At 73.2% G+C, this 115,343-nt stretch carries 100 protein-coding genes (1 of these 100 cut by a window edge); 53 read left to right on the top strand and 47 right to left on the bottom strand.

Annotation, left to right across the window (positions count from 1 at the left end; translation table 11 throughout):
• Positions 1–495, bottom strand: the 5' portion of a protein-coding gene (locus QI554_RS08010) for a glutamate ABC transporter substrate-binding protein (protein WP_281467418.1). The gene continues 492 nt to the left of window position 1, outside the view; only the first 495 of its 987 coding nucleotides appear in the window; the start codon lies at positions 493–495; the stop codon falls past the left edge of the window.
• Positions 496–769: 274 nt separating this feature from the next.
• Between QI554_RS08010 and QI554_RS08005 the strand changes: the two genes are divergently transcribed.
• The 4 genes from QI554_RS08005 to QI554_RS07990 all read left to right on the top strand — a co-directional run bounded on the left by QI554_RS08005 (position 770) and on the right by QI554_RS07990 (position 3,906).
• Positions 770–1,591 (top strand): SAM-dependent methyltransferase, encoded by an 822-nt coding sequence (locus tag QI554_RS08005; RefSeq protein ID WP_281467416.1) that lies wholly within the window; start codon positions 770–772, stop codon positions 1,589–1,591.
• Positions 1,504–2,787 (top strand): CaiB/BaiF CoA transferase family protein, encoded by a 1,284-nt coding sequence (locus QI554_RS08000; RefSeq protein ID WP_281467414.1) that lies wholly within the window; start codon positions 1,504–1,506, stop codon positions 2,785–2,787. The genes QI554_RS08005 and QI554_RS08000 overlap by 88 nt, the downstream gene beginning before the upstream one ends.
• Positions 2,788–2,973: 186 nt before the next feature.
• Positions 2,974–3,225: a NifU family protein gene (locus QI554_RS07995; RefSeq protein WP_281467412.1), complete on the top strand. Its 252-nt coding sequence runs from the start codon at positions 2,974–2,976 to the stop codon at positions 3,223–3,225.
• A 117-nt stretch (positions 3,226–3,342) separates the two neighbouring features.
• Positions 3,343–3,906: a UGSC family (seleno)protein gene (locus tag QI554_RS07990; RefSeq protein WP_281467410.1), complete on the top strand. Its 564-nt coding sequence runs from the start codon at positions 3,343–3,345 to the stop codon at positions 3,904–3,906.
• A 975-nt stretch (positions 3,907–4,881) separates the two neighbouring features.
• Here QI554_RS07990 and QI554_RS07985 read toward each other — a convergent pair.
• Positions 4,882–7,287, bottom strand: coding sequence for a serine/threonine-protein kinase (locus tag QI554_RS07985; RefSeq protein ID WP_281467408.1), 2,406 nt, complete (start codon positions 7,285–7,287; stop codon positions 4,882–4,884).
• 293 nt (positions 7,288–7,580) lie between these two features.
• Complete coding sequence (locus tag QI554_RS07980; RefSeq protein ID WP_281467407.1) at positions 7,581–8,981, bottom strand: 8-oxoguanine deaminase; 1,401 nt, start codon at positions 8,979–8,981, stop codon at positions 7,581–7,583.
• 145 nt (positions 8,982–9,126) lie between these two features.
• Between QI554_RS07980 and pucL the strand changes: the two genes are divergently transcribed.
• Positions 9,127–10,011 (top strand): factor-independent urate hydroxylase, encoded by an 885-nt coding sequence (pucL, locus tag QI554_RS07975; protein ID WP_281467405.1) that lies wholly within the window; start codon positions 9,127–9,129, stop codon positions 10,009–10,011.
• 150 nt (positions 10,012–10,161) lie between these two features.
• Positions 10,162–11,193 carry an alpha/beta fold hydrolase gene (locus QI554_RS07970; RefSeq protein ID WP_281467403.1) on the top strand — a complete coding sequence of 344 codons (1,032 nt, stop codon included), beginning with the start codon at positions 10,162–10,164 and terminating at the stop codon, positions 11,191–11,193.
• Between the two features lie 70 nt (positions 11,194–11,263).
• On the opposite strand, the gene QI554_RS07965 is transcribed toward QI554_RS07970, so the two are convergent.
• Entirely contained in the window at positions 11,264–12,013 is a 750-nt protein-coding gene (locus tag QI554_RS07965) for a hypothetical protein (protein WP_281467401.1), read from the bottom strand.
• A 226-nt stretch (positions 12,014–12,239) separates the two neighbouring features.
• Here QI554_RS07965 and QI554_RS07960 point away from each other — a divergent pair, with 226 nt between their 5' ends.
• Together QI554_RS07960 and QI554_RS07955 are read left to right on the top strand one after the other, a co-directional pair.
• The gene (locus QI554_RS07960; RefSeq protein WP_281467399.1) at positions 12,240–14,363 is read left to right on the top strand and encodes an N-6 DNA methylase; all 2,124 of its coding nucleotides are present in this window, start codon (positions 12,240–12,242) and stop codon (positions 14,361–14,363) included.
• A gap of 451 nt (positions 14,364–14,814) precedes the next feature.
• A complete protein-coding gene (locus QI554_RS07955; protein ID WP_281467397.1) occupies positions 14,815–16,104 on the top strand; it encodes a citrate synthase in 1,290 nt (429 codons plus the stop codon).
• 125 nt (positions 16,105–16,229) lie between these two features.
• On the opposite strand, the gene QI554_RS07950 is transcribed toward QI554_RS07955, so the two are convergent.
• From QI554_RS07950 to QI554_RS07915, 8 genes are all read right to left on the bottom strand, one after another.
• On the bottom strand, positions 16,230–17,930 hold the full coding sequence (locus tag QI554_RS07950; protein ID WP_281467395.1) for an ABC transporter substrate-binding protein: 1,701 nt from the start codon (positions 17,928–17,930) through the stop codon (positions 16,230–16,232).
• 6 nt (positions 17,931–17,936) lie between these two features.
• Positions 17,937–19,109 carry an ABC transporter ATP-binding protein gene (locus QI554_RS07945; RefSeq protein ID WP_281467393.1) on the bottom strand — a complete coding sequence of 391 codons (1,173 nt, stop codon included), beginning with the start codon at positions 19,107–19,109 and terminating at the stop codon, positions 17,937–17,939.
• Complete coding sequence (locus tag QI554_RS07940) at positions 19,096–20,169, bottom strand: ABC transporter ATP-binding protein (RefSeq protein WP_281467391.1); 1,074 nt, start codon at positions 20,167–20,169, stop codon at positions 19,096–19,098. The genes QI554_RS07945 and QI554_RS07940 overlap by 14 nt, the downstream gene beginning before the upstream one ends.
• Complete coding sequence (locus QI554_RS07935) at positions 20,166–21,131, bottom strand: ABC transporter permease (protein ID WP_281467389.1); 966 nt, start codon at positions 21,129–21,131, stop codon at positions 20,166–20,168. The genes QI554_RS07940 and QI554_RS07935 overlap by 4 nt, the downstream gene beginning before the upstream one ends.
• Positions 21,132–21,134: 3 nt before the next feature.
• Positions 21,135–22,112, bottom strand: coding sequence for an ABC transporter permease (locus tag QI554_RS07930; RefSeq protein WP_281467453.1), 978 nt, complete (start codon positions 22,110–22,112; stop codon positions 21,135–21,137).
• A gap of 182 nt (positions 22,113–22,294) precedes the next feature.
• The gene (locus QI554_RS07925; RefSeq protein WP_281467387.1) at positions 22,295–24,760 is read right to left on the bottom strand and encodes an outer membrane protein assembly factor BamB family protein; all 2,466 of its coding nucleotides are present in this window, start codon (positions 24,758–24,760) and stop codon (positions 22,295–22,297) included.
• A 339-nt stretch (positions 24,761–25,099) separates the two neighbouring features.
• Positions 25,100–25,795, bottom strand: a complete 696-nt coding sequence (locus QI554_RS07920) for a hypothetical protein (protein ID WP_281467385.1) — start codon at positions 25,793–25,795, stop codon at positions 25,100–25,102.
• A 191-nt stretch (positions 25,796–25,986) separates the two neighbouring features.
• Positions 25,987–27,534 (bottom strand): MFS transporter, encoded by a 1,548-nt coding sequence (locus QI554_RS07915; RefSeq protein ID WP_281467383.1) that lies wholly within the window; start codon positions 27,532–27,534, stop codon positions 25,987–25,989.
• A 127-nt stretch (positions 27,535–27,661) separates the two neighbouring features.
• Between QI554_RS07915 and QI554_RS07910 the strand changes: the two genes are divergently transcribed.
• Positions 27,662–28,357, top strand: a complete 696-nt coding sequence (locus QI554_RS07910) for a TetR/AcrR family transcriptional regulator (RefSeq protein ID WP_281467381.1) — start codon at positions 27,662–27,664, stop codon at positions 28,355–28,357.
• Between the two features lie 97 nt (positions 28,358–28,454).
• Here the strand turns inward: QI554_RS07910 and QI554_RS07905 are convergent, their stop codons facing one another.
• The 4 genes from QI554_RS07905 to QI554_RS07890 form a co-directional block, all read right to left on the bottom strand.
• A complete protein-coding gene (locus tag QI554_RS07905) occupies positions 28,455–29,135 on the bottom strand; it encodes a DUF305 domain-containing protein (RefSeq protein WP_281467379.1) in 681 nt (226 codons plus the stop codon).
• A gap of 80 nt (positions 29,136–29,215) precedes the next feature.
• A complete protein-coding gene (locus tag QI554_RS07900; RefSeq protein ID WP_281467377.1) occupies positions 29,216–29,689 on the bottom strand; it encodes a hypothetical protein in 474 nt (157 codons plus the stop codon).
• 76 nt (positions 29,690–29,765) lie between these two features.
• Complete coding sequence (locus QI554_RS07895; protein ID WP_281467375.1) at positions 29,766–30,617, bottom strand: class II aldolase/adducin family protein; 852 nt, start codon at positions 30,615–30,617, stop codon at positions 29,766–29,768.
• Positions 30,614–31,795: an amidohydrolase family protein gene (locus QI554_RS07890; RefSeq protein WP_281467373.1), complete on the bottom strand. Its 1,182-nt coding sequence runs from the start codon at positions 31,793–31,795 to the stop codon at positions 30,614–30,616. Before QI554_RS07890 ends, QI554_RS07895 begins: the two co-directional genes overlap by 4 nt.
• Before the next feature lie 275 nt (positions 31,796–32,070).
• Between QI554_RS07890 and casG the strand changes: the two genes are divergently transcribed.
• Entirely contained in the window at positions 32,071–33,744 is a 1,674-nt protein-coding gene (gene casG / locus QI554_RS07885) for a steroid-24-oyl-CoA synthetase (protein ID WP_281467371.1), read from the top strand.
• A 114-nt stretch (positions 33,745–33,858) separates the two neighbouring features.
• Here the strand turns inward: casG and QI554_RS07880 are convergent, their stop codons facing one another.
• A complete protein-coding gene (locus tag QI554_RS07880; protein ID WP_281467370.1) occupies positions 33,859–34,476 on the bottom strand; it encodes a dihydrofolate reductase family protein in 618 nt (205 codons plus the stop codon).
• Positions 34,477–34,602: 126 nt separating this feature from the next.
• Here QI554_RS07880 and QI554_RS07875 point away from each other — a divergent pair, with 126 nt between their 5' ends.
• Entirely contained in the window at positions 34,603–35,364 is a 762-nt protein-coding gene (locus QI554_RS07875) for an HAD hydrolase-like protein (RefSeq protein ID WP_281467367.1), read from the top strand.
• A 10-nt stretch (positions 35,365–35,374) separates the two neighbouring features.
• On the opposite strand, the gene QI554_RS07870 is transcribed toward QI554_RS07875, so the two are convergent.
• Together QI554_RS07870 and dapD are read right to left on the bottom strand one after the other, a co-directional pair.
• Complete coding sequence (locus QI554_RS07870; RefSeq protein ID WP_281467365.1) at positions 35,375–35,710, bottom strand: helix-turn-helix domain-containing protein; 336 nt, start codon at positions 35,708–35,710, stop codon at positions 35,375–35,377.
• A gap of 415 nt (positions 35,711–36,125) precedes the next feature.
• The gene (gene dapD, locus QI554_RS07860) at positions 36,126–37,121 is read right to left on the bottom strand and encodes a 2,3,4,5-tetrahydropyridine-2,6-dicarboxylate N-succinyltransferase (protein WP_281467451.1); all 996 of its coding nucleotides are present in this window, start codon (positions 37,119–37,121) and stop codon (positions 36,126–36,128) included.
• Positions 37,122–37,804: 683 nt separating this feature from the next.
• Here dapD and QI554_RS07855 point away from each other — a divergent pair.
• Positions 37,805–38,257: a hypothetical protein gene (locus QI554_RS07855; protein WP_281467363.1), complete on the top strand. Its 453-nt coding sequence runs from the start codon at positions 37,805–37,807 to the stop codon at positions 38,255–38,257.
• Here the strand turns inward: QI554_RS07855 and QI554_RS07850 are convergent.
• Entirely contained in the window at positions 38,205–41,165 is a 2,961-nt protein-coding gene (locus tag QI554_RS07850) for an AAA family ATPase (RefSeq protein WP_281467361.1), read from the bottom strand. The two genes, QI554_RS07855 and QI554_RS07850, sit on opposite strands and share 53 nt — an antisense overlap.
• On the bottom strand, positions 41,162–44,308 hold the full coding sequence (locus tag QI554_RS07845) for an ATP-binding protein (protein WP_281467359.1): 3,147 nt from the start codon (positions 44,306–44,308) through the stop codon (positions 41,162–41,164). Before QI554_RS07845 ends, QI554_RS07850 begins: the two co-directional genes overlap by 4 nt.
• Before the next feature lie 388 nt (positions 44,309–44,696).
• On the opposite strand from QI554_RS07845, the gene QI554_RS07840 reads away from it, so the two are divergent.
• The 3 genes from QI554_RS07840 to QI554_RS07830 all read left to right on the top strand — a co-directional run bounded on the left by QI554_RS07840 (position 44,697) and on the right by QI554_RS07830 (position 48,820).
• Positions 44,697–45,872: a thiolase family protein gene (locus tag QI554_RS07840; protein WP_281467357.1), complete on the top strand. Its 1,176-nt coding sequence runs from the start codon at positions 44,697–44,699 to the stop codon at positions 45,870–45,872.
• Entirely contained in the window at positions 45,869–46,309 is a 441-nt protein-coding gene (locus tag QI554_RS07835) for a Zn-ribbon domain-containing OB-fold protein (protein WP_281467355.1), read from the top strand. Before QI554_RS07840 ends, QI554_RS07835 begins: the two co-directional genes overlap by 4 nt.
• A 120-nt stretch (positions 46,310–46,429) precedes the next feature.
• Entirely contained in the window at positions 46,430–48,820 is a 2,391-nt protein-coding gene (locus QI554_RS07830) for a CaiB/BaiF CoA-transferase family protein (protein ID WP_281467354.1), read from the top strand.
• Between the two features lie 22 nt (positions 48,821–48,842).
• Here the strand turns inward: QI554_RS07830 and QI554_RS07825 are convergent, their stop codons facing one another.
• Positions 48,843–50,189 (bottom strand): NAD(P)/FAD-dependent oxidoreductase, encoded by a 1,347-nt coding sequence (locus QI554_RS07825; protein WP_281467352.1) that lies wholly within the window; start codon positions 50,187–50,189, stop codon positions 48,843–48,845.
• A gap of 210 nt (positions 50,190–50,399) precedes the next feature.
• Here QI554_RS07825 and QI554_RS07820 point away from each other — a divergent pair, with 210 nt between their 5' ends.
• Both QI554_RS07820 and QI554_RS07815 read left to right on the top strand, forming a co-directional pair.
• On the top strand, positions 50,400–50,777 hold the full coding sequence (locus QI554_RS07820) for an SgcJ/EcaC family oxidoreductase (protein ID WP_281467350.1): 378 nt from the start codon (positions 50,400–50,402) through the stop codon (positions 50,775–50,777).
• 103 nt (positions 50,778–50,880) lie between these two features.
• Entirely contained in the window at positions 50,881–52,467 is a 1,587-nt protein-coding gene (locus QI554_RS07815; RefSeq protein ID WP_281467348.1) for a hypothetical protein, read from the top strand.
• Between the two features lie 163 nt (positions 52,468–52,630).
• Here the strand turns inward: QI554_RS07815 and QI554_RS07810 are convergent, their stop codons facing one another.
• Complete coding sequence (locus QI554_RS07810; protein ID WP_281467449.1) at positions 52,631–53,227, bottom strand: DUF4396 domain-containing protein; 597 nt, start codon at positions 53,225–53,227, stop codon at positions 52,631–52,633.
• 481 nt (positions 53,228–53,708) lie between these two features.
• Here QI554_RS07810 and QI554_RS07805 point away from each other — a divergent pair, with 481 nt between their 5' ends.
• Complete coding sequence (locus QI554_RS07805) at positions 53,709–54,650, top strand: IclR family transcriptional regulator (RefSeq protein WP_281467346.1); 942 nt, start codon at positions 53,709–53,711, stop codon at positions 54,648–54,650.
• A 123-nt stretch (positions 54,651–54,773) separates the two neighbouring features.
• Positions 54,774–55,052, top strand: a complete 279-nt coding sequence (locus QI554_RS07800; RefSeq protein ID WP_281467344.1) for a hypothetical protein — start codon at positions 54,774–54,776, stop codon at positions 55,050–55,052.
• Positions 55,053–55,078: 26 nt separating this feature from the next.
• Here QI554_RS07800 and QI554_RS07795 read toward each other — a convergent pair whose 3' ends face one another.
• Positions 55,079–55,573: a hypothetical protein gene (locus QI554_RS07795; RefSeq protein ID WP_281467342.1), complete on the bottom strand. Its 495-nt coding sequence runs from the start codon at positions 55,571–55,573 to the stop codon at positions 55,079–55,081.
• 191 nt (positions 55,574–55,764) lie between these two features.
• Between QI554_RS07795 and QI554_RS07790 the strand changes: the two genes are divergently transcribed.
• Together QI554_RS07790 and QI554_RS07785 are read left to right on the top strand one after the other, a co-directional pair.
• Entirely contained in the window at positions 55,765–56,064 is a 300-nt protein-coding gene (locus QI554_RS07790) for a chorismate mutase (protein WP_281467340.1), read from the top strand.
• Between the two features lie 173 nt (positions 56,065–56,237).
• A complete protein-coding gene (locus tag QI554_RS07785; RefSeq protein ID WP_281467338.1) occupies positions 56,238–56,825 on the top strand; it encodes a chaplin in 588 nt (195 codons plus the stop codon).
• 167 nt (positions 56,826–56,992) lie between these two features.
• On the opposite strand, the gene QI554_RS07780 is transcribed toward QI554_RS07785, so the two are convergent.
• Positions 56,993–58,714 carry an N-acyl-D-amino-acid deacylase family protein gene (locus QI554_RS07780; protein ID WP_281467336.1) on the bottom strand — a complete coding sequence of 574 codons (1,722 nt, stop codon included), beginning with the start codon at positions 58,712–58,714 and terminating at the stop codon, positions 56,993–56,995.
• A gap of 236 nt (positions 58,715–58,950) precedes the next feature.
• Between QI554_RS07780 and idi the strand changes: the two genes are divergently transcribed.
• The 12 genes from idi to QI554_RS07715 all read left to right on the top strand — a co-directional run bounded on the left by idi (position 58,951) and on the right by QI554_RS07715 (position 75,444).
• Positions 58,951–59,520 carry an isopentenyl-diphosphate Delta-isomerase gene (idi, locus tag QI554_RS07775; RefSeq protein ID WP_281467334.1) on the top strand — a complete coding sequence of 190 codons (570 nt, stop codon included), beginning with the start codon at positions 58,951–58,953 and terminating at the stop codon, positions 59,518–59,520.
• A 364-nt stretch (positions 59,521–59,884) separates the two neighbouring features.
• Positions 59,885–60,814 (top strand): M56 family metallopeptidase, encoded by a 930-nt coding sequence (locus QI554_RS07770; RefSeq protein ID WP_281467332.1) that lies wholly within the window; start codon positions 59,885–59,887, stop codon positions 60,812–60,814.
• Positions 60,815–61,989: 1,175 nt separating this feature from the next.
• Complete coding sequence (locus tag QI554_RS07760) at positions 61,990–62,961, top strand: hypothetical protein (RefSeq protein ID WP_281467330.1); 972 nt, start codon at positions 61,990–61,992, stop codon at positions 62,959–62,961.
• A 104-nt stretch (positions 62,962–63,065) separates the two neighbouring features.
• Positions 63,066–64,229, top strand: a complete 1,164-nt coding sequence (locus tag QI554_RS07755; RefSeq protein ID WP_281467328.1) for an acyl-CoA dehydrogenase family protein — start codon at positions 63,066–63,068, stop codon at positions 64,227–64,229.
• A 73-nt stretch (positions 64,230–64,302) separates the two neighbouring features.
• Positions 64,303–65,949 (top strand): AMP-binding protein, encoded by a 1,647-nt coding sequence (locus tag QI554_RS07750; protein WP_281467325.1) that lies wholly within the window; start codon positions 64,303–64,305, stop codon positions 65,947–65,949.
• A 177-nt stretch (positions 65,950–66,126) separates the two neighbouring features.
• A complete protein-coding gene (locus QI554_RS07745; protein ID WP_281467323.1) occupies positions 66,127–66,675 on the top strand; it encodes an anthrone oxygenase family protein in 549 nt (182 codons plus the stop codon).
• A gap of 175 nt (positions 66,676–66,850) precedes the next feature.
• The gene (locus QI554_RS07740; protein ID WP_281467321.1) at positions 66,851–68,428 is read left to right on the top strand and encodes an esterase/lipase family protein; all 1,578 of its coding nucleotides are present in this window, start codon (positions 66,851–66,853) and stop codon (positions 68,426–68,428) included.
• Between the two features lie 119 nt (positions 68,429–68,547).
• Positions 68,548–69,522, top strand: coding sequence for a D-alanyl-D-alanine carboxypeptidase family protein (locus tag QI554_RS07735; protein WP_281467320.1), 975 nt, complete (start codon positions 68,548–68,550; stop codon positions 69,520–69,522).
• 91 nt (positions 69,523–69,613) lie between these two features.
• Positions 69,614–69,943 carry an effector-associated constant component EACC1 gene (locus QI554_RS07730; protein ID WP_281467317.1) on the top strand — a complete coding sequence of 110 codons (330 nt, stop codon included), beginning with the start codon at positions 69,614–69,616 and terminating at the stop codon, positions 69,941–69,943.
• 3 nt (positions 69,944–69,946) lie between these two features.
• The gene (locus QI554_RS07725; protein WP_281467315.1) at positions 69,947–72,799 is read left to right on the top strand and encodes a caspase family protein; all 2,853 of its coding nucleotides are present in this window, start codon (positions 69,947–69,949) and stop codon (positions 72,797–72,799) included.
• Positions 72,800–72,851: 52 nt separating this feature from the next.
• On the top strand, positions 72,852–74,420 hold the full coding sequence (locus QI554_RS07720) for a hypothetical protein (RefSeq protein WP_281467312.1): 1,569 nt from the start codon (positions 72,852–72,854) through the stop codon (positions 74,418–74,420).
• A 157-nt stretch (positions 74,421–74,577) separates the two neighbouring features.
• Complete coding sequence (locus tag QI554_RS07715) at positions 74,578–75,444, top strand: alpha/beta hydrolase (protein ID WP_281467310.1); 867 nt, start codon at positions 74,578–74,580, stop codon at positions 75,442–75,444.
• Between the two features lie 11 nt (positions 75,445–75,455).
• On the opposite strand, the gene QI554_RS07710 is transcribed toward QI554_RS07715, so the two are convergent.
• Entirely contained in the window at positions 75,456–76,979 is a 1,524-nt protein-coding gene (locus QI554_RS07710) for an amino acid permease (RefSeq protein WP_425527928.1), read from the bottom strand.
• A gap of 80 nt (positions 76,980–77,059) precedes the next feature.
• The gene (locus QI554_RS07705; protein WP_281467308.1) at positions 77,060–77,866 is read right to left on the bottom strand and encodes an enoyl-CoA hydratase/isomerase family protein; all 807 of its coding nucleotides are present in this window, start codon (positions 77,864–77,866) and stop codon (positions 77,060–77,062) included.
• Between the two features lie 217 nt (positions 77,867–78,083).
• Here QI554_RS07705 and QI554_RS07700 point away from each other — a divergent pair, with 217 nt between their 5' ends.
• Positions 78,084–78,605: an inorganic diphosphatase gene (locus QI554_RS07700; protein WP_281467306.1), complete on the top strand. Its 522-nt coding sequence runs from the start codon at positions 78,084–78,086 to the stop codon at positions 78,603–78,605.
• Between the two features lie 78 nt (positions 78,606–78,683).
• Here the strand turns inward: QI554_RS07700 and QI554_RS07695 are convergent, their stop codons facing one another.
• Both QI554_RS07695 and QI554_RS07690 read right to left on the bottom strand, forming a co-directional pair.
• Positions 78,684–79,523, bottom strand: a complete 840-nt coding sequence (locus QI554_RS07695) for a hypothetical protein (protein WP_281467304.1) — start codon at positions 79,521–79,523, stop codon at positions 78,684–78,686.
• Positions 79,524–79,560: 37 nt separating this feature from the next.
• The gene (locus QI554_RS07690; protein ID WP_281467302.1) at positions 79,561–80,085 is read right to left on the bottom strand and encodes a SigE family RNA polymerase sigma factor; all 525 of its coding nucleotides are present in this window, start codon (positions 80,083–80,085) and stop codon (positions 79,561–79,563) included.
• 169 nt (positions 80,086–80,254) lie between these two features.
• Here QI554_RS07690 and QI554_RS07685 point away from each other — a divergent pair, with 169 nt between their 5' ends.
• Positions 80,255–80,779 carry a VOC family protein gene (locus tag QI554_RS07685; RefSeq protein ID WP_281467300.1) on the top strand — a complete coding sequence of 175 codons (525 nt, stop codon included), beginning with the start codon at positions 80,255–80,257 and terminating at the stop codon, positions 80,777–80,779.
• Positions 80,780–80,886: 107 nt separating this feature from the next.
• On the opposite strand, the gene QI554_RS07680 is transcribed toward QI554_RS07685, so the two are convergent.
• Positions 80,887–81,681, bottom strand: coding sequence for a VOC family protein (locus QI554_RS07680; RefSeq protein ID WP_281467298.1), 795 nt, complete (start codon positions 81,679–81,681; stop codon positions 80,887–80,889).
• 199 nt (positions 81,682–81,880) lie between these two features.
• A complete protein-coding gene (locus tag QI554_RS07675; protein WP_281467445.1) occupies positions 81,881–82,444 on the bottom strand; it encodes a hypothetical protein in 564 nt (187 codons plus the stop codon).
• 48 nt (positions 82,445–82,492) lie between these two features.
• Here QI554_RS07675 and QI554_RS07670 point away from each other — a divergent pair, with 48 nt between their 5' ends.
• From QI554_RS07670 to QI554_RS07660, 3 genes are all read left to right on the top strand, one after another.
• Positions 82,493–83,281: a class I SAM-dependent methyltransferase gene (locus tag QI554_RS07670; RefSeq protein ID WP_281467296.1), complete on the top strand. Its 789-nt coding sequence runs from the start codon at positions 82,493–82,495 to the stop codon at positions 83,279–83,281.
• Positions 83,282–83,358: 77 nt separating this feature from the next.
• Positions 83,359–84,228, top strand: a complete 870-nt coding sequence (locus QI554_RS07665; RefSeq protein WP_281467294.1) for a helix-turn-helix domain-containing protein — start codon at positions 83,359–83,361, stop codon at positions 84,226–84,228.
• Positions 84,225–84,455, top strand: coding sequence for a DUF397 domain-containing protein (locus QI554_RS07660; protein ID WP_281467292.1), 231 nt, complete (start codon positions 84,225–84,227; stop codon positions 84,453–84,455). Before QI554_RS07665 ends, QI554_RS07660 begins: the two co-directional genes overlap by 4 nt.
• On the opposite strand, the gene QI554_RS07655 is transcribed toward QI554_RS07660, so the two are convergent.
• Both QI554_RS07655 and QI554_RS07650 read right to left on the bottom strand, forming a co-directional pair.
• The gene (locus QI554_RS07655) at positions 84,437–86,080 is read right to left on the bottom strand and encodes an amidohydrolase (protein WP_281467290.1); all 1,644 of its coding nucleotides are present in this window, start codon (positions 86,078–86,080) and stop codon (positions 84,437–84,439) included. The two genes, QI554_RS07660 and QI554_RS07655, sit on opposite strands and share 19 nt — an antisense overlap.
• A gap of 10 nt (positions 86,081–86,090) precedes the next feature.
• Positions 86,091–87,662 carry an APC family permease gene (locus QI554_RS07650; RefSeq protein WP_281467288.1) on the bottom strand — a complete coding sequence of 524 codons (1,572 nt, stop codon included), beginning with the start codon at positions 87,660–87,662 and terminating at the stop codon, positions 86,091–86,093.
• Between the two features lie 194 nt (positions 87,663–87,856).
• On the opposite strand from QI554_RS07650, the gene QI554_RS07645 reads away from it, so the two are divergent.
• Complete coding sequence (locus QI554_RS07645; protein WP_281467286.1) at positions 87,857–88,501, top strand: TetR/AcrR family transcriptional regulator; 645 nt, start codon at positions 87,857–87,859, stop codon at positions 88,499–88,501.
• An 83-nt stretch (positions 88,502–88,584) separates the two neighbouring features.
• Positions 88,585–89,007 (top strand): hypothetical protein, encoded by a 423-nt coding sequence (locus QI554_RS07640; RefSeq protein WP_281467284.1) that lies wholly within the window; start codon positions 88,585–88,587, stop codon positions 89,005–89,007.
• Positions 89,008–89,160: 153 nt separating this feature from the next.
• Here QI554_RS07640 and QI554_RS07635 read toward each other — a convergent pair whose 3' ends face one another.
• Both QI554_RS07635 and QI554_RS07630 read right to left on the bottom strand, forming a co-directional pair.
• Positions 89,161–89,559: a peptidoglycan-binding domain-containing protein gene (locus QI554_RS07635; RefSeq protein WP_281467282.1), complete on the bottom strand. Its 399-nt coding sequence runs from the start codon at positions 89,557–89,559 to the stop codon at positions 89,161–89,163.
• A gap of 257 nt (positions 89,560–89,816) precedes the next feature.
• Positions 89,817–90,524 carry an IclR family transcriptional regulator gene (locus QI554_RS07630; RefSeq protein ID WP_281467280.1) on the bottom strand — a complete coding sequence of 236 codons (708 nt, stop codon included), beginning with the start codon at positions 90,522–90,524 and terminating at the stop codon, positions 89,817–89,819.
• Between the two features lie 67 nt (positions 90,525–90,591).
• On the opposite strand from QI554_RS07630, the gene QI554_RS07625 reads away from it, so the two are divergent.
• Entirely contained in the window at positions 90,592–91,836 is a 1,245-nt protein-coding gene (locus QI554_RS07625) for a phytanoyl-CoA dioxygenase family protein (RefSeq protein WP_281467277.1), read from the top strand.
• A gap of 164 nt (positions 91,837–92,000) precedes the next feature.
• Here QI554_RS07625 and QI554_RS07620 read toward each other — a convergent pair whose 3' ends face one another.
• Positions 92,001–92,786: an alpha/beta fold hydrolase gene (locus QI554_RS07620; RefSeq protein ID WP_281467275.1), complete on the bottom strand. Its 786-nt coding sequence runs from the start codon at positions 92,784–92,786 to the stop codon at positions 92,001–92,003.
• A 171-nt stretch (positions 92,787–92,957) separates the two neighbouring features.
• Complete coding sequence (locus tag QI554_RS07615) at positions 92,958–93,473, bottom strand: DinB family protein (RefSeq protein WP_281467273.1); 516 nt, start codon at positions 93,471–93,473, stop codon at positions 92,958–92,960.
• 99 nt (positions 93,474–93,572) lie between these two features.
• Here QI554_RS07615 and QI554_RS07610 point away from each other — a divergent pair, with 99 nt between their 5' ends.
• Entirely contained in the window at positions 93,573–93,968 is a 396-nt protein-coding gene (locus QI554_RS07610) for a hypothetical protein (RefSeq protein WP_281467270.1), read from the top strand.
• A 34-nt stretch (positions 93,969–94,002) separates the two neighbouring features.
• Here the strand turns inward: QI554_RS07610 and QI554_RS07605 are convergent, their stop codons facing one another.
• Complete coding sequence (locus QI554_RS07605; RefSeq protein WP_281467268.1) at positions 94,003–94,452, bottom strand: winged helix-turn-helix transcriptional regulator; 450 nt, start codon at positions 94,450–94,452, stop codon at positions 94,003–94,005.
• A 122-nt stretch (positions 94,453–94,574) separates the two neighbouring features.
• Here QI554_RS07605 and QI554_RS07600 point away from each other — a divergent pair, with 122 nt between their 5' ends.
• The 10 genes from QI554_RS07600 to mtnC all read left to right on the top strand — a co-directional run bounded on the left by QI554_RS07600 (position 94,575) and on the right by mtnC (position 103,733).
• Positions 94,575–95,492 carry an NADP-dependent oxidoreductase gene (locus QI554_RS07600; protein ID WP_281467266.1) on the top strand — a complete coding sequence of 306 codons (918 nt, stop codon included), beginning with the start codon at positions 94,575–94,577 and terminating at the stop codon, positions 95,490–95,492.
• A gap of 87 nt (positions 95,493–95,579) precedes the next feature.
• Positions 95,580–96,371, top strand: coding sequence for a class I SAM-dependent methyltransferase (locus tag QI554_RS07595; RefSeq protein WP_281467264.1), 792 nt, complete (start codon positions 95,580–95,582; stop codon positions 96,369–96,371).
• Positions 96,372–96,577: 206 nt separating this feature from the next.
• Positions 96,578–97,402: an urease subunit gamma gene (ureA, locus tag QI554_RS07590; protein WP_281467262.1), complete on the top strand. Its 825-nt coding sequence runs from the start codon at positions 96,578–96,580 to the stop codon at positions 97,400–97,402.
• Positions 97,403–97,433: 31 nt separating this feature from the next.
• Positions 97,434–98,486 (top strand): agmatine deiminase family protein, encoded by a 1,053-nt coding sequence (locus QI554_RS07585; protein WP_281467260.1) that lies wholly within the window; start codon positions 97,434–97,436, stop codon positions 98,484–98,486.
• A 216-nt stretch (positions 98,487–98,702) separates the two neighbouring features.
• Positions 98,703–99,314: a TetR/AcrR family transcriptional regulator gene (locus QI554_RS07580; RefSeq protein ID WP_281467258.1), complete on the top strand. Its 612-nt coding sequence runs from the start codon at positions 98,703–98,705 to the stop codon at positions 99,312–99,314.
• 237 nt (positions 99,315–99,551) lie between these two features.
• On the top strand, positions 99,552–100,256 hold the full coding sequence (locus tag QI554_RS07575) for a hypothetical protein (protein ID WP_281467256.1): 705 nt from the start codon (positions 99,552–99,554) through the stop codon (positions 100,254–100,256).
• 311 nt (positions 100,257–100,567) lie between these two features.
• Entirely contained in the window at positions 100,568–101,482 is a 915-nt protein-coding gene (locus QI554_RS07570; RefSeq protein ID WP_281467254.1) for a LysR family transcriptional regulator, read from the top strand.
• Between the two features lie 116 nt (positions 101,483–101,598).
• Complete coding sequence (locus tag QI554_RS07565) at positions 101,599–102,177, top strand: dihydrofolate reductase family protein (protein WP_281467252.1); 579 nt, start codon at positions 101,599–101,601, stop codon at positions 102,175–102,177.
• 165 nt (positions 102,178–102,342) lie between these two features.
• Positions 102,343–102,933, top strand: a complete 591-nt coding sequence (locus tag QI554_RS07560) for a 1,2-dihydroxy-3-keto-5-methylthiopentene dioxygenase (protein ID WP_281467250.1) — start codon at positions 102,343–102,345, stop codon at positions 102,931–102,933.
• Positions 102,930–103,733: an acireductone synthase gene (gene mtnC, locus QI554_RS07555; protein WP_281467248.1), complete on the top strand. Its 804-nt coding sequence runs from the start codon at positions 102,930–102,932 to the stop codon at positions 103,731–103,733. The genes QI554_RS07560 and mtnC overlap by 4 nt, the downstream gene beginning before the upstream one ends.
• A 28-nt stretch (positions 103,734–103,761) precedes the next feature.
• Here the strand turns inward: mtnC and QI554_RS07550 are convergent, their stop codons facing one another.
• Positions 103,762–104,190 (bottom strand): hypothetical protein, encoded by a 429-nt coding sequence (locus tag QI554_RS07550; protein WP_281467246.1) that lies wholly within the window; start codon positions 104,188–104,190, stop codon positions 103,762–103,764.
• Positions 104,191–104,443: 253 nt separating this feature from the next.
• On the opposite strand from QI554_RS07550, the gene QI554_RS07545 reads away from it, so the two are divergent.
• A complete protein-coding gene (locus QI554_RS07545) occupies positions 104,444–105,166 on the top strand; it encodes a hypothetical protein (protein ID WP_281467245.1) in 723 nt (240 codons plus the stop codon).
• Positions 105,167–105,239: 73 nt separating this feature from the next.
• On the opposite strand, the gene QI554_RS07540 is transcribed toward QI554_RS07545, so the two are convergent.
• From QI554_RS07540 to QI554_RS07505, 8 genes are all read right to left on the bottom strand, one after another.
• Positions 105,240–106,985 (bottom strand): serine/threonine-protein kinase, encoded by a 1,746-nt coding sequence (locus QI554_RS07540; RefSeq protein ID WP_281467243.1) that lies wholly within the window; start codon positions 106,983–106,985, stop codon positions 105,240–105,242.
• 489 nt (positions 106,986–107,474) lie between these two features.
• Positions 107,475–108,452 (bottom strand): FAD-binding oxidoreductase, encoded by a 978-nt coding sequence (locus QI554_RS07535; protein WP_281467242.1) that lies wholly within the window; start codon positions 108,450–108,452, stop codon positions 107,475–107,477.
• Entirely contained in the window at positions 108,439–109,053 is a 615-nt protein-coding gene (locus QI554_RS07530) for a sulfite oxidase-like oxidoreductase (RefSeq protein WP_281467443.1), read from the bottom strand. The genes QI554_RS07535 and QI554_RS07530 overlap by 14 nt, the downstream gene beginning before the upstream one ends.
• Positions 109,054–109,151: 98 nt before the next feature.
• Complete coding sequence (locus tag QI554_RS07525; protein WP_281467241.1) at positions 109,152–109,934, bottom strand: nucleoside phosphorylase; 783 nt, start codon at positions 109,932–109,934, stop codon at positions 109,152–109,154.
• Positions 109,931–110,911: an ABC transporter permease gene (locus QI554_RS07520; RefSeq protein WP_281467239.1), complete on the bottom strand. Its 981-nt coding sequence runs from the start codon at positions 110,909–110,911 to the stop codon at positions 109,931–109,933. The genes QI554_RS07525 and QI554_RS07520 overlap by 4 nt, the downstream gene beginning before the upstream one ends.
• 1 nt (position 110,912) lies before the next feature.
• Positions 110,913–112,112: an ABC transporter permease gene (locus tag QI554_RS07515; protein ID WP_281467237.1), complete on the bottom strand. Its 1,200-nt coding sequence runs from the start codon at positions 112,110–112,112 to the stop codon at positions 110,913–110,915.
• Positions 112,105–113,955, bottom strand: coding sequence for an ABC transporter ATP-binding protein (locus QI554_RS07510; protein ID WP_343230766.1), 1,851 nt, complete (start codon positions 113,953–113,955; stop codon positions 112,105–112,107). Before QI554_RS07510 ends, QI554_RS07515 begins: the two co-directional genes overlap by 8 nt.
• Positions 113,956–114,024: 69 nt before the next feature.
• Positions 114,025–115,095, bottom strand: a complete 1,071-nt coding sequence (locus QI554_RS07505) for a BMP family ABC transporter substrate-binding protein (protein ID WP_281467235.1) — start codon at positions 115,093–115,095, stop codon at positions 114,025–114,027.
• Positions 115,096–115,343 lie beyond the last annotated feature (248 nt).

Below are 115,343 nucleotides of genomic sequence, written 5' to 3'. Positions count from 1 at the left end.
GATGGTGAACGTGTCGATCACGAGGTCGACCTCGCCGCTCTGCAGCTTCGGGATGCGCTGCGCCTGGGTGATGAACTGGAAGCCGACGTGGCCGTCCTCGCCGAAGATCGCCCGGCCGACCGCCTTGGCCATCTCGATGTCGAAGCCGACGAGTTCGCGGCTGTGGTAGTCGATCGACGAGAAGAACTGGGTGTTCTGGTCGACGCCGACGATCAGCTTCTTGTTCGTGCGGTCGAGGATGCGCGCCATGGTGGAGCCCGGCGGCATGCTCCCGGGAGCGGGCATCGGGGACAGCGGTGTGAGGCTCTCCCTGGGGTCGCACGGCTGCGCGGCGACGACGGGCGGGTAGTCGGCGTCCACCGCGGGCACGGCGGCGGGCGGCCGCTTCGGAACGGGCGGCGCGGCTGCGGGGGGCGGCGAGGCGGTGCCGCACGCGCACGCCGCGAAGGCCAGCGCGAGCGCCGTCAACGTCGTGCGAAGTCCCCCTGAACCCATGCCTGCCATGGTCCGCCGGTGCCTCGCCGCGCGGCTACCGTGCACGCCGATTCGAGGGGTTTCCCGCACCGTGTCGGCAACCAATTACCGTACATAAGGCCGCAATCACGGGCCAATCCGCCAGGTTTCCTGTGTGTTTCCTGGGAGTTCGATCAGCTTTCCGAAACCGCAGCCGGTAGGCTCGCCCAGACGTACGGCTCGGTACGTCCGAGCGCGAGCGGGATTTGAGGTGGCCGTGACGCAACGGGGTTCCGAGCCGTGGCGTTTGCCGCGCGTGGACGAGGTCGAGACCTACGTCCCGCCCGGGATCGACACGTCCACGGCGCATCCGGCGCGCATGTACGACTACTTCCTCGGCGGCAAGAACAACTTCGCGGCCGACCGCGAGGCGGCCGAACGCATCCTCGCCGCCGCCCCCGAGGCGCACGCCGTGGTCCGCGCCAACCGCGACTTCCTGGGCCGCGCCGTGCGGTTCGCGGCGGCCGAGCGAGGCATCCGCCAGTTCCTCGACATCGGCACCGGCATCCCGACCGACGGCAACGTCCACGAGGTCGCGCAGTCTGTGCTCCCCGAGGCGCGCGTCGCGTACGTCGACAACGACCCCATCGTGCTCGCCCACGCCCGCGCGCTGATCGCGGGCGACCCGCGCGGCCGCACCACGTTCGTGCAGGCGGACGCCCGCGAGCCCGAGAAGATCCTGGCCTCGCCCGAGGTCCGCGACATCATCGACTTCGACCAGCCGGTCGCCGTCGTCCTCGCGATGGTCCTGCACTTCGTGCGCGACCGCGAGGACCCGGCCGGGATCGTCGCCCGGCTGCGCGCCGCGATGGCCCCCGGCAGCGTCCTGATCCTCAGTCACGTCACCTTCAAGACCGCCGCGTTGAAGCGCCTGGCCGAAGAGGTCTACGAGCGCGCCAGCGCCCCGGTGGTGCCCCGCACCCGCGAGGAGATCGCCGCCCTCGTGGACGGGTTCACGCCCGTGGAGCCGGGGCTGGTCAAGGTGACCCAGTGGCGGCCCGCGCCCGACGCCGAACCGCAGACCGCTCGGGAACTCGAGGACACGACGGTGTACGGCGTCGTCGCGATCAGGGACTGACCGTCGTCCCCGCCGACGCGCAGGCCGGCCCGCTCGCCGGGCTGCGCGTCCTCGACCTGTCTACGCTCCTCGCCGCCCCGCAGATCGCGGCGCTGCTCGGCGACTTCGGCGCCGCCGTCGTCAAGTGGGAGCCACCCGGCGGCGACCCGCTGCGCGCCATCGGCGCCCAGCGCGACGGCCACTCGCTGCTGTGGCCCTACATCAACCGCAACAAGCGGTCCCTCGTCCTCGATCTGGAAACCCCCGGCGGCATACGCGACTTGCGCCGGATCACCGAGCAGGTCGACGTCGTCGTGGAGAACCACCCGCAGACGGTGCTGCGCCGCTGGGGCGCGGACTGGCCGAGCATGCACGCCCGCAACCCCGGCCTCGTCATGGTCAGCGTCAGCTGCTACGGCGCCGACGGCCCGTACCGCGACCGGTTCGGCAACGGCTCGCTCGCCGAGGGCTTCGCCGGGCTCACCCACCTGACCGGAGAGGCGGACGGCCCGCCGACGCTGCCGTCCGTTCCGCTCGGCGACAGCCTGACCGCGCTGTCCGGCGTCATCGGCGTCCTGCTGGCCTGCCGCAACCGCGAAGTCCTCGGCGGGCAGGGCCAGCACGTCGACGTCAGCATGTACGAGCCGGTCCTCGCCCTGCTCGGCCCCACCGTCGCCGGCTGGGACCGTGACGGCGGCGCACCGCCCCCGGCCCGCACCGGGAGCCGCGTCCCCGGCGGCGTACCCCGCAACGTGTACCGCACCCGCGACGGCCACTGGATCGTCGTCTCCGGCACCACCGACCGCCAAGTCGCCCGCGTGCTTCAGGTCATCGGACAGGAAACCCCGGACAACCGTGCCCGGTACGGCACTTCGTCCGCCCGCCTCGCCGCCGCCGACGAACTCGACGCCATCGTCGCCGACTGGATCGCCGACCGGGACCGCGCCGACGCCGTCGCCGCGCTCGTCGACGCCCGCATCCCCGTCGCCCCCGTGAACGACCTCGCGGGCCTCGCCGCCGACCCGCACATCGCCGCCCGCGGCAACCTGCACACCGTCGACGCCGGCCCCGCGGGCCCCGTCCTCATGCCCGCCCCCGCGCCGCGGCTCGCCGCCACACCCGGCCGCATCCGCGCCCCCGGACCCGCCCTCGGCGTCCACGACGGGGAACTGCGCGCTGAGTTCGGCCTCACACCCGCGCGCCCGCAGGACGCCTGACGATCACGTCGCGCAGCCGCAAGATCACCCAAAGGCGATCAGCCGCCCCGATCTTCACCCCGATTTCGCGCGCATGTCCCAGACCGGTCGACGGAGCGTCAGTTTCCGTGCTACGCATGGCCCGGTAGCGCGAAACCGCGCCCGGACCCGATCCGGACACCAGCCCGGACAAGCGCCGGAGGACCGATGGACGAAAGCACCGTAGCCGCCGCCGTCGACGAACTCCGCCGACCCCTCCGCGCCGACGGCGCCGACCTCGTCCTCGTCCGCGCCGACCCCCGCACCGCACTCATCGAACTGCGCCTCGACCTCACCGCGGTCGGGTGCGCCGACTGCGTCCTGCCCCCCGACCGGCTCGCGCAGGTCGTCGAAGCCGTCCTGCGCCGCGACATCCCCGAAGAGTTCGAACTCGTCCTGCACGACCCGCGGCGGCCCTGAACCACAGGACCCGCCGCCGCGTCCGGCACCCGCCCCACATGCACGCACGCATCAGCCAGGCCTCAGCCACCGTCCCAGGCCTGTGCCAGGCAAAGCCCGCTCCCAGGGGGGAACCCAATGGGCACCACCACCAGCCTGCGGCCGCCGCTGCGCGTCCGCCTCCCGGTCGCCCGCCCGCCGGCCGACGTCGGCGCGCCCTCGTTCACCGTCGACGGCCCGCTCCGCGGCCGCACCGTCGGCCTGCGTCACGAAGGCTCGTGGCGTTCCTGGATGTTGATCGTCGACGAGTGGCAGCGCTACCTCCGCGACGACGGCGCCCGGCCGCACGTCCTGCGCGCCGAAGGCCGCGTCGGCGGCGAAGGCGAACGCACCCGCAAGAACGTCGCGGCGTGGGCCGAACGCGTCGACTGCGGCGTCAGCGGCCTCGGCACCTGCGGCTCCTGCACCTCCAACAGCGTCACCGATGCCGTCGCCCTCGAACGCCTGCGCCGGCCCGCCGTCGTCGCCGTCTGCCAGGAGTTCGAGACGCACGCCCGCACCATGGCGTCCTTCCTCGGCCACCCCAGCCTCAAGATCCTCGTCCTGCCCTACCCGCTCGAAGGCCGACCAGCGGACGACCTGCGCGACATCGCCGCCGAGTACTACCCGAAGTTCGTCGAGCTGCTGGGGGCGACACGGTGAACGGCAGGACCAAGACCGCGCGTTCCGAGCGTTCCGACGAGAAGCCCGGCAAGCCGGGCAAGGACAAGGCGTTCCGCGACGGCAACGACAAGGCAGACAAGGCCGACCGGCTCGGGAAGACCGGAAAGCCGGGCAAGGACGGCCGCGACGGCAAGCCCGGCAAGGGCGGCAAGGGCGTTAAGGGCGCCGCACACGCCGGACCCGGCTACCAGCTCACCGCCGAGACCCTCGACGTCGCCGACGACGGCGGGCTGGCACTGTACGAGGCGTCCCTGCACGGCGGCTGGGGCGACGGCGCGCCCGTGTTGGCCGCCACCGACGAACGCGTCCACGAACTCCTCGCCGCCACCCCGTACCCCGGCGACCACGTCATCGGCGCCCTGCCGCCCCGGCACGGGCTGGCCACCGTCGAACTCGTCGCCATCAACGCGGCGTTGGCGGGCGTCGAACCGGCCGGGTTCCCGTACGTCGTCGCGGCGCTCGAGGCACTGCTGGTGCCCGAATGGAACGCGCTCGCGCTGACGACGACCACCTCGAGCGTCACCCCGATGCTCATCGTCAACGGGCCGGGCCGCGACGAGCTCCGCATCGACTACCGCGCCGGCTGCCTCGGGGGCGCGGCGGGGCGCGGCTCCATGACGATCGGACGCGCCGTCGCCCTGTGCCTGCGCAACATCGGCGGCCAACGCGCCGGCGAGACCTCCCGCACCGTCTTCGGCCAGCCCGCCCGCTTCGGGCTGTGCTTCGGCGAATGGGAGGAACGCTCGCCGTGGCCGTCGCTGGCCGAACGCCGCGGGTTCCCGGCGGACGACGAGGTCGTGACCGTGCACGGAGGCAAGGGCGTGTTCCCGTTCGCCGACGTGAACAACGACCACCCGCGCGACCTCGCCCACGCCATCGCCAAGACCGTCGCGTTCCCGCTCAACAACTGGTACCTCGAACTGACCGGCGAAAGCGGCCAGATCGTCCTGCTGCTCAACCCGATGTGGGCCCGCCGGCTCGGCGAGGCCTTCCCCGAGGTCGAGGACTTCCAGACGTACGTGTGGCAGCACGCCTGGCAGCCCATCGACGTGTTCCGCCCCGGCAACGCGGAAGTCCTGCGACAGAAGGGCCGCGTCGACGACAAGGGCAGAGTGACCCTGGCCGCCCGGCCCGACCAGTTCGTGCCGGTGGTGTGCGGGGGACTGGGAGGACTCCACGGCGTCGCGCTGACGACATTCGTGCAGAGCGAGATGCAGAGCGTGGCGGTGGAGCGGTAGAGCGAGGCGGTTCGGTGTCCTTCTGCTTGCTGCGCGAGGACACGGCCAACGCCAGGACCACCAGGCCCGCCAGGCCGCACACGAAGGCGATGGCCGGGAGGACCCAGCCCATCACCGGGTTCTGCAGTTCGCGCCAGTCGCTGTCGACGACGCGGAACACGGCGAGGCCTGCCGAGGTCGCGCCGACGAGGGCGATCACGGCGTACCAGACGGCGTCGCTCGCCTCGCGCTTCGCGGGGCGCGGGGTCTCGACCGGGACCGCCGCGGGGAACGGCTGCGCGAGCAGCGTCGGGTCCGCGACGGGGGCGGTCACAGGGGCGGCCGCAGGGGCGGCCGGCTGGGCCACTGCGGCCGCCGTGGGGCGGGCCTTGATCAACTGAGGCTGGTCGAGCGGGCGTTCCGGGACGACGACGGTCTCGGCCGCCGCGCCGCGGTCCGGCGCGGCTTCGGGGCTGGTGGACGGCGACGGTATGGGCTTCTTCGTGACGACCGTGGGCGCCGCCGCTTCCGGTGCCGCCTCCGGGCCCGCACTCGGCGCCGACACCGGCTTCTTCGCGACCACCGTCGGAGCGGCCGGCTCCGCGGGCCTCTTGGCCGGCACGGTCGGCGCCGCGCCCGGGGCGGGTTCCGCCTTCTTGCCGTTGCCCGCGTTGCCGCGCCCCGGCCGGCCGACCACGACGGTCGGTGCGGCGGCCGCGGGTGTGGACGCCTTGCCGCCGCCCTTGGGGGCGGGCAGTGCGGGTGTCGCGACGGGGGTGGCGTCGTCCTCGTCCGGGTCCGCGTCGCCGGCCTTGTCCTTGTCGGCGTCCTTGCCCTCGGCGCTGCCGCCGGAGGGCTTGGGCGTGTTCTTGCGCTTGCCGTCCGCCTGCCGGGGGAGGGCCGGAGTGGCGACCGGTGTCGCGTCGTCGTCCGAGGACGCCTCGTCCGGCTCGGCCTTGCCGTCGGAACCCTGGACGGCGACCGAGACCTCGACCTCTACGGTCTCGGACTCGCCGTCCTTCCCCTGGCTCTCGCCGGCGTCCTTGTCCTTCTTCTTGTCCTCGCCCCCGGCCTTCGCGTCGTCGGGCGCGACGACGACAGCGGCTTCCGCGGTCTTGGCCTCGGAGTCCTTGGGGTTCTTGGGGCCCTTGTCGGCGTCGGCCGCGGGCTTGGTGCCCGCGGCGGCCTTGCCGGCCTTGGCGGGTCCGTCGGACTTGTCGGACTTGCCTGTCTTATCGGCCTTGCCGGTCTTGTCGGACGCACCGCCTGTTGACGGTGTTTTCACCGAGACCGCGTCGGACGCGGCCGCCGCCTTCACCGCGTCGGCGACCGCAGCGCGGAAGGGCTTCGGCAGCCAGCCCGTGTCGGTGGCGTCCTCGCCGTCGAACAGCTCGACGAGTTCGGCCGCGGTCGGCCGTGCGTCGGGGCGTCGGGCGAAGCAGCGGCCGACGACGTCCCGCAGGTCCTCGGGGAGTCCGTCGAGGTCCGGCGTCGAGCGCAGCACCTTCTGCGCGAGTTCGGTCTGGGTGCCGGGGCCGTACGGTTCGACGCCGCCCGCCGCGCACACCAGACCGGCGAGCGCGAACACGTCCGTCGGCGCGCCGACCGTGCCGCCGGTGGCCTGTTCCGGCGCCGGAAGGCCGGTCCGCGCGTCGGCGCCCAGCAGCGGCGGCACACCGAGGTCGGTGATCTGCGGCCCGTCGGCGGTCAGCACCACGACGGACGTCGCGAGCCCCTGGTGCGTGGTCTTGGCGGCGTGCACCGCGACCAGCGCGCGGGCCAGCGCCGAGCCGAGCGCGCGCAGCGACTCCTCCGGGAGCGGGCCGTGTTCGCGTACCGCGGCGTCCAGCGGGACCCCGGGCGCGTACTCGGTCACCAGCCACGGCGGGGTGCCGTCGGCGTCGGCGTCGAGGACGTGCGCCAGGTGCGGCCCGTCGACCTTCCGCACGGCGGCCATGTTCTTGCGGAACCGCTCGACGAACTTGGGGTCCGCCGCGAGGTCGGGCCGCACGAGCCGTACCGCGACGGGTCCGCCGTCGGCGGCCTTGCCGAGGAACACCGCGCCGAGGCGGCCCTGCGCCAGGCGCGCCGACAGGCGGTACCGGCCTACGACCCCTGGGTCGCCCGGCTTCAGCGCTTCCATCCGCCTGTCCTCCCGCACCCTCGCCGTCAGATCGCCAAGGCCCCGGCGGCCGCCGTGAACACAGGGCAAACGCGCAGGTGGGGTCCTTGATTGCTGGGCAGCCTACCGCCGTGCCGGGGTCGGAGGAGAGGGCTCGGGGCCCGGTTGGCAAGGCTGTTCCCGTGCTGTGACGAGGGACGGAGGTACGGACCCCCGGACCGGCGCCGCGCCGCGCCCGCACGAGGCCTTCGGCGAGTCGTTCGCCCGCCGCCGGCGACCCGACGGTTGCCGGGCGCCCGCGATGTGACGGACTGTCAGTCTGCGGCGTGCTGCCAGGCGCGGGAGATCCGGCGGTGGGCGGCCAGCATGTCGGGGAGGGCGGGCAGCGCGAGTTCGCCGCCGTCCACCAGGACCCGCCCGTTGACGACGGTGGTGTGCGCGCGGGCCGGGCCGCAGCGCAGCCACGCCTCGACGGGGTCGGTGTGGGCGCCGGCGAGCGCGACGTCGTCCATGTGCCACACCACCAGGTCGGCGGGCGATCCGACGCGGAGCGTGCCGAGTTCGGGGCGGCCGAGGCAGCGCGCCGAGCCGCGGGTGGCGACGTCGAGGACGTCGCGGGAGGTCAGCCCCGCGCCGGGCCCGTTCACGAACCGGCTCAGCGTGAGCGCGGCACGGGCCTCCAACCACAGCGACGCCGCGTCCGTCGACGCCGACCCGTCGCAGCCCAGCCCCACCGGCAGGCCGAGCTCCCGCATCCGTGTCACGCGCGCGGTGCCGTGCGCGATCAGCATGTTCGAGCTGGGGCAGTGCGCGACGCCGGTGCCCCACGCGGCGAGCCGGGCGAGTTCGTCGTCGTTCGGGTAGACGCAGTGCGCGACCCACGCCCGGTCGGATCCCCAACCGACGCGTTCGAAGTACTCGACGGGGCGGCAGCCGTACGTCTCCAGGCAGTACGCGTCCTCGTCGTGGTCCTCGGCGAGGTGCGTGTGAAGGCGGACGTCATGCGTTTCGGCGAGGGCGGCGGTGTCGCGCATGACCTCCTCGGTGACCGAGAACGGCGAGCAGGGCGCGAGCGCGATCCGCAGCATCGAGCCGGGCGACGGGTCGTGGTACGTGCGGATGAGCCGCTCGCTGTCCTCGAGCACCGCGTCGGGGGGCTGGACGACGCTGTCCGGCGGCAGCCCGCCGTCCCGCCGCCCCCGGGTCATCGAGCCGCGCGTGGGGTGGAACCGGAATCCGATCGCGCGGGCGGCGCGGATCTCGGCGTCGATCAGGTTCGGGCGCGGGTGGACGTACAGGTGGTCGGTCGAGCTCGTGCAGCCGCCGAGCAGGAGTTCGGCCAGCCCGACGTAGGCCGACACCTCGGCGGCCTCCTCGTCGAGCCGCGCCCAGACCGGGTACAGGCCGGTCAGCCAGGTGAACAGGGTCCCGTTCACGACGGGCGCGAACGACCGCGTCAGGTTCTGGTAGATGTGGTGGTGCGTGTTGACCAGTCCCGGAGTGACCAGCCGGCCGGCCGCGGAGACCACGCGGGCGGCGTCCGGCACCGGGTCCGCCGGGCCGCCGACCGCGCACACGGTTCCGTCCCGCACCGCGACCCAGCCGCCCGGGACCTCGATGCCGCCTTCCTCCCCGTCGTCCGACGCCGGGCCGGTCGCGACGACGAGGTGACCGGCGTCCTTGACGAGCAGGTCGGCGGGAGCGGGACGGTTCACGGCGGCCTCATTCCTCACGGGGACCTCAACGAGCCGGACCGCCTCCGGTGGCGCCCCGGTCGCCCGGCCGTGTCGCCGCCCGGGTCTTTGACCGGGCCCCGTGCGGCCGTTAGCTTCGCTGCCACACGAGGCAGGGAGTGCGCCGATGGGCATCGTCCTGGGACCGAACCGCTACGGCAAGGCCGAGGTCCGCCTCGTGCGGGTCGACCGCGCCGACGCCGTCCACCACGCGCTGACCGACCTGAACGTCTCGGTCAGCCTCTCCGGCGACCTCGCCGCGACCCACCTGCGCGGCGACAACACGAACGTCCTGCCCACCGACACCATGCGCGCCATCGTCTACTCCTTCGCCCGCGAGGAACCCGTTGCCGAGATCGAGGCGTTCGCGCTGCGCCTCGCACGGCACTTCACCAGCGCGTACGAGCCCGTCGACACCGCCCGCGTGCGCATCCACGCCTACCCGTGGGAGCGCATCGCCGGCGCCGAGGGCCCGCACCCGCACGCGTGGACCCGCGCCGCCGGCACCCGGTACGCGGGCGCGGTGTCCGGCCCCGACGGCGCCGTCCAGGTCGTGTCCGGCGTCGAGGACCTGACGGTGCTCAAGTCCACCGGCTCCGCGTTCCACGGATTCCTCACCGACCGCTACACAACCCTCCAACCGACCGACGACCGCATCCTGGCCACCGCGGTCACCGCCCGCTGGCGGCACACCGAGGCCGGCAGCGCCGACTGGACCGGCTCCTACACGCGCGCCCGCGACACCCTGCTGCGCGTCTTCGCCGAGACGCCCAGCCTCGCGCTCCAGCAGAGCCTGTACGCCATGGGAGAGGCCGTCCTCGCCGACCAGGAGGCCCTGGCCGAGGTCCGGCTCGCGCTGCCGAACAAGCACCACTTCGAGGTCGACCTCACCCCGTACGGGCAGGACAACCCCGGCGTCGTCTACTACGCCGCCGACCGGCCGTACGGCCTGATCGAGGGCACCGCGCTGCGCACCGGCACGCCACCGGCGCACGCCGACCTGCCCTGGTGACGGCCCCCGGCGTGGCCCGAACCATGCCGCACACCACCGGTGCTGACGGTCCGTCATAAGAGCCTTACACGGCGGTAGCGCGGGCGAAACCGGGCGGTCGGACGCTGAGAGCCGACGATCCGTCGGTCCATCCGCAGCCCGGGGGGAGCCATGGGGGGATCCATACCGCAACCGCCGCCGCCCGCACTGGTCGACGACGTGCCCGTGCGGTACCGAGACGTGCACGGCTACCGGCGGGCGTTCCGCATGCTCGGATCCGGCCCGCCGCTCCTGCTCATCCACGGCATCGGCGACAGCTCGGCGACCTGGCTCCCCGTCCTCGGCGAACTCGCCCGCCACTACACCGTCGTCGCCCCCGACCTCCTCGGCCACGGCGGCTCCGCCCACCCCCGCGCCGACTACGCGGTCGCCGCGTACGCGTGCGGCATGCGCGACCTCCTGGGCGTCCTCGACATCGACCGTGCCACCGTCGTCGGACACTCGCTCGGCGGCGGCGTCGCCATGCAGTTCGCCTACCAGTTCCCCGAACGCTGTGAACGCCTCGTCCTCGTCGGCACCGCCGGCGTCGGCCGTGACGTCCACCCCCTGCTGCGCCTCGCCGCCGGGCCCGGCGCCGAGTTCGCGCTCCCGCTGGCGACCGCCGCGCCGGTCCGCGCCGCCGTACGCGCCGTCGCCCCCGTCCTGCGCACACTCGGCCGGATCGGCGGCGGCCGCACCGGCTGGGGCCCGATGGGCTGGACCTCGCTCGGGCTCGGCGCCGACCTCGAGTACGTCCTCGCCCGTTACACCACCCTCGCCGACACCACCGCCCGCCAGGCCTTCCTGCGCACGCTGCGGGCCGGCGTCGACGCGCGCGGCCAGGTCATCACCATGCTCGACCGCAGCTACCTCGCCGCCGGACTGCCCACGCTGATCCTGTGGGGCGCCCGCGACCGCGTCATCCCCGTCGCCCACGCCCGCACCGCCAACGCCGCCATGCCCGGCAGCCGACTCCTGGTCTTCCCCGACTCCGGGCACTTCCCGCACCACGACGACCCCGCCGGATTCGTCAAGGCCGTCGAGGAGTTCGTGTCCGGCACCGAGGCGGCGCGGCACGACGCCGACCGCTGGCGGACGCTCCTGCGCGCCGGCCGCCCGCCCGCGTACGCGCCCGGCGAGCCGCCGCAGTCCAGCGGCGCCTGACACGACGGAGCGGCGGCGCGCGCGCCCCCCGCCGGGGGGGGGGGGGGGGCGCCGCTCCGTCGCGTGACGCCTACAGGTTCTCGATGCCCGCCATGCCCATCTCGGAGTCCAGCACCACCACGCTGGCGGCCTTCACCTGCGTGTGGTCCTGCGCCCACTGCTTGGCCTCGTTCGCCACCTGGGCGCCGGCGTCCATGGTCGCGATGTCGCCCTCGACGTCGCCGGTGCGGGTCGCGACGTGCGTGTACACGACGATCTTGTTCCCGCTGCCCGTGAGCCCCGCGTACACCTTCACGTCGGTGACCTTCGAACCGTTCGCCGACGCCTTGATCCCGGCGAGCAGCTCCTTGGCGTACGCGTCGTTGGCCGCCTTGTCCTTCGGCTTGTTGTCGAGGTTCTCGATGCCCTTCACACCCTTGTTCTTGTCGAGCACCTCGATCGACATGACCTTCAGGTCGGTGTGCTCCTGCACCCACTTCTCCGCCGCGTTGACGAGCTTCTCCGCGGACTCCTGGACCTTGAGGGTCTCCTCGGTCGCCGACGTGTCCGGCGCGCCGAGGTCCGTGTTCACGGTGACCGTGTAGTCGGCGCCGGCGGTCTTCTCGGCCCGGACCTGCTGGACGTGCGCGCCCTGCGAGGTGGTCTTCAGGTACGCCTGCAGGTCGCCCGCGTACTTGCCCTTGTCCCCGGACGCGGAGCCGCCGCCGTCCTTGGCGTCCTTCTTGTCGTCACCGTTGCAGGCGGTGGCCAGCGCGGCTATCGCGCCGACCGCGACCAGGGCGCCGATACGGGTGCGGAGCGCGTGCTGGGACGGGGACATCCGTGCCTCCTTCGTCCGGGCGTATCCCGGACTTTCAGTCGATTCGTCTGGCGACGGCTCAACCATGGCATTCGCCTGTGAACACTGTCAACAGGCGTTCAATCTGGTTGGTGTGGCTTCAGGGTAAGATCGCTTCCGACTCGTTCACGAGGTCCACGAGATGCACGAGATTCACGAGATTCACGAGATTCACGAGATTCACCAGCCCTCCGGAAGGGAGCCGACCATGGCCGGACCCCAGGTCACCGCCGCCGAGATCGCCCGCATCGCCGGCGTCGGGCGGGCCGCGGTCAGCAACTGGCGGCGCCGCTTCCCCGACTTCCCGCAGCGGGTCGGCGGCTCCGACAGCAGCCCCACGTTCGCCCTCGACGAGGTCGAGGCGTGGCTGCGGGCCCAGGGCAAGATCGCCCAGGCCCGCCCCGAGGACGCGTTGTGGCGCGACCTCGCCGCGGCGGCCGGCGACGGGGACCAGGCGGTGCTGCTCGCCGCGGTCGGCGAGTACCTCCTCGGACTGGGCGCGGGCCGCCCGGTCCCCTCCGCGTTCCCAGGATCCGCCGCCCCGGTGCTCGACGCGGCCCGCGCCCGCGCCGGACAGGTCGGCGCCGCACGGGCGTTCGACGAGCTGTACGCCCGCTACGCGGACTCCGGCCAGCGCTCGTCCGCGGTCACCCCGCCCCGCCTCGCCGCGCTGATGGTGGCCGTGGCGACCGCGGGCCGCCCCGCCGCGACGGTGCTGGATCCCGCCTGCGGCACGGGCGACCTGCTGCTCGCCGCGCTCGACGCGGGGGAGGGCCGTGCCCTCCTCGCCGGCCAGGACGCCGACCCGGGAGCCGCCCGTCTCGCCGCGGTCCGCCTCGCGTTCGCGGCCCTCGGACCCGCCGCGGGAACCCGCGGGAATTCACCCTCAGGGGACTTCAGCGTGTCGGGTGAAGCCCCGCGCGAACACAGCGGATCCGGCCTCCCGTTCGACCGCGCCGGCACCGGCACCGCGGCCGCCGCACCCCCCGAGGCCGCCGTCGAGACCGGCGACGCGCTGCGCCGCGACGCCTGGCCCGACCGCCTCTTCGACGCCGTCCTCGCCAACCCGCCCTTCAACGACCGCAACTGGGGCCACGACGGGCTCGCCTACGACCCCCGCTGGGCCTACGGCCTGCCGCCCAAGACCGAGGGCGAACTCGCGTGGATCCAGCACGCCTTGGCGCGCACCGCGCCCGGCGGCACCGTCGTCGTCCTCATGCCGCCCGCCGTCGCGTCCCGCGGATCAGGCCGCCGGATCCGGGCCGAACTCCTCCGCAGCGGCGCCCTGCGCGCCGTCGTCGGGCTCCCGGCCGGGGCCGCGCCGCCCGCCGGCGTCGCGCTGCAGCTGTGGGTGCTGACCCGTCCCGCGCCCGGCACCGCCGGCACGCACGTGCTGTTCGTCGACACCGCCGCGGCCGGCGCCGCCGAGCCCGCGCGACGCGAACCGGACTGGGACGCCGTCGGAGCGCTCGCCCTCGACGCGTGGACCGGGTTCGCCGCCGGCTCCGACCGCCCCGAAGTCCCGGGTGTGCGCCGGGCGGTCCCCGTCATCGACCTCTTGGACGACGCCGTCGACCTCACCCCCGCGCACAACCTCCCGACACCCGCCGGCGCCGAGACGCCCGACCTGGTCGCCGACGCCCGCGAGGACCTCGCCGACGCGCTCGCCCTCGTCGCGCGCCTCGCCCCCGGCAGCGCCGAAGCACCGCCCGGGACCGCCCCGTGGCGCACCGTCGCGATCGCCGACCTGACCCGCGGCGGCGGCGTCACCCTGCTGCGCGGACCCGTGCGCGCCGGCCGAGCCGACGCCGAACCGCCCGCGTCCACCGCCCCCGACGCCCTGCGCGTGCTCACCGCCGCCGACGTCACCGCCGGCACCGCCCCGAGCGGCCGCTGGTCGCCCGACACCGAAGGCCTCGGCCTGCTCCCGCGCATCCAGCGCGGCGACGTCATCGTCCCCGCCGTGCTCGGCGCGCAGGGCACCACCGTCCGCGTCGCCGCCGACCGCGACCACGGCGCGCTCCTCGGCCCCAATCTGCACCTGCTGCGCCCCGACCCGCAGGTGCTCAACCCGTGGTTCCTCGCGGGGTTCCTGTCCGCGCCCGACAACACCCGCCAGGCCACGTACGGGTCGAGCATCGTCCGCCTCGACGTGCGCCGCTTCGAGGTCCCGCTGCTGCCCCTCGACGTCCAGCGGCACTACGCCGCCGCGTTCCACGGCCTGTACGCGTTCAACGACGCGCTGCGCAGGGTCGAGACGCACGGAACACGCCTCGCGCAGGGCCTGCTGAGCGGACTCACCTCGGGCGTCCTGACACCCCCCGAGGACTGACCCGCGACCGCCCCGGCACGCACACAAACCCCGACGGAAACCACACGACCATCCGCAACGGATTCCTCAAAGGAATCGCACATGTACCGTGCGTGGCTTGTGAGATGGCCCGCTCGATCACCCTGCGTGTCCGGTCGTCGACAGCGCCGGCATCGAGTGGAAGCGGCCCGCCGAACGCCGTAGCGTGGGCGACGGCGGACCATGACCACCGGGTCCGTGCAGGTCGACCGGCCCCGCGGGGATAGCGCGATGCCTGGCAGGGCATCACCCGGGTGTGACCATAAGTCACGTGATGTGGCTCACGGTTTAGACCGCGAGGCGGGAGCCGGTTGCGGCGTGGCAACGCGCGCCTGCTATTCGTACTGGTGCACACATGTCACGAAAGCCGGGGCCGACCGGACACGATCCGGACGGGTGTCGGAGCCTGAGCCGAGAAGTAGGGGACCCAGCCATGAGCGAGGACTCGGTAGTACTGCGCTATCAGGAAAACGAGCACACTTACCCGGTGGTCCACGGGACCATCGGCGACAACGCCATCGACATCGGGAAGCTGCGCGCCGAGACCGGCCTGGTGACCTTCGACGGCGGCTTCGTCAACACCGCGTCGACCAAATCCGCGATCACCTTCATCGACGGCGAAGAAGGCATCCTGCGGTACCGCGGATACCCGATCGAGCAGTTGGCCGAGCAGGGCAGCTTCCTGGAGACCTCGTACCTGCTCATATACGGCGAGCTGCCCACCGCGTCGCAGCTCGACGAGTTCCGCGGCGAGATCACGAAGCACACGCTGCTGCACGAGGACGTCAAGCGCTTCTACGACGGATTCCCGCGCGACGCGCACCCGATGGCCATGCTGTCGTCGGTCGTCAGCGCGCTGTCCACCTTCTACCAGGACAGCCACGACCCGTTCGACGCCGAGCAGGTCCACATCTCGACGATACGGCTGCTCGCGAAGCTGCCGACGATCGCCGCCTACGCGTACAAGAAGTCCGTCGGGCAGGCGCTGCTGTACCCGGACAACTCGCTCGACTACGTCCAGAACTTCCTGCGCCTGGCGTTCGCGGTGCCGTCCGAGGAGTACAAGGCCGACCCGGTCGTCGTCTCCGCGCTCGACAAGCTGCTCATCCTGCACGCCGACCACGAGCAGAACTGCTCGACGTCGACGGTGCGCATGGTCGGCTCCAGCCACGCCAACCTGTTCGCGTCCGTGTCGGCCGGCATCAGCGCGCTGTGGGGCCCCCTGCACGGCGGCGCGAACCAGTCCGTGCTCGAGATGCTCGACGGCATCAAGGCCGACGGCGGCGACGTCGACGCGTTCGTCCGCAAGGTGAAGAACCGCGAGGACGGCGTGCGCCTGATGGGCTTCGGCCACCGGGTGTACAAGAGCTTCGACCCGCGCGCGCAGATCATCAAGAAGGCCGCGGACGACGTCCTCAGCCGCCTCGGCAAGCGCGACGACCTCCTCGACATCGCGCTGCGCCTCGAGGAAGTCGCGCTGTCCGACGACTACTTCATCTCCCGCAAGCTGTACCCGAACGTCGACTTCTACACCGGCCTCATCTACCGCGCGATGGGCTTCCCGACGTCGATGTTCACGGTGCTGTTCGCGCTCGGCCGGCTGCCCGGCTGGATCGCGCACTGGCGCGAGATGATCGCCGACCCGTCGTCGAAGATCGGCCGCCCGCGCCAGGTGTACACGGGCATCCCGATCCGCGACTACGTGCCGCTGGGCGCCCGCTGACGCATCCCGTCGCGCGCGCGAGCGCACGCCTGACGCACTGACGGCCGGTCCGGAACCCCTCGGGGTCCCGGACCGGCCGTCCGGCGTTCAGCGGGCCGCGGGCGGCACGGCCGCCGCGGTCGCCGTCACTTCGTCTTCGGCTCCAGGTTGACCACGACCTGGACGGAGCCGGGGCCGACGGGGCTGCCGACGGCGTACGGGTTGTCCTTGTCGGGCCAGCCGGTGATGTTCTTGGTGTTGTACTCGGACCAGGCCACGAAGTTGAACAGCGGGACGGCCGGGACCTGCTCGACCATGATGTCCTGCAGGCCGTCCAGCGCGGCCTGCTGCGCGGCCGGGTCCTGCGTCGACGCGTACTGCATGAGCAGCTGGTCGGTCTTGGGGTCCTTCCAACGGATCGAGTCGGCGAACGCCGGCTCGCCGATCGGCTTGGTCAGGTAGCCCGCCAGCAGGTTCTGGTAGACGTCGAACGGCGAGTACGCGCCCGTCAGCGGGCCGACGCCGGTGGCGTCGAAGTCGCCGGTGAAGATGTTGCCGATCAGTTCGGCGGTGGCCTTCGTCTCCACCTTCACCTCGATGCCGATCTGCTTCAGCTGGTCGGTCATCACCTGGTACATCGTGATGATGTCGGTGAACGCGGACGAGGTGAGCAGCGTCATCGTGAAGCGCTTGCCGTCGGGCCCGACCAGGATGCCGTCGCCGCCGGGCTTGTAACCGGCCTTCGCCATCAGGGCCTTGGCCTGCTCGACGTCCTGCTTGAGTTCGACGCCCTTGTACTTGGCCGAGATGAACTGCTCGTGCTGCGGGAGCAGTCCGGTGGGCGTGGTGGCCGCGGGCTGCTCGTTCTGCTCGGCGAGCTCGACGAGCTTCTTGCGGTCGAGCGCGAGGCTGATCGCCTTGCGGACGTCGGCGTTCTGGTACTGCGGCTTCGTCTGGTTGAGGCCGAGGAACGTGGGGCTGATCGGCGGGAACCAGTAGTGGTGGTTCGCCGGGTCCTTGGCGACGTACTCCTTGTCGATGTTGTTGACGAAGTTCGCCGCCCAGTCCAACTCGCCTTGCGCGAGCGCCAGGTTGGCGGAGACGTTGGAGTTGTACACGACGTAGCGCAGGCCGTCGATCTTCGGCTTGCCCGGCTGCCAGTAGTTCGGGTTCTTCTTGAGCAGGTAGCCCTGCGGCGACCACGTGTCCAGCATGAACGGCCCTGTGCCGACCGGGTTCTCGAACGTGTAGGTGGCCGGGTCCTGCACGCTCTGCCAGATGTGCTTGGGCACGATGTACGTGAGTCCGACGAACGCCAGCTGCGTGAAGGCCGGGACGGGGAAGCTGAGCACGACCTTGTCGGCGCCCTCGGCGTGCGCCTCGGTCACGGCGAGGCCGGTGGTGTTGATGGCCGGGTTCTTCGCGATCAGGTTGAACGTGAACGCGACGTCGTCGGCGGTGAACGCCTGCCCGTCGGTCCACTTCACGCCGCTCTGGAGGCCCAGCGTCAGCGTCTTGCCGTCGGCGGAGAAGTCCCACGACTTCGCCAGCCAGGGCGTGAACTGGCCGACCTTCAGCGGATTGCCGATGAACAAAGGCTCGTTGATGATCGACACGCCGCCGACCAGGTTCACCGACGCGGTGGTGACGAACGGGTTGAAGTTGCGGGTCATCGGGCCCGTGGGCGCGCCGGAGATCCTCAGGACCGTCGAACCGCTCGACGAGGAGCTCTTGTCACTGCACGCGGTGGTCGTCGCCGCCAGCGCGAGCGCCGTCGCGCCGATCAGCGTGCGGGCGAGCACTTTCCCTCCGAGGAACCGTCTGCCGAGCTTTCCGAGTCTGAGCACGTGCTCTCACCGCCGTCCGGTCGTCATCGGTTGCTGGTCGTCGTGCCGGTCTTGCCGGTCCGGGGCGTGCAGCCAGCACGCGGCCCAGTGGCCGTCCTCCGGCGGGCTGCCGGGGGCCGGGAAGTGCGGGGGAGCGGTCTCGCGGCACACCGGCATCGCCAGCGGGCAGCGCGGATGGAACCGGCAGCCGCTCGGCGGCGCGGCGAGGTCAGGGGCCTCACCGAGCCGTTCGGCGCGTTCGCCGGTCACGGCGGCCCGCCGGTCGGGGTCGGGCGCCGAGTCGATGAGCAACTGCGTGTACGGGTGCGCCGGGGTCTGCGTGACGGCCTCGGCGGGGCCGCCTTCGACGAGGCGCCCGGCGTACATCACCTGGACGCTGTCGGCGAAGTAGCGGGCCGAGGCGATGTCGTGGGTGATGTAGAGCAGCGCGAGCCCGTCCTCGTGGCCCAGCGCGCGCAGCAGGTTGAGCACGCCGAGCCGGATGGACACGTCGAGCATCGACACGGGCTCGTCGGCGAGCAGCACCTCGGGCCGCACCGCGAGCGCGCGGGCGATCGAGACACGCTGCCGCTGCCCGCCGGACAGCTCGTGCGGCCGCTTGCGCGCGAACTGCTCGGCCGGTGTCAAGCTGACTCGTTCCAGCAGGCGCAGCACCTCGGCGTGCACCTCCGCCTTGCCGCCGTACGACCCGTGCAGCCGCAGCGGCCGCGCCAGGTGGTGCTCGACGGTGTGGAACGGGTTCAGCGAGGCGAACGGGTCCTGGAAGATCATCTGCACCTGGCCCAGGTACCGCCGGAACGCCGAACCGCGGGCCCGGCCCACCGGCCGTCCGTCCAGCAGCAGTTCGCCCTTGGTCGGCGGTTCGAGCCGGGCCAGCACACGCGCGATCGTCGACTTGCCCGAACCGGATTCGCCGACCACGGCGGTGATCCGCCCCCGGTGCAGGGCGAGCGACACGTCGTCGACGGCGTGCACCACGGCACGGCGCCCGAGCCGCCCCGAGTGCCGCGCGGGGTAGTGGCGGGAGACACCGCGCGCCTCGAGCAGCGGCGCGGCCTCCTCCGCGGGAGCTTCCGCCGCGGACGCCTCCGCAGGCCCGCCCGGCGCCGGCACCGTCGCCGGGGGTGGCTCCTTCGCCGGCTCCGCGGCACGCACCGGGGCCGTGTCATCGTTCGTCATCGGCACTCCCGTTCGGGTCGTCGAGATGGCAGGCCACCAGCCGTTCCGGAGCCCCCGCGGGACGGCGCAGCAGCGGAAGGTCCCGCGTGCAGCGGTCGAACGCGTGCCGGCACCGCGGGCTGAACGCGCAGCCCGGCGGAAGCGCGCGCAGGTCCGGCGGCGAGCCGCCGATGCCGGCCAGCTCCCTGCGCGGGCCGCGGAGCGGCGGGAACGAGGCGACCAGCCCGCGCGTGTACGGGTGCACCGGATCCCGGTAGACCTCCTCGGCGGGCGCCGACTCGATCACACGCCCCGCGTACATGATCGCCACCCGGTCGGCGACCTCCAGCAGCAGCGACAGGTCGTGCGTGATGAACAGCACGGAGAACCCGAACTCCTCGCGGAGCCGCACGAGTTCCGCGAGCACCTCGCGCTGCACGACCACGTCCAGCGCGGTCGTCGGCTCGTCGAGCACCAGGATCTCGGGGTCGAGCGCGAGCGCCATGGCGATCATCACGCGCTGCCGCATGCCGCCGGACAGCTCGTGCGCGTAGGCGCTCATCCGCGCCGCCGGAACCCCCACGGTGGTGAGCAAGTGCGCCGCCCGCTCCCGGCATTCGGCCCGCGTGATGCCCGGGCGGTGCGCCTTGAGCGTGTCGGCGATCTGCGCGAGCACCGTGTGGACGGGGTTGAGGGCGTTCATCGCGCTCTGGAAGACGATCGCGATCTCTTCCCAGCGGAACGCCCGCAGCTCCGGCCTCGTCATGTCGAGGACGTTCACCGGGCCCGACCGCGCCGGGCCGTCCGACACGTGTCCCGCTGCGTCTTTCCCCTCGCGGCGGTGGTAGAGGACCTGGCCGCCGGTGATCGTCCCCGGCGGCCGCAGCAGCCGCGTGACGGCGTGCGCCAGCGTCGACTTGCCCGACCCGGACTCCCCTGCCAGGCCCAGCGTTTCGGAGCGGTGCAGCACGAGGTCGACGTTGTCGACGGCGTGCACCGCGCCGGGGCCCTCCCCGTAGTCGACGGTCAGCCCGCGGATCTCCAGGAGCGGGGCGCCCACCGCACTCGCGACCGGGCTCATCGGACACCGTCCTTTCCGGCCGCTGCGGCCGCGGCCGCGGCGCGGCGCTCCTTGCGCTTCGCGCGGCGTGCGGCGGGGGACAGCCTCGGGTTGAGCAGCTCGTCCGCGCCGAAGTTGATGAGGGACAGGCTCGCGCCGACCAGCGCGATGCACAGTCCGGGCGGGACGTACCACCACCACGAACCCGTGGTGAAGGCACTGGAGTTCTGCGCCCAGTACAGCGTCGTGCCCCAGCTCCACGTCGTCAGCGAGCCCAGGCCGAGGAACGACAGGCTGGCCTCGGTGAGGATCGCGAAGATGAACGTGAACAGGAATCCCGAGATGATGATCGCGCCCAGGTTCGGCACCAGCTCGACGGTGATGATCCGCCACGGGCGTTCACCGACCGCGCGGGCCGCCTTGATGTAGTCGCGGTTGCGGAGCGACAGCGTCTGGGCGCGCAGCAGCCGTGCGCCGAACGCCCAGCCGGTCACGCTGATGACCACCGCGATCGGGAACCAGCCGCCGTCCTTGAGGTAGCCGGTGAGCACGATGGTGAGCGGCAGCGCGGGGATGACCAGGAAGATGTTCGTCAGCATCGACAGGGCCTCGTCCGCCCAGCCGCCGAGGTACCCGGCGGTGACGCCGATCAGCACCGCGAGCGCGGTCGCGAACGTGGCCGCGACGAAGCCCACGAGCATCGACGTGCGCGCCCCGACGAGGATCTGGGAGAGCACGTCCTGCCCCGATTGCGTCGTGCCCAGCAGGTGGTCCGCGCTCGGGGACTGCAGCACCGGGCCGCCGGTCTTGGACGGGTCGTCCGGCGCGATGTACGGGCCGATGACGGCGAGCAGCACGAACGAGCCGAAGATCAGCACCCCCGTGAGCGCCTTGCCTGAGCGCAGCAGCGCGAGGCGGCGCTTGGCGGGCGGCTCGGCGCCGCCGGGCTCGGTCGCGGTCGCCAGGGTGGCGGTTGCGGCCATGCGTCAGCCCTCCTGTCGGATGCGCGGGTCGAGGAGCACGTAGCACAGGTCCACGATCAGGTTGGCCAGCAGCACCATGAGCGTGATGATCAGGAAGATCCCCTGCATCAACGGGTAGTCGTTGTTGAGCACCGCGTTGAACAGCAGGAACCCGATGCCCGGGTACGAGAAGACCGTCTCGGTGACGATCGAGCCGCTCACGATGAAGCCGAGCGACAGCGCGAAGCCCGAGATGTTCGGCAGCAGCGCGTTGCGCGCCGCGTAGCCGAGCATGACGCGCCGGCTGCGCAGGCCCTTGGCCTCGGCGACCAGCACGTAGTCCTCGCTGATGGTGGTCAGCATCATGTTGCGCATGCCGAGCAGCCAGCCGGCGATCGAGCTGACGATGATCGTCAGCGCCGGCAGCACCGAGTGGGACAGCGCGCTGGAGATGAACTCCCCGCTCCAGCCCACCTGGAGCTCGGGACGGTAGCCGCCGGTGATCGGGAACCAGCCGAGTTCGACGCCGAAGACGCTCAGCGAGACCAGCGCGATCCAGAAGTACGGCACCGCGGAGAAGAACGTGGTCACCGGCAACAGCGCGTCCAGCCGTGAACCGCGTTTCCACGCGGCCAGCACGCCGAGCAGGGTGCCGGCCACGAAGCTGACCAGCGTGGCCACGCCGATCAGGACGACCGTCCACCACACGCCTTGTCCGATCACCTCCGAGACACGGCCGGGGAAATAGGAGACGGAGACCCCGAGGTCGCCGTGCAGAAGGTTGTCCCAGTACGTCCAGTACTGGGACATCAGGCTCTTGTCGCTGACACCCAACTGCGCCTTCACGGCGTCGACCTGGGCTTGCGAGACCTGGCCTTTGAAACGGGACAGCACGGTGTCCGCGGGACTGCCCGGCATGAGCCGGGGAATCAGGAAGTTCATGGTGATCGCCGCCCACGCGGTCACTGCGTAGAAGGCGATACGACGGAACAGGAAGCGCACCTGGGTCACCACCGACCTTGGGTTCACGGGCCTGCCGGAATCCGGTGCGCCAGACTGTACGGCGGTTACTTAGCGATAGGTAGGTTTGTGATGTGAACGTGATGCTTTGATCTTGGGGCATGGAACGGCCCCGGCGGGGAAGTCCCGCCGGGGCCGAAAAGCCGTGCGCAATACGGGTTTTGCTACCGACCGGTCGGTGCGCCTCCGGTCACCGCGTCGATCACGTACAGGTGACGGTCCGTGCTGCCCACGAACACCAGCCCGTCCGCGACCACCGGCGACGTCACCCGGCCCCCCGTGGTGAACTTCCACCGCGGCTCGCCGCTGGACGCCACCGCGACCACCGAGTGGTCGCTGCTGCCCGCGTACACCACACCGTTGGCCACCACCGGCGAGGTCACCCAGCCGTCGGTGCTGTAACGCCACTGGCAGCGCGTCGAGTTCACGTCGACGGCGTACAGCCCGCCGTCACCGCTGCCGAAGTACGACATGCCGCCGGCCGCCGCCGGCTGAGCCACCGGCCCGTTCGCCTGGTACCAGCCGCGCAGCGTGCCCGAGCCCGCGTCGATCAGGTACAGGTAGTGGTCCGTGCTGCCGACGTGCACCACACCGCCCGACACTGTCGGCGCCGACACCCAGCCGCCGGTCTGGTAGCGCCACCGCGCCCACCCCGCGCCCGCGTCCACCGCGTACACGCACCGGTCGCTGCTGCCGAAGTACACCGTGCCGTCCACGACCGTCGGCGTGGTCGCCCACCCCTGCGTCGCGAACCGCCACCGGCACCGGCCCGTCGCGGCGTCCACCGCGTACACGGCGTTGTCGCTGCTGCCGAAGTACACGGTGCCGTTGGCCACCACCGGCGCGGCGACCACGTCGCCGTTCGTCGGGAAGCTCCACCGCCACTGACGGCTGGTCAACTCCAGCGCGTACAGGTGGTTGTCCTGGCTGCTCAGGTACATCATGTCGCCCTCGACCGCGGGCGGATGCGACCAGCCGGTGCTGTCGAACCGCCACTCGCGGGTCGCCAGGTGCAGCGTGTGCAGCCCGTTGTCCTTGCTGTGCACGTGCACCCGCGACGTCCGGGTGCCGCCCGCGCGCACCGGCGGCGACAGGATCTCCGCACTCGCCGCGAACCGCCACGGCTGCGTCGCCGGGACCTCCAGCGGACCGGTCGGCGTACGCGGCGTCGGCGGGTGCTGGCGCGGCGCGTCCGCCTGGTCGGCCACATACGTCGGGGTGGCCGGCGGCGGCTTGCGGAACGCCAGCTCCGTCGGCACCGCGCCCACCGGCGTACCGGCCGGCGCGCCGCCCTGCGCCGCGGCGGGCGCCGGGCTCCCGGGCATCGGGCTCACCGACGGACGATGCGGCTGCGGCTGCGGCTGGGGCTGCGGACGCGGCTGCCCCTGGGGCTGCGGCTGCGGCGGCGGCCCGGTCGGCGGCAGCGTCGGGCGCGGCGGCGTCTGCGGGCGCGGCTGCGCACCCACCTGCGGCTGCTCCGGACGCGGCTGCGGCGTCACCTGCGGCTGGGCCTGAGGCTGCTGCTGCGGCTCCGGCCGCGCGGGCGCATCGCGTTCGGGCCCGCGCTCCGCGTTACCGGCGCCGGCCCGCTGCTCGTTGCGCATCTGCGCGGGCAGCTTGCCCCAGTCGTCCTCGCTCAGCCGGCCCGACACGTCGTCGTCGGTCTCGTCCGGCGAGGACTGCGGCTCGGGCACCGGGGGAGTGCGCTGCCCCGCCGGCCGGTACTGCCGCTCGAACCGCTCCACCATCGCGGCCGCCGCCTCGGGCAGCCGGCTGTCGGAGTCGGAGTAGTTGCTCTCCGCGTCCAGCAGCGGCGCGAGGCCGCTCAACAGCGCGGTCGGCGACGGGCGGTGCTCCGGCGCGCGCTGCATGCACGCGCTGATCACCTCGTGCAGTTCGTCCGGCAGCCCGGTCAGGTCCGCCGACCCGGTCACCAGGCGCAGCAGCGCCTCGGCCGGCTTGCGGTCGGGGTACGGCGAGTGCGCCGTCGCCGCGTACACCAGCGTCGCGCCGAGCGAGAACATGTCGGACGCGGGGGTGATGTCGCGGACGCCCTGGGCCTGTTCGGGCGACATGTAGGCGGGCGTGCCGACCGCGACGCCGGTCATCGTCAGCGAGCCGAAGTCCGCGGCGCGCGAGATACCGAAGTCGATCACCTTGGGGCCGTCGCTGGCCACGAGCACGTTGGACGGCTTCAGGTCGCGGTGCACCAGGCCGGCCGCGTGCACCGACTCCAGCGCCTCGGCGATGCCGGCCGCGAGCCACCGCACCGCGCTCGCCGGCAGCGGGCCGCACGAGCGGACCAGCGTCTCCAGCGAGGGCGCCGGCACGTACGCGGTCGCCAGCCACGGCACCGCCGCGTCCGGATCCGCGTTGACCACCGCCGCGGTGAACACACCGCTCACCCGGCGCGCCGCGGCGACCTCCTGCGCGAAGCGCGCGCGGAAGCCCGGGTCGCCGCCGAGTTCGGAGCGGATCGTCTTGAGCGCGACGAGCCGCCCGAACGGCGAACGCCCGAGGTAGATGCGCCCCATGCCGCCCGCCCCCAGGCGGCCGAGGATCGTGTACGGCCCGATCCGGGTCGGATCCCCCTTGGCCAGGGGCTCACCGGGCCACTCGTGTTCGGTCACAATCCCCCCGAATTCTCCCCCACCACCGCCCATCATCCCCGCCGGTTCCTCGCTGCGACAGTGTTCCCGCCGACCGGGTCGGCCGCGGTGTGCGCAGCGGTCGGGGACGCGGATCGCCGCGTCTGTTGTCCCCCTGCTGCCTGTGGCAGAGTACCGGCCTCGGGACGCCAGCGCCCACGGTGTGCCGACCTCCGCCACAGGTGTCGCGGTTCCTTCACAGCGTTAGGACGCACGGCCCCCGGACCGGGTTCCGCGCAAGGGCCGACCCGCGCCGCGGATCGGCCCCCGTCGTTCCGGTTGGGTCAGTCGTTTGAGGGAACTCCGGCTTGCGCGAACGGCTCAGCCCCGTCGTCCGCGCACCAGCCACAGGACGCTGAGCACCAGCACCCAGACGACGAACAGCAGCACCGGGGCGCCGAACAGCCAGAACGACCCCAGCAGCACGACGCCCACGACGAGCGCCGACCAGCTCAGCCACGACGGCAGGTTCCCGGTGCGGCGGGACAGCACGAACACGCACCACAGCAGGACCGACAGGGTGACGGACCCCAGCGTGAACACCAGGATCGACGCCGCGGTGAGCATCAGGGCCGCGCCGGTGTCCGCGGCGTAGTCGTCGGAGAACTCCTCCATCAGGGCGGGCGCCGCCCCGAGCGCCGTGAAGACGACGACCAGGCCGGCGAACACCGCGCCGGACGCGAACGCGAGCAGCCGCAGGCCCCGGTCGGAGGCGGACTCCTCGCCGCTCGGCGCGAGCGCGAGGTAGAGGCGGTGCAGGAACAGCAGGAACAGCGCGACGCCGAGGACACTCAGCTCGGCGCTGACGAACATGCTCGTGCGGTGGCCGGAGTCGGCGAGCCAGTCGGCCCACTTCTTCGGCGCGTCCTTCGTGGTGGGGTCCGGCGACGAGTCGAGCGCGCCGCTGACGACCACCAAGACGCCGAAGCCGACGCCTGCCCACGCGCCCCAGTCGATCGCCCGTGCGGGTGCGGCGGGTTGCGGGACCGCCTCGGTGGCGGAGGTGCTTTCGGACATGGCGACCATCCCCCGGGACACCGCGGTCCGGTCCCCTGGCCGGACCTCCGGGGCGGTATCCCCTATATCAAACGATGGCGCGAAAAATCCTTACTGCGCAAGGGTGTTGCAACGCCGAGGCCGGGCGGTGGGGAGTCCCACCGCCCGGCCGGGGTGTACGGGGCGCCGCTACGGCACCCGGAGCGCTCCGCTCAGTGCGTGACCGCCGACGGGTCGACGACCACGTCCTCCTTGCGGATGCGCACGAGGATGAACGCGATCACGGCGGACGCGAACAGCATCAGCGACGCCGCGAAGATCGGCGCGGTCCACTGCGACGTGAGCACGTGCGCCAGGCCGTCCGGCGTGAGCTGCCCGCCGGACTTCTCCATCTGCGACGTGGCCTCGCTGGTCGCGGCCGACGTCGAGATGGTCGCCAGCACGGCCAGGCCGATGGTGCCGCCGATCTGCTGCGTCACGTTCAGCACGGCGGAGCCGACGCCCGCGTCCTTCGGGTCGATGCCGGCGGTCGCCGTGGACATGATCGACACGAACACCGCGCCCATGCCCAGACCCATCATGATCACGCCGGGCAGGATGCCGGTGACGTAGTCCGAGTCGGTCTTCAGGAACGACAGCCACAGCAGGCCGGTGCCGGCCAGCAGCGGACCGAACATCAGGAACGGCCGCGGCCCACGGGTCGTGATCAGCCGCGAGGTGATCTGCGCCGACGTGATGACGCCGGCGGTCAGCGGCAGGTACGCGGTGCCGGCCATGACCGGGGACAGGTCGAGCAGCAGCTTGTTCTGCATGTACAGCGTGAGGAAGAAGAACGTGCTCATCATGCCCGCGCCCGCGAGCATCATGACCAGGTAGCCGCCGGTGCGGGTCCTGTTGAGGAACAGGCGCAGCGGCAGCAGCGGCTGCTTGGTGCGCAGCTCGATCGCGATGAACGCGGCCAGCGACAGCAGGCCTATCGCGAAGAACGCCATCGCGGTCGGGTCCGCCCAGGTGTGGTCCTTGTTGTGCTGGCTCTGCTCGGCGACCCGGATGAAGCCGTACACCAGCGCCGACACACCCACGGTCGAGGTGATCGCCCCGGGTATGTCGAACCGGGCGAGGCCCGAACCGGTGCCCTCGGGCCGGTCGTTCGGGAAGACCCGCGGGATGGCGGTGGCCAGCAGCACACCGATCGGCACGTTCACGAACATGACCCAGCGCCACGTGGCGTACTCGGTCAGGACGCCGCCGGCCAGCAGGCCGACCGCGGCGCCCATGCCGGACACCGCCGCGTACACACCGAGGGCCCGGTTGCGCTCGGCGCCCTCCTGGAAGGTCGTGGTGACCAGCGACAGGACGGCCGGCGCGGTGACCGCGCCGCCGACGCCCTGCAGCGCGCGGGCCGCGAGCAGCATGACGTCGTTCTGCGCGAAGCCGCCCAGCAGCGACGCGAGCGTGAACAGGAGCAGGCCGCCTATGAACATGCGGCGCCGGCCGAGCAGGTCGCCCAGTCGGCCGCCGAGCAGCAGGAGGCCGCCGAAGGTCAGGGTGTACGCGTTCATCACCCAGGTGAGCGACGCGTCGGAGAAGTCCAGGGCCTTCTTGATGTCCGGCAGGGCGATGTTCACGATCGTCGCGTCCAGCACGATCATGAGCTGCGCGCCCGCCAGGACCGCCAGCGCGAGCCCGGGATGCACCTTGCGCGGGGCCGCGCCCGGTGCAGCGCTGGTGGCGACCACATCCGTGGGAGCCGTGGTCATGTGTGTACCTCGCAGAGTCTTTCCAGAGCGCGGAAATAGAGGACGGTTCCGTACTCTGGGTAGAGTAAGCAATGCCTCTTAGAGAACGCAAACGTATTCTGTACGATGGCGTGCGGAGGGCAGACGGATGACCGAAGTGCAAGCCGACGCCCCGGCGCGCCAGGCAGGCAGCGCCGACGTGCGGACGGATATTCCCGACGTGGTCGCGTCGTGCGGCGATCTCGCCGTCGAGATCGGCTACGACCACCGGCGCTTCCCGCGCCGTCGCGGGAAGGTGCTCCAGCAGGCGATCGCGCAAGCGGTCGTGGAGGAGCTGGCCGAACGAGGCTACAACGGCTTCACCTTCGAAGGCGTCGCGGCGCGCGCCGGAACCGGCAAGTCCACGCTGTACCGGCGCTGGGCCGACAAGCCGTCGATCGTCATCAGCGGCCTGGCCGAGGCGATGCCCGACCTGTCCGACTACGAGTCCACCGGCAGCCTGCGCGAGGACCTGCTCAACGTCCTGCACGCGTACGCCACCTCCTGCGACGGCACGCTCGGCGTCGCGCTGCGCGTCGTGTGCGGCGAGGCCAGCGCGAGCGACGATCTGCGCGAGATGTGGATCGAGCGGACCGTCGAGCCGCGCATGGCCCAGATCGCCGCGCTCATCCAGGCCGCCGTCGACCGCGGCGAGGCCCGGCCCGGCGCCACCGAGTACGAGTGCGTGCTCACCGGCCCGGCGATGGTCGGGCAGCTGTACATGATGGAGCGCACCGCGCCGAGCCGCGACGAGGTGGCGCGGCTGGTCGACAACGTGCTGATGCCGATGCTCGAATCCCGCTGAGCCGGGCCGGGCCGGGGTGGGGGCGCGGGCCGCACGGCCCGCACCCCCACCCCTTGCCTTCAGCGGTGCGGGGACGTCGTCACCCGAGTCACCCGAGTCAGCCGAGCAGCTTCTGCATCTGCGCGACCTCGGCGGACTGCGACGTCCTGACCGCCTCGGCGAGCTTGCGGGCGTCGGCGTTGACGCCCTTGGCGAGCTCGTCCTGGGCCATCGCGATCGCCCCGTTGTGGTGGACGATCATCATCCGCAGGAACGTGCGGTCGAGCTCCTTGCCGCTCGCGGCCTTGAACGCGGCCATGTCGGCGTCGGACATCATGCCGTCGCCGCCGCCGTGGTCCATGCCGGGCATCCCGGCGTGGCCGCCGCCCGCCGCGGCGGGCTTGCCCCACGTCGTCAGCCAGCCCTTCATCTGCGCGATCTCCGGCGCCTGGGCGCCCTCGATGGCCGTGGCCAACGTGCGGACCTCGGGGTCGGCGGTCTTGGCGAGAACGGTCTTGGCCATGTCCACGGCCTGTTCGTGGTGCGGGATCATCATCTGCGCGAACATCACGTCGGCGTCGTTGAACCCGGCGGCCGGGGTGCCTGCGGGCGAGCCGGCGGGGGAGCCGGGTGCGGCGGACGCGGGCGGGGTCGCCGGGGCGGTCGCGGACGAGGCGGCCGGCTTGGCGCCGTGGTCCATGCCGTCCATCGAGTCGCCGTCACTGCCGCACGCGGCGAGCAGCAGCGTCGCGGTCAGGGCGGCGGCGGGCAGCGCGAGAAGGCGCGTCGAGCGCTTCATGGGGGTCTCTCCGGTATTCGTCTGTGGTCTGCGGTTTCGGTCGGGTGGGGGCGGGCCGAAGCCCGCCGGCACGCGTCGGCCTAAATCCGCAGCACCGCCAGGCAGGAGAGATCAGGGGGCGTCGGCGGCGGCAGCGCCGAGGTGGCACGGCCCCACAGCCCGCGCGCGGTCAGCCGCGCGCGGCGCCGGGAGCAGGGCCGCAGCAGGAAGAGCGTGATCGCGAGGGTGACCGCCGCCAGCAGCACCGCCATGCACAATGACGCCGGGTCCATGCCGCCGTGCGGCATGGGGAGACCGCTGCCGTGGGCGGTCGCGGGGATGAACGTGACGCCCGACGCGGCGTCCGCGGCGCAGTGCCCGTCGGGGCAGTCGGCGGCGGGGTCGGCCATGGGGTCGGCCACCGGGTCGGCCATGGACACGGTGACGGTGGTGCCGGCCATCGGGTCGTGCGACGGCCCGGACTCGGGAGGATGCCCGAGCGTGTGCATGCCGGCCGTGCCGAGCACGAGGAGCGCGAAGAGGAGGAGGCGGACGAGCGTCGTCGCGCGGCGCATGGTTCCCCTCCTCCGTGGGACGGCTCCGTCTGCCGCCATCGTACCGGGTAGGGGTACCCCGTATCGCCAGGAGGCGTCAGGGCAGCCAGCGGCGCAGGCCCGGGTCGCGGCGCAGTTCCTTACGGGCCATCGCCTCCCAGAAGCCCCGGAAGCCGTCGCCCTTGCTCGCCGCGAAGCGCTCCCGCACGGCGGCGGGCAACTCGACGGGGCTGCCGAGCACTTCGGCGTGCCACGCGCCGCGGCAGCGCTGTTCGAGGGCGACGGCGCGCTGGTGGACGGCGCGGATCCCGTTGCCGGTCACGAACACGCCGTGGCCCGCGAGCAGCGCGATGTCGGCGTCGCCCATGGCCTTGACGGCGGCGCGGGCGTTCTCGGCCTGGTCGACCGGCCCCGCGTACTCGTCCACGAAGACGACGCGCCCGCCGCCGAGCGCCGAGGACTGGTCGAGCAGCGGCGGGACGCGCCCGGCGTCCGCCCACACGGTGCCCCAGCGCGGGTGGTTGTGCAGCGCGACGCGCACGTCGTCGCGGGCCCGGTGCAGCTCCAAGTGCAGGGGGATGCCGAGCGGCGCGGGCCAGGCGCCCTCCAGGACGCGGCCGTCGCCGTCGATGCGGATGACGTCGTCCGGTGTGAACTCGTCCCACAGCAGGAACCACGGGTTGCACAGGAACGTGTCGTCGTCGAGCCGGTAGGTGATGTGCCCGGCGAGGTGGTCGTCGTAGCCCTCGTGCCACAGCGTGCGGGCGAGCAGCGTGAGTTCGAGCCGCGGGTCGAGGCCGTCCGGCAGCAGCCGGTCGGCGGTGGGCGTGAACCCGTCGGCGGCCCCGTGCGTGCTGTGCTCGGTCGTGCTGTCCTCGGGCATGGGGTCCTCGGGTCGGCGGTCCTCGGGTGTGCCGTGCTCGGGTGCTCGGTGCTCGCCGCGTGTCACGGCTTGGGGTCCGGCGGCAGCGGGTGGCGGTACAGCGCGGCCGCGTTGGCGTGCGTGAGCAGCCGCAGTTCGTCGTCCGGCAGGTGGCCCCAGGACTTGGCGATGACCTCCTGCGTGTCGGGCCAGGTGCCGTCGCCGTGCGGGTAGTCGGTCTCGAGCATGATGTTCTCGATGCCGATGCGGTGCCGCGTGTCGATGGTGGACGGGTCGTCGAGCGTGCAGAATCGGAAGTTGCGGGTCAGCACGTCGGCCGGGCGCACGCCCCACGACTCGGCGAGGCCCGCGTAGCCCGAGCGGTCGACGATGTTGTCGAGCCGGTCGAGCAGCATCGCCACCCAGCCGATGCCTCCCTCGGACATGGCGATCCGCAGCTCCGGGTGCCGCGCGGGGTGCCCGGACCACAGCCACTCGGCGCACGCGTGCAGGCTGAGCTGCCCGAACATGGTCGCGCCGAGCTCCAGCATCGGCGCGCCAGGCGGCATGTCGGCCAGCCCCGACGAGCCGACGTGCAGCGAGATGACCGTGCCGGTCTCCGCGCACGCCTCGATGATCGGGTTCCAGTACGGGTCGAAGATCGACGGCAGCCCGATGCGGTGCGGGCGCTCGGGCAGCGCGACGGACCGGAAGCCGCGCGCGGCGTTGCGGCGGATCTCGGCGGCGCCCTGCTCCGGGTCGGTGAGGTAGGTGATGCCGAGCGGGATGATGCGGTCGGGGTACGGCTGCCACCACTCCTCGTACAGCCAGTCGTTCCACGCACGGGTGACGGCGAGGCCGAGCTCGGGGTCGGAGGCGTGCGAGAACACCCGGCCGCAGAACCCGGTGATCTGGGACGGGAAGTTCAGCGACGCCCACACCCCGGCGATGTCCATGTCGCGGATCCGCGCGTCGATGTCCCAGCAGCCGCGCCGCATGTCCTCGAACCGGGTGGGTTCGAGGGAGCGGGTCTCGGGGCGCCGGCCGGCGACCGCGTTCATGCCGACCTGGGTGTAGCGCTGGCCGTCGAACTCCCACAGTTGGTGGCCGCGTTCGTCCTCGACGACCTTGGGGGCCAGGGGCTGGAGGCGGGCCGGCAGGCGGCCCTCGAACATGCCGGGCGGCTCGACGAGGTGGTCGTCGACGGAGATGACCGTGTACCGCACCTCGCGCGGCTCGGGGTCGGGCAGGAGCAGGTCGGTCACGCGTACACCCCCTGGCGGGTCCGTCGCGGGCGGTCCCCGTGACGATGTCTGACGCTGCGTCAGACCTGGGGGGCACGGTAGGCCGGACGGGCGCAGAGGACAAGGCCCGCGGCGGCTCCGGGATCGGCGGCGCGGCGCGGGGGCCGGGTGCGGGCTGCGGGAGGCGTGCGACCGGGGTGACACGTGCCACTTCCACCGCCCTCCGGCCGCTGAGCTGGGCGTTCGCACAGCGCGACCACTTGACTGACTTGGTCAAGCATTCTTAGGGTCCGGGCATGGCGACCTCGACACCCGCAACAGACCCGCTGGCCGCGCTCACCGCCCCCGGCGCGCGCTTCGAACTCGCCGAGGAGGACGTCCTCGGCGTCCGCATGCGGGTCCTCGCGGCACGGCCGACGTCCCTGTCCGCCTTCGTCGCGGCCTCCGCCGCGCACGGCGACCGCGAATACGTCGTCCACGACGACGGCACCCGGCTCACCTACGCCGAGCACGCCCGCGCCGTCGCCTCCGTCGCCGCCGCGCTGCGCGAGCGGTACGGCGTCCGCCCCGGCGACCGCGTCGCCATCCTGGCCGCCAACCGGCCCGAATGGCTCATCGCGTTCTGGGCCTCCGTCAGCCTCGGCGCGATCGCCGTCGGCATGAACGGCTGGTGGGCCGGCGAGGAGATCCGCTACGGCATCGCCGACTGCGAGCCCAAGGTCCTCATCGCCGACCGCCGCCGCCTCGAACGCGTCGCCGACGCCGACCTCGGGGTGCCGGTCGTCGAGATCGAGACCGGCTTCGCCGACCTCGTCCGCTACGCCCCCGACGCCGCACTGCCCGACGGGCCCGGCGACGAGGACGACGCCGCGCTCATCCTCTACACCTCCGGCACCACCGGTCGGCCCAAGGGCGCCGTGCTCACGCACCGCAACGTCATCGCCATGCAGAACGTCCAGGCCCTCCTGGCGGCCCGCGCCACGGCCCACCTGCCTGTGAACGCCGTTGCCGGCCGACCCGGGCGCTGGCTCGTCAACAGCCCGTTCTTCCACGTCTCCGGGCTGCTCGCCGGCGCCGTCGCCGCGCTCGCCGACGGCCACACCATGGTGCTCTTCAGCGGCCGGTTCGACGTTCCGGCCGTGCTCGCCACCATCGAGCGCGAGCGCTGCACGAACTGGTCCGTCGTCCCGACCGTCGGCTGGCGCGTCGTCAACCACCCCGACGCCGGCCGCTACGACCTCAGCTCGGTCACCCGGCTCGGCGGCGGCAGCGCCGCGTTCGCCCCCGAACTCGTCGCCCGCCTCCAACAGGTCTTCACCAACGCCAAGGGCGCCATGGGCGTCGGCTACGGCCTCACCGAGAGCGGCGGCGTCGCCACCAGCGCCGGCGCCGCCCAGCTCGAGGCCACGCCCGGCGCGATCGGCGCCGCCGTCCCCACCGTCCAGGTCGAGATCCACGGCGAGGACGGCGCCCGGCTCGCCGACGGCGAGGAGGGCGAGATCTGGATCCGCAGCCCCCTCGTCATGCTCGAGTACTGGCGCAACCCCGCCGCAACCGAGAAGTCCCTGACCCCCGACCGCTGGCTGCGCACCGGCGACCTCGGGCTCGCGCGCGGCGGCCAGTTCTTCATGGCCACCCGCCGCTCCGACCTGATCCTGCGCGGTGGCGAGAACGTGTACCCCGCCGAGATCGAGCACTGCCTCGACGCGCACCCGGACATCGCCGAGTCCGTCGTCGTCGGCGTCCCGCACCCCGAACTCGGCGAGGAGGTCAAGGCGATCGTCGTCCCGAAGTCCGGCGGCGCGCTCGACCCGCGCGGCCTTTCCGCGTACGTCGGAGACCGGCTCGCCTACTACAAGGTGCCGTCGCACTGGGAGATCCGCACCGAACCGCTGCCGCGCACCCCGACCGGCAAGGTCATCCGCGCCGTCGCCACGGGCGTGCGCGGCGCGGACCTCGTCGAGGAGTAGGCGAGGCGCGGTCCGGCAGCGGCCGGGGAACGGTCGAGGAGCGGAGAACGCGGGAGGCCGCCCGTCCCGGGGCGCGGGACGGGCGGCCTCAGCAGCCGCGTGCGGGTGCGCGGATCAGCCCTCGTCGGCGTAGTCGCCGTACTCCGGGTCGCCGTCGCGCTCGTACGAGTGGATCGCGACGCCCGCCGCCGTCGTCCGCGAACCGGCCAGCCGGAACCGGGTCGGCAGCGCGTCCTCGGGGAACAGCCGCTTGCCCGTGCCGAGGATCACCGGGAACTGCAGCAGGTGCAGCGTGTCCACCACGCCGAGCGCCAGCAGCGACCGCACCAGCGCGCCGCTGCCGTGCACCTGCAGCTCGCGGCCCTCCTGCTCCTTGAGCGCCGCGACCTCCTTGGCCAGGTCGCCGCCGAGGATCCGGCTGTTCGTCCACTCGGCCGACGACAGCGAACCCGACACGACGTACTTGGGCAGCGTGTTCAGCTTCGTCGCGATGGGGTCCGCCGGGTCGTCGTGGTGCGGCCAGTAGCTGTTGAAGATCTCGTACGTCCGGCGGCCCAGCAGGAACGCGTCGGCGTCCTCGAACACCCCGACCATGAACCGGCCGAAGTCCTCGTCCCCGAACGGCGCCGACCACCCGCCGTGCGTGAACCCGCCCGACGGGTCCTCGGACGGACCGCCCGGGGCCTGGTAGACGCCGTCCAACGTGACGAACGTGGTGACGGTGAGCTTCATGGTGATCGCCTCTCGCGTGCCGTGCCGGACCTTCCACCCGTGCAGACCGCCGGAACAGCCGGAACTCATCGGTCCGCCCGAAAAGAAAAAACCCGCGGCGCGCCGCGGGGAAACTACGCTGGCCGGGTGCCGCACGCCTCCGCCACTCCGCAGCCCGCCGCGCCGGTCCTCGTCCTGTGGGACCTCGACGGCACCCTCGTCAAAGCCGGGCACGCCAGCCGCGACGCCCACGCCGAGGCCTTCCGCGCCGTCACCGGCCGCACCCTCACCGCACACGTCCCCTTCGAGGGCAGCACCGACCTGCTGATCGCCCGCGACACCCTCACCGCGCACGGCATCGACCCCACCGACGACCTCGTCGCCGCGCTCACCGCCGCACTCGGCGCGGGCATCGTGGACCGCGCCGACCAGATCCGCCGCGAAGGCGTCGCGCTACCGGGCGCCGTCGCCGCGGTCCGCGAACTCGACCGCGCGGCCCACGTCGTCCAGAGCGTCCTCACCGGCAACACCGCCGGCCCCGCCCGCGTGAAACTGTCCATGTGCGGGCTCCCCACCGACCTGCTCCGCCTCGACCTCGGCGCCTACGGCGACGACCACGCCCACCGCCCGGCCCTCGTCCCGATAGCCCGCCACCGCGCCGCCGCCGTCTACGGCACCGACTTCCCCGGCCGCCGCACCGTCCTGATCGGCGACACCGTCCGCGACGTCGAAGCCGCCCTCGACAACAACGCCGCCGTCCTCGCCGTGGCCACCGGCAACACCCCACCCGCCACCCTGCAAGCCGCTGGCGCCCACGCCGTCCTCCCCGACCTGAGCGACACCGCCGCCTTCCTCGACGCCGTCCTGACCCTGACCCGCCCCGAACCCGACGACGAAGCAGCCGCCTGACGGGCAACGGTCAAGCAGCCCGCACCGCGAACGCCACGGTGCTCGCGCCCGAGCCCGCGACGTGCAGGTCGACGACGACGTCCAGAGCCACGGCCAGCCGCAGCAACAGCTCCGACATGACCGGCAGAACGCCGCCCACCTCGATCCGCTCAACCTCGTCGGCCGCCACCCCGAGCCGCTCCCCGAGCCCCGCCTCCGACAGCCCGAGCTCGGTACGGCGGTCATGGACCAACTGCCCAAGCGCCATCGCCAACCGGATCTGCTCCCGCGCCGCGGCCACCTCCGGCGGCTCGACACCTCCGCGCAGCGCCCGCTCCCGCGCGATCTGCCGGCGTGCGTGGTTCATTTGCCCTCCCGACGCCGTCGAGGCTGAAGCGCAGTTCGCGGAGGCCGTCACCGAGGTGGCGCGAATGCGGCTCACCCAGTGTGGTCGGGCGCGCCGCGAGTGGTTCGGCCTTCTCCTCGACCTGGCGGTACTGGCGGGCGGGCAGCATCGTGAACCACTGCTCGACCTCCGGCTCGAGCTCGATGCTGTAGTTCGCGTCGGCGTCCACGGGACGAAGCCAGGGCGGCGCCCGAGCACGGGTGCGGCGTTCGCGCGGCGTTCATGCGAACGGGCGGGGGGGGGGGCGGGGGGGGGGGGGGGCCCCCCCCCCCGGGGGGGGGGGGGGGGGGGGGGGGGGGTGGTGCCGCCCGCCGGGGGGGGGGCGGCCCGGGGGGGGCGCCCCCCCCCCCCCGCCCGTTCGGTGGCGTGACCTTGGTCAGTCGTTCTTGTGCAGGTCGGCGTTCAGGGAGCCCCAGGACTCGGTGCGCCAGATGCCCTCGACCGCGCCCGACTGGGAGTTGCGGCGCAGGAGGAGGCCGTCGCGGCCGGAGAGTTCGGCGGCCTTGACGACGGTGCCGTCCTGGAGGGTGACGCGGGTGCCGGCGGTGACGTAGAGGCCGGCCTCGACGATGCAGTCGTCGCCGAGCGAGATGCCGATGCCCGCGTTGGCGCCCAGGAGGCAGCGTTCGCCGACGGAGATGACCTGCTTGCCGCCGCCCGACAGGGTGCCCATGATCGAGGAGCCGCCGCCGACGTCGCTGTGGTCGCCGACCACGACGCCCGCGCTGATGCGGCCTTCCACCATGGAGGCGCCGAGCGTGCCGGCGTTGAAGTTGCAGAAGCCCTCGTGCATGACCGTCGTGCCCGACGCCAGGTGCGCGCCGAGGCGGACCCGGGTGGTGTCGGCGATGCGGACGCCCGACGGGATCACGTACTCGGTCATGCGCGGGAACTTGTCCACGCCCGCGACCTCGAACGGCACGCGCGCGGCACGCGCCCGCAGCCGGGCGGCGGCGACGCCGTCGACCGGGACCGGTCCGAGGTTGGTCCACGCGACGTTGGCCAGCAGCCCGAACACGCCGTCGAGGTTCGCGCCGTGCGGGCGGACCAGGCGGTGGCTGAGCAGGTGCAGCCGCAGGTAGGAGTCGTGGGCGTCGACCGGGGCGTCGGCGAGCGAGCCGATCACGGTGCGGACGGCGACCACCTCGACGCCGCGCAGCTCGTCGGCGCCGAGCCCGGCGGCCACGTCGGCACCGAGCGCCGCGACGGCCTCGTCGGCGGTCAGGCGCACGGTTTCGGCCTTGTCGCCGCCGTCGGTGAGCGCGGGGGCCGGGTACCAGGTGTCCAGCACGGTGCCGTCGGCCGCGAGCGTGGCCAGGCCGGCCGCGACGGCTCCGGCGGTCGGGGAAGCGGGGGAGGAAGACGTGTCGATCACGCCGCCTACGTTACCGGGCGCCTCCCGCAGCCCCCCGGTGCGGCGGCCCGCGGCGGCCCGCGTCTGCCGCGGGCGGCCGGATACCGACGCCTTGGCGGGTATCCGACCCCAATCAGGGGTCTTTGGGCGGCAAAGAGTAGAGGGGTTCCTCCACTGCGCCGCACGTCCCGGTCCGGCAGGCTGGCACCCACGAGCGCTCGTACGCTCGCGCGGCCGCGCGCCCACCGAGGGGGGACGGCGGTGCGGCCGCTGGGGGGTGGCCGGACGGGTCCGCTGCCACGGGTGGGCCCGATCCGGCGCGAGGACGCCGGGAGCGGAGGTGTCGTCTGGCAGCGGACTCGTCGGTCGGACGGGCCGGTCGGGCGTGCCGGGCACGCGCCCGCCCCCGCCGCGACACACCGGAGCGCCGCCGCACACGACCGAGCACAACGGATCCCCGCGGATCCCCACAGGTTCCCCACGGATCCCCACGGAACAGCACGGTCCCGCCGGGCCGCGCCGCACGCCGCGGCGCACCGGCCTCCGAGACCCGCGTGCGGCACCACCCTGGCGGGGGTGGCGGCTCCCGGCCGACGCCGCACGCGGGTCGGAGCCCGACACGGCGCGTCCGGCCTGCTCGTCGGCCGCGCCGCAGTTCGTCCCGTAGAACGACGTCCGCGACCCCGTCCGCAGGAGCCCTCATGGCACTGACCTCTCGCCTGCCCCCGCTCCCCACGGCGCGACCCGCGCGCGGGCCGGCCGCCCGCTGGGTGTCCGACCCGGTCGTCGTGCCGGGCGGCGACGGCCACGACGGCTACGACCTGCGGGACTTCTTCCTCGACATCCGGCTCGCGGCGAACGGCTCCTTCCGCGGCGTGCACACCGCGTACCTGATCGACGCGAAGCCCGCCGACGACCCCGGCGACGCCGCACGGTTCCGGTACCGCCGCTCGCACGTGCTGCTCGGCTACGCGTACGGCCGCCTCGACCTGCCGCACGGGACCGGGTCGATCACCATCGAGGGCTACGGCAGCAGCCCCGTCACCGTCGCCCTGGACCGGCTGGGACGCGGCATGACGCTGCGCCTCAGCCGCTCGGTGATCACCTACCGCCCCGTGCTCTACTCGCGGGCGGTGCTGACCCGGGCGCCGTGAACCCGGCCGCCTCCAGGCAGTCGGCCAGCCCCGCCCGGTCGGTGCCGAGCTTGGCGTAGACCGCCGTCAGGTGCTTCTGCACGGTGCCGACGCGCACCGCCAGGTGCCGGGCCACCGCCGCGTTCGACAGGCCGCCGACCACCAGTTCGGCGGTCTGGCGTTCGCGCACGGTCAGCGCCTCCACGCCCGTCCGGTACGCGCGCCGCGGCCGCCCGCCGGCCGCGATGAGCTCCGCCCGCGCCCGCGCCGCCAACGCCTCGGCCCCGCACCGCACCGCCGCCTCCAGACCCGCGCCGAGCTGCAGCCGCGCCTCCGTGATCCGCTTCGCGCGCCGCAGCGCCGCACCGTATTCCACGAGCGAGAGCGCGTGTTCGAACCGGGCCGGCGAGTCCGCGAGCCAGCGCACCGACTCGCCGAGCTTCGCCAGGCCCTCCGCGCCGCCGATGACCTGCCCGGCGGCGCGCAGCGCCTGCCCGAGCGCGGACGGCGCGCCGAACACGTACGCCTGTCCCACGGCCCGGTTCGCGACCCTTCGCGCCGCCGCCGGATCCGTCGGCAGCAGCGCGTGCGCGAGGTACGGCCGCCACGGGCACCACGCCGGGTTCGTCGACCCGCGCGCGTCCAGCCCCGTCCCCGCCGCGGTCAGGTCCTCCACCGCGGCCGCGTACTCGTGCCGCGCCAGGTGCAGTTCCCCGCACACCACCTGCGGCACCGGGAACACGACGGCCTGCGGGAAGGGTTCGCCGTAGCCGTACCGGTCGGCGAGCTCCTGGGCCTCGTCCAGCCGCCCGACCGCCATGAGGACCTGCATGAGGGTGCCGACCGCGTACCAGCGCGCGGGCGCGTCCGGCCCGAGCCGGTCGGCGTACTCCAGCCCGACGCGGGCGCCCGCCTCCGCCTCCGCGAGCCGCCCCTGCCGGTAGCGGATGTGCGCCAGCAGCGTGTGCCCGAACGCCAGGTGCGTGCCGCGCCAGCCGCGCGCCTCCAGCTCGGCGATGCCGTCGAGGAAGCACGCCTCCGCCCGCTCGGGCTGGTCGCAGTACAGGAACGCGAGCGCGGTCAGCACCGGGACCTCGAAGCCCCAGTCCTCGTCGACCCAGCTCAACGGAGGGTTCATGGCGCGCTCGGCGTACGCGATGACCTGCACCGCCGGGTCGCCGCGCACCACCCCGTACCAGGCGCGCATGCCCAGCAGCGCGCGCTCGGTGGTGTCGGAGCCCGCCAGCCGCCCCGCGAGCGACCGCAGCCGGCGCGCCCGCGCGTGCGCCTCGCCGTCGTCGACCCAGAAGAGCGCCCACAGGAAGTGCTCCGCCTGCAGCCGCAGCCGGCCGCGCGAGACCTTCGTGGCGCGGGCCTCCGCGTCGAGCAGCCGCACCGCCTCGGCCATCCGGTCGTCGTGCGCCAGCGCCTTGGCGAGCCGCAGCACGATGGCCTGCCGGAACGGCCGTTCGGGGTGCGTGCCCGCGAGCGCCGAGTACAGGTGGTCGATCGCGGCGCGCGGATCGTGCACGAACGCGGTCAGCCCGAGCTCGTACAGCACCGCCGTGCGCTCCTCCCCGAACGGCGGCTCCTCCAAAGCCCGCAGCAGGTTGCGGTACGCGGCGTCGGGGGCACCCGCGCGCGCGTCCTGCCGCGCGGCGGCCCGCAGCCGGTCGACCACCCACGGGTCCCCGGACGGGTAGGTGGCCAGCAGGTGCGCGGCGGCCTGCGCCTCGTCGTGGCCGTCCCCGATGAGCAGACGCGCGGCGCGGGCGTGCAGCGCGCCGCGGGCCTGCGGCGGTATTCGCCGGTACACCTCGGTCGCGATGGTCGGGTGCGCGAAGTCGAGCTGCTCGCCCGACCCGAACACCCTTACCGCGCGCAGCCGGTCGGCCGGACCGACGGCCGCGTCGGCGTCCAGCCCGGCGAGCGCCGCGGCCCGCCCCAGCGTCGCGTCGGCGCCGAGCACCGCCACCGCGCGGGCGATCCCCACCGCGGCGCTGCCGGTGCGCTCCAGGCGGGCGATCATGCCGCGGCCGACGATCGCCGCCGCGAGCGTGTCCAGGTGGCGGGCGTTCGCCGCGGTCGGCTTCAGCTCGCGGTCCACCACCTCGCCCAGCAACTGGCCCACCACATAAGGGTTTCCGTCGGTCGCGGCATGGCAGGTACGGCAGAACACCTCGTCCGAGCACGCCCCCAGCCGCTGCCGCACCATCGCCGAGACCGCCGGCGGCGACAGCGGCGACAGGTCGCGCCGGTGGATGCCCGGCAGCCCCGCCAGCTCGCCGAGCAGGTCCGCGTTCGGCGTCGGCTCCTCCGGACGGCGCGTCACCACCATCAGCACCGGCGTCGCCTCGATCGTGCGCGCGAACGACTCCAGCCACGTCAGCGACTCGCGGTCCGCCCAGTGCGCGTCGTCGACCAGCACCACCATCCGGCCGCGCCGCTGCCCGAGACCGGCCATCAGCCAGTCCAGCGCGTCCCGCACCCCCTGCGGATCGGGCGCCGCGCCGTCACCGCCCTCGCCGTCCGGCGCCGGCGCGGGCGGCGCCAGGCCCACCGCCGGAGCCACCAAATCCCACCAGCCGCCCAGCAGGTCGTGCCGCTCCGTCTCGCCGCACGCCACCAGCAGCCGCCGGAACAACTGCCGCACCACGTGGAACGCGCGGCCCTGCTCGCGCTCGCCGCCCTTGGCGTGCAGCACCGTCGTGCCGTACGTCGCCGCGATCCGCCGCGTCGCGTCCACCAGCGACGTCTTGCCGAGCCCCGCCGCGCCCTCGAACATCAGCAGCCCGCCGCGCCCGCCGCCGTCCGAGCCCACCGGGCCCGACAGCCCCCGGACCAGCGTGTGCACCATCGACAGCTCGCGCACCCGCTCGAACAACTGCTCGGGCCCCGGATCGTGGGCGGCGGCCGCCGCGGCGCTCACGGTATCGGCCCGTAGCCCGCGGGACCCGACCCCACCACGGGCGGAAGCTCGCCCATGTCCACCAGTTCGGCGCGCGCCGCGTCGGCGAGCGCGTCCGCGCCGCACTCCACGGCGACCGTCAGCCCCTCGAACAGCGGGTCCACCGCGTCCCGGTCGCCGAACTCGCGGCGCAGCAGGATGCCGTACTCGACCAGCGTCACCGCGTACTCGTAGCGCGCGTCGGAGTGTTCGAGCCACATCAGCGCGTCCTCGATCTTCGCCAGCCCCTTCTGCCCGCCCTCCAGACGGCCCGTCACGCGCAACGCCTGCCCCATCGCGGACGGCGCGCCGAACCGGTACGCGCGGCGCAGCGCCTCGCACGCCTGCTCGTACGCGGTCTCCGGGTCGTACGCCGACAACGCCTTCGCGAGGTTCACCCGCCACGGACACCACGCCGGATTGGCCACACCGCGCCCCTCCAGCTTCTCCCCGGCCGCCGCCAGGTCCGCCGCCGCCTCCGCGGGCATCCCGGCGGCCAGCCGCAGTTCGCCGCTCACCGCGCGCGGATCCGGGAACACGACCGCGTTCGGGAACGGCTCGGTGAACTCGTGCTCCTCCGCGAGCCGCACCGCCTCACGCACCCGCCCGCGCGCCAGCAGCACCTGGATCAGCGTGCCGATCGGATACCAGCGCGCGGGCGCAAGCGGACCCAGGCGCAACGCCAGCCGCAGCCCGATCCGGCAGTCCTCCTCGGCGAGCAGCAGCTTGCCCTGCCGGTAGCGCACCAGGCTGCGCATCGAGTGCGCGTACGACAGGTGCGTGCCGCGCCAGCCGTGCGAACGCAGCTCCGCGATACCGGCGGTGAACAGCTGCTCGGCGCGGTCGTTGCGGTCGCAGTACATGTACGTCAGCGCGAGCAGGCTGGGGATCTCGAAGCCCCAGTCCTCGTCGGTCCACGTCAGGCCCGGTCCCCACGCCTGGTCGGCGCTCGCCAGCACCTGCACCATCGGGTCGCCCCGCACCACCCCGTACCAGGCGCGCAGCGCCAGCAGGCAGCGCTCGGTGCGGTTGTTGCCCTCCAGGCGGACGACGAGGTTCTTCAGGCGCCGCGAACGCGTGTGGTAGTCTGGGTCGTCGACCCAGAACACCGCCCACAGGAAGTGCTCAACCTGGAGCCGCAGCCGCGTGCTGGACGCGTTCGCGGCGGCCGCCTCCTGGTCGAGGAGTTCGACCGCCGCCTGGATCTGGTCGGTGTAGCCGAGCGCGCGGGCGAGCTGCAGCACGATCGACTCGCGCAGCACCCGGTCCGCGGCGTCGTCGGCCAGCGCCGCGCGCAGGTGCATGATCGCGTCGGACGGCGAGCTGACGAACGACGCGCGGCCCAACTCGTAGCGCACCGCGGCCCGGTCGTCGCGCTGCGGCGGTTCGCGCAGGGCGCGCTGCAGGTAGCGCAGCGCGGAGTCCGGCGCACCGGCCCTCTTGTCCTGGTCGGCCGCGGTGCGCAACTGCTCGACGACCCAGGCGTCTCCGCACGGCTCGGTGACCAGAAGGTGCACGGCGGCCGACCGCGCGTCGCGGCCGTCCTGCACGAGCAGGCGGGCGGCGCGGGCGTGCAGCGCACTGCGGGCGCTGGGCTGGATCCACTGGTAGACGGCGGTCGCGATGAGCGGGTGCAGGAACCCGAGGGTGTCCTGGTCGACGAGGATCGCGGCGGCGCGCAGCCGGTCGGCTATCACCCCGACCTTGGGGACGTCCACGCCCGCGAGTTCGGCGACCCGCACCGGGGTCGCGTCGCTGCCGAGCACGGCGATCGCGCGGGCCACCTCGATCGTGCAGTCGCCCATGCGCTCCAGACGCGCGGCCAGCTTCGGGCCGATCGTCGCGGCCGCGATCGCGGCGAGCTCGGACGCGTTCGACCCGACCGGCGCGAGCCGGCGCCGGCGCAGTTCGCCGACCATCGCCCACAGCACGAACGGGCTGCCGTCGGTGACTTCATGGCAGCGGGCGTTGAACACGTCGTCGCCGCGCACCCCGAGACCGACCTCGACGACCCGGGTCACCGCGGCGGGCGACAGCGTGCCCAGGTGGACGGTGCGGGTGCGGTCGAGCGTCGACATCTCGCGCAGCAACTCGTCGACGTCGGTGGACTCCTCGCTGCGCCGGCCGACCACGAGGAGGACCGGCAGCTGGTCGAGGTTGCGGGCGAAGTTGACCAGCCACTCCAGGGATTCGGCGTCCGCCCACTGCACGTCGTCGACGACCATGACGATCGGGCCGCGGTGCCGGGTCAGGCCGGTCATCAGCCAGTCGAGCGCGTCGCGGACACCGAGCGGGTCCGGGGTGGAGCCCGCGGTGGCCGGGCACAGGCCGAGCGCGGGCGCGATGATGTCGTACCAGTCGCCGAGCAGCGCGGCGCGTTCGTCGCCGGTGCAGCCGGCCAGCAGGTTGAAGAACAGCTGCTTGACGACGGAGAAGGATCGGGCCTGTTCGCGCTCGCCGCCGCGCGAGTGCAGCACCGTGCAGTGGTGTTCGACGGCGATCCGGCGGACCTGGTCGAGCATGGTCGTCTTGCCGTAGCCCGCCAGGCCCTCGACGATCAGCAGCTCGCCGGAGACCGGCCCGGTGGGGTGCGGGACGGGCGGCGCAGCGTGCCGGCCTTTGCTGACGGTGTGGTTCGCGACGCCGACCCCGACACCCGCGCCGAGCCCGGCCGCGGTACCGCCGCCGTCGGGCAGGCCGTCGGGGAATCCGCCGGAGCGTGCGCGGGCGTGCCGGCACAGGTTCTCGACGACGGCGCGGACCAGCGCGAGCTCGCCGTCGCGCTCCAGCAACGGGGCCTGGGTGAGCAGGGGTTCGGAGCCGTCCCAGTGGACCACCTCGACGGAACCCGGCCCCTGTCCGTTGACCATGCGGGGATCCACGCCGGCCGCCACCCCGGACCCCGCGCCCTCCAGCGCGGAGCCCACAGCGGACCCCGCGACCGGGCCTACGACGGCGTTCCCGCCGGAGGCCGCGCCCGACCCGGCGCCGAGCACGTCGACACCGTGCGCGCCATTGGCACGCCGGGCAAGCGCTCCCAGCGCGCGGCCAGGCGGCGGCACGTCCGCCGACACCTCGGCGGGCAGCGGGGTCCCGGATCCCCGCGAACCGTTCGCTTCTGCCATCACGGCACCTTCCCCACGAGGGTGCACGCGCCGCCCGATGGCGGTCGGTCGGACGCGTTTGCAGGATCCATCCTGGCGCATGAGGGTCACCCGATGTGCCCGCCTTAACACAGAAGTCCTCATTGAATGCGGCGATACGGTCCACCGACCGACCCGACCCGGTCGTTGGCGCCGCTCACAACCGTCAGCCGGCGGGCGGTCCGCGTCAGCCTTCGGACAGACCCGGTCGAGGTCCGCGAACCCGCGTCCGGGATTTCCGCGGTTGTCGCCCAAACCGACCGGGAATGACCGCAACCGATAGTGAGCCTCTACAACCTTCGGCCTTGACTCCTCGTCAAGTCCCGCTTCCAATGGGCGTTCATCGCAGGTACGGCTGAGGAGGAGAGGCGTGGCCCCCGGGTCCCATCCGTACCGCGGCGTCGCGATCGCGGGCGTGCACAACACCGCGCAGGCCCGCGCCCTGCCCGGCCACACCTCGCTGTCCATCACCGTCGACGCCGTCCACGGCGCCCTCGCCGACGCCGGACTCACCCTCGACGACGTCGACGGCGTCAGCGCCGCCGACCTGTCCGCCCGGCTCATCCACGACCTGAGGGTCGGCCCCGCCTGGCGCGGCACGCAGTACGGCCTCGGCATGATCGCCGAAGCCGCCGCCGCGATCGCCGCCGGCATGTGCGACGTCGCCGTCGTCGCGTCCGGCGAAGCCGGCGTCTACACCGAACGCGCCGCCACCGCCCCCTGGACCCGCCCCGAGAACGAGTTCGTCATCCCCTGGGGCCTGTTCACCGCCGCCGAGTTCGCCCTCATCGCACGCCGCCACATGATCGAGTACGGCACCACGGAAGACCAGTTGGCCGTCGTCGCCGCGACCATCCGCAACAACGGCCACGTCAACCCCGACGCCGTCTACCACGGCCGCGGCCCCTACACCCCCGCCGACATCCGCGCGTCCCGCCCCATCGCCGACCCCTTCCGGCTGCTCGACTGCGCCATCACCTCCGAAGGCGGCTGCGCCCTCGTCCTCACCGCCGCCGACCGCGCCCCCGACCTGCCCCACGCCCCCGTGTACCTGCTCGGCATGGCGTCCGACTGCCTCGGCCCCGCCTACCAGCACCCGCCCGCCTACGACCTCGCCGGGCGGCGCGCCGGACAACCCTCCGCAGGGCTCGTCGGACAACGCGCCGCCGACCGCGCGTTCCGCACCGCCGGACTCAGCCGCGCCGACGTCGACGTCCTCGAGCTGTACGACCCCTTCTCCTTCGAAGTCATCAGACAGCTCGAGGCGTTCGGGTTCTGCGCCCCCGGCGAGGGCGGCCCCTTCGTCGCCGACGGCCACATCGCGCCGGACGGCAACCACCCCGTGACCACCGACGGCGGACTGCTGTCGTACAGCCACGCGGGGTCCAACCCGCAGATGCTGCAGCGCGCCATCCGGGCCGTCCAACAGGTGCGCGGCACGTGCGCCTCGACCCAGATCCCCGGCGCCCGCGTCGCGCTGGCCAGCGCCGGCGGCTCCGGCGCACTGTTCAGCCAGGTCGCGCTGTTCGGAACGGAAAGGCCGTGACAACCGTGCTCGCACCCCAGACCGGCATACCGCTCAACCCGGTCACCCCGCTCAGCGCCCCCTTCTGGGACGGCTGCGCGGACGGCGAACTCCGGTACCAGCGGTGCACCGACTGCGGCACCGCCAACTTCACGCCGACCGACCTATGCCGCGGCTGCACGTCGCGCGGCCTCGAATGGCGGGTCAGCGCCGGGCTCGGCACCGTCTACAGCTGGACCGTCGTCCACAGACCCGTCACCCCCGCGTTCACCACGCCCTACGCCGTCGCCATCGTCGACCTCGACGAGGGCTACCGCATGCTGACCAACCTCATCGGCATCGACGCCGACGCGGTACGCGAGGGCCTGCGCGTCCGCGTCGACCACCACGGGGTGGGCGGCGAACGCGTCCTGCCTTACTTCCGACCGCAGTTCGCGCCGCCGACGACGGGCGACTGAGGTCTGAGGCCTGAGGCCTGAGGTCTGAGGCCTGAGGTCTGAGGCCCGAGGCCTGAGCCCGCCCGCCACCCGCACCTCCCGCAACCGAGCCGCCCGCGGCGCCGACTGGAGGCTGATCGCGTGACACCCCCCGCACCGCTGTCCGGCCTGACGGTCCTCGAACTGTCCACCGGCGTCCCCGGCGGCTACTGCGCCAAACTGCTGCGCGACGCGGGCGCCTACGTCGTCAAGGCCGAACCGTCCGGCGGCGACCCGCTGCGGCGCGGCCGCGACGGCGAGTTCGACGGCACCCCCGCGCCCGGCCTCACCGAGGCCGACGCGCCCCTGTTCCGGTACCTCGCGGTCGGCAAGCACCTGGTGCCGCTGCCTGACGGCGACGGCGACGGCGACGGCGACGATGTACGACGGGCCGTGGCCGACCTGGCCGCCGGCGCGGACGTGCTCGTCGAGGACGGTCGGCTCCCGGACCCGGACCTCGCCGCGCTGCGCGCCCGGAACCCCGGGCTGGTCGTCGTCTCCCTCACCCCGTACGGACGCGATACCGAACCCCTCGGACCCGCCACCGAGTTCACGTTGCAGGCCCGCTGCGGATCGACCGGCGGACGCGGCCTCGCGGGCACCACGCCGCTCCAAGCGGGCGGACATATAGGGGAGTGGGTGACCGGCGGATACGCCGCCGTCGCCGCACTGGCCGCCGCCCTCGCCGCCCGCCGCACCGGACACGGCGACCACGCCGACGTGTCCATGCTCGAATGCATGGCCTCGACCATGCAGACCTACGGGTCCGTCACGGCCTCGCTGTTCCGCGCCGCCGGAACCCCGTTCGCCGGCGGCCGCACCCTGGAGATCCCCTCCATCGAACCCACCGCCGACGGCTGGGTCGGGTTCTGCCTCGGCACCGGACAGCAGCTCCAGGACTTCCTGCTCATGATCGAGCGGCCCGACCTCATCGACGACCCCCGCTTCGCCACCATGGGCGAACGCGCCCGGCACCGCAACGAGTTCCTCGGCTACGTACGCGAATGGACGACCAAGCAGCGCACCGCGGACGTCGTCGCGCTCGCCGGGGCGCTGCGGATACCCGTCGCCGACGTCGGCACGCCCTCCACGCTCACCGGCATGGACCACTTCGTCGCCCGCGGCGTGTTCGTACCCAACCCGGTCGGCGGATTCGCGCAACCCCGCGTGCCGTATCGGATCGGCGGGTTCACAGGCGTGCCGTTCGACGCCGCGCCGTCGCGAAAACCGCGTGTGGACACCGTTCACAGGCAACCTCCGTCCGGGACGTCACCGGAACTACCGCTCGCAGGACTCCGCGTCCTCGACCTCACCGCGTTCTGGGCCGGCCCCAGCGCGACACTGACGCTCGCCGCGCTCGGCGCCGACGTCCTCAAGGTCGAGTCGCCGAAACGCCCCGACGGCATGCGGTTCGCGTCCGCCCGCAAACCCGGCGAACCCCAGTGGTGGGAATGGGGCATGGTCTACTTCGGCGCCAACCCCCAAAAGCGCGCCGTCACCCTCGACCTCGCCACACCCGAGGGCCACGACCTCGTCCTGCGGCTCGCCGAACGCGCCGACGTCGTCATCGAGAACTTCTCCCCGCGCGTCCTCGACAACCTCGGTCTGACCTGGCACACCCTCCACGAACGCAACGAGCGCCTGGTGCTGCTGCGCATGCCGGCCTTCGGCCTCGACGGGCCGTGGCGCGACCGCACCGGGTTCGCGCAGACCATGGAGCAGATCTCCGGCATGGCGTGGGCCACCGGCGCCGCCGACGGGCCGCCGCTCATCCCGCGCGGGCCGTGCGACCCCAACGCCGGGACCCACGCCGTGTTCGCGCTGCTCGCCGCGCTCGCCGAACGCGACCGCACCGGAGTGGGGACGATGGTCGAGGCCACGATGGTCGAAGCCACCCTCAACATCGCGGCGGAAGCGCTCGTGACGTGGACCGCGACTGGCCGCGAGACCCGCCGCGCGGGCAACCGCGGGCCCGGCGCGGCGCCCCAGGGCGTCTACCGGTGCGCGGGCGACGACACATGGCTCGCGCTCGCCGTCGAGACGGACACCCACTGGGCGGCCCTCGTCGAACTGCTCGACGTCGCCCTGCCCTGGTCCGGGACGGAAAACCACGCCGAACGCCGGGCGGCCGAGGACCCGATCGACGCGGCCCTCGCGGCCTGCTTCGCGACCCGCGACGCGGGCGCCCTGGAAGGCCAGTTGCGCGGCGCGGGCATCCCCGCCGCGGTCGTCGTCCCGCCCGCAGGCATAGCCGACGACCCACAGCTGGCCCGACGGGGCTTCCTCACCGAGGTCACCCACCCCGTAACCGGCCCCCACCGCGTCCCCGGCCTCCCGTTCCGCCTCGCCTCCGCCCCAGGCCCCTGGCTCACCCGCGCCGCACCGACGCTAGGCGAGCACAACACAGAGGTCCTGTGCGGCGAACTGGGCCTGTCGGAGGAAGACCTGGCCGCACTGGAGGCGAAGGGAATAGTGGGAACAACCCCAGGCTGACCCACGGGGCAGGCCTCTCCCGTCAGCCGGCGGCTCGTGCCGGCTCCCTCGCCTCCGCCTCGCGGTGGGTGCGGTCTGGCGGGGCCGTCGTGGTGAAGCGGTCCGGGGCGAAGACCGACGCCGGGACCAGGGGGTCCGTGCTGGCGCCCTCGCACATCAGGTCGGCGACGAGCGCGCCCGCCGCCGGGGGGAGCGCGAGGCTGTGGCCGCCGAAGCCGGCTGCGACGAAGAGGCCGTCCGGGCCTGCCGCGCCGACTGCGGGGACCCCGTCCGGGGTCGTGTGGTGCCGGACCGCGTACGACGCCACGAACGCCGCGTCCGGGCAGCCCGGGAACCGTGCCGCGAAGCGCCGTACGGCCCGTTCGGTCTCGGCGTCCCCGGCTCGCTCCACCGCGGGCTCGGGGCCGATGCCGTACGGGGGTTCGCCCGCGGGTCCGGCGCCGCGCGGGCCGCGGCCGACCAGTAGCAGGGGGCCGTCGGCGGACACGTACTGCGGCGTCACCAGGTCCGAGAACACCGGCGTCGGCACACGCGTCGGGAGCGGCGTCGCCGGGTCGACCGCGACCACCGGCTCGCGCAGCGCGCGCAGCGGCAGCCGCACCCCCAGCGCCCCGACCAGCCCGGCGGTGTCCGGGCCCGCCGCCACCAGCACCGTCCCGGCCGTGACCACCTGCCCGTCGGCCAGCCGCACCCCGGTCACCCGGTCGCCGCCCCGGTTGGTCGCCAGTGCGACCGCCACCACGCCCTGCCGGATCCGCGCGCCCGCCCGTACCGCCGCGCGCGCGAACGCGTGGCGGGTGCGCGCCGGGTCACCTGAGCCGCCGCGCGCCTCGTACGCGAACGCCGCCACGTCCCGCAGGTCGGCCGTCGGCAGCAGCGCCGTCGCGTCCTCGCGCCGCACCAGTTCGACGTCCACGCCCAGCGCGTGCCGCGCCGCGACCTCGGCGGCGAGCGCCCGGACCCGCTCGGGCCCGACTCCCACCACGTGCCCGGTCCGGCGGAACCCCGGGTCGGAGCCCAGCGCTTCGGGCGCGTCCTCGAGCAGCCGCAGCCCCGACCACGCCAGTGCCGCGAGGGCCGGCAGCGGGTGGTGGCAGTGCACCGTCGTGCCGACCGCGCCGAATCCACCGAGCCCGCCGGGCGTCGCGAACGCGGCCGGGTCGGGCCCGCCGACGCCGCCGCGTTCGACCACGAGCACGTCGGTCACCCCGCGCAGGGCCAGCGCGTGGGCCGCCGCGACCCCGGCGAGCCCGCCGCCGACGATGACGACGTCGACGACCGCGCCGCGTCGCACCGGCGCGGGCACGCGTGGCCGCAGCGTCCACGGATAGGACGGCGATGGTGGGGGAGCGGGCGGGACGGCCGTCATGGGCGGGACCTCCGGGAGACATCGTCGGCTGACGCGAAGGACGTGACAGTGCCAGTAGACATTCCGGGCGTTTCACACAGTAGGACAGTGAGTAACGGAAGTGTTACGGATAGTGGCGAAAGAGTGACAGTCGTTCCCCTGGAAGTCGCATGCTCCGGCGGCTACCGTCGCCGGGCCGCCAACCACGCCGAGGGGACAGGACACCACCACATGGACGCAGCCGCGCTCGTCGACGAGTTCATCGCCGCCTGGGGTCGGCTCGACCCGGACGAACTCGCCGGCTACTTCGCCGAGGACGCCACCTACCACAACATCCCGATCATGCCGGTGACCGGACGCCAGGAGGTCCGCGACTTCATCGCCGGCTTCGTCGGCCCCTTCACCGGCGCCCACTTCACCGTCCACCACCAGGCCGTCAACGGCGACACCGTGCTCAACGAGCGCACCGACACCTTCACCTTCGCCAACGGCAACACCCTCGACATCCAGGTCATGGGCGTCTTCGAACTGCGCGACGGCAAGATCCAGAACTGGCGCGACTACTTCGACCTCGCCGCCGTCACCGAGGCACTCGCCAAGAACGCCTGAAACGAGGGAAGTTCAGCAGCGCGCGACGGCGCCGGCACGCGACGATGGACCCGTGGGGCACACCCGCCCCGGGAGAGCACGCGCACGCCGGAAGGGGGCGGCGATGGCTCGATGTCCGATCTGCGGGGCCGGCGCCGAAGCGGAGCCCGCCTTAGAACCACACACCGCCGCGGGCCCCGGAGAACACCTGTGGTGCCGGGGCGAGACCTGCGGAGCCCGCACCGACAGCCTCCCCACCCACGTCGAACACGGCGTACAGGCATGGTTCGCGCGCCGCGAGGTCCTCACCCGCGAAGGCCGTTCCGTCACCGTGCCGCTGATGGTGCGCAACGCCGGACGGCACACCGACGAGTACCGGCCGGTCGTCCCCGAGGAGTTCACCGCCCCCGACGCCGAGGTCCAGGTCGCCGTGTCGGCCGCCGGACGGCGCGGGCGCGACCCCGCGCCGCCGCTGCGCCTGGCTCCCGGCGAGACCGGCGCGTGGGACGTGACGTGCACCGTCCCGCGCCGCCCCGACCCGGTCGGCACACTGCTCGGGCTCGGCGACACCCTCGGCCTGCCCGGCGCCGCCGCCGTGGGGCGGACGCGCGAAACGGCGCACCTCGTCGAACGGCACCTCGTACGGCTCGGCGCGGTCTCCGTCGCCCGCCCCGAGACCGCCGCGCGGGGCGAACTCACCGTCATCGTCGCCGCGAAGCCGGAACGCGAGGACGACGCCCCGCGGCAGGCCGACCCGGCCCGATCGGCCCATCCGAACGGGCAGGCCCACCCGGGGCACCCGGTCGGCCGGCCCTACCCGGCCCACCCCGTCCACCCGGCCCAGCCGGTGCGCCGGACCCACCCGGTCCGCCGGACCCGCCCGGGCCGGCGGAACGGCGGCCGCGCGGTGCGCCGGGTGGCGGCCACGGTGTTCGTCGTCCTCGGGATCATCGCCGCGGCCGTCGCGGTCTCCGAAGAACGCGCCGCCCGGCACCGCGCCGACGCCGACAAGCGCGGCGGCTCCGCGGCGAGCCAGGACCCGTGGACCTATGACGACGCCGCCGACAAGCAGGGCCCGGGGACCGAACCGGGCGACACCGGCCCGGGCCAGGCCACACCGACCCGTTCGCGGAACCCCGGCACGCCGTCCACGCGTAACCCGGCACCCGGCGCGACGCAGGGGACGCAGGACGCGCGGCGTCCCGGCGCCGGCGCGCCCGACCCGAACGGAGGCAAGGCGTCGCCGCCCCCCGGCCAGGCACCCGTCGCCCGGAACCCGACCCGGTCGCCCGCCGCACAGGCCGGCCCGGCCGGCGGCCAGGTCACCCTGGTCCCGGCGCCCGTACAGGTGCAGCCGCAGAACCAGGAGCCGACGTTCGGCGGAACCGGCAAGGCGCCGCCGCCGCCTCCCGCCCCTCCGCCTCCGGTCAGGACCTGGCAGCTGGGCGTCCACCTCGCGGCGGGCTCGTGGGCCGGCACCGCGATCACGGTCACCGTCGACGGCGTCCCGCAGGCGACGTGCAACGGGCCCAACGCGAACTGCCCCTACACCGTCAAGGACGGGAGCAGCGTCACCCTGCGTGCCAGGGACTACGTGTACACGTGGGGCGTGCCCGGCTGCACCACCGAGATCAACACGCACGCGCCGTGCTCCTTCACGATGCGGCAGGACGTGCCGGTCAACGTGAACGTCCGGACCGACCCGGGCTGATCCGGCGCACGACGCGGGACGCGGGATGCGGGACGCGAAACGGCCGGGGCGGGGCCCGGGGGTGGGTGCCCCCCCCGCCGGGGGGGGGGGGGGGGGCGCCCCCCCCCCGGGGGGGGGGGCCCCGGGGGGGGGGCCCCCCCCCGGCCGTCGTGCGTGCGGTGGGTCAGTGCATGCCGTGCACGACCGCGTGGCCCTTGCCCGCCGAGATCAGCGCCTTGTTGACCGGCGTCGTCACCAGGAACGCCAGGATCAGCGCCGCCACCAGCGAGCCCCAGAACAGCGCGTCGCCGAGGCCCGCGTCCATCGCGCCCGGGTAGAACATCATGAAGCCGTTGTCGATGATCTCCATGACGACGATCGAGACCGTGTCGGCGGCCAGCGCGATCTTGACCATGCCGCCGAGCCCGAGGCCCGCGCCGCGGATGCCCCACAGGGTCAGGCCGTAGCCGAAGACGAACGCCAGCACGATCGACAGCACGATGGTGCTGCCGTTGCCCATGCCCGCTCCGGTGCCGATCACCAGGCCGAGGACCTCGCCGATGGCGCAGCCGGTGAGGCAGTGCAGCGTCGCGAGCGCGGCCATCTTCCAGGTGGCGGGGCCGTGGTGGCCGTGGTGGTCGCCGTGCCCCGCGTGCGCGCTGTGGTCGGCGTGCGCCGCGTGCGCGGCGTGGTCGTGCCCCGCGTGCGCGCTGTGCGCGGCGTGCTCGGAGTGCTCGCCGTGCGTCGAGTGGTCGCGTCCGGCATGCCCCGCGTGCGCCACGTGGTCGGCGTGGTCCCCGTGCCCCGCGTGGTGCTCGCCGTGTCTCGCGTGCGCGTCGTGGTCACCATGCCCCGCGTGTTCGGAATGTTCCGCGTGGGTCGTGTGTTCGTGGTGCCCTGCGTGGGCGTCGTGCGCCTCATGGCCCGCGTGCCCGGCGTGGTCGCCGTGCCCGGCGTGCGCCGCGTGGTCGTGGTTCCCGTGGTCGTGCGCGCCGTGGTCGTGGTCGTGCCCGTCGTGCCGGTTGCCGTGCTGCGTGCGCTGCGTCGTGTCGCTCATGGTCCCGCCCCTTGGTCTTTCCGCGCCGGTCCGCCCGATACCCCTGGGGGGTATCTCCGTCGGCATTGAAGATAGCGCCGTCGACCAAGATCGTCAAGTACCCCCCGGGGGTTTCGCGCGGAGTGTCCTTGCCCCGGCTTGGTACCGTGTGCCGGGCCCGCCGGGGTGCGGGACAGGCCACGGCGGAACGGTGGGGACGGGCGGCATGACAGCGGTCGACGGCGGCGAAACCGACACGGCGTTCCCGGGCGGCGGCGCGAGCCCCTCGCCGCCGACCGACCGGGTCGTCGGTGTCCTGGAGCTCCTCGCGAGCCGGCCCGCGCAGGCGTTCAGCCTCAGCGACATCGCGCGGGCGCTCGGCATGAGCAAGGCGACCTGCCACGCCGTCACCTCCAGCCTGGCCAACGCCGACTACCTGATCCGCAACCCCGCCGACAAGACCTTCACGCTCGGGCCCGCGCTCGTCGCCGCCGGGCGGGCCGCCGAGGCGTCGTACCCCGCCGTGCACCTCGCGCAGGCCGAGGCGGGCGCGCTCGCCGACGAGCTCGGCATGGTCGCCACCGCGGCGGTCCGCAGCGAGGGCCACCTGGTGGTCGTCGCGCACGCCGGAGGCCCCGGCCCCGACCCGGGCGCGGTACGGATCGGCCGGCGCATCCCGCTCGCCCCGCCGTTCGGCGCGGTCTTCGTGGCCTGGGCCGACGACGCCGTCATCGACGACTGGGCGGCCCGCACCGACAGCACGGCCCCGCGCGACCCGCTGCTGGCGGCCCTGGCCGCGATCCGCGGGCGCGGCTACAGCGTCGAGCGCCTGACGACCGCCGGCGTACGCCTGCGCCACGCGCTCGCCGAGCTCAGCGACGACCCCCTCGCCGAAGGCCTGCAGCCGATGGTCGCGGCGCTGCTGGCCGAGCTGCGTCAGGCCGAGTACCTGCCCGGCGACCTGGACGGATCAGGCCGGTTCCCGGTGAGCGCGATGAGCGCGCCGGTGTTCGGCCCGGACGGCGCGACGCAGATGAACCTGTCCGTGCAGCCGCACCGCGAGATGACGGCCCGCGAGATCGAACGCGCCGGACGGCGGCTGCTGAAGGGCTGCGCGCGCATCGCCCAGGCCGTCGGCGGCGCCGGGAGACATCCGTCTACCGAGTGACCCGGCCCACCGGCCTGCCCGCCGCCATCCGCGGCCGGCCTGCGGCATCATTGCGGTCAATCCGGGTAACACTCGGATTCCGGACCGATCGCGGGCCGGGGCGAGGATGCGGAGGTTCCCGCGATGAACACCACTTCGATCGCCGCGCTGGTCACTGCCGTCGCGGGGCTGTCCGCGTGTGCGTGGGCCTTCCTCCGCGGGCCGCGGCAGGACCGGATGACCTCGTGCGTCCTCGCGGCGATCGTGGTGTGCCTGTCCCTCGTCCTGCTGTCGATCGGACAGGGCCGGCTCGCCGCGCTGGACGCGGCACTGGTCATAGGGGCGCTCGGGCCGCTCGTCACCATCCTGGTGGCGGTGCGCGGCCGGGGTCTGGGTCCCGGCCGCGGGCGGCACGCGCGCTGAGCGGGCCCGCGTACGCCGGGGGAGGGTCAGCCGGTACCGGGCCGGCGCAGGTAGAAGCCGACGCATATCCACACGGCGGCGGCGGTCGTCGCGAGCGTCGCCAGGACGAGGGCGACGGCGACGAAGTACATCGTGCCCGCGGTCAGCAGGGCGGAGAACACCACGGTCAGGACGACGGCGAGCGCCCATATGCGGCGCCGGTCCCCGGTGTGGTCCACGGCACGGCCCGACACGCGCTCGTCGGAGTGGTCTGAGGGGTCTGCGGCGGGGCGCTCCGCGCCGCGGTCGACGGGGTGCCCGTGCGCGGCGCGTTCCCCGGCCGCCGCGTCCGCCTCCCCGGGGACACCGCCGTCCGCGGTCCCGGCAGGCGGGTCGATCGCGCGGCGGCGCAGCGCCTTGCGGCTCGGCCGGGGAGCGCGCATGCGGCGCAGCGCCCGGTCCAGGTCCCGGTCCTTGCGCAGCTCGCCCTCGATCTGTTCGAGCGCCCGCCGTTCGGCGGGTGTCAGGCGGACGTCATCCATGCCGATCGCCCCCTCATGCCTTCGTCGCATGCGTGCCGACCGGGCTCGCGAACGGATGGGCGGCGCGGCCGCGCGGCCGGCGGCACCACCCGGGGCGGACCGCCGTGCGCGAGCGCCGTCGTCCACGACGGCCGTACCTTCAGATTCCCCGAAGGGCCGCGGGCGACACCTCACCGGTAGTGTGGCGCGACATGGCCGACCGAACCACTCCAGAGATCCCCGCCGAGCTCCAGGATCTGCGGGACAGCATCGACAACATCGACGCCGCACTGGTCCACCTGCTCGCGGAGCGGTTCAAGTGCACCAAGCGGGTCGGCGTCCTCAAGGCGACGCACGACCTGCCGCCCGCCGACCCGGGCCGCGAGGCGGTGCAGATCCGGCGGCTGCGCGCGCTGGCCACCAGCGCCAAGCTCGACCCGGACTTCGCCGAGAAGTTCCTGAACTTCCTGATCGCCGAGGTCATCCACCACCACGAGGCCGCACGCGCCTGAACGGGTTGCCCGTTCGAAGGCCCCGACACCGCGTCGAACACCTGACGGGTCGTCATGGTTCGCCGGTGCCCGGGGTATTCCGGCATCCGGGCGAATTGGTGATCGTCCCGTTGCCCCGGCGGGGGGTCCCGCGTTGATGACAGTGGAACTGCGGTTCCACCGTCATTCGAACGATGGGAAGCTCTCAAGTGAACCAGTTCGCCAAGAAGACCGTGGTGACGGCTGCCATGGTCGGCAGCGTCTTCGCCATGGGCGGTCAGGCGTACGCCTCGTCCTCCGCGGACGGCGCGGCCGTGGACTCTCCGGGTGTTCTGTCCGGCAACCTCGTTCAGGTTCCGGTGCACATTCCGGTGAACCTGTGCGGCAACAGCGTCAACGTCATCGCTGCGCTCAACCCGACCTTCGGCAACACCTGCGTGAACGCCGAGGGCCCGATGAAGCCGCCGCCGCCGATGACCCCGCCGCACCACGAGCCGCCGCACCACAACCCGCCGGCGTGCCCCCCGGACGAGAAGCCCCCGGTGAAGCCGCCGCACCACGAGCCGCCGGCGTGCCCCCCGCACGACGAGAAGCCGCCGGTGAAGCCGCCGCACCACGAGCCGCCCGTCACCCCGCCGCACCACGAGCCGCCGGCGTGCGCCCCCAAGGACCACGACGACAAGTGGCAGGGCCACGAGGACAAGTGGAAGGGCCACGAGGAGGACTGCGACTGCCCCGAGGTCACCGTCCTGCACGAGACGGCTGACGAGGTGCAGGTCTGATCCGCGCGTAGCCGCAGCACCAGGGCCCCGGCCCCCGCCGTTTCGTTCGGCGGGAGCCGGGGCCCTGGTCCGTGCCGAGCCGGTCCCTCGTGAAGGGGAGCCGGACCCCGCGGCCTGTGAACGCTGTTTTCAGCCGTGCGGCCGCGGCGCCACGGCGCGGCGACGTGTCAGCCGCGCCCGCCGCGCACGAGAGTGCCGGGCAGCGCCCCGGTGTGCTCGCCCTCGCGGAACGTGACCTGGCCGGCGACGGCCGTGGCGACGTACCCGTCGGCGCGCTGGACCAGCCGGGGGCAGTCGCCCGGCAGGTCGTACACCACCTCCGGCGGGTGGGCGCGCAGCCGGTCCAGGTCGATCACGTTGAGGTCGGCGCGCAGGCCCGGGGCGATGCGGCCGCGGTCGCGCAGCCCGTACAGCGCGGCGGTGTCGGACGTCATCTTGCGGACGGCGAGTTCGAGCGGCAGCTTCGCGCCGCGGCTGCGGTCGCGCGTCCAGTGCGTGAGCATCGTCGTCGTCATGCTGGCGTCGCAGATCGTCGCGCAGTGCGCGCCCGCGTCGCCCAGGCCGAACACCGAGCGCGGGTGCAGCAGCATCTCCCGCACGGGCTCCAGGCTGCCGGCCGCGTAGTTGAGGATCGGGATCATGAACATGCGGCGGCCGTCGGCCTCGAGCATGAGGTCGTACAGCACGGCGTCGGCGGGACGGCCTTCACGGGCGGCGCGCGCGGCGACGCTGTCCTCGTAGGCGGGCTCGTAGTCGACCTCGTCACCGGAGATCGGGACGACCCGGTCGCCGAACGCGCTCAGCAGCGAGGCCTTGGGCGCGCTCTCGGACAGGATCGCCGCGCGCACGTCCGGGTCGCGCAGCCGGGCGACCCGCTCGGGCAGCGGCAGCGAGGCGAGCGCGTCGAAGGTGGGGCGGCCGCGCAGCGGGTGGTACGTCGTCTCCAGGCTGAACAGCAGGCCGGTGGCGCGCCCGGCGACCTGCATCCACACGTCGGCCCCGGCGTCGGCCGCGGCCTGGGTCTCGGCGAGCAGCCCGCGGTACAGGTCGGGGGAGGCGTTGGACTGCGTCATCCCGTACGCGACCGGCCGGCCGATCGCCGCCGAGAGCCGCCGCATCCACGCCACCTCGCGCGAGGGCGCCAGGTCGTCCTCGCCCGCGACCCCCGCCGGGGCGACCTCGAACACGCCGTGCCCGGCGGCCTTGAGCGCGGCGCCGATGCCGAACAGCTCGTCCTCGGCGGCGAACGTCCCGGGCACCGGCTCGCCGTCCACCGCCCGGTGCATGATCGTCCGCGATGTGGTGAAGCCGAGCGCGCCGGCGTCCATGGCCTCGCGCACGATCGCGGCCATCGCGGCGATGTCGTCGGGCGAGGCCGGCTCGTTGCGGGCGCCGCGCTCACCCATCACGTAGGTGCGGACCGGGCCGTGCGATATCTGGGTGCCGACGTCCATCACCAGGCGGCGCGTCGCCAGGAAGTCCAGGTACTCGGGGAACGACTCCCAGTGCCAGCGCATGCCCTCGTGGAGCGCCGTGCCGGGGATGTCCTCGACGCCCTCCATCAGCTCGATCAGCCGGCGCCGCTCGTCGGGACGGCACGGCGCGAACCCGACGCCGCAGTTGCCGGTGACGACGGTGGTGACGCCGTGCCAGCACGCCGGCGTGAGCAGGTCGTCCCACGTCACCTGGCCGTCGAAGTGGGTGTGGATGTCCACCCAGCCCGGCGTGACCAGCGCGCCGTCCGCGTCGATCTCGGTCCGCGCCGCGCCGATCTCGGACCGGTCGCCCACCGCGACGACGCGGCCGTCCGCGACCGCCACGTCCGCCGTCCGCGCCGCCGCCCCCGTGCCGTCCACCACGGTGCCGCCGCGGATCACCAGGTCGTGCATGGGCCCTCCCGCCACTCCGAGTGCTGTTCTGATGAAACCTCATTAACCGCTGGTCGCAGTGAAGCAGGACACCCGCGCGAAGTCGACGGAAACCAGCCCCCGATCACGCCCCCGATCGCGCTCCCGCGCGCCGGGAAGCACAGGCCGCACCCCGCGGTTAATCCCCACGGCACGACACCCAGGCCGGTAGGGTTTCGAGAGGAGTACGCACCGTAGTGGGACGGCAGGGAGAACACATGACGCAGGCAGCGTCCCCCGACGTGGTGATGGTCGAGCTCGTCGACGCCGACGGCAACACGATCGGCGTCGCCGAGAAACTCGCGGCACACCAGCCGCCCGGCCAACTCCACCGCGCCTTCTCCGTGTTCCTCCTCGGAGAAGCCGACGGGCCGGACGCGGGCAGCGTCCTCATGCAGCGCCGCGCCCTCACCAAGTACCACTCGCCCGGCGTGTGGTCCAACACCTGCTGCAGCCACCCCTACCCCGGCGAACCCCCCGCCGACGCCGTCGCCCGCCGCGTCGGCGAGGAACTCGGCGTCAAGCCCTCCGTGTTGCGGCCCGCCGGCCAGGTCACCTACGACGTCACCGACGACGTGTCCGGCCTGGTGGAGAAGGAGTACAACCACCTCTTCGTCGGACGCGTCGGCAGCGCCCTCGCCCTCAACCCCGACGAGGTCGGCGAGGTCGCCTACGTGCCCCTCGGCGAACTCGACGCCTGGCTCGCCGAACGCACGCACAGCGCCTGGCTCGGCGCCGTCCTCGGCACCGCCCGGGCAGCGCTCGAGGAACTCGCCCAAGAACGCTGACGCGAGACCTTGGCGCCTGCCGCCTGCCGCTGCCTGCCGTGCGCGGGCGGCGACCGACCCCACGACCCACCACCCACAGCCCGACTCGCCGCGCCCCGGTCCCGCCCCGAGCCGACAACGCCGCGACCCGCCCGGCTGTCCCACAGTTCGCGTTGCCGTCCCCCGACCCTGCCTGCCGAGCCGAGAACGCGGCGCGCCCACCCCTGCCCGGTCCGACGACGACACCCACCCGCCGGACCCCTTCACCCTCCCGTGTGATTCACCCGGTCGCGTGTCCTGACCCGGAACCCTGGGCTTGGCGCGTTCGTATTGGTAGAACAGTGCGCACGGGGGATCGGCGCCCAGTCCGGAAGGCGGCAGTCGGGTGGTGCACGGGTTCGTGCTGACGCTGTTCGCGGCGGCGATCCTCGCCACGGCCCCGTTCGTCCTCGACCATGCCGAAGCGTCCGGATTCAACCCACGCCTCGTCCAACAGGGATGGCGCGCGGCAGCAGCCGGAGCGCTGGCCTCGCTCGCCCTCGCCGTGCCCGTCTTCACGCCAGACCTGTGGACCGCGCCCGCGCGCGCCGTCGGGATCAACCCCGACATCGCCCTCGTGCACGTACCGCTGCCGGCCCAACTCCTCGTCGCAGGCGCCGTCCTGACCGGCCTCGTCGCCGGCTGGCGGCGCGGCGGGCCCGTCGTCCGCGACTACCGGCGCGCGCTCCGCGTCCAACTCGACCGCCTCGAACGCACCAGCCCCGTCCTCGACGACGTCGAACGCGGCCACCCGAGGCTCGTCATCGTCGAGGACACCCAGCCGCGCCTCGTCCTCCTCCCGTCGCGGCCGCCGCGCGTCGAGGTCACCACCCGTGCCCTCGACCTCCTCAAGCCCGAGGAACTCAACGCCGTCCTCACCCACATGGCCGGCCACCTCCGCCGCCGCGACGCCCTGTGGATGACCGCCTCCGAGGCCATGGCCGAGGCCTTCCCCCGCCTCCGGTTCTTCGCCCGCTGGGCCGACCACAGCGCCGCCCTCGCCGAAAAGGGCGCCGACGCCGACGTCGAAGGCCCCATCGCCCGGGCGAACCTCCGACGAGCCCTCGCCAAGCTCTCCGGCCCCGGCCAGGCCAACGGCCCGTTCTGCCCCTGCTTCGCCTGGCCCCAACAACGCCAAGCCGAACTGGACCAGACCACCCGCCAACCCCGCCTGCCCCGCCCCCCGGTAGCCGTGGCAGGCCTCCGAGCGCTGACCGCCGCCGCTGTGGTCGTCCCGACCCTGGTGGTCGTCTCCCCGCACTTCCTGTACCTGTAGGGACCCACCCCGGCGAGCCCCACCGCACCCCGACGAGCCCCGCCCCGCCCGACGGCGCCCGACCGGTTCGACGTAGGCCCAACCCCCGACGGCCCCGCACCGCAACCAGAGCCCCGAATCGGCTGGCCACGGCCTGCGGCTGACGCTGCGCATCCCCGACCCGTCGGCGCTGCGCCGGCTCGCGCTGCGGCTCGGCGAGCACGGCCTCGTGGTGTCCTGCTGTCGCTCGTCGCCTACCTGCGCGAGCGCCCCGGCACGCGCTTGGAGGACGTGGCGCGCCCACACTCGATGCGACCTGCGGCGTCACGCCCAACCCTTGCCGCAAGCATCGGCGCCCAGCCCGGCAACGGCCCGGTCGGGAACCGCCGTCCACCACTGCCCTGACCGTCTCCCTTCGGCCCCTTGCCGCAGCTCGATACGCGCAGCGGCGCTGAGACGGAGTGTGCTCCGGGCTACGCGGACCTGAGCCGGTTGTGCACGATCAGCCGCGTGCCCGGGGCCATGGCCCGCTTCGAGGACTCGGGCGGGCCGCAGCTCCAGAAGGGCCGACACGGGTCTGCCGCGTCAGCCAGTACCACCTCGCCGGGCGGCGCCCACGTTCCGACGTCGACCGGGACACGGCTGAGCCCGCCCAACGACCCCACGGCGGGCCCCGGGTTCCGCATACGCGCCCAAGCCGCCGCCGATCACGCAGCCCAGGCGCGGCGCCGTGCCACACCCAGCGTGCTCCGTCCCCGCCTCGCGCGCGCCCCGCCCGCGTCCGATCCGGCCTGCCCCCGTCCGTCTCCGCCTCGGGTTCGTCCCGCCTCTGCCCGACAGCCTCGTCGCGCTGAGCCCTCCGGTCGCAGCGGCCCGCTCGTCGGGGTGCGCGAGACCGTTGAGCGCGCCCAACCACTCGAGCTCGGCACGGTTTTCGCGCGCATGCCCACGTCGGCGCCGACCACGACGCCCGCACGCGGTGCCGTCCCGCGTCGCGTGTCCTCCGGCCCCGTCCCCATTCGGCCCGGCCTGCCGCGCTGCGCGTCCGTCTTCGCCTCGGGTTCGTCCTCGCGTCCGCCAGACAGCCCCGTCGGCCTGAGCCCCTCGTCGGAGCGGGCCTCTCGTTGGGGAGGCGTGCGCATATCCGGTAGGGCTTGAGGGCAGGCCCCCCGCGAAGGTCCTGACGGAGGTGGGTGATGGCGGCGCATCCGTGGATAGCCCGGCTCCGGGCGCGGATCGGGGACGGGGCGGAGGCCGGGGTTCCGCACGCGGGGCTCGAGGCGTTGGCCGCGCGGGTGTGTGCCGCCCGCCGGCCGTTGATCGTCGCGGGGTCGGGGGTCGTCGACGGGGACGCCGTGCCCGGGTTGCGGGCGTTGGCCGCCGAGGCGCGGATCGGGGTCTACAACACGTGGCGCGCCAAAGGCGTGCTGCCCTGGGACAGCGACTACCACCTCGGCACCGTCGGCCTCCAGGAACACGACCTCGAGCTGTGCGGCCTGCCCGCGTACGACCTGGTCGTGGTGACCGGGCTCGACGACGGCGAACTCGCCCTGCCCGGAGGGCTTCCGCTCGTCGAGTGCCCGGTCGGCGAGTTGGAGATCCTCGCGGTGCGGTGCGCCGGGCGGGACGGCCCCGAGGCGGTCGAGGCGCCGCTGCGGGAGAGCCTCGCGGTGGTGGTGCAGCGGGCGTGGGGCGGGGCCACGCCGCCGCTCGCGCCGACGCTGATCACCCGCCAGTACGCGCTGCTGCTCGGAGAGCGCGGCATGGTCGCCGCCGACGCCGGGCTCGCCGGCTTCTACCTGGCCCGCACGTTCCCGACGCTGCGCCCGCGTTCGGTCGTCCTGCCCGCCGTCGCGCGCCCGGGCTTCGCCGCCGAACAGGTCGCGGCGAGGCGGGAGGCGGAGCCCGGTCTGCCCGCGCTCGCCGTCGTCGACGGGAGCCGTCCGGACGACGCGACCGCCGCCGTGGTGGCGGCCGCGGCCGAGCGCGGGATAGCGGTGCCGGTGGTGTGCTGGTCGCCGGACGGCCCGCGCGTCGGCATCGAGGACCACCTGCACGACATCCGCAAGGCCGTCGCCTCCACCGCCCCCGAGGTGGTCGCGGTCGGCTTCGACGCCGGTCAACTGCGGGACCTCGAAGCTGTGGCGGGCCACATCTCCGTGTGGTGACCACGGACATCCGGCCCGGGCCGACACTAGGGTTGCCGGGCCGATCGGCTGTGTACGGCGACCACAGCCGACGCGACGAGCCAACGACGGCGGAGGGATACAGCGTGGACGACTCCGATGTGACCGAGATCGTGGCGTCGGTGCGCCGCTTCGTCCGCGAACGCGTCGTGCCGCTCGAAGCCACGATCGACGAGACCGACGCCATCCCGGACGAGCTCCGCGCCGCCGCCGCCGAGATGGGCCTGTACGGCTTCACCATCCCCGAGCAGTACGGCGGCCTCGGCCTGACGATGAGCCAGGAGGTGCCGCTCGTCCAGGAGTTGGGCTGGACGACCCCGGCTTTCCGGTCCCTGTTCGGGACGAACAACGGCATCGCGGGCCACGTCCTGCTCGAAGGCGCCACCGACGCGCAGAAGAAGCTCTACCTGCCGCGCCTGGCGAGCGGCGAGTGGACGGCGTCGTTCGCGCTGACCGAGTCCGAGGCCGGCTCCGACCCGGGCGACCTGCGCACCACGGCCCGCCGTCGCCCGGAGGGCGGCTGGGTGCTCAACGGCGCCAAGCGGTTCATCACCAACGCGCCCGTCGCCGACGTGTTCATGGTGTTCGCCCGCGACGCGGACCGGCCCGGTCGCGGCGCCGACGGCATCTCGGCGTTCCTCGTCGAGGCCGGCACCCCCGGCCTCACGGTCGGCCCGCGCGACCACAAGATGGGCCAGCAGGGCGCGTGGACCGCCGAGGTGTTCCTCGACGACGTCGTCGTCCCCGACTCGGCGCTGGTCGGCGGTGCCGACGGCCTCGGCGGCGGCTACCGCACCGCGATGCGCTGCCTCGCGCACGGCCGCCTGCACATCGCCGCGCTGTGCGTGGGCCTGGCCCAGCGCCTGCTGGAGGAGACCGTCGCGTACGCGAAGACCCGCCGCCAGTCGGGCCGGCCGATCGCCGAGTTCCAGCTGATCCAGGCGCTGATCGCCGACTCGCAGACCGACGTGTACGCGGGCCGCGCCATGGTGGTCGCCGCGGCCGGGCAGTTCGACCGCGGTGAGGACGTGCGCATGGCGCCGTCCGCCGCGAAGTACTTCTGCAGCGAGATGGTCGGCCGGGTCGCCGACCGCGCGGTGCAGGTGCACGGCGGCGTCGGCTACATGCGCGGCGTGCCGGTGGAGCGTTTCTACCGCGACGCCCGGCTGTTCCGCATATACGAGGGCACCAGCCAGATCCAGCAGCTCGTGATCGCGAAGCAGGCCCTCGCCCGCGACGGCAGACCGTGAGACAGTCCGTCGGGGAACCGGCGGACGGGGCCCCGGCAGGCGCGTACGGGCGACGGCGAGAGTGAGGCACCGCATGCAGCACACGGGTTTCTGGGCCGAGATCGCCGCACGGGCCGCCGCGACACCGGACGCCGAGATGATGGTCGACGAGCGCGGCCGCCGCATGACGTACGGTCAGTACCGGTCCGCTGCCGAGGGGTTCGCGGCGCACCTGGCCGAACGCGGGGTCGGCGAAGGCACCGTCGTCACCTGGCAACTGCCCACCTGGCTCGAGTCGGTGGTCGTGGTCGGCGCGCTCACCCGGCTCGGCGCGGTGCAGAACCCGGTCATGCCGATCTACCGCGAGCGCGAACTGTCGTTCGTCACCAAGCAGGCCGGCAGCCGGCTGCTGATCGTGCCGCCGGTGTGGCGCGGCTTCGACTACCCGGCGATGGCGGCCACCGTCGCGGCGCGCACACCGGGGCTGGAGGTCATGGTCGTCGACGGCACCGGCGGCGGCACCGGCACCGGGACCGGCGGCGGCACCAACACCGGTCCTGGTTCCGACAGCGGCACCGGCGACGGCACCTCGGCCGAGGCCTCGCCGGACGGCGTCGCCCTCCCGTACGGCGACCCCGCCTCCCTCCCGCCCGAGCCCCCCGCCCCCGAACGCCCCGAAGACGCCCCCGTGCGCTGGTACTTCTACACCTCCGGCACCACCGCCGACCCCAAGGGCGCCCGCCACACCGACGCGACCGTGCTCGCCGCCGGCACCGGCATGTCGGACCGCATCCGCTGTGTGCCCGGCGACCGGGTGGGCCTGGTCTTCCCGTTCGCGCACATCGGCGGATGCACCACGTGGCTGACCGCGTCGCTCGTCTACGGCGTCACCATGATCCTCACCGAGGCCTTCGACCCGGTGGCCACCGTCGAACTGCTGCGCCGCGAAAAGGTCACGCTGGCCGGCGCCGGAACGGTCTTCCACCAGACCTACCTCGCCGCCCAGCGCCGCGACCCGGGCACCCCGCTGTTCCCCGACGTGCGCTGCTTCCCCGGCGGCGCCGCGCCGAAGCCGCCCGGCCTGCACCTGGACGTGAAGCGGGAGTTGGGCGGCACCGGCATCGTCGCGGGCTGGGGCCTGACCGAGGCGCCGATCCTCACCATGGCGGGCGTCGAGGACCCCGACGAGGCGCTCGCGGCCGCCGAAGGCCGGGCCAACACCGGCGTACGGCTGCGCGTCGTCGGCCCGGACGGGACCGACGTGCCGCCCGGCGGCGAGGGCGAACTCCGCGCCAAAGGGCCGCAGCTGATGCTGGGATACCTCGACGCGTCGCTGGACGCCGAGGCGTTCGACGAGGACGGCTGGTTCCGTACCGGCGACCTGGGCCGCCTCGACGCCGACGGCAACGTCTACATCACCGGCCGCCTGAAGGACGTCATCATCCGCAAGGGCGAGACCATCAGCGCCAAGGAGATCGAGGACCTGCTCAGCGCCCACCCGGACGTCGCCGACGTCGCCGTGGTCGGCCTCCCGGACCCGGTGACGGGCGAACGCGCCTGCGCCGTGGTCGTCGCGCGCGACCCGTCCGCGCCGCCGGACCTTGACAGGCTCGGCGTGTTCCTGCGCGGCCAGGGCCTCATGATCCAGAAGCTTCCGGAACGCCTGGAGATCGTAGGCCAGTTGCCCCGCAACCCGGCCGGAAAAGTCCTCAAAAAGGAGCTCAAGGAGCGCTTTTCGTAATCCCGAAAGACGCTTTTCGTCGATCGTGCAGCGCAGACTTAACCGGCATTGCGTTCTTCGGCGTTGTTGTCCCCAGGGCTCGCACGGATCATGGAATCAGCCGGGGTTGTCGCGCGGCCACCGGACCGCGACCCGCTCCCGGCGATCCCACACCATGACCGCCAGCAGGGGATGAGCATGTCCACACACACCACCGACCAGCCCGTTTCCGCGGTGACCGGCCAGGGCCGCGACACCGTCGGCGTCGTACTGATCGCCTCCACCGTCGCCACCGGCCTCATCGCGGGCACGTACTACATCTTCTCGATCGCCGTCATGCCGGGCCTCGGCAAGACCGACGACGCCGTGTTCGTCGACTCCATGCAGCAGATCAACAAGGTCATCGAGAACCCGCTGTTCTTCGCGACCTTCTTCGGCGCGTTCGCGCTGCCCGCCGTCGCCGTGTGGCAGCTGCGCAAGAACGGCGGCGGCGCCGCGATGAAGTGGACCGCGGCCGCCCTCGCCCTCTACACCGTCACACTGCTCACCACCATGGGCATCAACGTCCCCCTCAACAACGAGCTCAAGGACGCGGGAGACCCCCACACCATCGCCAACATCGCCCAGGTCCGCTCGGACTTCGAGGACAAGTGGAACCTGTGGAACGGCGTCCGCGCCGTGCTGTCCACGGCCGCCGTCGTCTGCCTCGGCCGCGCCCTCACGCTGCACCGCCGCGGCCGCGCCTGACCCGCGCGCACCCGGACACCGCGGCCCCGCGGCGAGCGTGACCGGACCCTGACGACAACGAGACCGGGCGCCGCCGCGCCCGGTATCGTCGCATTGGCGCCGCGCTCGCGGCGATTGGCGCCGGAATTCCGGGGGGAGTTCCCGCGCGCGGCACGCAGGGCCAGGGGGGTCCACCATGACCGAGGCACGCACCGGTTTCGTCGACTTCGGCGGCGGCGTCACACTGACCGCACCGGGATTCGCGCTCGCGGACGGCGGCGCGCGCGCCACCGTGCCCGCCCCGCGCGACGAGGAGAGCCTGACCGCCCCGCCGCCCGCCCCCGAACCGGTCCCCGAACCGGCCGCGGGCGACACCGCGTTCGCCGCGGCGGCCGCCACCGCCGGACTCACCACCGAACACACCGTCGCCTTACGGGTCGTGGCCCAGCCCGCACCCCAACCCGCCGCACCCGACGGACTCGAGAGCGTCGCGGCCGACCACGTCGTCCTCACCGTCCCCGCGCCCGACCCCGGCACCGAACAGGTCCTGCGCTACCAGGACGCCGCCGGACTGTGGCACTGGAAACTCCCCGAGCCCCGCGAATCCGCCGACGAGCCGGGCCGGTTCGCCGTCCCCCGCAGCGCACTCGCCGCACCGCGGCCGGCCCCGGGCACACCCGGAACACCCGGAACACCCGACCGGCCCGACGCCGACGAAGGCCTGATCGGCCCGATCGCCCGCAAGGTCGTCCAGCAACTCGTCGTCTACGCCTACCCGATCGTCGACAAGATCCTCGACCCGTTCGTCGACAGCATCGCCCAGCAGCGCGAAACCGCGTCGCACCCGTACGGCGTCCGCACCTTCACCCGCGACAACTACCGCACGCCCTACGCCCCCGACGCCAAGATCACCACACCCGACCAGTGGGGCGCGTTCACCGGCGGCCGCGCGCTGCTGCTGATCCACGGAACGTTCTCCACCTGCCACGGCGGCTTCGGCGGACTCGACCCGGACACCGTCGACGCCCTCAACCAGGCTTACGGCGGAAGGGTGTTCGCGTTCGACCACCCCACCGTCTCGGTCTCCCTCGCCGCCAACATCGACGCCCTGGAACGCCTCACGGGCGCGGCCGCCCCGCTGGACGTCGACATCCTCGCGCACAGCCGCGGCGGCCTCGTCGCCCGCGAACTCGTCCGGCGCCAGGCCGCGCCGGACGCCAAATACCGCGTGCGGCGCGTGGTGTTCGCCGCCACCCCGAACCGCGGCACACCGCTGGTCGACCCCGAGCACGTCGTCCGGTTCATCGACCGCTACACCAACCTGCTCACCCTCCTGCCCGGCCCCGCCGAGATCGTCGGCGACACCCTCGCCGGGCTCATGACGGCCGTCCAGGTCCTCGGCCACGCCGCCCTCACCGACCTCGACGGACTCAACGCGATGTGCCCGCACGGCAGCGTCCTCGACGGCCTCGACACCGACGCGCACGGCACCGAGTACTACGCCGTCAACGCCGACTTCGAACCCGACGCCGAACTCGTCAGCAAACTCCGCGCCGCCGACCTCCTGATGGACGCCGTCTTCCCCGAGGCGAACGACCTCGTCGTCCCCACCCAGGGCGTCGCCGACCCCGGCGGCCCGACCGACCCCGTCCCCGGCTTCCCCGTCCCCGCCGACCGCGTCCTCCACTTCCCGTCCCAGCGCTCGGTCTGGCACAGCACCCTGTTCACCCAGCCCGAAACCCGCGCCAAAATCCTGGAATGGCTGAGGCCGTAGGGGCGGCTGGGACCAAGGTCCCGAATCGGCCGTGCCGTGGGACATCACGCCGCAGACTGTGACAAGACGGCGACCATTTCGCGGAATGACGGGCGAGATCGCGTGGCACCGTGACGGCCATGTCTACGCGTTCGGCCCGGGCGTCCCGGGTCTCCCGAATAGCCGCGGCGGCGTGCGCGGTCGCGCTGGCCGGCCTGACGGGCTGCACGGCGGCGTCCGCGCGCGACAGTGCGCCGCCGCCGCCGGTGGTCACGGTCACGCCGTCCGCGCCGGCCCCGCCGCCGAGCAGCCCCGCGCCGCCGAAGCTGGACCCGGCGTGGCCGGCGGGCGGGGAGGCGGCGCTGCTCGTCGACGAGGCCGGGGTGCGGGAGACCAGCGGGACGCAGACGCCGACGCCCATCGCCAGCGTCACGAAGGTGATGACGGCGTACGCGTTCCTGACGGCCAGGCCGCTGGCGCCGGGCGCTGACGGCCCGACGTTCACGATCTCCGACGAGGAGGCCGCCCGGTACGACGAGCGCGTCGCCCGGTTCGAGAGCCTGACGACGGTGACGGCCGGTGAACGGTTCACCCAGCGGCGGGCATTGGAGGCACTGATGGTCGTCTCCGCGAACAACATCGCGCACGAGATCGCGCGGTGGGTGGACGGCGGCGACGCGGCGTTCGTGGCACGGATGAACACGCTCGCGCGCCGACTCGGCATGAACGACACCACGTACACCGACCCGAGCGGCTTCACCCCCACCACCGTGAGCACCGCCGCCGACCAGGCCAAGCTGTTCGCCGCCGCCATGCGCGACCCGGCGTTCGCCCGGATCGTCGCGACCCGCTCCATCACCGAGCCGGGCGCCGACGAACCGCGGCCCAACGGCAACACGCTGCTCGGCACCGACGGCGTCATCGGCGGGAAAACAGGGTTCACAACCCCCGCGGGCGGAAACCTCGTCTTCGCGGCCGACCGCATGATCGACGGCCAACACCGCCTCGTCATCGGCGCGGTACTCGCCCAACGCGACGGCGAAGGCGTCACCCCGGCCCTGGACGCGGCCCGCCGCCTGATCCGCTCGGTGGGAACCCCCGCCGACACGGCATGACCGGCGCGCAATCAGCTGCCGCCGACGACGAGTTCATGGGAATCTGAGCGTCGGACGCGTCGAACGCGCCGGGGGACCCTAGGAGGGGGAAATGCAGGTCAGGCTTGTCTCCGAAGACCTGGGGGACGACTACTTCTTCCTGCGCCGGCAGCTGGACGACCTGGATCATGACGGCATTACGGACCTCGAGGGCGGTGCGGCACCCGGAACCCGCGGCGGCGCCGTCGAGGCCGTCGTCATCGCACTGGTCGGGAGCCCCGCCCTGGTCGCGCTCGTGACCATGGTCCAGGACTGGCTCGCACGCCGGCACAGCGGCACGATCGTCCTCGAGTTGGGCGGCGACCGGCTCGAGCTGAGCGGCCGGCGCACCGCCCTGGACGAGGTGGCGTTGGCAGCGTTCCTCGCCCGGCACCCGGAGTAGCGGGTGCGCAAACGCGCCCTCATCGTCGCGGCACAGTTCTACGACAACCCGAACAGGCCGGAGCTGCCCGGCGCGGGCGCCGACGCCCGGGAACTCTCGAGCGTCCTCGGCGATCCGTCGGTCGGCGGCTTCACCGTCGAGACCGTCGTGGACGAGGCCAGCCACACCATCAGGCTCGCCGTCGAGCGCTTCTTCCGCACGGCGGAAGCGGGCGATCTCCTGCTGCTGCACATGTCGTGCCACGGTCAGCGCAACCGGCGCGGCGAACTGTACTTCGAGGTGCGCGACACCGACCCCGCGACGCCGAGCTCCACCGGCATCGACTCGGCGTTCATCGCACGGCTGATGGAGGAGAGCGCCGCGAAACGCATCGTGCTGCTCCTGGACTGCTGCTACAGCGGCGCCTTCGAGTTCGGGGGCCGGTCGGCGGCCCCGCAGGTCGACGTCAAGCGACTGCTCGGCGGCCGCGGCCGCGTGGTGCTCACGGCCGCCACCTCGCTGCAGGTCGCCTACGAGACGGAGGCGCGCTCCCGCGACGCCGCCGAACCGAGCGTGTTCACCTCCGCCGTCGTCCGTGGCCTGCGGACCGGCGACGCCGACCTCGACGGCGACGGGCTGATCTCCGTCCAGGAACTGTTCACCTACGTCGAGCAGGCCGTCCGGGAGAAACGGCCGAACCAGACGCCCACGATGAGCATCGACGACGCCCAGGGCACCATCTACCTCGCCGACAGCCCCCGTAAGGCGAGCACCGTGCCGTCCGCGCCGCCCGTGCCGTCGGCGCCGCTCCGCGACGAGGCCCAGCGCGTGCTGTTCGACCTGGTCGACCCGACGGCGGACGGCGCCTCGGCACGCGACCGGGCCGCACGCCTCCCCGTCGCAGAGGTCGTCGCGCTGGCCGGCCGACTCGCCGCGCTCGGCATGGGCGGGATCGCCGCCCAAGTCCTCGGCGTCGTCGGCCGTACCCGTCCCATCGCCGACGTCGAACAGGTGGTCATCCAGACCCGCGCCCGCGAGCACGAGGCCTGGTGGTACCGCTGGCTCGTCGACCTCTCCGCCCGCACGCCGACGTCGGATGTCCTCGCGCTGGCACTTCGGGAGTGCTTCGAGGACCTGCGGGCGTTCTCCACGACGCTCCCCGCCGTCGACCTGATCGCCATGACGGACGCGCTCCGCAAGCACGCGTCGGACGACCTGGCCGCCGTGATCCTCCGCGACGCCGGCACGAGTGACCACGCCGAGGAGCTGATGTCGGCACTCGGCGCCGCCGGACGCGTCCAGGACGTCGGCCATGTCCTCCACGGCGCGTTGGCGCAGGCCGACCCCGAAAGCAGCGCGGCGCGGCAACTGCTCACCCGCCGCGTCGCGGAACTCCCGCTCTCGGACGTGGTGGCCCTCGCCCTTCCCCTGAGCCCCGCCTACGTCATCGCGCTCGCCGCCGAACTGCCGCCCGCGGACCGGATCGTGCTTGTCGACGCCCTGCGCGGGAACGGCCTCGACATCGAAGCCGCCGCCATCCTTCGCGACAGCCGCGGGCGACCGGACCTCGCCGGCTTCGTCACCGCGCTCGGGGACCGCGGCCGTCTCGACGACGTCGCCTGCCTGGTCTCCCGCGCCGGCCGCCTGAGCCGTCCCACCAAACACATCATCGCCACCGCACTGACAGCCACCCCGCTCCACCGGCGGTCATGGAAACCGCTGCTGCGCGCCCGACGCGCGATTCCCCCGGGCTGGATCGACTTCGCGCTGTTCATGGCCCCCTTGGTGCAGTTGATGGTCTACGGGCTCGCCTTGCAGCATTCACCCGCCGCCGCGCGAGTGGCCCTCACCGCGGCCGCAGTCGCGGTCCTCGTCGCATGGGGTGTCGTCGCCCTGCGCTGGTACCGGCTCAGCAAGTCATTGAACGCGTTCATGGTGGTCGGCGGCGTCCTTGTCGTGCTCGACCCGCCGCTCCTGCTGTGGCAGCGGGACGCCCTGGAGATCAGCCTTCCGACCCGCTTCGCCTACGACGCCGTGCTCGCGGCCGTCGTCGGCACGCTGTACTGGCTGACCCACGACACGAAGCGCATCCGCGCATGGTGCCTCGCCACCGTCGGCAAGCACCGGCTCCAGGAGCCGGCCGCCCTGTACCGGCTCGGCGTGTTGAGTGAGCGGGACGGGGACACCGAGGGCGCTCTCTCCTGGTACCGGCGTGCGGCGGCGACCGGCGACGCCCCCGGGGTCGTGTACCCGGCCGAGGCCGACAACCCCGTCGCGGACACCGTCGCCGCGGACGCGCTGACCGCCCTCGTCCGTCTGAGGTCCCACGACTCCGAACACGCCCCCGCGTGGTGCGAACGCGTCATCGAGTCGGCCTACTCCACCAACCTGCGGCCGAACGTGCTCGCCGCCATCGTGCTCGCGCGCATCGAAGCGCCGTCGGACCCACGGCACGCGATCGAGTGGTACGACTACGCGCTCAGCACGGAGCGCGACAACGCGGGGGACTTCGAGCGGGTCCTCTACTGGGGACGCGTCGAGCTCACCGACTCCCGCCCCGCCGCGCCGCGCACCCTGCCAGGCCCCGTCCGCTCCCTCGCCCGCCGGGCCTGGGCCCTGGCGAAGACGCGGCCGCTCGCGACGACGGCGCTGCTCGAATCCGCTCTGCTCCAGCATCAGCGCGGAGAGCACGACGACGCGCGGGCGCGCCTGGCCGTCGCAGGCTACTTCGACGATCCGGGCCTGCGGTCCCGGGTCGCCGACGCACACCGGACGCCCGCCCCACGCCTGCCGTCCGACGGCACCGGATCGCCTGCCGGCAACGCGGAAGCCCCCTCCGCGTCAGGATTCCGTACAGAAACCCGCCCCCGGCGCTAAGGCCGCGTACAGCATCTGACGGTCCGTCGACCGGGCTCCTAACGTCCCCAACGTGTCAGGAACAACGGGGGAGTCCGGCCAACGCGCGGCGAACGGCGGCGGCATATATCGAAGTTCGGGGCCCTGGCCGGACCCCGGACGGGCGCTCGTGCAGGCACTCGCCACCGCGCCGCCCGTCACGGCGCCGCCGCGGCCGACCGCGCCGCCCGCCCGGTGGCCGTACCTGCCCGGCCTCGAACCGGCCCGGCCGACCGCGGCGTGGCGGCCCAGCACGGGGACCGTGCCGCGACCCGTCCCGCGTCCGGCGGCAGCCGTCCGGTCCCGGCGGTGGGCGACGCGGACCGTGCTGCGCGCCGCCGTCGTCGCCACCGCCCTGCTGGCCGCCGCCTTCGCCGCGCTCCTCGCGCGCGCCGTGGTCGCCGCCGACGACGGCCTCGAAGTCGTCGGCCACGGCGCCGGCGCCCAGGTCACCGAGGCGAACGGCCTCTACGGCGCGCTCGCCGCGATGGACGCCGAACTCGCCAACACACTCCTCGTCGGCGACGACACCACCCTCGGCTACTCGCGCGACCAGGCCCGCCACCACTACGAGCAGGACCGCGCCGACGCCGCCGGCGCCCTGCAGGTGTCCTCGGCCAACGCCGTCACCGACGCCGCGGCCGACGACACCGCCCGGCTCATCCGCATGCTCGCCGAGTACGACAACCTCGCCGGCCAGATCGCCTACGCCGACGCCCAGGCCGACGCCCGCCGCCTCGAAGACCCCTCGCCCGCCGTCGCCCAACTGCGCCGCGCCACGCTGCTCATGCACGACGAGCTGCTGCCGACCGCGGACCGCCTCCTCGCCGAGGACTCCCACGCCGTCGAGGACGCCTACGCGCAACGCCGCGCCGACGCCGGCCTGTACGCGGGCCTCGCCCTCACCGCCGGCATCCTGTTGACACTGTTGCTCGTCGGAACGCAGGTCTTCCTGTTCACACGCACGCACCGGGTGGTCAACCCGGCGCTGCTGCTCGCCTCCATCGGCGCGATGATCGTCGTCGCGACCGGCACCGGGGCCGTCTTCGACGCCCGCGACCAGCTGCGCGTCGCGAAGAAGGACGCGTTCGACTCGGTGCTCGCCCTCACGCACACCATCGCCCTCGTCGAGGACGCCAACGGCGACGAGAGCCGCTGGCTCGTCGACGCGTCCCGGCACGACACCTACGGGGCCGACTACACCGACAAGACCCGGCAGATCCAGGCCCTGTTCGACCGCGAGTTCCGCAACATCACCTTCGCCGGCGAACGCGACGCCGCCCAGGCCGCCCGCGACGCCTACGACACCTACCGCCAAGACGACCTCCACCTGCGCGCCATCGCCGAGCACGACCTGCGCGCCGCGATGGACTTCACCACCGGCTACCAGCCCGGCCAGTCGAACTGGCAGTACCAGCAGGTGCAGCTGGGGCTGGGCGCCGTCGCCGCCCTCAACCGCGAGCACATGGGCAAGGCCACCGACAGCGGGGAGCACGCGCTCGCGGGCTGGACGGTCCTGTCCGTCGTCGCCGCGGCCGGCCTCGTCGGCGCCGCGTACGCGGGGATCCGGCCCCGGCTGCGCGAGTACCGCAAGGGCGCGTGACCCCCGCCGACCCGCCGCGTGACCGCCGCCGACCCGCGGGCCTCACAGACACGCGGCGTCAGAAAAGACGTCCCCCGACCGATGAGTCCGTGCGCGCGTCGCGGTCTAACCAGCAGAGACGTTGACGACACCCCGCGACGAGCACACGGGAGCCACCATGGTCACCACCCACACGGTCACCACCCACACAGTCACCTCCGCCGACGGGACCACCATCGCCTACGACCGCTACACGCCCGCCGACGAGAGCCAGGGCACGGTGATCCTGGTCGGCGGCGCCTTCAGCTACCGGTCGTTCCCCAAGATGGTGGAGCTCGCCGAGGCGCTCACCGCCGCGTACGCCCTGACCGTCGTCAACTACGACCGCCGCGGACGCGGCGACAGCGGCGACACCCCCGGCCGCTACGACGTCGCCCAGGAGGCCGACGACCTCGCCGCGCTCATCGCCGCCGAGGGCGGTGCCGCCGCGCTGTTCGGCTGGTCGTCCGGCGCGGTCGTGGCCCTGCGCGCCGCCGGATCCGGACGCGTCCCCGGCATCACCCGGGTCATCGCCTTCGAGCCGCCGTTCGTCGTCGACCGCACCCGCCACGTCCCGCCCGCAGACCTCGCCACCACGCTGCACGAACTGGTCGCCGCCGGCGAACGCGCCAAGACCGCCAAGTTCTACATGACGAAGGCGATCGGCCTCCCGGCAGCGTTCGTCGCGCTGCTGCGGATCACGCCGATGTGGTCCAAGCTCACCGCGACCGCCCTCTCCACCCCGCACGACTGGGCGGCCGTGGCCGACTACATGCGCGGCGAGCCCCTCGACCCGGCCGACTGGGAGGGCGTGACGGCCCCCGTCCTCGTGCTGTCCGGCGCCCGCAGCGAGCCCCTGCTCCGCACCGCCGCCCGCGCCGCCGCCGACGTGCTGCCCGACGCCCGGCTCACCGAGATCGCGAAGCTCAGCCACAACCCCAACGTCCCGCTCCTGGTCGCCCCCGCCGGCGAGTTCCTCACCGAGCAGCCCGCCCGCACCGCCTGAAAACGGCCGCGTCAGCCGTCGCCCGCCGTGCCGCGTGCCGCCAGGGCGCGGGCGGCGGCCGTGCGCGAGGTGTGGCGGCGTTCGCGGGCCAGGCCGACCGCCAGGATCACCGCCACCACGGCCGAGGACGACACGAGCTGCGTACGCGCGTCGTCGCTCTGCCCGAAGACCATCAGCAGCAGGACGCCCACCATCGCCGCCAGCGCCGCCCACGTCAGATACGGGTACAGCCACATCCGCACGACCAGCCGCTCCGGCGCCTCGCGCTCGTAGCGGCGGCGCAGCACCAGCTGCGACGCGGCGACCGCGAACCACACGAACAGCAGCATCGCGCCGACCGAGTTCAACATGTGCCGGAACACCTGCTCCGGCCACCACACGTTCAACAGCACCGCGACGAAACCGAACGCCGACGACGCCAGCACCGCCCGCCGCGGCACCCCGCCACCAGCGGGCTTCCCGGCGGCCGCGCCGGCGGACCGGCCTGTTGACACCGTCAACAGCGCCCGCGGGCCCTCACCGCGTTCCGCGAGCGAATACGCCATGCGGGACGCGCCGTACAGCATCGTGTTCAGCGCCGACAGCAGCGCGACGAACACGATGACGTCCATCAGAACGGCCGTGCCGGGCACACCGATCCGGTCCAGGACGGCGGCGTACGGCCCCGACCCGACCGCGTCGGAGTCCCACGGCAGCAGCGTCACGACGACCGCGACCGAGCCGATGTAGAACAGCACGATCCGCCACACGATCGTCCGCACCGCGCGCGCCACCGACCGGGACGGGTCCTCGGACTCGGCGGCCGCGATCGTGGCGACCTCAAGACCGCCGAACGCGAACACCACCGCCAGCAGCCCCGTGACCACGCCCGACCAGCCGTTGGGCAGGAACCCGCCGTGCCCGGCCAGGTTCGCCGCGCCCGGCGCGTCGGTGTCGGGCAGAACGCCCGCGATCGCCAGCACGCCCAGCACCAGGAACGCGACGATCGCGAAGACCTTCACCGCCGCGAACCAGAACTCCGACTCGCCGAACACCTTCACCGACAGCAGGTTCGCACCGGTGAAGAACAGCATGACGGCGAGCGCGAACACCCACTGCGGGACGTCCGGCCACCAGCCGTGCGCGATCCGCGCCGCGCCCGTGGACTCGACCGCCAGCACGACGGTCAGCATCCACCAGTACAGCCAGCCGACGGTGAAGCCGGCCCAGCGCCCGAACGCCTGCTCGGCGTACACCGAGAACGAGCCGCTGCGCGGGGACGCCGCCGACATCTCGCCGAGCATGCGCATCACGAGCACGACCAGCAGGGACGCGAGCGCGTACGAGACCAGGATCGCCGGGCCCGCCGTGCGGATGCCCTGGCCGGTGCCGACGAACAGGCCCGCGCCGATCGCGCCGCCCAGCGCCAGCATCGTCAGGTGGCGCGGCTTGAGGCCGTGCCCGAGGTGCGCGCCCCGGGTGCCGCTGCCGGGCGCCGGGCCGGCCGACCGGTCGGTGGTGGTGCGGGGCGGCGCGGGCGTGGCGGGGCTGCTCATTGGTGCGGGACGATCCTGGGCGCGGCGAAGGGGGGACCGCGACAGTATCCCTTATGGGTGATTTCTGAGAGAAATCGCGACTACTCCGCAGCCCCCGCCGCCTCCGCCGCCGTACGCGCGTCCACCGCCGCGAAGTCCGGCTCGCGCCGTTCCGCGAACGCGGTCAGCGCCTCGCGGTTCGCCGGTCCCCCCAGCAACAGCCTGAAAGCATCGTTTTCACGCGCCCGCGCCTCCGCGATCCGGTCGCCGAGCGCCGCGAGCAGCACGCGCTTCGACTCGACGAGCGACGCCACCGACTTCGCCGCCAGCACACGCGCGTGCCGCAGCGTCTCGGCCATCAGCTCGTCCGGCGGGCACGCCTTGAAAGCGAGACCCATCTCGACGCACTCCTCGGCGCCGATCCACTCCGAGCTCAGCAGCACCCACGCCGCCTTCTGCCGCCCGATCAGCGCGGGGAAGGTGACGCTGCTGGCCGCCTCGGGCGCGACCCCGAGAGAGGTGAACGGGCACTTGATGCGGGCGTCCGACGCCATGAAGACCAGGTCGGCGAACCCGATGATCGTCGCGCCGATGCCGAGCCCGAGCCCGTTCACGGCGAGGATCAGCGGCTTCGGGAACGCCGCGAGCTGGTCGACCATGCCGGGGAAGCCGTGCTTGCCGTTCGCGAACGTTCCGGAGTTGCGCTGCGCCATCTCGACCAGGTCGGTCCCGGCGGAGAACGCCCGCCCGGTGCCGGTGATGACGACGACCGCGACGGCCGGATCGGCGGCGGCGTCGATAAGCGCCTCGCAGGTCGCGTCGTACAGCGCCTCGTTGAACGCGTTGAGCGCCTCGGGCCGGTCGAGGGTCAGGACGCGGACCCGGTCGGTGTCCTCGATGCGGATCATGCGGCACCCTCCTCGTTCGTCCGCCCCCGTCGGACGGTGATCGGCAGGAAACCTGTCTTTGCTGGTCAAGTCAAGCGCCGGATCCGCCGGTTCACGCGCGCGTAACCGGGCCGTCACCGGGGAAGGTCCACGACGCGCCGATATGCACCTGTGGATCACTTTCGCTGAGTTCGCTCTTGGTTTGCTCAGTTCGATCACCGACAGGGGAGGAGCCGTCGTGGAGTTCGACGTCGTCGTGGAGATCCCGGCCGGGTGCCGGAACAAGTACGAGATGGACCCGCACACCGGCCGCATCAGGCTCGACCGCATGCTCTTCACGTCGACCGCGTACCCCGTGGACTACGGATTCGTCGCCGAGACCATGGGCGGGGACGGCGACCCCCTCGACGCGCTCGTCCTGCTCGACGAGCCCACCTTCCCCGGCTGCCGGGTGCGCTGCCGCGCCCTGGGGATGTACATCATGCGGGACGAGAAGGGCCCCGACGAGAAGGTGCTGTGCGTCCCGGCGCACGACGTGCGGCGCGCCTCGATGCTCGACATCGCCGACGTCCCGCGCCACCAGCTCAACGAGATCGCGCACTTCTTCGACGTCTACAAGGACCTCGAGCCCGGCAAGTCCGTCGACGGCTCGCACTGGGAGGGGCGCGACGAGGCCGAGAAGGAGGTCGTCGCGGCCCGCGAGCGCGCCGACCGGGCCGATCGCGTCCTGCCGTTCGAAGGACGCGCCGACCACCGCTGACACTGCGGCATGCGGGCGCCCCGAGGCCGCGCGGGCGCCATGCGCCCGCGCGGCCACGGAAGAGGATTTCGTCGCGTGTCAGCGCGAAGCGACAGCCTGGGCAATCGGTTGCCACCCGCTGTCCCGGGCAATGTCGAGCGCCTGCTGCGGGGCCAGTGGGAGTGTCGTGCGTGTGGGCGACGAGTCCACGTCGAGGCGACCGTTGGCGTAGTTGACGGTGACCACCGCGCTCCCGTACTTCACGGCGACGCCGTCGAGCCGCAGCCCGCTTGCGGCCTTAAAGGACGACACGGCGATCTGCGTGCCGTCGGCAAGCACGCTGCAGGTGACCGTGTCCGCCTCCTTCGTCCACGATCCCGTGGGGGTGGGGCACTCGAACAGGTCCCGCTTCCGGACGTTCGCCTCGACTTCGACGATGCCGTTACCGGTGTCCCAGGACAACCGCGCGACGACGTCCTCCGCGGTGTATCCGAGCGCGCCCATCCGGCTTGTGGTCCCGGTCGACGGAAGCAGCTGCCCCAGCAGCGTGAAGGACTGGTCGGCGAGAGGGTTGGCGACGGGAGTGGTGGGCCGACCGGGCGGCTGCACCGCTCCGCTGATCGGCGGTGGCGTGGGCGCTCCGCTGATCGGTGATGCGGCGGGGGTCCCGGAACTCGGGGGCACAGTCGGTACGCCGGCCCCGCTTCCGCTGTGGACGGACTGCGCGGAACCCGCCGCGCCAAGGGTCGAGACCATCACCGCCGACGCCGCGACCACCGCCAACACGCCCGCGCCTGAAGCGGTTTGCAGCCACACCCGGCGGCTCCGCCGACGCCACCCGCCGTTCGCTGCACGCGCGGCGACCCCGGCGGGCAACGGGACCTCCACGGCCTCGAGTTCGCGGTTCAGCTGCTCGCGGAACCGAATCTCGCTGTCCACGCATCGTCTCCTTCTTCGAAAGTCTCTGCCGTGCGTCTCAGTTGGGCGAGCGGGTGAGCACATCGGGGTCGCCGAGCCGGTCGCGCAGCCGGGCAAGCCCTCGCGAGCCCGTGGACTTGACCGCCGACACGCTGACGCCCAGCAGCTCGGCGGTGTCCTCGATGCTGTAGTCGTCCCAGTAACGGAGGATCAACACCGCTCGGTCGCGCGGACCGAGCTCCCGCAGCGCCGCCAGCAGCGTGAGCCGCAGGTCGGCATCGCCCCGGTCGGGCGCCGGAGAGAACTCGAGGTCGACCGGCTCGACGCCCGGCACCTCGGCGAAGCTCTTGCGGCGCCGCCGGTCGAGGTACGCGTTGACCAGGACCCGCTTGGCGTACGCCTCGGGGTTCCCCGTCCGCTCGACCTTGCGCCACGCGACGTAGACCTTCTCGAGGGCGATCTGCATCAGGTCCTCCGCCAGATGCCAGTCGCCGCAAAGCAGGTACGCCGTGCGCCTGAGCCGCCCGGCGATGGCCTCCACGAAATCCGTGAAACCGTCCGGATCCCTCCTGCGCCACACCATCCGCAACCCCGTTCGCTCGTCGCCGCGCGTCCTTCGCCGGATAAGACGCACCGAAGCGCCGCCCGCGTCGCAGTCGGGGCGGGAATGGTTAGTTGAATCATGAACTAAATGGGGTTAGTCTCGTGAAAGGAGACCGACGCAACCGTCAGCACCGCCCGAGGAGCACGCCATGCCCGTCACCCGCCTCAACCACGCCGTGATGTACGTGCGCGACGTCGAGCGCAGCGTCGCCTTCTACGCGGACGTGCTCGGCTTCCGCACGGTGATGGCGTTCCCCGGCGCGGCGTTCCTCCAGGCGTCCGGCAGCACCAACGACCACGACCTCGGCCTGTTCCAGATCGGCTCGGCCGCCGCCGACTCCGGCGCCGGACGCTCCACCGTCGGCCTCTACCACCTCGCGTGGGAGGTCGACACCCTCGACGAACTCGAGCGCATCGGCACCAAGCTCGCCGAAGCCGACGCCCTCGTCGGCGCCGGCGACCACGGCACCACCAAGGCGCTCTACGCCAAGGACCCCGACGGACTCGAGTTCGAGGTCAGCTGGCTGCTCCCCGCCGACCTCATCACCGAGGACGTGATCAAGGAGGCCCGCTCCAAGCCCACCCAGCCGCTCAACCTCGGACGCGAGAAGGAGCGCTACGGCGGCCAGACCAAGGGCGGCCTCGGCATCTCCATCCCCGTCGCCCAGGCCTGACCCGGGCGTGAACACGGCAGCGGCCGGTCCCGGTACGGAACGCCGTACCGGGACCGGCCGCTGTTGACAGTGTTGTCAGCGAGTCAGCGCGTCAGCGCCCCAACGCGTCAGCCGGCCGCGGGCGGGTTCGGCTTGAGGACCGCGAACACCGCACCGAACGGGTCGGCGTACCAGGCGATCCGGCCCACGTCCGGCACCTCGTCGGCGGGCATGAGCACACTGCCGCCGGCGGCCTCGACCTTCGCCGACAGGGCGTCCGGGTCCTCCGAGTAGAAGTACGGCGTCCAGCTCGACGGCTGCCCCTCGGCCATCACGGGCGCGATTCCGCCGAAGCCGTCCGTCTGCGGGTTGCCGCTGCTCTCGGACGGGGACACGACGATGTACTGCATCCCCGGCGCGTCCATGACCTCGGAGCGCCAGCCGTACACCGCCTTGTAGAAGTCGAGCGCGGCCTGCGGGTCCGTCGAGTGCAGCTCCACCCACAGCAGCGTGTTCGGCTCACACGCCACGTCCACGCCCGCCACGTCGCCCGGCTGCCACGTCGAGAACTCGGCACCGGTCGGGTCGGTCAGACACGCCATCCGCCCCGCGGTCATGACGTCGAACGGCGGCACCCTGACCGAACCGCCGGCCTTCTCAACGCTCGCCGTCGCGTCCTCCGCGCTCGGAGACGTGAAGTACACCGTCCACGCGGGGGTCGCGCCCTCCTCGGTCAACGGCCCGATCGCGGCCAGCGTCTTGCCGCCGACCTGGAAGAACCCGTAGTTCCCGGCCTCGGGGCCGAGCGACTGGAACGACCACCCGAAGATCGCGTTGTAGAACGCCACGTGGGCGTCGATGTCGGGGCTGCCGAGGTCGATCCAGTTGGCGATACCGGTCGGGAAGTTCGGGGGAGTGATCATGTCGGCGTTCCTTCCGCAGGGGGATGGGCACAGCCGTTCCTGTGGTGTCGTGGGCGCGGCGTAGTGCCCCGAACGCGGACAGTGTTGCACCGCGACCAGACATTTGTGCGAAGCACGGGCAAACAGCGGCGGCGTGTCGGCCGGATGCAGTAACGCCCGACGACACGGGCCCCCGCGGGCGGGACGGCGTAGGCACCGGTCAACGCGCGCTGGAGCCGCTGACCGCCACGTGCATCGCCTGAAGCTCGCGTATCGCGGCCGGAAGATCGCAGTCCCCGGGATCCGCGACGGCGTCCTCCCAGTGGAAGTACATCTGGTCCGACCTGGTCCACGCCAGCAGGTCGACGATCCGCGTGAACGCCGACGGGGCGAACGACGGAACGAGATCCTCGTCCGCGCACTCGAGGCTGTCGGTGGTGCGCAACGTCCGCCCCGCCAGCAACCGCAACCAAGCGGCCGCCGCGTAGGCCGATTGCGACACGAGGTGCCGCTCCGGGTCCTGGTCCTCGGAGTAGCACAGACCCACCTCGGTCAACCGCTCATGCACCGCGTCGACGTCGACCGGCTCTCCCGCGGCGGCCTTGCGCAGTTCACGCACCGCGTCCGGGGTCGACAGCGGCGGGTCGTCGCTCAACTCCTCGGTCGCCCGCTCAACGCGGTCGAGCACGGGAGCCAGCAGACGGTACAGGCGGTCCAACCGGTCCCGACGATCCAGCCCTCCCACGAACTCGTCGATGACTGCAAGCACTTCGTCGTATGTCATGTCCGCCACGCAGGTATGGATAGCACGCGGCTCTGTCAGGATCTCGGTATGTCAGGACGGGCACTGAGCTTCGGGGCGATGGCGGCGGCGTACGAACGGTTCCGGCCGGGGTACCCCGAGGAACTCTTCGAACAGGTGGCGGCGTACGCGGGCCGGCCCCTCCGGACCGCCCTCGAGATCGGCGCCGGGACCGGCAAGGCCACCCGCCTGTTCGCCCGACGGGGGGTCGCCGTCACGGCGATCGAACCCGACGCCGCCATGCTCGCCGAACTGCGCAAGCACGTGCCCGCGAGCGTCAGGACGCTACAGGCGCTGTTCGAGGACGTACGCCCGGGCGAGACGTACGGGCTGGTGTACGCGGCGGCGGCATTGCACTGGACCGACCCGGACGGCCGCTGGCCGCGTGTGGCCGCGCTGCTCGAACCGGGCGGCGTGTTCGCCTGCTTCGGCGCGCCCACGAATCTGTCCGACCCGGCCCTGGTCGAAGCCGTCCGCGAGGCCCGGGCGCCGTTCCTGGAGAGCGACGAGGTCCCGTCCCCGGACGGGACCCCTCCGGGCCAGGAGATGCGGTGGCCAGGTACGGAGCTCCTACGGTCCGACTGGTTCACGGACGTGCGGCAGGCCAAGATCGAGCGGGCCTTCACGATGAGCGGCCGCGACTACGTCGCGCACCTCTCGACGGTCTCGGCCTACCTGATGTTGCCGGACGCCGAGCGGGAGGAGGCGTTCAGGCGGATCGCGGACGTGCTTCCTGAGACGGTCGACATCACGTCCAACATCACGGTCCATCTCGCCCGCCGGAGCGCGGAGGCGCACGCCGGCGCGAATTCGCAGTAGGCGTGCTCCCGTTGGTGTGAGCGATTTTCGGACTCGTGGCTCGAACATGCGGTCCCCGACCTAGCCTGACCAGACAGATGGCTGTTGTTGAACGGGTTGGGGGCGAGCAGGTGACGGACGACGACACTTACAGCACCGCGGACTTCTTCCACGCGATCGGTCGACAGATCAAAGTGCTGAGGGAACGGGCCGGGTTCTCGCAGAAGGAACTGGCCAGCCGGGTTGGATACAGCGAGGAACAGATCTCGTCCATCGAGATCGGACGCCGGACGCCGCAACCGGACCTGCTGGAGGTGCTAGACGAGTTGCTGGATGCGGGTGGGCTCCTGAAAACCGTGATTCCAGATGTGGTGAAGGCCAAGGAACGGCCTCGGGTACGGCATCCGGACTGGTTCAAGGACTACGCGGAGCTGGAAGCGAAGGCTGTCGAACTGTGTGAGTTCAGCACTCTCGCGATTCCTGGCCAGATGCAGACGGAAGCGTACGCGCGAGCGGTGTTCACGAACCGGCGTCCCATCCTGGACGAAGAGACCGTTGAGATGCGCGTGCAGGCGAGGTTGGCGCGCCAGGAGATGTTCTCGAAGTGGCCGCCGGTGTTGCTCTCCGTGGTGCTTTGGGAGCCGGTGCTGCGCCAGCCGATCGGGGGCCGGGAGGTCCAGCGTGAGCAGCTGCAACGACTGCTGGAACTCGGATCGCTGCGCAGCGTCGAAATTCAGGTGTTACCAAGCTCGTGTGAAGCGCATGCAGGCATGAACGGGCCGTTCACGTTGCTGACCGTTCAAGGGCGGTCGCAGATGGCGTACTTTGAGGTACAGCACCTCAATCGACTGATCACGAACACCGAGGAAGTCCGCGTCGTCGCCGCAAAGTACGGCAGCCTCCGAGCCGAGGCGCTGACGCGGCGTGAGTCTGCGGGGCTCATCAAGCGCCTGTTGGGAGAGCTATGAGCGACTGGGTCAAGAGCAGTCACAGCGGCGACGAAGGCGGCACCTGCGTCGAGATCGCCTGGGCCAAGAGTACCCACAGCGGCGACGAAGGCGGCCACTGTGTCGAAGTCGCCGCCTCCGCCCCCACCACCCTCGTCCGCGACTCCAAGCGTCCGTCCGGCCCGCGGCTCACGTTCAGCCGCGGGGCCTGGACGGACTTCCTCGGCTGTCAGACGCCTGCGCGGTAGGTGAAGCGGCCCGCCACGAGCGTTGCCGCCACCGGGAGTTGGGCCACGTCGTCCGGCGTGACCCTCGTCGGGTCGTCGGCGAACACGGTCAGGTCGGCGTGGTAACCCGCCTTCACCTGGCCCGCGTACGTCGACTCGCCCGCGGCGTAGGCAGCTTCCGTCGTGTAGCCGGCCAACGCCTGGCCCGCGCTGACGGCCTGTTCGGGGCCGTACGCGGCGCGGCTGGGTTCGCCCGCGGGACGTCGGAGTTGTGCCCCGGCCAGGGTGCGGCGGGGGTCGAACGCGGCGACCGGCCAGTCCGATCCGAGGGCGACGTGGCCGCCGGCCCGCAGGATGTCCCCGTACCGCCAGGCCAGCGCGCAGCGTTCCGGCCCGACCCGGGTCGACCAGTTGTCCGAGTGGTCGGGCAGGGACCAGTCCATGTGGGTCGGCTGCATCGACGCGACGACGTCCAGCGCGGCGAACCGGCCGATCTCGGCGTCCTGCAGGACCTCGGCGTGCTCGACGCGGTGGCGGGTGCCGTGCGGCGCCGGGACGTGCGCGTACGTGTCCAGCGTGTGGGCGACGGCCTTGTCACCGATGGCGTGCGTCCACGCCGGGAGCCCGTTCGCGGCCGCGATCGCGACCGCGTCCGCGTACCGGGTCACGTCCTTCCACTGCGAACGGTGCGACTGGCCGCAGCAGTCGGGCTCGTGCAGCCAGGCGCCGCCTCCGTCTATGGCGCCGTCGGCGAAGAACTTCACCGCGGCGAGCCGCAGTAGGCCGTCGCCGACCGCGGCGCGGAGCTCGCTGATCCGCTGGGCGAGGTTGTCCACCGCGCCCGGCGGGCACCACGGCGCCCACCGGACCCGCATGCCGAGCCGTCCCGAGGTGTTCAGGGCGGTGAGTGTCTCGGCGGTTCCGGGCCCGTCGTCGAGGACGTGGACGCCGGTCACGCCCAGCGCGGCCTGCTGTGCGAACAACTCCTCGACGCGCGCGGCCAGTTCGGCGCCGTCCATCGGCGGGACGGCCGAGTGGCCGAGCGACGTTGCGGCCTGCTCGTGGAGTTCGCCGGTCGGGCCGCGGTCGTCGCACACGATCTCGGCGCGGTCCTCGAACTCGCGGGGCCCGGTGATGCCGGCGCGGCGCAGGCCCTCCGTGCTCATCAGGGCGCTGTGCGCGTCCGACATCCACAGGAACGCGGGGCGCCCGCCGACGGCTTCGTCGATCAGGTCCCGGTGCAGGCCGACGCCGGTTCCGGCGAACGCGCCGTACTCGCCGCCGTACCCGACGACCCAGCCGTCGGGCCCGAGCGTGTCGGCGTGGGCGGCGAGCCGGACCCGCAGTTCGTCGAGGGTGTCGGCGCCCACGAGGTCGGCGCCACGGGCCATCTCCGAGCCGAGCACCGGGTGTTGGTGGCAGTCGATGAGGCCGGGGGTGACGGTGTGCCCGGCGGCCCGCACCACCTCGGTGCGGGCGCCAATGTGCGGGCGGACGTCGGCGTCGTCGCCGACCGCGAGGATCCGGCCGTCGCGGACGGCGACGGCGGTCGCGACCGGGCGCGCGGGGTCCTGGGTGAGGACGCGGGCGTCGACGATGACGAGGTCCGCCGCGAGGCTGGTGCTGGTGTCGGTGCTGCTGCTCATGCGGTGCGGTTCAGCTTCCGGTCGGGGCGGGCGTGGTCTGGTGCGGGTCGGCGGCCGCGGCGGCGCGTTCGGCGTCCGCGGTCCGCGCGGCGGCCTCGAGGGCGCGGTGCGGGCGGGCGGCGGCCAGGTAGGCGAGGCCGGTGCCGAGCACCAGGACGACGCCGATGACGGCCGCCCACACCTGGTAGGCCGGGGCGTCCGGCGGGGCGAGCAGGGTGCGGGGCCACGCGATGTTGACGAACTCGAACGCGAGCCACAGCACCGCGGCGATGTTGACCACCAGGCCGAACCGCCCGAGCCGGATGCCCGCCGGCACCCATGTGCCGCGGATCCGGGCGACCAGTGCCGCGAACGCGATGGCGAGGAACGTCAGGTAGAGGGCGGCGCTGCCGAAGGTGATGATGCTGCCTATCGCGGACGCCTCCAGGCCGAGCAGCAGCGCGAGGCAGCTGACCACCAGGTCGACGGCCAGCGCGGCGAGCGGCACCTGGCGGCGGTTGACCTTGCCGAGCGTCCGGGACGCGGGCAGGACGCCGTCGCGCGCCATCGAGTACAGCGCTCGCGCGCCGCCTCCCTGTGAAGCCAGTTCACAGGCGATGAACGCGATGATCACGACGACGATGAACGGCTTGGCGGACCAGTCGCCGAACGACGCGACGACGGCGGTGGTCACAGGGTCGAGGTCCGAGCCGGTCATGATCGTGGTGGGGTCGGGGTGCGCGAGGTCGACGGCGACCGCGTTGAGGATGACCAGGCCGCCGACGCTGAGAAAGGCCCACCACAGCGCGCGCGGCACCTGCCGGGCCGCGCCGACGGTCTCCTCGGCCATCGCCACACACGCGTCGAACCCGACGAAAGCCCATCCCGCGACGGCCAGCGCGGCCAGGAACGCGAGCGGCTTGGAGCCGCCGGACAGCGCCTCGGCGCCGAACGTGTCCGTGAGGATCGAGAACCCGTGCTCGCGGAAGAGCAGCAGCAAACCGACGCCGACCAGCACGGACGCCACGGCCTCGGCGGCGATGCCGAGGTCGACGACGCGCTTGAGCACGTCGATACCGTACGCGTTGATCAGTGCACACACGGCGAGGAACACCGCCGCCACGGCGACGACCTTGGCGGGCGTGGGCGTCCAGCCGAACAGCGCGAAGAACCACGGCGAGGCCAGGTAGGCGATCGTCGTGTGGGCGAAGAACAGCGCGCACACGGTGATCCAGCCGACGATCCAGGCGTACTTGGGCCCGATCAGCCGGCGCGTCCACTGGTAGGCGCCGCCGGCGACGGGAAAGTCCGCGGCGAGCTCGGCGTACACGCACACGACGAGGGCCTGGAGCAGGAACACCACGGGCAGCGCCCACACCCACGCGGGCCCGGCGACGACGACGCCGACCTGGACGACCGCGTACAGCCCGACGACGGGGGACACGGTCGCGAAGCCCATCGCGATGTTGCCGAAGACGCTGAGGCTGCGCTTGAGCTCCTGTTTGTAGCCGAGGCTCTCGAGGTGCGCGGCGTCGGCGTCCACGGCGGTCCCGGCGGCGGCGCCGGCGGCGTCGGCGGGTCTGCGGGGCGGGGGCGTGGCCATGGGACCTCCCTGACGGCATAAAACTTACTTAGTTAGTTTCTGTGGCGGAGACTGTACTGGCCGACCCCCGCCACGGGAACCCCCGGATTCGCCCGGATCCGGCGCGATGTGCACTCCGGCCCCGGCAGTGCGAGGGCATAGGCTCGCGACACCGGGTGGGGTGACGCGGTGCACAGGACGGGACTGGAGAGACGATGGGCAGGCCGACGAACCCGCTGCTGAGCCGCGACGCGATCGCCGCGGCCGCGCTCGACCTCACCGCGGAGGAAGGCGCCGACGCGCTCACCATCCGCGCGATCGCGGCGCGCCTGGGCGTACGCGGCCCGTCGCTCTACAACCACGTCAGCTCGAAGGACGACCTGCTCGACGCGATGTCCGCGCTCATCAGCCGCGAACTCGACAGCTCCGCACTGGAGTCCGCCGACTGGCGCGCCGGACTCACCGCGTACGCGCGCAGCTACCGCCGCGTGTTCCTACGGCACCACGGCATCCTGCCCGTCATCGCCCGCCGCCCCGTGCAGACCGCCGAGGCACTCAGCGGCTACGACGCACTCGCCCGCGCCCTGCTCCGCCTCGGCTGCAAACCCGCCGAGGCCGCCGAACTCTCCGCCGCCCTCGACTACTTGGTGATCGGCTCGGTCCTCGAGACCTACACCGCCGGCTTCAGCCGCCCCCCGAACGCCTACCGCACCGACTTCCCGGCCCTCGCCGAAACCCTCGGCGCCTCCGCCACGACCACCCCCGGCGGCCTCCCCGGCCTCGACGAACGCGGCTTCGAACGCGGACTGGCCCTGCTGCTCGACGGCCTCGAACTACGCCTGACCCGCACCAGCGCCTGACCGGCCGGTGGCAGCACCCCGTACTCGGCGGGCCCGGCCGTGTCGCCGCCGACGGCTACGCTCCCGGCCCGGGAGGGGAGGCCATGCCCGAGCGAGAGAGCGCGCCTTCGAGCGCACGTCAGGCGGTGTTCCGCATCGGCGACGACGAGACGTGGGTCGCGCTGACCCGCGTCGAGGCCGGATCGTGGCAAGTGGCCGCCGACGCAGGGGTGTTCACGGCGGATTTCCAGGCCTGGTTCAGTGACGACGAAGCCCTGGACTTCGCTGAGCGATTCCTCGCCATGGTTGATACGCCGGGCCGCCCGTGGGCGAGCCTGGTGGTGAGCGAAGGGCGGGGCAACCCGCTCAAGATCTCGCTCTATCCGGTGGGGGACTACTGCGCGCCCTATGTCTTCCTGACGCCCAACGGGCACGACGACGCGTGGTCGATGAGCATGGAGCTCGGTCCGTACCCGGCCGACGAGCTCTACCTTGCCGCGGCGCGGCTCCGCGACGCGCTCGATTAGTTCCGCCGCCGGCGGCGTTGCGGGAGCCGGTGCCGGGACGTGGCGAAGGCCGGGGCCGCCGCGTGTGCGTCGGGTGCCCGGCCTTTGCCGTGTGCGGTGCCTCGTTTCAATCCGCGGTGCCGCGAGGTGGCGCGGCCTGTCAGCGGGTTCGGCCTACCAGCCGGACGGCACGAAGTCGTAGCAGGGGCCGGTGCCGGGCCCGACGCTGCGGTAGTTCTCCAGCAGGAGCATGTGCCCCGTGTGGGGGCCGACGATCCCGTCGACCTGCGTGTCCCCCATGCTGTACCACGACCTCAAGTACTCCTGGTACTCCCTGACGCGGCGCTCGGTCTTCGGGCCCCAGTACCCGTCCTCCGCGAGGGGAGGGCTGAGCGGCGCCCAGCTGTTGTTGAGGAGGTGCTGGACGCACCACACCGGCGTACCTGACGTGGTGTAGGCCCAGCCGATCCACGGGGCGTTCGGGGAGGCGTTAGCCGTTCCGCCGGAGATGCCGACCGCCATGGCGATCGCGGCGACCAACACGCCGAGCCGCGTGGCGTACTGCTTGATCATGGGGAACCTTTCGACGTTCCTGGGCAGTTGGCGCTTCAGCGCCGGACGGTCTGCCCATCGCAACAGCCCATGATCAACAGCGGTGTGTCGCGTGAATACCCGAACTGCCCCACACGGGTCGGGGGTCAACCGCGTCGGGGACCCACGTGGCAGGGGTCAACCGGGCGGACGGTCCCCTCGCTCTCCCGCGTTTGCCGTCGGTTGCCGGGCTTGCGCCGCGTCGGACTTCGGCTGGTCGGTGCCATAGCACGCAGGCGTCAGCGTTCACCCCAGTCGTCGGCGAGGCGTGCCACCAAAGCGCCGTGACGCGGGATCAGGTCACTGCCGAAGCGCGTCGAGGGCCCGACCACCACGAGCGCGGCGACCGGTGTGCCGTCCTCGGCGCGCAGTGCCGCGCCGACCGCGCGGGTGCCGTCGGCTACCTCGTTGTCGTTCAGTCCCCACCCCCGGTACCGGGTGATCCGCAGGACCTCGTCGGTGAGTTCGGGATCGACGCGGCGCCACGGTTCGAGCCGCTCCTCGGGCAGTCGGGACGCGATCGCGCGCAGGGCCGAACTCGACTTCGCCGGCATCGCCGAGCCGACGGGGACGGCGACGCGCAGCGTGTGCCTGCTCTCGGCGGCGTCGGCGATCATGAGCCGGTCGCCGTCCGGGACCACCAGCATCGCGGTCTCCCCGGTCGCGTCGCGCGCGGCCTCCAGGAACGGGCGGGCGCTCTCCCTGAGCGACGCCGACGCGGGCTCGCGCAGGACGGAGACGAGCCCCGGCGCGAGGTACCAGCGGCCGTCACCGGTGCGCCGCAGCCAACCGGCGGAGTGCAGGGTCACCGCGAGCCGGTGGACGGCGCTCTTGTCGATCCCCGTGCTCCGCGCGAGGTCGCTGACGCCGGCCGGCTGCTGCCGGGCCAGCTCCTCGAGGAGCAGGCAGGCGTTCTTTACCGACTGGATTTCCTTGACCGAGGACACGCGACGCTCCTAGCATCACTAAGAAACACAGTCATGTTACATAGTAACACAGACGAGGAGTGTCGCCTTGGGCGCCGACACCACCGGAACCGGCCTCCCCTGGGTCGAGGCGATCGCGGATTCCTTCCCCCACCACGCGTTCAGCGCGTTCCACACCACCCGCCTCCCCGCGCTCAACGCCGAACGCCGCGACATGGTCGCCGACGACCTCGCGGGCGTGCCGCCGCTGGCGTTCCGCGTTCCGGACGGCCGCACGTACACCTGGATCGCGGGCCCCGACGGGGTCCGGGCCGTCGAGGGCGACGCGGACGCGGCAACGCTGGTCGAGCTCGACGAGGCCACGTTTTCCGAGTACGTCAACGAGCTCCTGACCGCCAACGGCTGCGTCCGGACCCAGCGCGCCGAGATCGTCCGCGGCGGTTTGGAGGGCTGGAAGCGCTGGGAGCCTGCCACGCGCGCCCTGCTGACGGGTCGTCCGATCTACACCGGCGCCGTGTGGGACACCCTGGTCGACCGCGACGGCGCACCACTCGACCTGCACCGCAGCTTCCCGGCCGACGGGGACCGCGAGGAGATACGGCACTTCCTCGACACCGCGGGCTTCGTGCACATCAAGGGCGTCTACGACGCGGCGGAGATCGCACAGTTCGGCGCGGAGGTCGAGTACGTGCGGTCCCAAACCACGCCCGGGGACGGCCTTTCGTGGTGGTCGGTGAACAGCGACGGCGACGAGGTCGTCACCCGGATCAACTACCTCGGCCGCCACTCCGATGTGCTGCAGCAGCTGTGCTTCGAGCCCCGGATGACCGAACTCGCCCGCCTGGCCGACCCCGCGTACCGGGTCTGCGACGACCGGCTCGACGGGCCGATGGTGTTCGTCAAGTCGTCCAACGTCGTCAAGGGCAGCGGCGACCTGGGCTGGCACACCGACGACGGCATCGGCGGCCACCCCGTCCTGTGCCCGCTGATCCAGGCCGGCATCCAACTCGACCACGCCAACCCCGCCAACGGGCAGCTGATGGTCCTGGCCGGCTCGCACCGCTACGTCAACCACTGGCTGAGCTGGGGCGACGAGGGCGACCTGCCCGTCGTCCGCATCGAGACCGAACCCGGCGACCTCACCCTGCACTTCGGCGACATCATGCACAGCACCCCGCCGCCGACCGGCCCCGCCGCCGGGCGCCGCGCGCTGTACTACAAGTTCTCCGAGCAGAAGACGTTCGACTGGGTGCCGTCCGGCTGCCACTACAACGACGCCCTCTTCCACGCCGACAAGGCCGGAAGAATCGGCGCCCGCGCCACGACCCACTAGGCCGATTCCCTCGGATCAGCTGATCGCTGGGTGATCTGCGGGGGTGAGTGACGTGCAGTGGGCGCGGATCGATCACGTGACGCCGCCGCCGACCCGGGTCCTGCCGCCGTCGGCAGCGGACAGCCGTGCCTGCCTTTTGGGACGCTGAATCCCCGGTCCCGGCGCTAGTCGGCGAGGAATGCGGCCAGCCGTGCGGTGAGTTCGGCGGGCTCGTCCAGGGCGATGAGGTGCGCGGCCGCGGCGAACTCGACCAGGGTGGCACCGGGGATCTCGGCGGCGTAGCGCCGGGCGATGTCCTGGAAGTCGGCGACGTCGAGCTTGCCGATCCCGACCAGGGTGGGCGCGGAAATGCCGGCGACGTCGCCTGCGGTGACGCCCTGGGAGTGCTCCCCGACGACGCCCTGGTTCACCAGCGACGTCCGTAGCGGGCCGCGGAGTTGCTCTGCCAGTCCGGCGGGGACGTCCGCCCAGCTTCGGGCGGGTCCGCGCAGCCACATCTCCAAGTTGATCCGAACGGCGGCGTCCAGGTCTCCGGAGGCCAGGGCCGCCGTTTCCGCCTCGTCGTACGCGATCATGTCCGCGGACCAGTGGTACCTGGGCCACGGCGGGGCAAGAACCGCGAGGCGGTGCACCCGGTCCGGGTGGGCGAGAGTGAACTCGACGGCCACGCGTCCGCCCCACGACGCGCCGACGAGCCGGACGCGGTCGTAGCCGAGGTGGTCGACGAGACGAAGTAGGTCCTCGGTCTCGCTGAACGCCCCGGTCGGTGGTGCCGACTCGCCGAACCCGCGCAGGTCGTACCGCACGACCGTGTGGCGTTCCGCCAAGCCGGGCACGACCGCGTCCCACATGCGATGGTCGGCGACGCCGGCATGCACGAGCACGACGGGCGGGCCGTCGCCGACGACGACGTAGGACAGGTGGCCGAGATCGTCGGCGAGTGTGAGCATCCGCAGATGCTCGCAGCGCGGCCGGTCGTGTGCCAGTGACTTCGTGAATCGGCCTGCCCTCACTACTGCACCCCGGGAAGCACTGCCCAGCAGTGGTACGTCCGTTACTGAGGTCTGTGTGCGAGAGCGACGACTGTGGGGCAGGCGCCTCTGCGTACTTCCGCGGGCCCTTTAGGAGTAGCCCTTCGAGCCGTCGAGCAGTTCCCGGACGATGTCCGCGTGTCCGGCGTGCCGTGCCGTCTCCTCGACGAGGTGGACAAGCATCCAGCGCAGGTTGGCGCCGCCGGAGCGGTAGCCGGTGTGGCGGCCGACGTCGTCGAGGGAGGCCGCGGCGACGATTTCGTTGCTGCGCGCGCACTGGGTCTCGTACTCGGCGAGGAGTTCGGCGAGGGGCCGGCCGCCGGTGTGCCAGTCGGCGTCCTCGACCGACTCGTCGAACGACGGGTTCTTCGTCTCGTCCCCGCCGAGGAACAGCACCTCCAGCCACATGTGTTCGGTCCAACGCATATGCGCGACGAGGCCCGCCATCGTCATGGCCGGCGACGTCGGGACGACCGAGCGGTGCGCGTCCGCATCGGCCAGCCCCTCGCACTTCCAGCGCAGGATCCGCCTCTGCAGGTCCAGCCAGCCGATGAGCGCGGTGCGTTCGTCCGCCTGGAGCGGGGGGCGTTCCAGTTCAAGTGCCATGCCAGCGGACGCTACCCGGGCGGTTGGGAGGCGGCACCCGGATTTTCCGGTCGTCCGAATCCCGTGGCAGCGGCGCCCGCTGAGCGACAGGCTGCACCGGTGAGCACTCCGACGTCCTCGACGGCCCCGGCGGACCTGCCTGACGAGCCGCGCCCGACACCTCCCGCCGCGAGCGTCGACGACCCGGGTCGCCCCGACGCGCGGCTTGCGCGGCTGTGGCGGCAACACCTGCGGAGGCCGTTCCCCGCGCGCTTCCGCGGCGTGGACATCGCGGGCGTGGAGCTGATCCTCCTGGACGCGGCTGTGGCGGGCCTCGTCCAGAGAGAGCTGGACGGCGGGCTCGACGACGCCGGCGTCGCCTGGCTGTGGGGGTGCATCGCTGACGTCGACAAGGTCGGGCCCCTGATCGACGACGAGTACTGCGCCTCGTACTTCGCGAAGCTGCGTGCGGTGGCCCGCCTCGCGGTGGAGCGCTACACGCCGGGCGCCACCTGACCGTCGGATACTCCGGCGACCACCCCGCGGCTGCTCAGTCTTCGGCTGCCACGCGGTGGTGTGCCTCGCGGTGGGCGAGTACCTCGCCCATGTGCGATTCCGCCCAGCCCTTGAGCTCCGCCATGACGCGGTTCAGGGACAGGCCGAGGTCGGTCAGTTCGTACGTGACGGTGACCGGCACGGTGGGCGTGACGGTCCGGGTGATCAGGCCGTCCACTTCCAGTGAGCGCAGGGTCTGGGTGAGCATCTTCTGGCTGGCGCCCGCGAGTCGGCGGGACAGTTCGGAGAAGCGCATCGACCGAGGCCCGTAGTCGTGGTCGACTCCTGGACGGTGCGGGCCGTCGCTGCCGAGCGCTGCGAGGATCAACGCGACCCACTTGTCGGATATCCGGTCGAGCAGCTGACGGCTCGGGCAGCCCTCCATGAAGGCGTTGTAGCTCGTCTTCGCCTCGACCCGGCGCTGGGCCGCCGTCTGCGTCGACATCGACCGCTCCTTCCTCACCCGAGGGGCACTTACTTACTTTCAAGTGCCTTCTTCTGTCGCGAGGTTAATGAAACCAGCATGGAGCACGGAAACGATCACCCCACCTCGCAGGAGCAAAAGCCATGCAGGCTGCCACTTTCCGCACCGCTGTCGTCCGTGTTCCGAACGGGCCCGACTCGATCGAGATCATCGACGTGCCCGTCGCCGAGCCGGGTCCCGGCCAGATCCGCGTCGCCATCGCCGCGGCGACGGTCAACCCCACCGACCTCGGTGTCGCAGCGGGCTTCTTCCACTCGATCGGGCTGGTTAATCAGCCCGAACACACCGGTCTGGGATGGGAGTTCGCCGGCGTCGTGGAGGCGGCTGGGCCGGGCGTCGACCTGGCCGTCGGCACCCGGGTGGCGGGTCTGGTCGCCGGCTTCGACCGTGACTACGGCACCTACGCCGAGCAGATCGTGGTCCCGGTGGCCGACGTCGCCCGCGTCCCCGAGGGGCTGGACCTGGTCGCCGCGACCACGGTGCCCCTCAACGGGCTGGCCGCCGCGCACGTCGTCGACCTGCTCGGCGACGCGCCCACCGGGGCCGGTCGCCTGCTGGTGACCGGCGCCGCGGGCGCGGTCGGGGCGAACGTCGCCGTCCTCGCCCGGGAACGCGGCTGGCAGGTGACCGGGCTCGCCCGCGCCGGGGACGAGGAGTTCGTCCGCGGCCTCGGCGCCGACTTCACCGCAGACGCCGAGCCGGGATGGGACGCGGTCGTCGACTCGGCACAACTCAACGACCAGGCCCTCAAGCTGGTCCGTGACGGCGGAGCCTACGTCGGCATGCGGCCCGGCCTCGCGCCTCCCGCCGAGCGTGGAATCTCGGTGACCTCCGTGCTCACCGCCTCCGACGGCACCCGGCTCGCCGACCTTCTCGACCGCGCCGCGGCCGGAGATCTCCCGACCCGCGTCTACGCCGTCGTCGCCCTCGACCAAGCCGCCGAAGCCCACCGGGCCACCGCCAGGGGCGGCCTGCGCGGCCGCTACGTCATCCGCCCCTGACCGGCCCGGCACCGAGTGCCGCGACGCCCCGCGAGTGCGTCCGCGTGTCGGTGAGTCCCGGCGACACGCGGCGCACATGGTGGAGGGATGAGCGAACGGATCGACACGTGGGCTGTTGGTGACGCCTACGACCGGTACATGGGCCGGTGGAGCCGCCTGGTCGCGGACGCGTTCGTGGCCTGGCTCGACGTCGGAGACGGTTTGCGGTGGCTCGACGTGGGGTGCGGCACCGGGGCCCTGACCTCGGCGGTGACCGTTCGCTGCCGGCCGCGGACCGTCGTCGGCCTGGACCGGTCCGCCGGGTTCGTGGCCGCGGCCCGTGCCGCCGATCCCGGGCCGGCCGGCTTCGCGGTGGCCGACGGCCTGTCGCTGCCGGTGCGGGACGGGGCGTTCGACGTGGCGGTGAGCGGGCTGGCACTCAACTTCCTCCCCGAGCCGGAGTCGGCGCTGGCCGAGGCGGCGCGGGTCGTGGCGCCCGGAGGGCAGGTCGCCGCGTACGTGTGGGACTACTCCGAGGGCATGGGTTTCCTGCGCCACTTCTGGGATGCGGCGTCCCTGGTTGATCCGTCGGCTGCCGCGCTGGACGAGGGGCGCCGCTTCCCGGTGTGCCGTCCTGAGCCGCTGCGTGCTCTGTGGGCGGGTGCGGGGCTTGTCGACGTGGCCGTCGCCCCGATCGACGTGCCGACGGTCTTCCCCGGTTTCGCGGACCTGTGGGAGCCGTTCCTGACCGGACAGGGCCCGGCTCCGGGCTACGTTTCCACGCTTGCTCCGGCGGCCCGCGACCGGGTGCGTGACGCGCTCGCTCGGGCGGTGCCCGCGCGGCCGGACGGGTCGATCGCGCTCACCGCTCGCGCGTGGGGGGTCCGGGGGAGGCGGTGACCCGGTGGTCACCGCTGTTGCGGGACGTCGCGACCGGTCCGCGCCAAGGAGCCTGCCCGTGGGATGGGCGACGCGGTCTGTTGCCGCCCGGGGTGTCGGCGTCCCGCTTACGGGCCATGCACGCCGCCTGTCGGCGGGGGACCTTTGACAGCCGGTTTAGAACGCTGTTCAATCACGTATTGAACGCCGTGCAAACCGGAGGCTCCGTGCGTCTGACACCGACCGAGCGCGACCGGCTGCTGATCTCCACCGCGGCCGAGCGCGCCCGGGCCCGCCGGGCCCGGGGGCTGCGGCTCAACGTGCCCGAGGCCCACGCCCTCATCGCGGACACCGTGTGTGAGGCGGCCCGTGACGGTGTGCGCCTCGCCGAGGCGATCGACCGCGCCCGCACCGTGCTCGGCCCCGACGACGTCCTGCCCGGCGTCGGCGACATCGTCGGCGAGGTCAAGGTCGAAGCGGTGTTCGACGACGCGACCCGCCTCGCCGTCGTCACCGACCCCGTCCGGTCCGCCGAGCACGCCGGCGCGCTGCCCACGCCGACCGACCGCGCCTGCCGCACCGAAGGCTCGCGCGCCGGCGCGCTGCCCACGCCGACCGACCGCGCCTGCCGCACCGAAGGCTCGCGCGCCGGCGCGCTGCCCACGCCGACCGACCGCGCCTGCCGCACCGAAGGCTCGCGCGCCGGCGGCTTCGCGGCTCCCGCCACGGCCGGCCCCGGCTCGCCCGGCACCGACGCGCCCGGGACGGTGCTGTTCGGGCCGCAGCCCGGCGCGCACGGCGCCGCCCCGGCGGAGCGGTCGGTCGCGTTCACCAGCCAGGCCGCCGACAACGGCGGCGACCACATGCCCACCAAGCGGCGCCGCGTCGGGGTGCGCGGCACGCGGGGCATCGGGCCCGCGGCGATGCGATTCAACAACCGCGTCGCCGAGGTCCGGGTGGCCGCCGACACCGGCCTGGTCACGCTCGGCGGCGCTCCGGTGACGTCCGGGCCGGCCGAGTCGGTGTCGCCGAACCGCCTGTATTTCCCCTGACCCTCACCCAGTACCGCGAAGGAACACCACCATGACGATCACCCCGGCCGCTGACGGCTTCTCGATGCCCGCCGAGTGGGTCGAGCACGAGCAGACCTGGATGGCGTGGCCCACCTCCAACGAGACCTTCGGCGAGGCGGGCGACGGCGACGGCGACCTGCACGCCGCGCGCGTCGCGTGGGGCCGCGTCGCCGAGACCATCGCCCGCTACGAGCCCGTGACCATGGTCGCGGACCTCGGCGAGGCCGACACCGTCAAGCGCTACGTGCAGCAGCCGCTCACCGTCGTCGAGCGCCCCCTCGACGACGCGTGGATGCGCGACATCGGCCCCACGTTCCTCACCAACGGCCGGGGCGACCTGGCCGCCGCCGACTGGGTCTTCAACGGCTGGGGCGCCCAGGAGTGGGCGGCCTGGGGCCGCGACCAGGACATCGCCGAGCACGTCATCGAGCTGTCCGGCGCCAAGCGCTACGCGTCCCGGATGGTCAACGAGGGCGGCGGCATCCACGTCGACGGCGAAGGCACCGTCCTCATCACCGAGACCGTGCAGCTCGACAAGGGCCGCAACCCGGAGTGGACCAAGGAGCAGGTCGAGACCGAACTGCGCGCCTACCTCGGCGTGGAGAAGGTCATCTGGCTGCCCCGCGGCCTGACCCGCGACTACGAGCGCTACGGCACCCGCGGCCACATCGACATCGTCGCGTCGTTCGCGCGCCCCGGCGTCGTGCTGTGCCACACGCAGCCCGACCCCGCGCACCCCGACTACGAGGTCGGCCGCGAGAACGCCGCGCTGCTGCGCGCCGCGACCGACGCGCGTGGGCGGCGCCTGGAGGTCGTGGAGATCCCCGCCCCGACCGTGCTGGAGGAGGACGGCCACGGCTGGGTCGACTACAGCTACATCAACCACTACCTCTGCAACGGCGCCGTGGTGCTGTGCGGGTTCGACGACCCGCGCGACGAGGAGAACGCCGCGACCTTCGCCCGGCTGTTCCCCGGGCGCACCGTCGAACTCGTGGACGCCCGCGGGATCTTCGCCAACGGCGGCGGCATCCACTGCATCACGCAGCAGCAGCCGCGCGTCTGACCCCGCCGGTCCCGCGCGGGGGGTCGCGCCCGCGATGTTGTGGTTATCTCACCGCGGGCGCGGTTCCCATTGCGATGTGTAGCAAGGGTGGGCGGTCACGTGTCGGGGACTGTCCACAGGTCCGGTCGGATGATCGGACGAGTGTGCGCGGCGTGGCCCCGGGGTGGGGACGGGGCCGCGCCCGGCACGAACCGGCACCGAAGACAGGAGCATCCCATGCCGCCGACCCGGCGCAAGCGCCTCGAACAGCCGCGCGAGGTAGTCCTCCAGGCGGCCCTCGAGGCGATCGCCGAGAGCGGCCTCGACGCCATGACGATGGCGGCGCTCGGCAAGCGCCTCGGCATCAGCGGCGGCCACATCCTGTACTACTTCGGGTCGAAGGACCACCTGCTCGTCGAGACGCTGCGCTGGAGCGAGGACCGGCTCGGCGCCCGCCGCCGCACCCTCCTCGCGAGTGAGGCGACCGCCTACGAGCGCCTGGCCGGCTACGTCGACCTGTACCTCCCGACCGGCCGCGCCGACCCGCGCTGGACGATCTGGGTCGCGGTCTACGGCCGTTCGCTCGGCGACGAGGCGGTCCTCCAGGCCGGATACGACATAGAGCGCGTCTGGGCCGACGACCTGACCGCCCTGCTCGACGCGGGCGCCGACGCGGGGGAGTGGGCGCCGTTGGACGCGGCCGCCCGCACCGCGTTCACGACCCGCCTCCACGGCATGCTCGACGGGTTCGCCCTCCAGATCGTCATCGGCGCGCCGGGCCTGGAGCGCGCGGACCGGGTCGCGAACGCGCTCGCGTACGCCCGGCTCGAACTCGGCCTCGACCGCTGAGCTTTCCGAACCCGAAACGATCAATACCCGGCAAATCACGACAGTTGGCCTTGTCGTGTGCGATCGCCGTCACACTAAACGGCGCATGTGGTGCACGGGGCGCATATCGCGCGCGGCACCGAGCATGCTCCGGACAGGAAGACCGCTTCTACCGCGGGGTGATCGGCTATCAAACGCAACCGGCTGGCAGCCTCCGCGCCGGACTGGTGGCGCGACCCCAAGCAGCGCGCCGCCGTCGTGGCGCTGGGCGTCCTCGCCCTGATCGTCGCGGCGCTCATCGACCGCGGCAGCTTCCCCAGCCTCGGCCGCCACAACCGCACCGCCCCCGCGGCCGCGACCACCGCGACCGGCCCGGTCGCCGCCCCCGCGCCCCGGCCGACGGGTTCGGCCCTGGCCGCGGGCCCCGCACCGCCGGCCGCACCACCCGCGCCGGCGCCCCGCACCGCGACGCCGCAGCAGACCAAGGGCGGCGTCCCCGACGTCGTCGGCCGCGACCTGCAGAAGGCCCGCGACGCGGTGTGGTCCTCGGGCTACCACTTCATCAAGACGCACGACGCCCTCGGCCGCGGCCGCACCCAGCTCCTGCTCAGCAACTGGCAGGTCTGCGACCAGACTCCGGGCCCCGGCAAGGCCGACAAGGAGACCACCGTCCGCCTGGGTGTCGTCCGCACCAACGAGCACTGCCCGACGGAACCCGTCCCGACCACCGCGCCGACCGCCCCGGACGGCATCATGCCGGACGTCGTCGGCCGCAGCGTCAACGTCGTCCGCGACGCCCTGCGCGGCATCGCGAAGGTCGACGCCGACGACCTGCGCGGCAACCGGCCGATCATCGTCGAGAACCACTGGCGGGTCTGCACCCAGAACCCCCCGGCCGGCGCGCCGTTGCCGAACGACAAGGTCAGGCTCGGCGCCGTGAAGTTCGACGAGAAGTGCCCCTAGCGGACCCGGCCTTCGTCAGGACCCCGCTACCGATTCGTCGATCGTGCGGCGGTCAGACCGTTTCCGTCCGTGGACGAGGGGCGCCGGACCGGCGGTTGGGCGACGGCAGGACCGCCGTTCGCGATGCTTCGGACGCCTCAGGGGGATCCTGTCGGGCGGGTGGTCGGGGGCGCGGCCGGGCGGATGGTCAGGGGCGCGGTCGTGCCGGGCCGCCCCTGGCGCCCTTCCGCCGCTCGCGTCACCATGGGCGTCCGGCCTGCGTCCGCACTCGACGCGGGCCTTGTTCGGTCCCCCGCACCACCGGAGTCCGCATGGCCCACGACCTCGGCGCCGACCCGCGCCTGACTGTTCATCAGTTGCGGCGGCTGGTCGCGGTGGCCGAGCACGGGTCGATCTCCGCGGCGGCGGCCGCGTTGTTCATCGCGCAGCCCGCGCTGTCGAAGTCGCTGCTGGAGCTCGAACGCAACGTCGGGACGCGGCTGCTGGCCCGCACCAACCGCGGGACGGTGCTGTCGCCCGAGGGGGAGCGTGCGGTGCGGCTGGCGCGGGTGATCCTCGCCGACGTCCACGCGTTCGAGGGGATCGGGCGGGCGGATCCGGCGGACGGGGAGCAGCCGTTGCGCATCGCCGCCACGCCCACGCTCGCCGGGGACCTCGGTACGCACCTGATCCCGACGTTCGTCGCCGGGCACCCGCACGTCCAGACCCGGCTGATCCGCTCGGCGTCGCGTGAGGCGTTGTTCGCGTCGCTGCGCGCCGGTGAGGTGGACGTCGGTGTCGCCGCCGCGCCGGTGCCCGAGGACCTTGCCGCGCGCCGCTTCTGGGTGCGCGAGGTCGTGCTGGTGTCGCCGCAGGGCGTCGACCTTCCCGACACCCTGACCAGCGCGCACCTGCACGACCTGCCGCTGGTGCTGCCGCCGCCGGGTTCCGGCCGGCGCGACGACATCGACGCGTTCTTCGCCCGCACCGGCATCCGGCCGCGGGTCGCGATGGAGGCGGAGGAGCGGTCCGCCTGGGTGGCGTGCGTGCGCGCCGGGCTGGGCTCGGTGTTCCTGTACCGGGACCTGTGCGAGCACCTGGAGTACCCCGGAACGGTGGTGCGCGCCTTCGATCCGCCGGTACGCGGCGCGGTAGCGCTGGTGTGGCGGCCCGGCGCGGCCGGCGAGCGGGCGGCCGCGTTCATCGCCCACGCGGAGGAGTGCGGGCTGCGTCCGAGCTCCGGATAGCACCCGAACCGAGCCGCCTCTTGAAACCACTGCAACTGAAGTACTAAAGTCGCCGTGGTTGAAGGCGGCCTGCCTCCACCAGGGACACGAAGCACCCGAGCGCCAACGGGAGACACATGCGCAAGCTCACCTACTTCGTCAGCCACTCCATCGACGGCTACATCGCCGCCCCTGACGGCTCCTGGGACTTTCTGATGGCCTACCAGGACCTCACCGCCTGGATGCTCGAGAACCTCCCCGAGACCATCCCCGCCCACGTCCACGCCGCCCTCGGCACCACCGCCGCCCTCGCGCAGTACGACACCGTCGTCATGGGCCGGGCCACCTACGACCCCGGCCTCGCGATCGGCATCGCCAGCCCCTACCCGCACCTGCGCCAGTACGTCGTCACCAAGAGCATCACCGACAGCCCCGACCCCGGCGTCACCCTCGTCGCCGACGAACCCGTCGCCGCCGTCCGCGCCCTCAAGGCCGAGGACGGCGACAAGGGCATCTGGCTCGCCGGCGGCGGCACCCTCGCCGCCGCGCTCTACGACGAGATCGACGAACTGCTGCTCAAGACCTACCCGGTCCTCGCCGGCGATGGCATCCCGCTGTTCCGCGGCGCCGCGTTCGACCCCGCCGCCTTCACCCTCACCGAGCACCGCACGTTCCCCGACGGCGGGATCCTGACCCGCTACACCCGGGCCTCGTGACCCGCCGCGGGACGCGCCGCATGACCGGTTGTGTCCGACATGTGAACGGATCGGCCCACGGACTCGGCGGCCGCGCTCCCCGGAGGTAGATTCGGGGCAGCGCGGCCCGCCGCGCGCGTTCAACCCTCCGCGAGGGTGACGGTGAGGGTGAAAAGGAGTGACCCGATGTCCCTGCTGACCGTGTGGCCCGAGGCCGACAGCACGACGCCGGTGCTGCGCACCGCCGACCCCGAGGGCATCGCCGAGGCGCTCGCCCCCATCGGCGTCCGCTACGAGCGCTGGACCGCCGACGCCGAGCTCGCGCCGGGCGCCACGCAGGAGCAGGTCATCGAGGCCTACCGCACCGAGGTCGACCGCATCACCGCCGCCGAGGGCTACATCCTCGTCGACGTCATCCGCCTCCAGCCGTCCGACGACCCCGAGTGGCCCGCGAAGGCCGCCGCCGCGCGCCAGAAGTTCCTGTCCGAGCACACCCACGACGACGACGAGGTCCGCTTCTTCGTCGAGGGCGCCGGCATCTTCTACCTGCACGTCGACGGACAGGTGTACGCGGTGCTGTGCGAGGCCGGCGACCTGCTGTCCGTGCCCAAGGGCACCACCCACTGGTTCGACATGGGCGCCGAGCCGTCCGTCGCCGCCATCCGCTTCTTCCACGACGAGGACGGCTGGGTCGGCGACTTCACCGGCGACCCCATCTCCGCCCGGTTCCCGGACTTCGACGCCATCTGGGCCGGCTACACGGAGTCCGCCGCGTGACCGTCCCGCACCACAGCACGGCCGGACACCCGCTCGACGTCGTCGTCGACATCGAAGGCACCACCAGCGCCACCGGGTTCATCACCGAACAGCTCTACCCGTACTCCCGCAAGCACTTCGCGCGGATCATCGAGGAACGCGGCACCGAACCCGACGTCGCCCGCGCGGTCGCCGCCGTCCGCGACCACATCACCGCCACCGCGACCGACGCTGCGACCGACACCGCGACCGGCCCTGCGGCCGGCCCTGCGGCCGAACCGGCAACGGACACCGCTGCCGTGGTCGCCGCGCTCAACGCGTGGCTCGACCGCGACGAGAAGGCCACCCCGCTCAAGACCCTCCAGGGCGCCATCTGGGCGGAAGGCTTCGCGTCCGGCGAACTCACCTCGCACTTCTACCCCGACGCCATCCCCGCACTGCGCGCCTGGCACGCCGCCGGACACCGGCTGTACGTGTTCTCGTCCGGCTCCGTGTCCGCGCAGCTCGCCTGGTTCGGGAACTCCGCGGAAGGCTCGCTCCTGCCGCTGTTCTCCGGACACTTCGACACCGAGAACGCCGGCCCGAAGAAGACCCCCGGCGCGTACGACGCGATCGCGGCCGAGATCGGCGCCGCCCCGTCCGGCATCGTGTTCCTGTCGGACCTCGTCGACGAACTCGACGCCGCCCGCGAGGCCGGCTGGCACACCGTCGGCGTCCGCCGCCCCGGAGAGCCCTACTACGACCGCGGCGTCGGCACCCACCCCGAGACCGACTCGTTCGCCCGCGTCGACCTGACGGGAGACCGGCCCGTCGTACGGTGACACCCCGCGCCCGGCGGCGACGGTGCGGTCAGGCCACGGCCACCAGCGCCGCGCGGCCGGGCGCGTTCGCGAACACGACCAGACGCAGTGCCACGAACCGCCCGATGCCGGTGAGGGCACTCGCCCCCAGGTACACCGCCTGTGTGGCGGCCATCCCCGCGTCCGGCGCGGCCGCCGCCAGCGCGAGCATCGCGGCGGTCGTCAGCAGGTAGCCGACCACGACCGTGCCGGACGACTCCAGGTGCACCCTCCACCCCGCCGCACCCCGCCGGAACGTGAAACGGCTGTGAAGCTCGTTCACAAGCAAGGTGCCGAGGACCGTGACCACGGCGTTGGCGGCCGCGACGCCCATCGAGGCGGACAGGGCGACGAGCGCGGCGGACGACAGCAGCCCCACGCCGCCGCCGAACACGACGAACCGGGCGAAGGCCTTCGCGGTCTGCAGGTGGCGGCGCATCGGTGTCCCCAATCCCTCCGGGCCCGCCGCGATCGGCGGTCACAAGGGATGACAGGAATTCCGGCCCGGATGTGACATCGCTGGGGCCTGAGTGGCGCGGATCACTGCCTGGGGCACGCTGCCACCGACTGCGCCAATGTCAGCGAATGAGTGGAACAAGGCTTACTGATAAGGGAATTGGCGATCATTCCGACTTTCTAGACTGTGTGCCGTCCAGTCCGGTTCCTCCACACTCGTGAAGGCGAGGTGCCGCATGAGCGCGTTCCTGACCCGCTGCGCGCAGGCCAGTACGGGCACCACCAACCGCATCGACTACCCGACGGTCCTCAACGCGAACACCGGGGACCTCGGCTACCTGCACATGTTCGCCACGGACGTGACCGACCACATGCTGCGCCGGCAGGCGATGCTCCAGGCCCTCGACACCGAGGGCCGGACGAACGACATGATCGCCTACTGCGGCGGCGACGGCCCGGGATTCCTCGCCTCCATCGGCAGTCCGATCCGGTCCTCGCACGCGGGCGCGCCCGTCGACCCGCTGCTGCCGCAGGCCCCCTACAACGGCGGCGCGCCGCCCGCCGCGGCCACCGCCGGCATCCGCGGCCGGGCGAACTGGGCGTGGCTGGCGAACAGTACGACCGAGCACACCACCAAGTTCGCGCCCGCCGACCCCAACCGGGTCGCGTCGTACTTCGAACTGCACGTCCCCACGATCCGCGACGGCAAGAACGCTGCGCTCCTCGAGGGCGGCCGCGTGGTGTACGACCCGTTCGGGCACCGGTTCTTCATCTCCGCGCACTATGCCGCCCAGTTCGAGCTCGTGAACGTGCCGGCGGTCACCGCGCACCCGTCCTACGCCGCGGCCCGCACCGAGATCCAGAACTTCGCCGCCGCACGTGCGCTGGTCGCGCCGCCGACACCGTGGGCGGTGCTGTTCGACGACCTGGTGGCGCGGATGGGGAAGGGCGAGTTCTAGGGAGTGTCCTGGTGGCCCGGCCCGGCCCGCCCCGCCCTGGCCGGGCGGGGCCGGGGCCGGGTCCGGGAACGGGTCACGGGCGGCGCAGCGTCACGAGGTAGCTGGTCCCGTCGTTCAACCGGGCCGTCCAGTCGATCGAGCCGTCGGCGTTGCGGCTGATGTGGACGCCCCCGTTGAGGCAGTCGCCGATGTCGGTGCCCGAGCGCGGGGCGGGCTCGAAGTCGGCGCTGCCCGCGGTGGCCGCCTTGAGCTTGACCTGCTGCGCGCACACCGGCGGCGGGAAGCCGCCGCCGCCCGGGAACGGCGGCGGGTTGTAGGAGGCCTTGCCGGCGAGGCCGCCGAGTGGCGCGCGCGTCAGGTCGACCTCGACGGTCAACGGCCAGGGCGTGGACCACTGGTCGCCGGGTACGGTGCCCCGCCAGTGCCCGCCGAAGGCGTCCGGCAGCACCTGAAGCGCAGGGTCGGCGGCCGGCTTGGGCTTCTTCTTCGCGTGCCCGCTCCACGGCAGTTTGCCGGTCGCGAACAGCACGCCGAACGCGACGGCGGCCACCACGAGGAGCGCCAGCGCCGAGACCGCGGCCTTGCGCCAGGGGCCGCGTGTCTTGGCGGAGTCGCGGGAGCGGCCGGAGCGGCCGGCACCGTCGCCCGCGTCGCCGCCGACCCCGTCGGACCTGTCGGACGCGTTGGAAGGGCCGCTCCGCGGGCGCAGCCGCGCCGTCGGGTCGGTGTCCTCGGCGAGCCGGGTCTCCACGAGCCGGGTGTCCGCGAGCCGGGTGTCCGTGTCCGTGCCCGTACCCGCGACGCGGGTACGGCCGGGCCGGTCGTCCAGCACCCGGGTCTCGGCGGCGTGGCCGGCGACGACGGTCCGCTCCCCGTCCCCCGACACGTCCTCGACGTCCAGCAGCGCGACCGCGTCGCGGGCGATCGCCTCCACGACGTCGCCGGGCAGCCATCCGGACGCGAACCAGGCCGCGGCGTCCCCGTCGTGGCCGCGCAACGCCGCGGCCACCTCGCCCGCCGACGGCCGGTACGCCGGGTCCTTCGTCAGGCACGCCTCGACGACCGGCCGCAACGCGTAGGGCAGCAGCGTCAGATCGGCCTCGTGCCGGGAGATCCGGAACGGCACGCCCGGGTCGTCGTACTTCCCGAACGGCGTCGCGCCGGTCGCCGCGTAGGTCAGCGTCGACGCGAGCGAGAACACGTCGGCGGCGGGCCCGACCTCGCCGCCGTCCACCTGCTCCGGCGCCATGAACGCCGGTGAGCCGACGGTGACTCCGGTCCTTGTCAGCGCCGTTCCGTCCAGCGCGCGGGCGATCCCGAAGTCGATCAGGCGCACGCCGTCGAGGCCGAGCAGTACGTTCGACGGTTTGACGTCCCGGTGCACGATCCCGACGCGGTGCGCGGCCGCCAATGCCTCGGCCAGGCCCGCGGCGAGCGCCGTGACCGTGTGCTCCGGCAGCGGGCCCCGGTCACGCACCGCGCCGTGCAGGCCGGGGCCCGGCACGTACGACGTGGCCAGCCACGGGTGTTCGGCGTCCGGGTCGGCGTCCAGCACCCGCGCCGTCCACGCGCTGTCGACGCGCCGCGCGGCGGCCACCTCGGCGCGGAACCGGGTGCGGAACTCCGGGTCGTCGGCGAGCTCGGGCCGGACCAGCTTCAACGCCACGGTCCGGCCACGCGGCGAACGCGCCAGGTACACACGGCCCATGCCGCCCGCGCCGAGCCGGCGCAGCACCCGGAACCCGGCGACGACGCGCGGATCGGAATCGGCCAACGGGCGCATGCCGGTCTCCCCCCATGCCCCGTGGGGGCGTGCCATGACGTGACATTGGTGCGTTCTGCGCGGCGCGGCGATGCGCTCGGCATCGCCCGGCCCGGGCACGCGATCTTTGGTCGTTGCCGAGGATATGCCGCGTTCGCGCACGCGGCAGGGGCACCGGCATGTGATGTTCTGCTCGACGCCGGGGTGTAACGAAAACGGCGCGCACGACGTCCGACGGCCGCGCGATACGGATGAACGGGTGGGCGGCCAGGGGGCGCGGGGAGGTGGGGCACCCGTCCGCGGCGCGGTGTGGCGGCGGCCTGGGACGGCGGGTCCGGTCGGCCGGCGGTGGGCGGTTGTGGCCGCGGGCCTGGGACGGCCAGTGCCCTGGAACTACAGGGCGCGGCGGCGGTTCACCGCACCACGACCACGACCACGACCATGGCCACGACCATGGCCACGGCCACTGCCACGACCACGGCCACGGCCACGGCAGCGCCGGGCCGCGTCGCGCGTCGGGATCGGCCTACGGGAGGCGGGCTGGAGCTACCGCGCGTCCGGGGCGTCGCCGAAGCGTTCCAGGCGGATCCGGGTCGGCGGGACGCCTGCGGCGGTCAGCATCGTGCCGACCGCCTCGGCGAAGCCGGTCGAACCGCATACGTACACCTCGCGGTCCTCCGCGAGGGCGCGTTCGGCGTACGGGGCCAGCACGGCCGCCGTCAGGCGGCCGACGGGCCCGCCCGGTGGTGCCGAACGACTGTAGACCACCGCGACATGCGCCGCCGAGTACGGCTGATCGGCCGTCAGGTCGGCGTGGAACGGCAGGTGTTCGGGGGAGCGCACGCACGCGATGAGGTCCAGCGGAACGTCCGGCGCCGACGCGCGCTGCTCGCGCAGCATCGCCGCCAACGGGCCGATCCCCGAGCCGCCGCCGATCAGCAGCGCCGGGCGGTCGGCGGCCCAGGCGAAGAACCCGCCCAGCGGGCCACGGACTTCCAGCGTGTCGCCGACCCGGGCGACGTCGTGCAGGAATCCCGACACCTCGCCGCCGTCAACCCGGTCCACCGTCAGCTCGACGTGCCCGGGGTCCGAGGGCGCGGACGACACCGAGTAGTGCCGCTGCGCGGTGTACCCGTCGGCCGCGGTCAGCCGCAACATGTAGTGCTGGCCTGCGACATGCGCCGTCCAGTCCGGCAACGCGAGCCGCAGCGTGCGCAGTCCGGCCGCCTCGGTACGCGCCGCCACGACCCGTGCCTGCTGCCAGACCACCCGGCCGCGCAGGCTCGGCGCGACCCGGCCCGGCGCGGCGAACGCTGGGAGAGGCGGCAGCGGTTCGTTCTCCGCCGCGGTTCCGGAGGGCCCGTCGACCGGGAGGACGGCACCGGTCGCGCCGATCGCCCCGACGGCGCCGGTCTCTCCGACCGCGGTGGCGTTGGCGTCTGCGGTGGCTGTGGCTGTGGCTGTGGCTTCGGATGCGGCCGCAGCCGCGGCTACGGCTTCGGCCGTGCGGTCAGTCGCCGGCATAGCGTTCCTCCGCCCACGGGTCGCCTCGGTGGTGGTAGCCGTTGCGTTCCCAGAAGCCGGGCTCGTCGCGGTCGACGAGCCGCAGCCCGGCGATCCACTTCGCGCTCTTCCAGAAGTACAGGTGCGGGACCAGCAGGCGCGCGGGGCCGCCGTGCGCCGGGGTCAGCGGCCGTCCGTCGTACTCGAACGCGATCCATGCCCGGCCGCCGGTGAGGTCGGCGAGCGGCAGGTTGGTGGTGTAGCCGGTGTGCGCGTACGCGACGACGTGTGTCGCCGTCGGGGACGGCCGTACCGCGTCGAGGAACGCGTCGACCGAAACGCCTGTGAACACGGTTTCCAGCTTGGACCACGAGGTGACGCAGTGGATCGGACCCTCGTAGGTGTCGGCCGGCAGCGCACGGGCCTCGTCCCACGTCCACGTGCGGGGTTCGGCGACGAGGCCGTCGACGCGGAACGTCCAGTCCTCGGCGGCGAGCTCGGGCGTGACCTCGGCGGACAGTACCGGGAAGGACGTGTGCGCGTCGTACTGGCCCGGAGGCAGCCGGGGGTCGCGCGCGGCGGCGGCATGGCGGCCGACGAAGCCGCGGGTGACCGGCGGCAAGCCGGCGTCGGGGCCGACCCCGGTCCCGGCCTCCGTCACCGTCGCCGCTCCCGTCCCGGCGCGGATGCCGCCGGTCGCGGTGTCGGTCACGGGGCCGCTCACGCGTCCGCGGTGTCGGCGGCGGCGAGTCGGGCCACGGCGTCGAGCGTGACCAGTGCGGCGCGTTCGACGCCGTCGGCGACGACCTGGCGGTGCGGGTCGTAGCCGCTCTTGCCGTCCTCGTCGACGAGGTCGTCGGCGGCTATGCCGTCGATGACGAGCGCGCCGCCCGCCCGCAGGCCGTTGAGTGCCGCGAACACCAGGAGCGCCGACAGCTCCATCTCGATCGCCAGCACCCCCGCCTGCTGGTAGGGCTTCATCGGCAGTTCGAGGACGCCCGGCAGGAACGCGGCGCGCGTCCACACGGTGCCGCGGTGGTGCGGCGCGTTGTGCGCGCGGGCCTCGGCGGCGAGCGCGAGCACGACCTCGGGCGTGGAGAAGGCGGGGAACTCGGCGGGGACGAGCTGCTGGGTCACGCCGTCGTCGCGCACCGCGGCGTCCGCGACGATCAGGTCGCCGTCGCCGATGCCGCGCGCGATCGAACCGGCGGTGCCCAGCCGGATGATCGTGTGCACGCCGGCCTCGGCCAGTTCGGCGAACAGGCACACCGCGCCGGGCCCGCCGACGCCGTGCGAGGACACGACCAGCGGCACGCCGCGCCAGGTGCCGGCGTAGGTGACGTATTCGCGGTTGGCGCCGATCTGCGTCGCGTCGTCGAGGAGCTTGGCGACGAGTCCGGCGCGGGCCGGGTCGCCGACCACGACGGCGTAGCCGGGCAGTCCCGAGGCGGGGATCCGGGTGATGGGCAGGACGGCGGGGCTGTCGGTGGCGTCCACGGTCATCGGGCGGTCTCCAAGGGCGTGGCGGCGGGGTCGGGGTGCGACGGTGCGTCGGTGGCGGGCGGGGCGGGTCTGCGCCGCCGCACGAGCCGTCGGTCGCGGAACGCCGGGCGGGTGGCCAGGAAGAGCGCGACCAGGGTCATAACGTACGGGGCGGCGTCGGCGGCCTGTTGCGGCAGCCCCTCGCCCTGCAGCCGGAACCCGATTGCCTCGACGAGGCCGAACAGCAGTCCGGCGAGCAGCACGCCGACCGGCAGGGCCCGGCCGAGCATGACGGCGACGACCGCGATCCAGCCGCGTCCGGCGGTCATGTTCTCGGAGAACAGGGTCACGTTGCCGAGGGCGAGCTGGGCGCCGGCCAGTCCGCACAGCGCGCCGGAGGTCAGCACGGCGGCGTACCGGTAGCGGGTGACGCTGACGCCGAGGCTCTGCGCGGCCTCGGGTGCCTCGCCGACGCCGCGCAGCCGCAGCCCCCACGGGTGCCGGGACAGCAGCACGGCGGTGACCGCGACGGCGACCCACGACAGGTACACGAGCGGAGAGTGGCCGGACAGCGCGGGGCCGACGAACGGCACGGACGCGAGGCCGGGGATGTCGACGGGTTCGAGGCCCTTGAGGTCGGGGTCGCTGAAGGTGCCCTGCGTCCCGAAGACGGTGCGCAGCAGGAACCCGGTCAGGCCGACCGCGAGGAGGTTGAGCGCGATGCAGACGACGACGGCGTCGGCGCCCAGGGATACGGCGCCCACGGCCAGGATCGCTGAAAACAGTGTTGCCGCGAGGACCGCGGCGAGCACGCCGCCCCACGCGCTGCCTGTGTACCAGCTGCCCGCGACGGCGGCGAAGCAGCCGGTGAGCATGGTGCCTTCGAGGGATACGTTGAACACGCCCGCGCGTTCGCACAGCGCGCCGCCGAGTGCCGCGAACAGCACGGGGGTGAGGGCGCGGAGCGCGGAGAAGACCAGTTCGGCGTCGAACGTCATGTCACCGTCCTCCGAGGGCGGGTGCGGGGTCGGCGGCCGGGTCGGCGGGATCCCCGGCGGGATCCTCCGCGGTGGCCGTCGGTGGCGGCGGCGCGGCCGGGCGGCGCCGGAACCGGCCGCCCTTCGCGAACACGCCGGTGCGGACCGCGAGGAAGAGGATGATCAGCGCCTGCAGGACCTGCGTCAGCTGCTGCGGCACGGCGGTCTCCTGCTCCATGCCGAACCCGCCGACGGTGAGCGCGGCGAAGAAGAACCCCGCGAGCACGGTGCCGATCGGGGACGCGGCGGCGAGCAGTGCCGCGAGGAGGCCGGTCCAGGTGTAGCCGGGCGTGGTCAGCGCGCCGTCGGTGAGCCGGTACGGGAAGCCGAGCACGACGATGGCGCCGACGAGTCCGGCGAGGCCGCCGGACGCGGACATCAGCCGGAGCGTGAGCCGCGGCCGGTCGACGCCCGCGTAGGCGGCGAAGCGCGGGCCGCGGCCGGTCATGCGCAGTTCGAACCCGGCGGCGGTGCGCGCTTCGACGAAGGCGAACACGGCGGCGGCCGCGGCGATCAGGAGGATTCCGATGCTGACGCCGGTGCCGAGGCCGCCGTCGGCGGCGAACTCGGGCAGTCGGACGCCGTCGGGCAGCCGTTCGGACTGCGGGATGCCGGAGCCCTTCTGCAGCAGCGGGAACCGCACCATGTAGGACACGAACGAGACCGCGGGGTAGCTCAGCAGCAGGCTGCTCACCAGCAGTGGCACCCCGCACACGGTCTCGAGGACCGCGGCGAGCGCCGCCCACAGCGCGCCCGCGACGACGCCGGCGAGCAGTGCGCACACGACGGTCACGGGTGCGGGGAACGGCGAGTACAGCCCGACCGCGGCGGCGGCGAGCGCGCCGAGCACGAGTTGCCCGTCGCCGCCGAGGTTGACCAGGCCGGCGCGGAGCGGGATGGCGAGCGCGACGGCCATGCCGACGATCGGGATGGACTTGGTGAGCGTGTCGCTGATGCCGTCGGAGCCGAACGCGCTGTCGAGGATGGCCTGGTAGGCGGTCAGCGGTGCGGCGCCGGTGGCGGCGAGGATGACCGCGCCGAGCAGCAGTGCCGCGGCGATCGACACGGTGACGGGGGACACGACGGCCCGCCGTGCGATCCCGGCCGCCGCCGCGAGCGGCGAACGGCCGCCGTCGCGGGTCGGGTCGGTGAGGTCAGTCATGGTCGCCACCACGGTCGATCGGACGGGAGAGGGGCGAAGCACCGGACGCGGCACCGCCGTCGCCCGCGAGGCCGGCCGCGCTGTGCGCGTCGGCGGGGGTCGAGGCGTGCTGCGTGCCAGCGGATTCCTGCGTGCTGTCGGTGCTGTCGGTGCCGTCGGTGCCGTCGGTGTCGGCGCTCGCCTGCGCGGGGGCAGCCGCCTCGCCGCCGTCCGCGGGCCCGGCGCCGCTGCGCGCGTCGGTCGGGGTTGCGCGGCGGGTCTGTGCCGGGACGTCGGCGGTGCCGCCCGCCATCGCCAGTCCCACGGTGGCCGCGTCGGCCTGGCCGCGTGGGAGGTCGGCGACGACGCGGCCCTCGTACATGACGAGGACGCGGTCGGACAGTGCGAGGACTTCGCTGAGTTCGGCGGAGACGAGCAGCACGCCGTGTCCGGCGTCGCGGTACTCGACGAGCCGGGCGTGGATGTTCTCGATGGAGCCGATGTCGACGCCGCGGGTGGGCTGTTCGACGATCAGGAGGGGCGCGTCGTGGGTGATCTCGCGGCCCAGGATGGCCTTTTGCTGGTTGCCGCCGGACAGTGTGCCGATGGGGACGGCGCCGGAGGCGGCCTTCACGCCGAAGCGCTCGATGACGGCGGCGGCGTGGGCGCGCAGCGCTGCGCGGCGCAGCAGTCCGCCGCGGCCGGCGAGCGGGGCGCGGCGGTGGAAGCCGAGGGCGAGGTTGTCGGCGAGCGGGGCGGTGCGCGCGGCGCCGACCTCGGCGCGGTCCTCGGGGACGTAGGCGAGTCCGGCGCGGCGGCGGTGGGCGACGCTCGCGCCCTTGCCGCCGCCGGAGGCGACCTCGGTGCCGGCGACGGCGACGCGTCCGGCGGCGGTGGGGCGCAGTCCGGCGAGGGCTTCGACGAGTTCGGTCTGGCCGTTGCCGGCGACGCCGGCGATGCCGACGATCTCGCCCGCGTGGACGCGCAGGGTGATGTCGTCGACGGCGGGTTTGGCGCCGCGGGTGGGGCCGGCGACGGTGAGTCCGGTGACGTCGAGGACGGTGGCGGCGGGTCGCCCGGCGGGGTGGGTGCGGTCGAGGTCGACGGCGCGTCCGGTCATGGCCTCGGCGATCGCGGCCGGGTCGGTGGCGGCGGTGTCGAGGCGTGCGGTGACGCGGCCGTCGCGCAGCACGGTGACGCGGTCGCTGACGGCCATGACCTCGTGCAGCTTGTGGGTGACGAGGAGCACGGTGCGTCCTGCGGCGGCGAGGCCGCGGACGACGTCGAGGAGCCGGTCGGCCTCGGCGGGGGTGAGGACGGCGGTGGGCTCGTCGAGGATGAGGACGCGGGCGTCGCGGTAGAGGAGTTTGAGGATCTCGACGCGCTGCTGGACGCCGACGGGCAGGTCGCCGACGCGGGCGTCGGGCGGCACGTGGAGGCTGTGCCGTTCGACGAGTTCGGCGACGCGGGCGCGGGCGGCGGCGCGGTCGACGAGGCCGCGGCGGCGGGGCTCGGAGCCGTAGACGACGTTCTCGGTGACGGTGAGGGACGGGAACAGCTTGAAGCCCTGGTGGACCATGCCGAGTCCGGCGTCGATGGCCTGGAGGGGCGAGGTGAAGGCGTGCGGGGTGCCGCGGAGCAGGACGGTGCCGGCGTCGGGGCGCTGGAGTCCGTAGAGGACGGACATGAGCGTGGACTTGCCGGCGCCGTTCTCGCCCATGAGGGCGTGGACTTCGCCGGTGGCGACGGCGAGGTCGACGTGGTCGCAGGCCAGTACCCCCGGGAACCGCTTGACGACGCCCCGCAGTTCGACCTCGGGCACACCGTCGGAGGCGGGCGTGTCGGGGTATTGCGGGTGGGGCATCGGTCGGTTTCCCTTCCGGGACGGGGGTACTGGCCGTGGGCCTGTCGGGGCGGCGCGGGCCGCCGCGGGTCAGCCCTTGACGGGGTCGGCGACGGTCAGGGTGCCGGCGACGATCTGGTCGCGCAGGCCGGAGACGGTCGTGACGATGTCGGGGTGCTGGGCGATCAGGCACTGCGACTGGTCGAGGCCGGGCTCGAAGGCGGTCAGGGTGATGCCGCCCTCCTTGAGGCCGTAGGAGGCGATGCCGCCGGGCTTGCCGCCGGTGATCTGCTCGATGCCGCGCTCGATGGCGATGTCGGTGTGCTTGACGACGTTGTCGACGACGAAGCCGGGGGCCTTGCCGCACTGGTTGACGTCGACGCCCCACGCCTTGAGGCCGTCGGCCTTGGCGGCGTTGAACACGCCGAGGTTGCCGGCCGCGGAGGCGGCGCCCATGACGACGTCGACGCCCTTGGTCTTGAGCGCGGTGGTCTGCTCGCTGGCGCGCGCCGGGTCGTTGAACGGGTTCTGGCCGCCGACGAACAGCTGCGTGAAGCTGCTGTCGGGCTTGACCTGCTTGGCGCCCGCGCCGAACGGGTCGGAGAAGCGGTGGATCTGCGGGGCGTCGACGGCGACGACGGCGCCGGTCTTGCCGGTCTGGGTGAGCAGGCCGGCCTCGGCGCCCGCGAGGAACGCGCCCTCGTGCTCGCGGAAGACGGCGCAGGTGACGTTCGCGTACGTCTTGGTGGTGCACGAGTCGACGAGGAGGAACTGCTGGTTCGGGTTGGCCTCGGCCTGCTGCGCGATGACGTCGTTGAACTCGAAGCCGACGGCGACGACGACGGCGGGCTTCTGGCGGACCGCGCTCTCGACGTTCTGCTGGATGGCCGTGGCGTCCTTGCTCTCCAGCGTGTTCGAGGAGCCGCCGAGCTTCTTGGCGGCGTTCTCGGTGCCCTGCTTGGCGAGCTTGAGGAAGTCGTTGACGCCGATCGGCTCGGGGGTGACCAGGACCAGGGACTTGCCGCCGGCCTTGGTGTCGCCGCCGGCGGGGGCGGCGGAGTCGGACTTCTTGTCGGACGCGTTGCAGGCGGTCGCGGCCAGCGCGGTCGTGACGGCGACGGCGGCCAGGGCTATGCGGGCGGCGCGGGGCTTGTGGAGCATGGGATTCCTCAGGGCAGGCGACGCGGCGTGCGTGCGGACGCGTCGGCGGGAGTCGTGCGGGAGGGCGGGGGTACGGCGGGACCGCCGGGCCGGGCGGGGCGGCTCAGATGCCGAGACAGCGGAGGGGCGGGAGTACGCACGCCATCGGGTGGCCGTGGGACAGCTGGAAAGCGTCGGTGACGTCGATGACGTGGGCCACGGCCAACCCCCTCTCGGAGAAGCGGAATGCGCCGGACGGGTGAACCGTT

The organism is Yinghuangia seranimata, from assembly GCF_029953285.1.
Lineage (GTDB): Bacteria > Actinomycetota > Actinomycetes > Streptomycetales > Streptomycetaceae > Yinghuangia > Yinghuangia seranimata.
This window is presented reverse-complemented; position numbering and strand designations above follow the sequence as displayed.

Excerpts from the sequence above, each read along its gene's own strand:
- QI554_RS07995 (WP_281467412.1), top strand. The coding sequence starts at position 2,974 with ATGGACGAAAGCACCGTAGCCGCCGCCGTCGACGAACTCCGCCGACCC.
- QI554_RS07990 (WP_281467410.1), top strand. The coding sequence starts at position 3,343 with ATGGGCACCACCACCAGCCTGCGGCCGCCGCTGCGCGTCCGCCTCCCG.
- QI554_RS07985 (WP_281467408.1), bottom strand. The coding sequence starts at position 7,287 with ATGGAAGCGCTGAAGCCGGGCGACCCAGGGGTCGTAGGCCGGTACCGC.
- pucL (WP_281467405.1), top strand. The coding sequence starts at position 9,127 with ATGGGCATCGTCCTGGGACCGAACCGCTACGGCAAGGCCGAGGTCCGC.
- QI554_RS07970 (WP_281467403.1), top strand. The coding sequence starts at position 10,162 with ATGGGGGGATCCATACCGCAACCGCCGCCGCCCGCACTGGTCGACGAC.
- QI554_RS07965 (WP_281467401.1), bottom strand. The coding sequence starts at position 12,013 with ATGTCCCCGTCCCAGCACGCGCTCCGCACCCGTATCGGCGCCCTGGTC.
- QI554_RS07960 (WP_281467399.1), top strand. The coding sequence starts at position 12,240 with ATGGCCGGACCCCAGGTCACCGCCGCCGAGATCGCCCGCATCGCCGGC.
- QI554_RS07955 (WP_281467397.1), top strand. The coding sequence starts at position 14,815 with ATGAGCGAGGACTCGGTAGTACTGCGCTATCAGGAAAACGAGCACACT.
- QI554_RS07945 (WP_281467393.1), bottom strand. The coding sequence starts at position 19,109 with ATGACGAACGATGACACGGCCCCGGTGCGTGCCGCGGAGCCGGCGAAG.
- QI554_RS07940 (WP_281467391.1), bottom strand. The coding sequence starts at position 20,169 with ATGAGCCCGGTCGCGAGTGCGGTGGGCGCCCCGCTCCTGGAGATCCGC.
- QI554_RS07935 (WP_281467389.1), bottom strand. The coding sequence starts at position 21,131 with ATGGCCGCAACCGCCACCCTGGCGACCGCGACCGAGCCCGGCGGCGCC.
- QI554_RS07920 (WP_281467385.1), bottom strand. The coding sequence starts at position 25,795 with ATGTCCGAAAGCACCTCCGCCACCGAGGCGGTCCCGCAACCCGCCGCA.
- QI554_RS07915 (WP_281467383.1), bottom strand. The coding sequence starts at position 27,534 with ATGACCACGGCTCCCACGGATGTGGTCGCCACCAGCGCTGCACCGGGC.
- QI554_RS07910 (WP_281467381.1), top strand. The coding sequence starts at position 27,662 with ATGACCGAAGTGCAAGCCGACGCCCCGGCGCGCCAGGCAGGCAGCGCC.
- QI554_RS07905 (WP_281467379.1), bottom strand. The coding sequence starts at position 29,135 with ATGAAGCGCTCGACGCGCCTTCTCGCGCTGCCCGCCGCCGCCCTGACC.
- QI554_RS07900 (WP_281467377.1), bottom strand. The coding sequence starts at position 29,689 with ATGCGCCGCGCGACGACGCTCGTCCGCCTCCTCCTCTTCGCGCTCCTC.
- casG (WP_281467371.1), top strand. The coding sequence starts at position 32,071 with ATGGCGACCTCGACACCCGCAACAGACCCGCTGGCCGCGCTCACCGCC.
- QI554_RS07880 (WP_281467370.1), bottom strand. The coding sequence starts at position 34,476 with ATGAAGCTCACCGTCACCACGTTCGTCACGTTGGACGGCGTCTACCAG.
- QI554_RS07870 (WP_281467365.1), bottom strand. The coding sequence starts at position 35,710 with ATGAACCACGCACGCCGGCAGATCGCGCGGGAGCGGGCGCTGCGCGGA.
- QI554_RS07855 (WP_281467363.1), top strand. The coding sequence starts at position 37,805 with ATGGCACTGACCTCTCGCCTGCCCCCGCTCCCCACGGCGCGACCCGCG.
- QI554_RS07845 (WP_281467359.1), bottom strand. The coding sequence starts at position 44,308 with ATGGCAGAAGCGAACGGTTCGCGGGGATCCGGGACCCCGCTGCCCGCC.
- QI554_RS07825 (WP_281467352.1), bottom strand. The coding sequence starts at position 50,189 with ATGACGGCCGTCCCGCCCGCTCCCCCACCATCGCCGTCCTATCCGTGG.
- QI554_RS07820 (WP_281467350.1), top strand. The coding sequence starts at position 50,400 with ATGGACGCAGCCGCGCTCGTCGACGAGTTCATCGCCGCCTGGGGTCGG.
- QI554_RS07815 (WP_281467348.1), top strand. The coding sequence starts at position 50,881 with ATGGCTCGATGTCCGATCTGCGGGGCCGGCGCCGAAGCGGAGCCCGCC.
- QI554_RS07805 (WP_281467346.1), top strand. The coding sequence starts at position 53,709 with ATGACAGCGGTCGACGGCGGCGAAACCGACACGGCGTTCCCGGGCGGC.
- QI554_RS07800 (WP_281467344.1), top strand. The coding sequence starts at position 54,774 with ATGAACACCACTTCGATCGCCGCGCTGGTCACTGCCGTCGCGGGGCTG.
- QI554_RS07795 (WP_281467342.1), bottom strand. The coding sequence starts at position 55,573 with ATGGATGACGTCCGCCTGACACCCGCCGAACGGCGGGCGCTCGAACAG.
- QI554_RS07790 (WP_281467340.1), top strand. The coding sequence starts at position 55,765 with ATGGCCGACCGAACCACTCCAGAGATCCCCGCCGAGCTCCAGGATCTG.
- QI554_RS07785 (WP_281467338.1), top strand. The coding sequence starts at position 56,238 with ATGGGAAGCTCTCAAGTGAACCAGTTCGCCAAGAAGACCGTGGTGACG.
- QI554_RS07780 (WP_281467336.1), bottom strand. The coding sequence starts at position 58,714 with ATGCACGACCTGGTGATCCGCGGCGGCACCGTGGTGGACGGCACGGGG.
- idi (WP_281467334.1), top strand. The coding sequence starts at position 58,951 with ATGACGCAGGCAGCGTCCCCCGACGTGGTGATGGTCGAGCTCGTCGAC.
- QI554_RS07760 (WP_281467330.1), top strand. The coding sequence starts at position 61,990 with ATGGCGGCGCATCCGTGGATAGCCCGGCTCCGGGCGCGGATCGGGGAC.
- QI554_RS07750 (WP_281467325.1), top strand. The coding sequence starts at position 64,303 with ATGCAGCACACGGGTTTCTGGGCCGAGATCGCCGCACGGGCCGCCGCG.
- QI554_RS07745 (WP_281467323.1), top strand. The coding sequence starts at position 66,127 with ATGTCCACACACACCACCGACCAGCCCGTTTCCGCGGTGACCGGCCAG.
- QI554_RS07740 (WP_281467321.1), top strand. The coding sequence starts at position 66,851 with ATGACCGAGGCACGCACCGGTTTCGTCGACTTCGGCGGCGGCGTCACA.
- QI554_RS07735 (WP_281467320.1), top strand. The coding sequence starts at position 68,548 with ATGTCTACGCGTTCGGCCCGGGCGTCCCGGGTCTCCCGAATAGCCGCG.
- QI554_RS07730 (WP_281467317.1), top strand. The coding sequence starts at position 69,614 with ATGCAGGTCAGGCTTGTCTCCGAAGACCTGGGGGACGACTACTTCTTC.
- QI554_RS07715 (WP_281467310.1), top strand. The coding sequence starts at position 74,578 with ATGGTCACCACCCACACGGTCACCACCCACACAGTCACCTCCGCCGAC.
- QI554_RS07710 (WP_425527928.1), bottom strand. The coding sequence starts at position 76,979 with ATGAGCAGCCCCGCCACGCCCGCGCCGCCCCGCACCACCACCGACCGG.
- QI554_RS07705 (WP_281467308.1), bottom strand. The coding sequence starts at position 77,866 with ATGATCCGCATCGAGGACACCGACCGGGTCCGCGTCCTGACCCTCGAC.
- QI554_RS07690 (WP_281467302.1), bottom strand. The coding sequence starts at position 80,085 with ATGGTGTGGCGCAGGAGGGATCCGGACGGTTTCACGGATTTCGTGGAG.
- QI554_RS07685 (WP_281467300.1), top strand. The coding sequence starts at position 80,255 with ATGCCCGTCACCCGCCTCAACCACGCCGTGATGTACGTGCGCGACGTC.
- QI554_RS07680 (WP_281467298.1), bottom strand. The coding sequence starts at position 81,681 with ATGATCACTCCCCCGAACTTCCCGACCGGTATCGCCAACTGGATCGAC.
- QI554_RS07675 (WP_281467445.1), bottom strand. The coding sequence starts at position 82,444 with ATGACATACGACGAAGTGCTTGCAGTCATCGACGAGTTCGTGGGAGGG.
- QI554_RS07670 (WP_281467296.1), top strand. The coding sequence starts at position 82,493 with ATGTCAGGACGGGCACTGAGCTTCGGGGCGATGGCGGCGGCGTACGAA.
- QI554_RS07665 (WP_281467294.1), top strand. The coding sequence starts at position 83,359 with ATGGCTGTTGTTGAACGGGTTGGGGGCGAGCAGGTGACGGACGACGAC.
- QI554_RS07660 (WP_281467292.1), top strand. The coding sequence starts at position 84,225 with ATGAGCGACTGGGTCAAGAGCAGTCACAGCGGCGACGAAGGCGGCACC.
- QI554_RS07655 (WP_281467290.1), bottom strand. The coding sequence starts at position 86,080 with ATGAGCAGCAGCACCGACACCAGCACCAGCCTCGCGGCGGACCTCGTC.
- QI554_RS07650 (WP_281467288.1), bottom strand. The coding sequence starts at position 87,662 with ATGGCCACGCCCCCGCCCCGCAGACCCGCCGACGCCGCCGGCGCCGCC.
- QI554_RS07645 (WP_281467286.1), top strand. The coding sequence starts at position 87,857 with ATGGGCAGGCCGACGAACCCGCTGCTGAGCCGCGACGCGATCGCCGCG.
- QI554_RS07640 (WP_281467284.1), top strand. The coding sequence starts at position 88,585 with ATGCCCGAGCGAGAGAGCGCGCCTTCGAGCGCACGTCAGGCGGTGTTC.
- QI554_RS07635 (WP_281467282.1), bottom strand. The coding sequence starts at position 89,559 with ATGATCAAGCAGTACGCCACGCGGCTCGGCGTGTTGGTCGCCGCGATC.
- QI554_RS07620 (WP_281467275.1), bottom strand. The coding sequence starts at position 92,786 with ATGCTCACACTCGCCGACGATCTCGGCCACCTGTCCTACGTCGTCGTC.
- QI554_RS07615 (WP_281467273.1), bottom strand. The coding sequence starts at position 93,473 with ATGGCACTTGAACTGGAACGCCCCCCGCTCCAGGCGGACGAACGCACC.
- QI554_RS07605 (WP_281467268.1), bottom strand. The coding sequence starts at position 94,452 with ATGTCGACGCAGACGGCGGCCCAGCGCCGGGTCGAGGCGAAGACGAGC.
- QI554_RS07600 (WP_281467266.1), top strand. The coding sequence starts at position 94,575 with ATGCAGGCTGCCACTTTCCGCACCGCTGTCGTCCGTGTTCCGAACGGG.
- QI554_RS07595 (WP_281467264.1), top strand. The coding sequence starts at position 95,580 with ATGAGCGAACGGATCGACACGTGGGCTGTTGGTGACGCCTACGACCGG.
- QI554_RS07585 (WP_281467260.1), top strand. The coding sequence starts at position 97,434 with ATGACGATCACCCCGGCCGCTGACGGCTTCTCGATGCCCGCCGAGTGG.
- QI554_RS07580 (WP_281467258.1), top strand. The coding sequence starts at position 98,703 with ATGCCGCCGACCCGGCGCAAGCGCCTCGAACAGCCGCGCGAGGTAGTC.
- QI554_RS07570 (WP_281467254.1), top strand. The coding sequence starts at position 100,568 with ATGGCCCACGACCTCGGCGCCGACCCGCGCCTGACTGTTCATCAGTTG.
- QI554_RS07565 (WP_281467252.1), top strand. The coding sequence starts at position 101,599 with ATGCGCAAGCTCACCTACTTCGTCAGCCACTCCATCGACGGCTACATC.
- QI554_RS07560 (WP_281467250.1), top strand. The coding sequence starts at position 102,343 with ATGTCCCTGCTGACCGTGTGGCCCGAGGCCGACAGCACGACGCCGGTG.
- QI554_RS07550 (WP_281467246.1), bottom strand. The coding sequence starts at position 104,190 with ATGCGCCGCCACCTGCAGACCGCGAAGGCCTTCGCCCGGTTCGTCGTG.
- QI554_RS07545 (WP_281467245.1), top strand. The coding sequence starts at position 104,444 with ATGAGCGCGTTCCTGACCCGCTGCGCGCAGGCCAGTACGGGCACCACC.
- QI554_RS07540 (WP_281467243.1), bottom strand. The coding sequence starts at position 106,985 with ATGGCACGCCCCCACGGGGCATGGGGGGAGACCGGCATGCGCCCGTTG.
- QI554_RS07535 (WP_281467242.1), bottom strand. The coding sequence starts at position 108,452 with ATGCCGGCGACTGACCGCACGGCCGAAGCCGTAGCCGCGGCTGCGGCC.
- QI554_RS07525 (WP_281467241.1), bottom strand. The coding sequence starts at position 109,934 with ATGACCGTGGACGCCACCGACAGCCCCGCCGTCCTGCCCATCACCCGG.
- QI554_RS07520 (WP_281467239.1), bottom strand. The coding sequence starts at position 110,911 with ATGACGTTCGACGCCGAACTGGTCTTCTCCGCGCTCCGCGCCCTCACC.
- QI554_RS07515 (WP_281467237.1), bottom strand. The coding sequence starts at position 112,112 with ATGACTGACCTCACCGACCCGACCCGCGACGGCGGCCGTTCGCCGCTC.
- QI554_RS07510 (WP_343230766.1), bottom strand. The coding sequence starts at position 113,955 with ATGCCCCACCCGCAATACCCCGACACGCCCGCCTCCGACGGTGTGCCC.
- QI554_RS07505 (WP_281467235.1), bottom strand. The coding sequence starts at position 115,095 with ATGCTCCACAAGCCCCGCGCCGCCCGCATAGCCCTGGCCGCCGTCGCC.